This is a genomic window from Marinilabilia salmonicolor (genome assembly GCF_003003035.1).
In the GTDB taxonomy this organism is placed as follows: Bacteria; Bacteroidota; Bacteroidia; order Bacteroidales; family Marinilabiliaceae; genus Marinilabilia; species Marinilabilia salmonicolor_A.
In genome coordinates this window covers 230,685-338,662 of record NZ_PVTS01000003.1, presented here as the reverse complement: position 1 = coordinate 338,662, position 107,978 = coordinate 230,685, and the positions used below count along the sequence as shown (strand labels likewise).

97 protein-coding genes and 1 tRNA gene (1 of these 98 only partly in view) are annotated in these 107,978 nt (G+C 42.0%); 65 read left to right on the top strand and 33 right to left on the bottom strand.

The annotated features are described in order from the left end of the window. The coding region (locus BY457_RS04820) for a transposase (protein WP_219885133.1) at positions 1–756 on the top strand (756 nt) is incomplete at its 5' end. A 360-nt stretch (positions 757–1,116) separates the two neighbouring features. On the opposite strand, the gene nadA is transcribed toward BY457_RS04820, so the two are convergent. Next, positions 1,117–2,115: a quinolinate synthase NadA gene (gene nadA, locus BY457_RS04810; protein ID WP_106152170.1), complete on the bottom strand. Its 999-nt coding sequence runs from the start codon at positions 2,113–2,115 to the stop codon at positions 1,117–1,119. 429 nt (positions 2,116–2,544) lie between these two features. Here nadA and rpiB point away from each other — a divergent pair, with 429 nt between their 5' ends. Next, the gene (gene rpiB, locus BY457_RS04805; RefSeq protein WP_106152169.1) at positions 2,545–2,985 is read left to right on the top strand and encodes a ribose 5-phosphate isomerase B; all 441 of its coding nucleotides are present in this window, start codon (positions 2,545–2,547) and stop codon (positions 2,983–2,985) included. Positions 2,986–3,017: 32 nt separating this feature from the next. Next, positions 3,018–3,464, top strand: a complete 447-nt coding sequence (locus BY457_RS04800; protein WP_106152168.1) for an RrF2 family transcriptional regulator — start codon at positions 3,018–3,020, stop codon at positions 3,462–3,464. On the opposite strand, the gene BY457_RS04795 is transcribed toward BY457_RS04800, so the two are convergent. Continuing rightward, positions 3,434–3,853 carry a VanZ family protein gene (locus BY457_RS04795; RefSeq protein ID WP_258176606.1) on the bottom strand — a complete coding sequence of 140 codons (420 nt, stop codon included), beginning with the start codon at positions 3,851–3,853 and terminating at the stop codon, positions 3,434–3,436. The two genes, BY457_RS04800 and BY457_RS04795, sit on opposite strands and share 31 nt — an antisense overlap. A 75-nt stretch (positions 3,854–3,928) precedes the next feature. Here BY457_RS04795 and hemW point away from each other — a divergent pair, with 75 nt between their 5' ends. From hemW to BY457_RS04780, 3 genes are all read left to right on the top strand, one after another. Further along, complete coding sequence (gene hemW, locus BY457_RS04790; protein WP_308738098.1) at positions 3,929–5,101, top strand: radical SAM family heme chaperone HemW; 1,173 nt, start codon at positions 3,929–3,931, stop codon at positions 5,099–5,101. 198 nt (positions 5,102–5,299) lie between these two features. Next, positions 5,300–5,680: a rhodanese-like domain-containing protein gene (locus tag BY457_RS04785; RefSeq protein ID WP_106152195.1), complete on the top strand. Its 381-nt coding sequence runs from the start codon at positions 5,300–5,302 to the stop codon at positions 5,678–5,680. A 6-nt stretch (positions 5,681–5,686) separates the two neighbouring features. After that, positions 5,687–6,568 (top strand): cation diffusion facilitator family transporter, encoded by an 882-nt coding sequence (locus tag BY457_RS04780; protein WP_106152167.1) that lies wholly within the window; start codon positions 5,687–5,689, stop codon positions 6,566–6,568. 12 nt (positions 6,569–6,580) lie between these two features. Here the strand turns inward: BY457_RS04780 and BY457_RS04775 are convergent, their stop codons facing one another. From BY457_RS04775 to BY457_RS04710, 14 genes are all read right to left on the bottom strand, one after another. Next, positions 6,581–7,612: an Atu2307/SP_0267 family LLM class monooxygenase gene (locus tag BY457_RS04775; RefSeq protein WP_106152166.1), complete on the bottom strand. Its 1,032-nt coding sequence runs from the start codon at positions 7,610–7,612 to the stop codon at positions 6,581–6,583. Between the two features lie 85 nt (positions 7,613–7,697). Next, complete coding sequence (hrpB, locus tag BY457_RS04770; protein ID WP_181256371.1) at positions 7,698–10,184, bottom strand: ATP-dependent helicase HrpB; 2,487 nt, start codon at positions 10,182–10,184, stop codon at positions 7,698–7,700. Between the two features lie 97 nt (positions 10,185–10,281). Beyond that, on the bottom strand, positions 10,282–10,479 hold the full coding sequence (locus tag BY457_RS04765) for a ferredoxin (protein WP_106152164.1): 198 nt from the start codon (positions 10,477–10,479) through the stop codon (positions 10,282–10,284). 198 nt (positions 10,480–10,677) lie between these two features. Next, positions 10,678–11,109 (bottom strand): OsmC family protein, encoded by a 432-nt coding sequence (locus tag BY457_RS04760; protein WP_106152163.1) that lies wholly within the window; start codon positions 11,107–11,109, stop codon positions 10,678–10,680. 74 nt (positions 11,110–11,183) lie between these two features. After that, positions 11,184–12,317: a glycoside hydrolase family 26 protein gene (locus tag BY457_RS04755; RefSeq protein WP_106152162.1), complete on the bottom strand. Its 1,134-nt coding sequence runs from the start codon at positions 12,315–12,317 to the stop codon at positions 11,184–11,186. A 230-nt stretch (positions 12,318–12,547) separates the two neighbouring features. Continuing rightward, positions 12,548–14,161: a 4Fe-4S dicluster domain-containing protein gene (locus tag BY457_RS04750; protein ID WP_106152161.1), complete on the bottom strand. Its 1,614-nt coding sequence runs from the start codon at positions 14,159–14,161 to the stop codon at positions 12,548–12,550. Between the two features lie 203 nt (positions 14,162–14,364). Next, a complete protein-coding gene (locus tag BY457_RS04745; RefSeq protein ID WP_106152160.1) occupies positions 14,365–15,282 on the bottom strand; it encodes a DUF362 domain-containing protein in 918 nt (305 codons plus the stop codon). 843 nt (positions 15,283–16,125) lie between these two features. Then, positions 16,126–16,581, bottom strand: coding sequence for a toxin-antitoxin system YwqK family antitoxin (locus tag BY457_RS04740; RefSeq protein ID WP_106152159.1), 456 nt, complete (start codon positions 16,579–16,581; stop codon positions 16,126–16,128). Between the two features lie 169 nt (positions 16,582–16,750). Then, complete coding sequence (locus BY457_RS04735; protein ID WP_106152158.1) at positions 16,751–17,101, bottom strand: beta-sandwich domain-containing protein; 351 nt, start codon at positions 17,099–17,101, stop codon at positions 16,751–16,753. A gap of 124 nt (positions 17,102–17,225) precedes the next feature. Next, the gene (locus BY457_RS04730) at positions 17,226–18,920 is read right to left on the bottom strand and encodes a Na/Pi cotransporter family protein (RefSeq protein ID WP_106152157.1); all 1,695 of its coding nucleotides are present in this window, start codon (positions 18,918–18,920) and stop codon (positions 17,226–17,228) included. A 93-nt stretch (positions 18,921–19,013) separates the two neighbouring features. Continuing rightward, complete coding sequence (locus BY457_RS04725; protein WP_258176603.1) at positions 19,014–21,752, bottom strand: DUF3352 domain-containing protein; 2,739 nt, start codon at positions 21,750–21,752, stop codon at positions 19,014–19,016. Between the two features lie 24 nt (positions 21,753–21,776). Then, positions 21,777–24,179, bottom strand: coding sequence for a type IX secretion system anionic LPS delivery protein PorZ (gene porZ / locus BY457_RS04720; protein ID WP_106152155.1), 2,403 nt, complete (start codon positions 24,177–24,179; stop codon positions 21,777–21,779). 10 nt (positions 24,180–24,189) lie between these two features. Continuing rightward, positions 24,190–24,777 carry a non-canonical purine NTP diphosphatase gene (locus BY457_RS04715; protein WP_106152154.1) on the bottom strand — a complete coding sequence of 196 codons (588 nt, stop codon included), beginning with the start codon at positions 24,775–24,777 and terminating at the stop codon, positions 24,190–24,192. A gap of 360 nt (positions 24,778–25,137) precedes the next feature. After that, entirely contained in the window at positions 25,138–25,971 is an 834-nt protein-coding gene (locus tag BY457_RS04710; RefSeq protein ID WP_106152194.1) for a universal stress protein, read from the bottom strand. A gap of 469 nt (positions 25,972–26,440) precedes the next feature. On the opposite strand from BY457_RS04710, the gene BY457_RS04705 reads away from it, so the two are divergent. The 9 genes from BY457_RS04705 to atpG all read left to right on the top strand — a co-directional run bounded on the left by BY457_RS04705 (position 26,441) and on the right by atpG (position 34,519). After that, the gene (locus BY457_RS04705) at positions 26,441–27,862 is read left to right on the top strand and encodes an adenylate/guanylate cyclase domain-containing protein (RefSeq protein ID WP_258176602.1); all 1,422 of its coding nucleotides are present in this window, start codon (positions 26,441–26,443) and stop codon (positions 27,860–27,862) included. Between the two features lie 300 nt (positions 27,863–28,162). Further along, a complete protein-coding gene (locus tag BY457_RS04700; protein ID WP_106152152.1) occupies positions 28,163–28,555 on the top strand; it encodes a bactofilin family protein in 393 nt (130 codons plus the stop codon). A gap of 6 nt (positions 28,556–28,561) precedes the next feature. Further along, positions 28,562–28,948 (top strand): hypothetical protein, encoded by a 387-nt coding sequence (locus tag BY457_RS04695; protein ID WP_106152151.1) that lies wholly within the window; start codon positions 28,562–28,564, stop codon positions 28,946–28,948. 312 nt (positions 28,949–29,260) lie between these two features. Beyond that, the gene (atpB, locus tag BY457_RS04690) at positions 29,261–30,331 is read left to right on the top strand and encodes a F0F1 ATP synthase subunit A (RefSeq protein WP_106152150.1); all 1,071 of its coding nucleotides are present in this window, start codon (positions 29,261–29,263) and stop codon (positions 30,329–30,331) included. A gap of 18 nt (positions 30,332–30,349) precedes the next feature. Then, entirely contained in the window at positions 30,350–30,559 is a 210-nt protein-coding gene (atpE, locus tag BY457_RS04685; RefSeq protein WP_106152149.1) for an ATP synthase F0 subunit C, read from the top strand. Positions 30,560–30,758: 199 nt separating this feature from the next. Further along, positions 30,759–31,253 carry a F0F1 ATP synthase subunit B gene (atpF, locus tag BY457_RS04680; protein WP_106152148.1) on the top strand — a complete coding sequence of 165 codons (495 nt, stop codon included), beginning with the start codon at positions 30,759–30,761 and terminating at the stop codon, positions 31,251–31,253. A 245-nt stretch (positions 31,254–31,498) separates the two neighbouring features. Then, on the top strand, positions 31,499–32,035 hold the full coding sequence (gene atpH, locus BY457_RS04675; protein ID WP_106152147.1) for an ATP synthase F1 subunit delta: 537 nt from the start codon (positions 31,499–31,501) through the stop codon (positions 32,033–32,035). Between the two features lie 11 nt (positions 32,036–32,046). Beyond that, positions 32,047–33,636: a F0F1 ATP synthase subunit alpha gene (gene atpA, locus BY457_RS04670; RefSeq protein ID WP_106152146.1), complete on the top strand. Its 1,590-nt coding sequence runs from the start codon at positions 32,047–32,049 to the stop codon at positions 33,634–33,636. Between the two features lie 7 nt (positions 33,637–33,643). Then, entirely contained in the window at positions 33,644–34,519 is an 876-nt protein-coding gene (atpG, locus tag BY457_RS04665) for an ATP synthase F1 subunit gamma (protein WP_106152145.1), read from the top strand. A 38-nt stretch (positions 34,520–34,557) separates the two neighbouring features. Here atpG and BY457_RS04660 read toward each other — a convergent pair whose 3' ends face one another. Further along, positions 34,558–35,250: an SIR2 family NAD-dependent protein deacylase gene (locus tag BY457_RS04660; RefSeq protein ID WP_106152193.1), complete on the bottom strand. Its 693-nt coding sequence runs from the start codon at positions 35,248–35,250 to the stop codon at positions 34,558–34,560. A 134-nt stretch (positions 35,251–35,384) separates the two neighbouring features. Here BY457_RS04660 and dnaG point away from each other — a divergent pair, with 134 nt between their 5' ends. The 3 genes from dnaG (at position 35,385) to BY457_RS04645 (ending at position 39,188) form a co-directional block, all read left to right on the top strand. Next, positions 35,385–37,361 (top strand): DNA primase, encoded by a 1,977-nt coding sequence (gene dnaG / locus BY457_RS04655; protein WP_106152144.1) that lies wholly within the window; start codon positions 35,385–35,387, stop codon positions 37,359–37,361. 40 nt (positions 37,362–37,401) lie between these two features. Beyond that, positions 37,402–37,884: a pyridoxamine 5'-phosphate oxidase family protein gene (locus tag BY457_RS04650; protein ID WP_106152143.1), complete on the top strand. Its 483-nt coding sequence runs from the start codon at positions 37,402–37,404 to the stop codon at positions 37,882–37,884. A 71-nt stretch (positions 37,885–37,955) separates the two neighbouring features. After that, on the top strand, positions 37,956–39,188 hold the full coding sequence (locus BY457_RS04645; protein ID WP_106152142.1) for a nucleoside recognition domain-containing protein: 1,233 nt from the start codon (positions 37,956–37,958) through the stop codon (positions 39,186–39,188). A gap of 79 nt (positions 39,189–39,267) precedes the next feature. Here BY457_RS04645 and BY457_RS04640 read toward each other — a convergent pair whose 3' ends face one another. Next, the gene (locus BY457_RS04640) at positions 39,268–39,843 is read right to left on the bottom strand and encodes a class I SAM-dependent methyltransferase (RefSeq protein WP_106152141.1); all 576 of its coding nucleotides are present in this window, start codon (positions 39,841–39,843) and stop codon (positions 39,268–39,270) included. A gap of 137 nt (positions 39,844–39,980) precedes the next feature. Here BY457_RS04640 and BY457_RS04635 point away from each other — a divergent pair, with 137 nt between their 5' ends. The 3 genes from BY457_RS04635 to BY457_RS04625 all read left to right on the top strand — a co-directional run bounded on the left by BY457_RS04635 (position 39,981) and on the right by BY457_RS04625 (position 44,657). Next, positions 39,981–40,223, top strand: coding sequence for an SHOCT domain-containing protein (locus BY457_RS04635; RefSeq protein WP_106152140.1), 243 nt, complete (start codon positions 39,981–39,983; stop codon positions 40,221–40,223). Positions 40,224–40,420: 197 nt separating this feature from the next. Then, positions 40,421–41,638, top strand: coding sequence for a hypothetical protein (locus BY457_RS04630; protein ID WP_106152139.1), 1,218 nt, complete (start codon positions 40,421–40,423; stop codon positions 41,636–41,638). Positions 41,639–41,762: 124 nt separating this feature from the next. Then, a complete protein-coding gene (locus BY457_RS04625; RefSeq protein ID WP_258176599.1) occupies positions 41,763–44,657 on the top strand; it encodes a TonB-dependent receptor in 2,895 nt (964 codons plus the stop codon). Between the two features lie 405 nt (positions 44,658–45,062). Here the strand turns inward: BY457_RS04625 and tnpA are convergent, their stop codons facing one another. The 3 genes from tnpA to BY457_RS04610 all read right to left on the bottom strand — a co-directional run bounded on the left by tnpA (position 45,063) and on the right by BY457_RS04610 (position 47,690). Then, on the bottom strand, positions 45,063–45,515 hold the full coding sequence (gene tnpA / locus BY457_RS04620; RefSeq protein ID WP_106152137.1) for an IS200/IS605 family transposase: 453 nt from the start codon (positions 45,513–45,515) through the stop codon (positions 45,063–45,065). A gap of 68 nt (positions 45,516–45,583) precedes the next feature. Next, positions 45,584–46,471, bottom strand: coding sequence for an endonuclease/exonuclease/phosphatase family protein (locus tag BY457_RS04615; protein WP_258176598.1), 888 nt, complete (start codon positions 46,469–46,471; stop codon positions 45,584–45,586). A gap of 232 nt (positions 46,472–46,703) precedes the next feature. Further along, the gene (locus BY457_RS04610) at positions 46,704–47,690 is read right to left on the bottom strand and encodes a Gfo/Idh/MocA family protein (RefSeq protein ID WP_106152136.1); all 987 of its coding nucleotides are present in this window, start codon (positions 47,688–47,690) and stop codon (positions 46,704–46,706) included. 473 nt (positions 47,691–48,163) lie between these two features. Between BY457_RS04610 and BY457_RS04605 the strand changes: the two genes are divergently transcribed. Together BY457_RS04605 and BY457_RS04600 are read left to right on the top strand one after the other, a co-directional pair. Continuing rightward, complete coding sequence (locus BY457_RS04605) at positions 48,164–49,468, top strand: hypothetical protein (protein ID WP_106152135.1); 1,305 nt, start codon at positions 48,164–48,166, stop codon at positions 49,466–49,468. After that, positions 49,468–50,193, top strand: coding sequence for a DUF6320 domain-containing protein (locus BY457_RS04600; RefSeq protein ID WP_106152134.1), 726 nt, complete (start codon positions 49,468–49,470; stop codon positions 50,191–50,193). Before BY457_RS04605 ends, BY457_RS04600 begins: the two co-directional genes overlap by 1 nt. 15 nt (positions 50,194–50,208) lie before the next feature. On the opposite strand, the gene BY457_RS04595 is transcribed toward BY457_RS04600, so the two are convergent. Then, a complete protein-coding gene (locus tag BY457_RS04595; protein ID WP_106152133.1) occupies positions 50,209–50,880 on the bottom strand; it encodes a CPBP family glutamic-type intramembrane protease in 672 nt (223 codons plus the stop codon). A gap of 216 nt (positions 50,881–51,096) precedes the next feature. Beyond that, positions 51,097–51,170: transfer RNA gene (locus tag BY457_RS04585), tRNA-Ile, on the bottom strand. A gap of 169 nt (positions 51,171–51,339) precedes the next feature. Between BY457_RS04585 and BY457_RS04580 the strand changes: the two genes are divergently transcribed. Next, positions 51,340–51,960: an HAD family hydrolase gene (locus BY457_RS04580; RefSeq protein WP_106152131.1), complete on the top strand. Its 621-nt coding sequence runs from the start codon at positions 51,340–51,342 to the stop codon at positions 51,958–51,960. A 3-nt stretch (positions 51,961–51,963) separates the two neighbouring features. Here BY457_RS04580 and BY457_RS19280 read toward each other — a convergent pair whose 3' ends face one another. The 3 genes from BY457_RS19280 to BY457_RS04565 form a co-directional block, all read right to left on the bottom strand. Beyond that, entirely contained in the window at positions 51,964–52,383 is a 420-nt protein-coding gene (locus BY457_RS19280; RefSeq protein WP_106152130.1) for an SPOR domain-containing protein, read from the bottom strand. Between the two features lie 106 nt (positions 52,384–52,489). Further along, entirely contained in the window at positions 52,490–53,191 is a 702-nt protein-coding gene (locus BY457_RS04570) for a response regulator transcription factor (protein ID WP_106152129.1), read from the bottom strand. A gap of 53 nt (positions 53,192–53,244) precedes the next feature. Continuing rightward, entirely contained in the window at positions 53,245–54,273 is a 1,029-nt protein-coding gene (locus BY457_RS04565; protein WP_106152128.1) for a sensor histidine kinase, read from the bottom strand. Between the two features lie 249 nt (positions 54,274–54,522). Between BY457_RS04565 and BY457_RS04560 the strand changes: the two genes are divergently transcribed. From BY457_RS04560 to BY457_RS04545, 4 genes are all read left to right on the top strand, one after another. Then, positions 54,523–56,790: an inorganic phosphate transporter gene (locus tag BY457_RS04560; RefSeq protein WP_106152127.1), complete on the top strand. Its 2,268-nt coding sequence runs from the start codon at positions 54,523–54,525 to the stop codon at positions 56,788–56,790. Between the two features lie 149 nt (positions 56,791–56,939). Beyond that, positions 56,940–57,182, top strand: coding sequence for a GlsB/YeaQ/YmgE family stress response membrane protein (locus BY457_RS04555; RefSeq protein WP_106152126.1), 243 nt, complete (start codon positions 56,940–56,942; stop codon positions 57,180–57,182). Between the two features lie 129 nt (positions 57,183–57,311). Beyond that, positions 57,312–58,640, top strand: coding sequence for a DNA recombination protein RmuC (gene rmuC, locus BY457_RS04550; RefSeq protein WP_106152125.1), 1,329 nt, complete (start codon positions 57,312–57,314; stop codon positions 58,638–58,640). A 19-nt stretch (positions 58,641–58,659) separates the two neighbouring features. Then, positions 58,660–59,364 carry a ComF family protein gene (locus BY457_RS04545; protein WP_106152124.1) on the top strand — a complete coding sequence of 235 codons (705 nt, stop codon included), beginning with the start codon at positions 58,660–58,662 and terminating at the stop codon, positions 59,362–59,364. 75 nt (positions 59,365–59,439) lie between these two features. Here BY457_RS04545 and BY457_RS04540 read toward each other — a convergent pair whose 3' ends face one another. Both BY457_RS04540 and BY457_RS04535 read right to left on the bottom strand, forming a co-directional pair. Then, positions 59,440–60,639 (bottom strand): homoserine dehydrogenase, encoded by a 1,200-nt coding sequence (locus BY457_RS04540; protein WP_106152123.1) that lies wholly within the window; start codon positions 60,637–60,639, stop codon positions 59,440–59,442. A 373-nt stretch (positions 60,640–61,012) separates the two neighbouring features. Continuing rightward, positions 61,013–62,314 (bottom strand): O-acetylhomoserine aminocarboxypropyltransferase/cysteine synthase family protein, encoded by a 1,302-nt coding sequence (locus BY457_RS04535; protein WP_106152122.1) that lies wholly within the window; start codon positions 62,312–62,314, stop codon positions 61,013–61,015. 119 nt (positions 62,315–62,433) lie between these two features. Here BY457_RS04535 and BY457_RS18975 point away from each other — a divergent pair, with 119 nt between their 5' ends. From BY457_RS18975 to BY457_RS04515, 5 genes are all read left to right on the top strand, one after another. After that, positions 62,434–62,571, top strand: coding sequence for a hypothetical protein (locus BY457_RS18975; protein ID WP_181256369.1), 138 nt, complete (start codon positions 62,434–62,436; stop codon positions 62,569–62,571). A 226-nt stretch (positions 62,572–62,797) separates the two neighbouring features. Next, entirely contained in the window at positions 62,798–63,184 is a 387-nt protein-coding gene (locus BY457_RS04530; RefSeq protein WP_106152121.1) for a hypothetical protein, read from the top strand. Positions 63,185–63,400: 216 nt separating this feature from the next. After that, on the top strand, positions 63,401–63,946 hold the full coding sequence (locus BY457_RS04525; RefSeq protein WP_106152120.1) for an RNA polymerase sigma factor: 546 nt from the start codon (positions 63,401–63,403) through the stop codon (positions 63,944–63,946). A gap of 12 nt (positions 63,947–63,958) precedes the next feature. Beyond that, positions 63,959–64,384, top strand: coding sequence for a hypothetical protein (locus BY457_RS04520; protein WP_106152119.1), 426 nt, complete (start codon positions 63,959–63,961; stop codon positions 64,382–64,384). Beyond that, positions 64,377–64,937 (top strand): Spy/CpxP family protein refolding chaperone, encoded by a 561-nt coding sequence (locus BY457_RS04515; RefSeq protein WP_106152118.1) that lies wholly within the window; start codon positions 64,377–64,379, stop codon positions 64,935–64,937. Before BY457_RS04520 ends, BY457_RS04515 begins: the two co-directional genes overlap by 8 nt. 7 nt (positions 64,938–64,944) lie before the next feature. Here BY457_RS04515 and BY457_RS04510 read toward each other — a convergent pair whose 3' ends face one another. From BY457_RS04510 to BY457_RS04500, 3 genes are all read right to left on the bottom strand, one after another. Continuing rightward, positions 64,945–68,346: an efflux RND transporter permease subunit gene (locus BY457_RS04510; RefSeq protein ID WP_106152117.1), complete on the bottom strand. Its 3,402-nt coding sequence runs from the start codon at positions 68,344–68,346 to the stop codon at positions 64,945–64,947. Positions 68,347–68,584: 238 nt separating this feature from the next. Continuing rightward, positions 68,585–69,721, bottom strand: coding sequence for an efflux RND transporter periplasmic adaptor subunit (locus BY457_RS04505; protein ID WP_106152116.1), 1,137 nt, complete (start codon positions 69,719–69,721; stop codon positions 68,585–68,587). 30 nt (positions 69,722–69,751) lie between these two features. Next, complete coding sequence (locus tag BY457_RS04500; protein WP_106152115.1) at positions 69,752–71,128, bottom strand: TolC family protein; 1,377 nt, start codon at positions 71,126–71,128, stop codon at positions 69,752–69,754. 460 nt (positions 71,129–71,588) lie between these two features. On the opposite strand from BY457_RS04500, the gene BY457_RS04495 reads away from it, so the two are divergent. The 10 genes from BY457_RS04495 to BY457_RS04450 all read left to right on the top strand — a co-directional run bounded on the left by BY457_RS04495 (position 71,589) and on the right by BY457_RS04450 (position 82,959). Next, positions 71,589–72,560 carry a hypothetical protein gene (locus BY457_RS04495; RefSeq protein WP_106152191.1) on the top strand — a complete coding sequence of 324 codons (972 nt, stop codon included), beginning with the start codon at positions 71,589–71,591 and terminating at the stop codon, positions 72,558–72,560. 108 nt (positions 72,561–72,668) lie between these two features. Beyond that, positions 72,669–74,789 (top strand): efflux RND transporter permease subunit, encoded by a 2,121-nt coding sequence (locus BY457_RS04490; RefSeq protein WP_258176597.1) that lies wholly within the window; start codon positions 72,669–72,671, stop codon positions 74,787–74,789. Between the two features lie 3 nt (positions 74,790–74,792). Then, positions 74,793–75,095, top strand: coding sequence for a hypothetical protein (locus BY457_RS19200; RefSeq protein ID WP_258176596.1), 303 nt, complete (start codon positions 74,793–74,795; stop codon positions 75,093–75,095). A gap of 6 nt (positions 75,096–75,101) precedes the next feature. Further along, a complete protein-coding gene (locus tag BY457_RS04485) occupies positions 75,102–76,073 on the top strand; it encodes a polyprenyl synthetase family protein (protein ID WP_106152114.1) in 972 nt (323 codons plus the stop codon). A 48-nt stretch (positions 76,074–76,121) separates the two neighbouring features. Further along, on the top strand, positions 76,122–77,639 hold the full coding sequence (gene atpD, locus BY457_RS04480) for a F0F1 ATP synthase subunit beta (protein ID WP_106152113.1): 1,518 nt from the start codon (positions 76,122–76,124) through the stop codon (positions 77,637–77,639). Beyond that, positions 77,639–77,914: a F0F1 ATP synthase subunit epsilon gene (locus BY457_RS04475; protein ID WP_106152112.1), complete on the top strand. Its 276-nt coding sequence runs from the start codon at positions 77,639–77,641 to the stop codon at positions 77,912–77,914. Before atpD ends, BY457_RS04475 begins: the two co-directional genes overlap by 1 nt. A gap of 231 nt (positions 77,915–78,145) precedes the next feature. After that, the gene (locus BY457_RS04470) at positions 78,146–78,754 is read left to right on the top strand and encodes a DUF4254 domain-containing protein (protein ID WP_106152111.1); all 609 of its coding nucleotides are present in this window, start codon (positions 78,146–78,148) and stop codon (positions 78,752–78,754) included. Positions 78,755–78,757: 3 nt separating this feature from the next. Continuing rightward, a complete protein-coding gene (locus tag BY457_RS04465; protein WP_106152110.1) occupies positions 78,758–79,789 on the top strand; it encodes a glycosyltransferase family 9 protein in 1,032 nt (343 codons plus the stop codon). 18 nt (positions 79,790–79,807) lie between these two features. Then, the gene (locus tag BY457_RS19195; RefSeq protein WP_258176594.1) at positions 79,808–82,075 is read left to right on the top strand and encodes a glycosyltransferase; all 2,268 of its coding nucleotides are present in this window, start codon (positions 79,808–79,810) and stop codon (positions 82,073–82,075) included. Positions 82,076–82,086: 11 nt separating this feature from the next. Beyond that, on the top strand, positions 82,087–82,959 hold the full coding sequence (locus BY457_RS04450) for a glycosyl transferase (RefSeq protein WP_106152109.1): 873 nt from the start codon (positions 82,087–82,089) through the stop codon (positions 82,957–82,959). 260 nt (positions 82,960–83,219) lie between these two features. Here the strand turns inward: BY457_RS04450 and BY457_RS04440 are convergent, their stop codons facing one another. Together BY457_RS04440 and BY457_RS04435 are read right to left on the bottom strand one after the other, a co-directional pair. Then, on the bottom strand, positions 83,220–84,308 hold the full coding sequence (locus BY457_RS04440) for a glycosyltransferase (RefSeq protein ID WP_106152107.1): 1,089 nt from the start codon (positions 84,306–84,308) through the stop codon (positions 83,220–83,222). Between the two features lie 40 nt (positions 84,309–84,348). Next, on the bottom strand, positions 84,349–85,176 hold the full coding sequence (locus BY457_RS04435) for a glycosyltransferase (RefSeq protein ID WP_181256367.1): 828 nt from the start codon (positions 85,174–85,176) through the stop codon (positions 84,349–84,351). A 228-nt stretch (positions 85,177–85,404) separates the two neighbouring features. Between BY457_RS04435 and BY457_RS04430 the strand changes: the two genes are divergently transcribed. The 22 genes from BY457_RS04430 to BY457_RS04320 all read left to right on the top strand — a co-directional run. Beyond that, a complete protein-coding gene (locus BY457_RS04430) occupies positions 85,405–87,249 on the top strand; it encodes an LTA synthase family protein (RefSeq protein ID WP_106152105.1) in 1,845 nt (614 codons plus the stop codon). Further along, positions 87,236–88,498 (top strand): U32 family peptidase, encoded by a 1,263-nt coding sequence (locus BY457_RS04425; RefSeq protein WP_106152104.1) that lies wholly within the window; start codon positions 87,236–87,238, stop codon positions 88,496–88,498. Before BY457_RS04430 ends, BY457_RS04425 begins: the two co-directional genes overlap by 14 nt. Positions 88,499–88,767: 269 nt before the next feature. Then, the gene (locus BY457_RS04415) at positions 88,768–89,547 is read left to right on the top strand and encodes a DUF2797 domain-containing protein (protein ID WP_258176591.1); all 780 of its coding nucleotides are present in this window, start codon (positions 88,768–88,770) and stop codon (positions 89,545–89,547) included. 275 nt (positions 89,548–89,822) lie between these two features. Continuing rightward, on the top strand, positions 89,823–90,335 hold the full coding sequence (locus BY457_RS04410) for a YfiR family protein (RefSeq protein WP_106152102.1): 513 nt from the start codon (positions 89,823–89,825) through the stop codon (positions 90,333–90,335). A 202-nt stretch (positions 90,336–90,537) separates the two neighbouring features. Continuing rightward, positions 90,538–92,277 carry a methyl-accepting chemotaxis protein gene (locus BY457_RS04405; protein ID WP_106152101.1) on the top strand — a complete coding sequence of 580 codons (1,740 nt, stop codon included), beginning with the start codon at positions 90,538–90,540 and terminating at the stop codon, positions 92,275–92,277. A gap of 97 nt (positions 92,278–92,374) precedes the next feature. Continuing rightward, a complete protein-coding gene (locus tag BY457_RS04400) occupies positions 92,375–92,704 on the top strand; it encodes a hypothetical protein (RefSeq protein WP_106152100.1) in 330 nt (109 codons plus the stop codon). A 4-nt stretch (positions 92,705–92,708) separates the two neighbouring features. Continuing rightward, on the top strand, positions 92,709–93,074 hold the full coding sequence (locus BY457_RS04395) for a response regulator (protein ID WP_106152099.1): 366 nt from the start codon (positions 92,709–92,711) through the stop codon (positions 93,072–93,074). A 75-nt stretch (positions 93,075–93,149) separates the two neighbouring features. Continuing rightward, positions 93,150–93,488, top strand: a complete 339-nt coding sequence (locus BY457_RS04390) for an Hpt domain-containing protein (RefSeq protein WP_106152098.1) — start codon at positions 93,150–93,152, stop codon at positions 93,486–93,488. Between the two features lie 54 nt (positions 93,489–93,542). Next, entirely contained in the window at positions 93,543–95,633 is a 2,091-nt protein-coding gene (locus BY457_RS04385; protein WP_106152097.1) for a chemotaxis protein CheA, read from the top strand. 12 nt (positions 95,634–95,645) lie between these two features. Then, entirely contained in the window at positions 95,646–96,095 is a 450-nt protein-coding gene (locus tag BY457_RS04380) for a chemotaxis protein CheW (RefSeq protein ID WP_106152096.1), read from the top strand. Positions 96,096–96,139: 44 nt separating this feature from the next. Next, positions 96,140–96,613 (top strand): chemotaxis protein CheW, encoded by a 474-nt coding sequence (locus tag BY457_RS04375; protein WP_106152095.1) that lies wholly within the window; start codon positions 96,140–96,142, stop codon positions 96,611–96,613. Positions 96,614–96,628: 15 nt separating this feature from the next. Then, positions 96,629–97,495 carry a CheR family methyltransferase gene (locus BY457_RS04370; RefSeq protein WP_106152094.1) on the top strand — a complete coding sequence of 289 codons (867 nt, stop codon included), beginning with the start codon at positions 96,629–96,631 and terminating at the stop codon, positions 97,493–97,495. 142 nt (positions 97,496–97,637) lie between these two features. After that, positions 97,638–98,537, top strand: a complete 900-nt coding sequence (locus BY457_RS04365) for a sensor histidine kinase (protein WP_025006685.1) — start codon at positions 97,638–97,640, stop codon at positions 98,535–98,537. An 11-nt stretch (positions 98,538–98,548) separates the two neighbouring features. Further along, positions 98,549–99,019: a chemotaxis protein CheD gene (locus BY457_RS04360; RefSeq protein WP_106152093.1), complete on the top strand. Its 471-nt coding sequence runs from the start codon at positions 98,549–98,551 to the stop codon at positions 99,017–99,019. Positions 99,020–99,040: 21 nt separating this feature from the next. Then, the gene (locus BY457_RS04355; RefSeq protein ID WP_106152092.1) at positions 99,041–100,120 is read left to right on the top strand and encodes a protein-glutamate methylesterase/protein-glutamine glutaminase; all 1,080 of its coding nucleotides are present in this window, start codon (positions 99,041–99,043) and stop codon (positions 100,118–100,120) included. Positions 100,121–100,231: 111 nt separating this feature from the next. Beyond that, on the top strand, positions 100,232–102,112 hold the full coding sequence (locus BY457_RS04350; protein ID WP_106152091.1) for a PAS domain S-box protein: 1,881 nt from the start codon (positions 100,232–100,234) through the stop codon (positions 102,110–102,112). Between the two features lie 29 nt (positions 102,113–102,141). Continuing rightward, entirely contained in the window at positions 102,142–102,972 is an 831-nt protein-coding gene (locus tag BY457_RS04345) for a CheR family methyltransferase (RefSeq protein WP_106152090.1), read from the top strand. Positions 102,973–102,989: 17 nt separating this feature from the next. After that, positions 102,990–103,811 (top strand): CheR family methyltransferase, encoded by an 822-nt coding sequence (locus BY457_RS04340; RefSeq protein WP_106152089.1) that lies wholly within the window; start codon positions 102,990–102,992, stop codon positions 103,809–103,811. Between the two features lie 4 nt (positions 103,812–103,815). Beyond that, a complete protein-coding gene (locus BY457_RS04335) occupies positions 103,816–104,394 on the top strand; it encodes a chemotaxis protein CheB (RefSeq protein WP_106152188.1) in 579 nt (192 codons plus the stop codon). A 10-nt stretch (positions 104,395–104,404) separates the two neighbouring features. After that, positions 104,405–105,178 (top strand): GAF domain-containing protein, encoded by a 774-nt coding sequence (locus tag BY457_RS04330; protein ID WP_106152088.1) that lies wholly within the window; start codon positions 104,405–104,407, stop codon positions 105,176–105,178. Positions 105,179–105,229: 51 nt separating this feature from the next. Continuing rightward, positions 105,230–107,845: a PAS domain S-box protein gene (locus BY457_RS04325; protein ID WP_106152087.1), complete on the top strand. Its 2,616-nt coding sequence runs from the start codon at positions 105,230–105,232 to the stop codon at positions 107,843–107,845. A 32-nt stretch (positions 107,846–107,877) separates the two neighbouring features. Further along, positions 107,878–107,978: the start of a SiaB family protein kinase gene (locus BY457_RS04320; protein ID WP_106152086.1), read on the top strand. 475 nt of this gene lie beyond the right edge of the window; only the first 101 of its 576 coding nucleotides appear in the window; it begins with the start codon at positions 107,878–107,880; its stop codon lies off the right edge, out of view.

Below are 107,978 nucleotides of genomic sequence, written 5' to 3'. Positions count from 1 at the left end.
TTATTTGTTATGCATTCAGAACAACGGTTTAAAATTAAACATATTCATCAATTTGCAAAAGACTATTTGCATTCATGGTTCCCAAAGCTACCTTCCTATGTGGCTTTCAATACACGGCTAAATCGTATGTCGGAAGCTTTAAAGTGTTTATCTGATATACTCATGACGACCCAGCGTCCCTATGATTGTAGTAGCAATACAAATGTGTTAGATTCAATGCCTATTATCACATGTTCTGGAAAAAGGCATGGTAAAGTTGCTAGAGAAATCACTGATAAAACCTTCTGTTCAACTAAAGGAATCTGGTACTTTGGTCTTAAACTGCATGTGCTGGGGATGCATCGTCCAAGCAAATTACCTTTTCCTGAGTCAGTTATTATCACGCAAGCGTCCGAAAATGATTTAAATGCATTTAAACAGAACTGGGCTGATTTGTCGAACAGACAATTTTATGGTGACAAAATATATCATGACACTGAATTCTTTGTCAATATGACTAAGGAATACAACTCAGCAATGCTTACTCCTGTCAAAGGGGTAAAGGGGCAGCCTGATTGTCTGAAATTTTTCGACAAGGCTGCAAACGAACTCTACTCTAAGGCTGTATCTTCAATACGGCAACCAATAGAGGCTTTCTTTAACTGGATTAATGAAAAAACAAATATTCAAAGAGCGTCAAATGTCAGATCTACTAATGGGTTGCTGGTTCATGTGTTTGGAAAACTGGCAGCAGCTTTTATTGGATTGATAATTTAACCCTTAATTCGCATTCATAGCTCTTTACTTTGAGCTTGTCCAACGCTTCCTTACCATTATTGGCCACATCAATCTTAAACCCGTATTTCGATAAAGTAAGAAATATAAGTTTTTGATTCAAAACATTATCCTCAACTAATAATAATGAAATCCCATCCATGGATAATCCCTTTAAACGATTTTTTAAAGAAATAATATCAAATCACAAATTATTTAAAGACCTGTAAATCAGTATATTTTTGATTAAAGCCGAAAAGTGATTGAAAATTCCTAATCGATAAAGGTAAAAAATTAAATAGGAAATTAAACAAACAAAAATCACAAAAACAACGTGTTCAAATTGCCTTAAAACATAAAGTCCTATTTTTTAAGTAAGTCCCCAGATAATTCAAACATTTTTTCAATGGGTTTAATGGCTTTTACCCGAACACCCTCTTCCACATTAACCTCCGGATATTCATATTTCAATGTTAAATAGATCTTTTCCAGTGTATTAAGGCGCATAAATTCACAATCGTTACAACCACAGGTGGAGTCGGAGGGGGGTGCTGGAATAAAAGTTTTACCTTTTGAAGCCAACTGCATTTGATGCAAAACGCCGGACTCTGTAGCCACTATAAATTCATTGGAAGCAGAGGTTTGGGTATATTTCAATAAACTGGCAGTACTGCCAATGAAATCAGAAATGGTAAGAACAGGTTTTTTACATTCCGGATGGGCAATAACCTCCGCATTGGGATGTTCCTTCTTCAAATCAACAATTTTCTTTACAGAAAATTTTTCATGAACATGACAAGCTCCGTCCCAGATAACCATTTCGCGACCTGAAACACTTTGCAGATAGTTACCCAAGTTACGATCAGGACCAAAAATAATATTCTTATCCTTAGGAATACTATTAATTATCTTTACAGCATTGGTAGAGGTTACAACGATGTCGGATAAAGCCTTAACATCGGCAGTGGTATTAACATAAGTAACCACGATGTGTCCGGGGTGCTTTTTAATAAAATCTTCAAAAGCATCAGCAGGGCAGCTGTCAGCGAGCGAGCACCCTGCATTAAAATCAGGAATCAGCACCTTCTTTTCAGGAGATAAAATTTTGGCTGTTTCTCCCATAAACAAAACCCCGGAAAGTAAAATTATATCCGCATTTGTTTGAGAAGCCTCCCAGGCAAGGGCCAGGCTGTCACCTACAAAATCAGCGGTATCCTGTATTTCATTTTTCTGATAATAATGAGCCATCAGCAGTGCATTCTTCTCCTTTTTAAGCTTGTTCACAGCTTCAACCAAGTCCACACCGGCAGGAATTGTTTCGTCAACAAATCCTTTTTTCAACCATTCACTCTTAATATTCATTATTATAAAGATTTATAAATATAATATGGTGATGTTATAAGGCTGTTGATAATGTTTAAAAAAATATTTCAATACCATTGTTTTGTATTGAAATGACTATTTAAGCTTGCTTTATCAACGACTTATAAGACCACTTAAAAAATTAAACTTCAATTATATAGTTGATGTTATCAACAACGGTTAAGTAAATGCAAATTTAATAATTAATCATTGGCAATTGTTTAATACGGGTGTGAAAACTGTTAAAAAGAAAATCAGAAAGAACAGTTAACTTATTTGACATGGCTATATTTGGTGATGTATGAAAATTTTTCCGATATTTCCTATAAAATGTTTTCATAAGTTGTTGGTAAATATTAACCAATTGTCAACAGGTTGTTAAACGAATATGAAAGCCGCAGAATTTATTATCTTTGAAAATAAAAATATATGCTTTTCAAAAAAATAGCCATAGGTTCAGATCATGCAGGTTTCACTCTGAAAACGTTTTTGAAGGAGGAAATGTTGAAGAAAGGAATTGAAGTATTGGATTTAGGAACCAATTCTGATGACAGTACCGATTATCCCGATTATGCTCATCCATTGGCAAATGCTGTTGAAAATGGTGATTGTGAAGTTGCCATTGCCATTTGCGGAAGTGGAAACGGGATCAATATGACTGTTAATAAGCACCAGGGTATCAGGTCTGCAGTATGTTGGAACACTGAAATAGCTTATTTGGCGCGATTACACAATAATGCTAATATTTGTGCATTGCCCGGACGATTTCTTAAGCAGCAGGAAGCATTGAAAATTGTTAATGCTTTTTTCACTACCGGTTTTGAAGGTGGAAGACATAAACGAAGGGTGGAGAAAATTCCGGTAAAATAATTTTAAAGAGTAGAAATAATTTTTTCATTATTATGCTGTCAACAACTTGTAAGTACGCTGTTAGAGCAATCATTTTTATTGGTTTAAAAGGGAGTGAAGATAACCGCGCCAACGCCCGGGTTATCGCCTCAGAATTGGGAATTCCCATGCAATTTTTAAGTAAAATACTGCAGATATTTGTTCGAAAGGGACTGTTGAATAGTTTTAAAGGCCCTACAGGAGGATTTTTTCTTGCCAAAAAAGCTGAAGAAATAACTTTACTGGACATAGTGGAGATTATAGATGGTCCTTCTGTTTTTGAATCGTGCCTGATAGGGACCGGATTGTGTCACAGTTCGTCGGGAAAAGCGGAACGTTGTCCTGTTCATGACAGATACAGTAAAGTACGTAAGGAAGTAGTAGATTATTTCAGCAGTGAGACGATTGGAGGAATTATTGAGCGAATGGGTCATGACGAAAATGTATTATTAAAACTGTAGTACTTTTTAATCAGAAAGAATACTATATAAGCCATCACAATTCCTGAGGTGTTGGCAATAAAATCAAAAAACTCTTTTTCACGTCCGGCCATCAATGGTTGGATAAATTCCAGAATAGCTCCGATAAGTACAATCCACCAGACAAAATACCAACGTGTTTTTCGGGTTGCCTGATAGCGTCTGAGAAAAGCTGTTCGTTCCATTAGGTAAACCAGGGTGAGGAATCCGTACATACCCATGTGAGCTATTTTGTCGGAATGTGGAAAATCCAGAAACCATACTTTGTTGATACTTTCCGATGTTGATAAGCTAAGAAAGAAGATAATTCCTACAATTATTAATGTAAATTTGTAATTAATAAGTAGTTGTGTTGTTTTATTTATGTTCATAAAGTTATTGATAAGTGGTTGATTGTTGTTGATAAACCTCTGGTTTAAAATGTTTCACGTGGAACATTTTCAGTAATGGCGCGGCTTAGAGATGATTTTGGTGTTGATTTAATTTTTTATTTTATGGCGGGAATTTATATACATGTTCCATTTTGTAAAACCAGGTGTCATTATTGTGATTTTTTTAAAAGTACAAAGGTTCAATATAGAAATCAATTTTTGGGCCAGCTTTTGAAAGAGTTGGAAGAGCGATCAGATTTTTTTTCGAAATCAGAAAAAGTAATACACTCCGTTTATTTTGGAGGAGGTACACCCAGTCTTTTGGCTGTTGAACAATTGGAGGAGGTTTTAAATGTTATCCGAAAAGAATATTCTTTGGCAGATGATACCGAATTTACAATTGAAGTCAATCCGGACGATCTGGATGCTGAATATTTGTCAGGTTTAAGAAGTTTAGGTTTTAACAGAATTAGTCTGGGTATTCAAAGTTTCTTTGATGAAGATTTGAAGAAAATGGGTCGCAGACATAATTCCATTCAAAGTAGAAATGTTATTGAACAGACGTTTGCTGCCGGTTTTGAAAATGTGGGTATTGATTTGATTTATGGTTTGCCCTGGTCTGATCAGGAAAAGTTTCTGCAAAATCTGATTGTTATGAATCAATATCCGTTGAAACATTTGTCCGCCTATCACTTAACCATCGAACCCAATACACAGTTTGGACGTGATAAAAAACGGAAAAAACTCTCTGAAATTGAAGAGGAACAAAGCGAACAACTTTTTTGGATGCTTCATGATGAAGCTGAAAAACTGGGTTTTGAACATTATGAAATTTCAAATTTTTGCAGAGATGGACTATATTCCAGACACAATACCTCCTACTGGACAGGTAAATCTTACCTGGGTGCAGGGCCCGGAGCTCATTCATTTGACGGAATCCGGCGTTTTTGGAACAAATCTGATCTGCATCAATACCTTGAATCGGGATATCAAAGTGGTGTTTCAAATGAAATATTGACAGAAAATGATCGTTTTAATGAGTGCCTGATGTTGGGATTACGTACCCGAAAAGGAATTGATCTTGAGGATTTGAAAGCCAATCATTTCGGTTTGATGTCCCAGTTTGAGAATAATATCCAAAAATGGACAGAACGGGGATTATTGCAACAAGAGTGTGGAAGGATATTTGGAACAAGGAAAGGATGGTTCTTAATTGATGGAATTATTGAAGATCTGTTTGAAGTATGATGGTTAACCCTTTTCTTTGTGCTGGTAAATAGTCTTTGCAACAAACCCCAACTACTGCGTTATTCTCGTTTTTGAAACAGTCATTTTCGAAAAGTAAACTCCTTGATTTCAAAAACTTCGAAAGCCTTGCATTTGGCGCTATTTTGTCAAAGACTGAAAATTCTTAGTTTTCTTTCAGGCATTAAATAAATGGTTTTTATGCGTAAGCAAATTCTTTTGCTATTTTTATTGACAGGTTCAGTTGCTTTTTCTCAGAAGAATTTAGCAGCTGAGGATTTTTTTGCTTTTAAGGACAGTGCTGAACAGGTGGTTGTTTTGGATGTACGAATATATGAAGAGTTTTCCAGTGAGCGTATTCCAGGTGCTTTATATGCAGGGGAAAAGGAAGTTTTACTAAAGCTTATTTCCGGTTACCCTAAAGAACTACTTGTTTTGGTTTACTGTACTTATGGAAATCGTTCCAAAAAAGTTCTTACAATATTGGAGAAGGAGGGTTTTTTGAATGTGTATCATTTAAAACGAGGGTTCAAAGATTGGAAAGATAAAGGATTTCCCGTTGATGATAGCGACATATATTAATAAATTATGGAAAAATCAAAATCCGGAGTGGTGGCCACCTGGCTTTCTATATTTTTGAATATCGGATTATTCGGCATTAAATATTGGGCTGGAATTGTTTCTAATTCTGTGGCACTTTTAGCGGATTCCTGGCATACTTTGTCAGATTCAGTTTCTTCACTGGCCGTTTTATTTGGGCTTAAAGTTTCAAATATTCCTGCCGATAAAAAACATCCTTTCGGTCATGGTCGTGCCGAATTAATTGCATCTCTGGTGGTAGGTATTTTACTGGCTATTGTGGGGTTTAATTTTTTGGGCGAATCTATCCTGAAATTTAAAGAACGTGCTGATTTTAATTATGGTCCTGTAGCCATCTGGGTTACCGTTGCTTCTGTAGTGATAAAGGAAATTATGGCCCGCTATTCCATTATCATCGGGAAAAAAATTAAATCCAATTCCCTCAAGGCTGACGGTTGGCATCACCGGTCTGATGCCATTTCAAGTATTGTAATTTTAGTGGGTATTTTTGCAGGAGGCCGGTTTTGGTGGGCCGATAGTGTTTTGGGAATTTTGGTTTCCCTAATGATTTTCTATACCACTTACACCATCATGCGCGAAACCATAAGCATTTTGCTTGGAGAAAATATTGAACCGGAAATGGAGCAGAGAATAGTGGAGTTGGGGGAGACTATTAACGGAAATGTCTTTCTGGATCCGCATAGTTTCAAAATGCATCATTACGGACATCATTCTGAGTTGGTTTTTCACATCAGTTTGCCGGGAATATACAGCCTCTCTAAAGCTCATGAAATAGCCAGTGAATATGAACTACGGATAGAGAAGGAATATGCGATAGAAGTCACCATTCATGTGGATTCTATTGATGGAATAAAACCGTTGAAAAATTAGACAAGTAATCAGTTAAACCTCCATCGCCTTTCTTATTTGTGGAACAACTTTTTCTCCGAACATTTCGATGGTTTTCATCAGCTGTTTATGCGTGGGGCCTCCTACATCCACATGAGCAATGTATCTGGTGAGACCAAACATTTCAATGGTTTCAAGTATTTTGTCGGTCACTTCTGAGGGGTCTCCCATATATAGTGCGCCATCCGGACTTAATCCATGCAAAAATTGTTGTTTGGAATAAGGCAGCCAACCTCTTGTTGCCCCAATTCGGTCCATTTGAGCAGCATATCCGGGATAATAATTATCAAGCAACTCTTCCAGTGAATTACATACAAAAGTATGGGAGTGCACGCCTATTTGCATTTTATTGATGTCGTGACCATGTTCCAGATATTGTTCTTTGTAAAATTCCACCAGCGGCTTAAATTGACGGGGCATTCCGCCTATGATTGCAAACATAATGGGTAAACCCAGTCGGGCTGCGCGTTCAACAGATTGGGGAGTTCCACCTACGGCAATCCAGATCGGGAGTTTTCTTTCGGGTCGGGGATAAACGGTTTGCTCATTTAGTGAAGGTCTGAATTTTCCCTGCCAGGTGATGGTATCTTCATTGTTAAGTTTAAGCAATAAATTCAGTTTTTCTTCATAGAGTTCGTTGTAATCTTTCAGATCATATCCGAAAAGCGGAAATGATTCTGTAAAACTGCCTCGTCCGGCAATTATTTCGGCCCGATTGTTCGAAATCAAATCAAGTGTCACGTAGTCCTGATAGACTTTGACGGGATCGGCAGAACTTAGCACGGTAACCCCACTGGCCAGTTTAATATTATTTGTAACTGATGCCAAAGCAGCTAAAACAATTTCGGTTGAGGATACCGCATAATCGGGTCGGTGGTGTTCACCCAGAACGAAACTGTCCAAACCGACCTCCTCGGCCAGTTTTACCTGTTCCTGCATTTCACTTAAACGCTCTTTGGGTGACTGAAATTTATTGTTTTCCCCATCCAATGTGAGGTCTCCAAACATGCCTATACCTAGTTCCATACTTATTTTATAACAATTAATTATGTACTATAAACAGGTTGAAGACCGAATCTGTTTAAAAACTCTTTGGGTTTTCTGATACTGGTTATTTTCCCTTTCTTTTTGTTCCTCTTATTGCTTCTTCTTTCCAAGGGTCTTCCGGCCATACATGTTTGGGATAACGGTTTTTCAATTCCTTTTTTACTTCATAATAGGTATTGTTCCAGAAACTACGAAGGTCAGAGGTAACCTGAACCGGTTTAAATCCGGGCGAGAGTAAATGCAGAAGTACAGGTGTTTTACCGTCGTTAACAGCAGGGGTATCGGCCATTCCAAACATTTCCTGTAATCGTACTGCTAAAATGGGAGCCGAACCATCAGGTTGATAACTTATTTTTATAAACGAACCGCTGGGAACCTTTATTCGTTGAGGAACCAGACGGTCAAGAGCCGATTGTTTTTCAGGGGAGAGATGATAATGCAGGGCATTAAGTAAATCTATTTTTTTGAGGTCTTCGTTGCGTCGGATGTTGTTTAAGTAAGGGGATAGCCATTCTTTGCAGGTTCGAAGGAGGGCAGATGTGGTTACATCCGGCCAGTTTTCTTCGGGGCGCCACTTACTTAGACTGATTATTCGGTTTTGCCAGTGGGCCACGTCATCGTTAAAATTCAATAAGTTTTGACCCTCTTTTGCGATGGCTTCGCAAATGGCATTCATTACTTCTTCGGGGTCAGGATTGTTAAGTGGTTTTGATTGTAGCACCAGACTGCCAATTCGTAAATCGCGGGTGGCTAGCAGGCCTCCTTTACGAGTGTCCCAGGTGATGGTTTCAGAGGTTTTAATTAATGTTTTCAGATCAGCCGGATTAAGAGGGGCAGCCAGAAAGATTTTACCCATTCCCTGGCGTGCATCCATGTGGGCTACTGAAAGCCAGGGTTCGTGAGCCAAATCATCTTTATGTGAAGCGAGAGCATAGCTTCCATTAGAAAGTTGAAAACGAGCTTCGTTTCCGGGTCGTGCCGATGCAATGCGTTCGGGATAGGCATGAACCAGTAAAAGGCCGGTATCAAACGGGTCAAACGGGTCGTTCTCAGGTTGGCGGTCGAACATCCGGAGATAGGATTCTGCCACTTTTATGATTTGGTTCCACCTTTTGTTGTTTCGTTTCTCTCGTCGTTGACGGCGTAGTTCTTCTACCCTGAGATTGATATCAATTCCTGTTTCCCGGGACATGGGGTCGCGTTCTTCCAGTATGGCTGCCAGGTCCGCTGCTAATGAAAGATGCCCTGAAGTGTTGGCCATAAGGAGCATGTGGGCGATTCGTGGATGGCAGGGGAGGGTGGCCATCTCTTTTCCGTGTGAGGTTATTTTATGGTTTTCGAGCGCTTCCAGCTGATGAAGTGTTTCCAAAGCTTCATCCACATGAGATTTGGGAGGGGGAGTGGGCCAATTGAGAGAATAGACATCGGTTATTCCCCATACTGCCAGGTCGAGCACCATTGAAGCCAAATCGGAAGTTTCAATTTCCGGAACCCGGTGTTCCTCCATTCGGTGTTCATCGGCCAGGGTCCAAAGTCGGTAACATTTTCCAGGGCCAAGCCGTCCTGCCCGTCCTGCTCTCTGATTGGCTGCATCAAGCGTAATTTCTATGGTGGTCAGTCGCGATAGTCCCGTTCCGGGGTCGAATTGCAGGGTACGTCCATAGCCGGAATCCACCACAATGGATACCCCTTCGATGGTCAGGCTGGTTTCTGCAATAGAAGTAGTCAATACAACTTTTCGTTTGCCCTGAGCATTTGGAAGAATGGCTGCCAGCTGTGCTTTGGGAGGTAACTGTCCGTAAAGCGGGTGAATGGAAATATTGTCGAGGCTCTTTTTGAGTATCTCTTCACATTTTCGTATTTCTCCTTCGCCGGGAAGGAAAGCCAGGATGTCTCCTTTATCATTTTTTGCAGCCTGGGAAACAATCGCTGCCACATTCTCAGCAATAACCATCATATCCCGGTTTCCTGTGTGGGTTATCTCAACCGGATATTGCCGTCCCCGGCTTTCCACAACAGGGGCTCCGAGCATTTCTGAAAGATGGGGTAAATTTAGCGTGGCCGACATAACCATCAACCGTAAATCAGGACGCAGTACCTCCTGGCTTTGGCGTGTGAGAACCAGGGCTATATCAGCAAAAATGCTGCGTTCGTGAAATTCATCGAAAATGACCATTCCGGTATTTTCGAGTGCATTATCAGTCTGAAGCATTCTTGTCAGAATCCCCTCTGTAACCACCTCAATACGGGTGGATTTACTGATTTTATTGTCGAAACGAATTCTGTAACCAACTGTTTGTCCTACCTCTTCCCCTAACATCGAGGCCATTCGCATGGCAATAGTTCGAGCGGCCAATCTTCGGGGCTCCAGCATAATGATTTTTTTCTCCTGAAGCCAGCTTTCATGCATCAAAACGAGCGGTAAAAGTGTACTTTTTCCCGCTCCCGGAGGGGCACTTACGATTAAAGAATTTCTTTTTTGCAGTAGTTTCTGAATTTCCGGAACAACTTCTTTAACCGGAAGATTTATGTTTGAAAGGTTTAACTTCACGCTTTTCTTTCCATTTATCGGTTTTTTGCAAAGATATTGGATTCAGCGATTATAAAAGGTTTAATGTGGGTTAGATTACAAAAAAAGAGAGGTTTTGTTACCCCTCTTCATATTTGATGACTTCTACCGGACAACTCTCGGCTGCCTCTATAATTTCTTCGGTATAATCATCATAATTTACGCCTTCTTTGACAACAGCCACATCATCTGGCATATCGAAAACTTCCGGGCAAATGTCAACGCAAAGGTTGCAGGAGGTGCAACCCTCTTCCATCCAAACTTTTTTAATAGCCATAGTTCAAGTTTTTAAATGTTTGAATTCAAAGCTTTTAATTTACAAAGAGTTAAAGGGAAGGTCAAGGACTGATAAAAAATTTGTTTCAAAATCGACCCGAATTCTGAACAGGCAGTTTTTATAAATTCTGATGAGGTCAACAAAAAAGGCTGCCATCGTTTTGGCAGCCTTCGAAAATCCCGGTTGACGGGTATCTCTTTAAAGCAAAGATGCATCCAGTGAAATGGCTACGCCTTGCTTGAGTGCTTTTGAAACAGGACAATTTTCCTTGGCCTCTTCTGCAATTTTTAAGAATTCATCCTTTTCTATTCCTGGTACTTTTCCTTCGGTAGTAAGATGTATTTTAGTAATACTGAAACCCTCTGCTCCTTTTTCGATGGTTGCTTCTGCTTTTGTCTCCACACTTTCGGGTTCGTGACCAGCTTCTGAAAGTGCATGAGAAAAGGCCATTGAAAAACATCCGGCATGCGCGGCAGCAATCAATTCTTCGGGGCTTGTTCCGTCCTTACTTCCTTCGAAACGTGATTTTGCTGAGAAATTTCCTTGCCAGGCTCCTTCGCCCACATTCATGGTTCCTTTACCTTTGGCAAGATTTCCTTTCCATATAGCTGATGATTTGTGTGTACTCATAATAAAAACGTTTTTATGATTCAACATTCAACTATAAAGTCAACAAATTAATGCTGAAATGGTTGCCCGAAATTTTATTTTTCTAGTCGGTAAATATTCTTCAAATCCTTTTCAAAAAGAGTATATGGATGATTGTAGAATTCCATAAAATTGGGGACACTTTTATGCCCGGGGAATGGGGCATAATAATGTGTTTGGCTGTGAATGTCATTTCGCCATACCAACACATAAGCAAGTTTGGCATCATGCATTTGCATGGTTTTTAACAAGGTTTCTGTCCACCAGGTAGTGTCGGGTATTGATTCTAGCCCTGTTTCGGTGAATGCTGCCAGTTTTCCGGCTTTTTCTGCGTAATCCGAAACGATTTTTAGCTTTTTTGCTGCGGTTTCAATGTCATACCGGTCGCGCCCAAGGTCAGCATAGTTGTCCATTCCAACCATATCTACCCATTCATCGCCGGGGTATCGCTCCAGAAATTCTTCCTCATTGTTGAAACGATTGTCGGGTGAAAATGCATAGATGAAGTTGTGTACATCCAGTGAGTCTCTCAAATAAGAAACTGTAAATTTCCACAAATCCGTGAATTCTTCTTTGGTACAATGCGAAGCACCCCACCAAAACCAATCTCCGTCGAATTCATGAAACGGTCGAAAAATAACCGGAATCAAGGTCCCGTCTTTTGCTTTCAGGCTATTTGCCCAAGCTCCGACGGTGGTCAGTATTTCTTTATACTTTTCATGTTCCCCGCCTCCGGCAATAATATACTTAACAGCGGGTAAAGAAACAGAATCAACCCAATAAAAACGACCTTCTGATACCGGATTGGAAAAATGCCAGGCTACGGTGGTTATTCCTCCTCTTTCGTAGGTGTCAATGACGTTTTTCCGCAGGGATTCCATATTTTTATTGATTTCTTCTTCCGAAACCCCTGAAAAGCCCATGATATCTACTCCAATCACAGCCGGGTGTGAACCGGTCACAGATTTAACATCCGAACGGTTTTCATCGCCCTGCCAGCCATGACCATATTCGGTGGCGTGTTGATGACCGAAAAGAGTCTGGTTTGGTGAAAGTTCTTTTAAGTTGTGAAACAAGGCTTTTGTTTCAGGGGAAGCATTTTCATCAACCAGTGAATGGTCATTTTCAGAGGTGCAGGAAAATGTCAGGGCTGATATTGAAACCCAGAATAATAGCGTTTTAATAGTCATTGTGTGGTTGTAAAAAATTTTTTTAAATGTAGCTAAACCGCTTAATTCACGGACTTAGCAGGTTAAGGTCCGTTAAACAAGCGAATTTGAATATTCCCTATCGGATGAAATAGAAAAGGCACGATTTTTCCTGAGAGAAGCCTACAAATAAAAGGTTTTAAGTATTTTTTTGATAATAATGATTACTTTTTTATCACTTTAATCAGTTTCCTATTAAGGTTTTTAATTGATTAAAAAGGGAAATCTTCTTCGTGATCGATTTCCTGTTTTTTACCAAAATCGGGTTTGTCAGCCAGCTGTTGTTCTGCATTTCCATTTACATAGATGGCTTTGTAAGGTTGAGGAACCGGACAAGGATATTCACAAGCACCACATCCGATACAAATGGACTGGTCAACTTCCGGAATGCGCAAACCATCTTTGTAGGGAACCATTGTAACTGCTTTGGTCGGACAATGTTCCGAGCAGGCTCCGCAGACGGTCTCATCAGTGTAAACCACACAGTTTTGTTTTACAAAAACGGCTTTTCCCATTTGTGTGATTTGTTTTTCTTCCAGGGGAAGGGGTAAAATGGCCCCTGTAGGGCAAACTTCTCCACATTTGTTACAATCGAAATTGCAGAAATAGGTAGCATAATCCATGTGAGGCTGCATGAAACCTTCCAATCCGTAATGTGTCAGAGAAGGTTGTAAAACACCGGTAGGACAAGCTGCCACACAAAGTGAGCATCCTGTGCAAATATCGTTGAATCGTTTTATGTTACCTGCACCCGGAGGAGTTACCGGATATTCTTTATTATTGAGCAGGAGATCCTTCTGGCTTTCCGGCATTTTGTTTTTCTTCAGGGCATAAATGCGGCTTCCTGTAAGTAAAGCCAGTCCTGTAACCAATAGTTTTCTGCGGTTTTCGTCAGTGGTGTTTGATTTTTCTTTTTTTGGCATGGTAACCTCTTTAAAATCTACAGGTTTTTTTGTGGAGCTTTTTGCCGGTCTGAGTGAAAGTGCTGTTTCCGGGCACACATCAAGGCAATTGAAACAAGTAACACAGCGGCTGTTATCCACAGAATAATTGCGGATGTCGATACATTCGCTTTTGCAAACAGCTGCACATTTTCCACATCGGGTACAGGTGGATTCATCGAATTGTACTTTCAGAAAACTGAACCTGGAGGCAACTCCCAACAAGGTACCAACCGGACAAATGGTATTACAGAATAAACGCCCCCGCTTCCAGGCGAAATAGCCAATGGCAGCAATGGTGCCAAATGATAACAGAACCGGAAGCAGGTAAGGCATCATTAAATTTACGTGATAAACCGAATAGATTTCAAAGTTCTGCAATACCGGGGCTATCACTCCATTGTTGAGCCATACTGTCAGGGGTTTAAACAGGTAGGTGAAAGTTCTTCCAGCGATGCTGTATGGGTCGAGCCAGGTTACGATCCATCCGGCTCCGAAAATGATGGCAAGGGTTACAATTCCCAGAAAGGTATATCTCAGGACCGGATGAGGTTTTTTATATTTGAAAAACCTTTTCTTTTTGGATTTCCAGCGTGCTATCTTGTTGATCACATCCTGCAATATCCCTAACGGACAGATTACTGAGCAATATAGACGACCAGTTAGAACTGTAAGTATCAGAACTATTAAAAATCCACCCGCGGTAGCAAGTGAGAAGACGGCCAAAAAGTGCAATACGGAGGGCACAAATTGCAGGAAGAGAATGGTGTCGAAGAGATGGTTCGGGATCCACTCATACAAATCAATGAAAAGGATGAATGTAAGTATTAGTACCACTGAAGCAAGAATAATTCTGCTTTTCCGTAAAAGGGAGTAAATGTTCATCGGTATAATGTTAACTTTTTTAAGTCGGATATGACGGGCATTCGTTTATTCACATACTTCCGGCAATGGGGTCAGGTATGTGCAATAAATCTATGTACCCGATTCAGCACGGAACAATAAACCGGTTTCCGGAAAGTACCGGAAACCGGAAAATAGGGTAGAGGCTATGAAAGATTTGAACCTGACAAATTAAGTATATCAGACTAAGCCATTTTCACACGTTTAATTGATAAATTTTGAAGATCCATGGAACCAAGGCCCATTTCATTTGCCAGGCGGATGTGCTTAATATTTTCGGGCTTTTCGCCGAACATCATGGTCGCTGCAGCATCTACAGCCACAATATCTTTTCCGGCGATCAGGGCTTTTAAATTGGCCACATCCGAAACTGATACGCCACGCGGACCATTGCGGGTCATCATCCGGTAACCGTCAATAATATTAAGATCCGGCTTGCGATAAGTCAGAAAATCTGCGATACATTGACTCAGATCGTTTCCGTGATAGAATCCGCGATCCCATACCACGCCCATAAGGTTTTTCATGGCCAGAGAAACGGTTGTTGATCCGTGATGTTTTAGAATTGGGACGTTGATAAATACATCGGCGTCCATCAAATCACGGTGAACTTTTGTTTTCTTGAGTTTTACTCCGCCAGGAACAGATACCTCCTTGTAGAAAGATTCGTTGTTTCCGGGCACAACTTTGGCGCCGGCATTTCGTGCTGCATCCTCCAGTCCGCTGTTGCGATAACAACGATCCCACTGGTCGCAGGTATGGTCGAAAACCACAACCTCGGAAGCGCCTGCATTCAGACAACTCTTTACAATCCTGTTAATCAGGTCGGGATTTGTGTTTCCGGCCCGCTCCGGAGGTACGTCCCATCCAATATTAGGCTTAACAAGTACTTTTTGTCCGCTTTTTACAAATTTGCCCATGCCACCCAGAGCTTCCATTGCTTTTTCAAACATATCAACGGCTTCACCTCCACGTACGGCAACCAAATCATAATTTCCTTCTTCTGCAGGCAAACCCACTGCATTCAGTCCGCCAAAACCCGGGATTAAAGCTCCCGCCAGACCCAGGCCGGCTCCTTTTATCAGAAAATCTCTTCTTTTCATACTATACTCCTTATTTTTGACCGTTTTTTTCAACTATGTGGGCAACAGGGTTGATTAAAATATGCGATAATTCTCATATTTTAAACCATAAATATATAAAATTGGACAGGTTTTGTGCTACTCAATTGCTTAATTTATAGTTGGTTTAAATAAGCTGTTGTAGATTGTGACCTCTCCTATATTCCGGTTTGTGAGAAATTGAATTTGGGCTGTAAAAGCATATGCCATCCGGAAAATGTAATATTCCTGATTAGAGGATGATCCGATTGTAATATGTTTTCTGTGAACCCAATCTATTCTTTTTCACTATGTATTGACCAACGATATTGAAGAGGGTTTATGCTTATGCAATAGTTTGTAATTAAACCAAATAAGGAAAGTTTGTTGTACCCAAAATCTGAAGGGAATAATTGAAAAATAGGGATTGATTTTCAGCTTTGCCGAAAATCAATCCCTACCAACCCTGCTCAACCCTTAGAACGGAGTCATTGTGAGTGAGCACATCAATTAAATTTTGAGGCATAATGGGAATATGACAAATCTGGGAGGTCCCTGGAAGGGGCCAATTTGAATCGAAGATCGACGACAGTCAATAACCCCGGGTGGGTAACCCGGGGTTGGGATAACAAAAGATTCAGATCCCCGAGAGGGGGCCGACTATTAATCATCTGAATTTGTGTTTATTACAAAAATCTGTCATTGGTAGCAGAGCGAAGCAATCTCAATTTGATAATAATAGTTTTTTCCGGACAACAGGGAAAAGAAATGCAAAACGTTTGTGAAAATTAGGATGGGAAAAAACCCGAATCATAAGACCGGGTTTTTTAAATTTTTGAAGAAATATCAGAATTCTTTCTCACTGATTAATTTGCCTTCTTCATCGTGGATGGACCAAATGCCTGTTTTTGCACCCGAATTGTACTCCATTTCGTATCGGAGTGTTCCATTTTCATCCCAGATGAACCATTTTCCGTGTTTTTTGCCATTGTTGTAACGGGCTTCAGCTACCTTGGTTCCATTTTCATCCCAGGTAATCCAGGTACCGTCCATTTTGTTGTCTTTGAAATTCCGGACCTCTTTTTTACTACCATTTTCGAAATAATAGGTTGTGGTTCCGTTTTTCTTTCCTTCTTTTACCTGCATTTCAACACGGACACTTCCATCAGGAAAGTATTCAATATAGGTACCGGTATAAGGATTGTTGTTAAAATCGTAGAAAATTCCTTCTTTTTCCACAAGTTGAGCGTGCAACAGAGAACCTGTTACTACCATCATGAGTAATAATATCAGCTTTTTCATGGCCTTTGCTTTAAAATGTTATCAAAAGCCTCCCAACTTGTTCCTGTAATTGTGTTAACGCAAAATTAACATTAAAGTTACATTTGGGCAACATTTGAACATTTTTTCAGAAAAAAAGGGAAGAGCTGCCATCAGTCTTCCCTGAGAATCAATTTTTTCCGGATACCTTTTATTCTTCTCCTACGTTGTTCAGTTGCAGGTTGAGTGCGTGTAACTCATTGGGGTTAACACTTACAGATCTTACAATCGGTTGGTAAGAAATAATGTTGGCTTCCACTGAGTATTTACCGGGTTTTACCTGATTGAAAACAAATTTACCGTCAAAGTCGGTATAGGTTTTGGTCTCTGAGCCATTGAGTTTAACTTCCACTCCGGTTAAAGCCTCTCCTGTATTCTGATCAATTATGATTCCTGATATACAGGTGTTTACTGCTGCAGGTTCTCCCGGGTTTTCGGTACCTGCAAAGGTGTTGATAAATGAAAATGTCACCAATGCAATGCTTAATACGAATGTTTTCATAACACTTATGTTTTTGTTTGTACTTTCTTTCTTTATTATTGATGGTACAAATCTAAGGGTGTTATGTTATGACAATATTAAGCCTGAATTATCAGACATTTAAGAATTTGTTTGGGACGATATTTTACATACCAACCTCTTCCAAAGCTTCGGAAACATTTATGACATAATCGGCAAGTTTCTCACATTCCGAGAAAAGGTCATTAAAAATGATTCCGGCTTCATAGGAATATACATTGTTGGCCAGATTGTCCAAATGCTCGCTTTTAAGCTGATTTCTGTAATTGTTAATCTGATCTTCGAGCAACCTGGCTTTTGTTAATGAAACGACCAGTTCATCCTGTTGAAGATTCTCGCGCATTACAGAGAGTGCTTCTTCCGCCAGGTTAAACATGAGTTCCAGTTTTTCCATGGCTGATTTTTTCAGCTTTACATTTTTCTCTCTCATACGGTTTACCGAACGGGCCAGGTTGAAATTACAATCGGCCACACTCTCCAGGTCACCTGCCAGTTTCAGCATGGCACGCAGGCGTTTGCGTCCCAACTCACTGAGTTTGTATTGCGAAACCTGCGTAAGGTAGTTGGTTATTTCCACCTCAACATTGTCACTTATTCCTTCGTATTTCTGGACTTTTGAGAAGAGTTTGTTGAATTTCTTGTCTTTTTCCTCCTGCATCATTTTCCGCACAAAACCAAACATTTTAGTGGTGTGTTTGGCATAAAACTGCACTTCTTTCTTGGCTTGAAGAATAGATAATTCAGAGGTGGAGAGCATTCCGGTCGTAATGTACTTCAGCCTGAACTCTTCATCCGAATCTTTGGTTCGGTTGGGTACCATATATTCCACCACCTTTTGTATCAGAGGGGTAAACCACACAAAAATGAGAACATTTATGATGTTGAACGAAGTATGGAAAATGGAGAGTGCTACCGGAATAGCAGCAGGATTTTCATTTGGAGATGCTCCCCCGTTACGGGTAATAATGGTATCAATCAATCCGGTGTAGCTGTTGAAAAGTGAAAGCATCCATACCACACCCAGCATATTGAAAATAAGATGAACACGTGCCGCTCGTTTGGCACTGATGTTACCCACCGATGAGGCTATATTGGCAGTAATGGTTGTTCCTATATTTTCTCCCAGCACCATGGCAGCAGCCTGACTGAATTCGATCCACCCTTCGTTGCACATGACGAAGGTTAGAGCCATGGTTGCCGATGAGGATTGAACAATGACTGTTAACAGGGTTCCTATACCAAGGAATAAAAGGGTGGTAAAGAAGCCACTGTCGGTGTATTTGTGGAGGAAACTCAGTATTTCAGGGTTCTCCTGAATGTTTGGAACAGATTCTTTTAAATATTCCAAACCCATGAAAATCAGGGCAAATCCGATTAGTAACTCTCCATAGGAGCGGCGCGTTCCGGATTTGGAAAAGATAAATGGTAGTCCCAGTCCGATGAGAGGAAGAGAGTAAGCACTGATCTTTACTTTGAAACCAAACAGGGTTATAATCCAGCCGGTAACTGTAGTTCCGATATTGGCCCCCATTATAACACCGATGGATTCTTTCAATGTAATCAATCCTGCGTTTACAAAACTCACAATCATTACTGTGGTGGCCGAGGAAGACTGCACCATGGCGGTAACCAGAAATCCTGTAAGAATACCCAGTACCCGGTTGGACGTCATGGCCGACAGAATGGCCCTCATTTTGTTTCCGGCAACTTTTTGAAGGGCTTCACTCATCATTTTCATTCCATATAGGAACATTCCGAGGGAGCCGACCAGTGAGAGAAAATCAAAAAAAGAATACTGCATTATCTTTATTTGTAATAGATTTCATTTTTGGCTTTGTACTCATTTTCGGGTACATGGGTAGGGCAAAAATATATAAAAATCTGAAGGATACGATTATTCTACCCTGTAATTGTAAATGTAATTGTTCTCACCTCCGGTAATTAAATTAAACCGGTAAGCTGACGATTTGAGGAATCCGATGGAAAACCTCGATGTTCCTTTTAACGGGAAACCTTTGTACAGGGTTCCGTCGCTGTTGAATAAATATATTTGGGAAGCATCTTTACTTATCAGGCCTATTTTATGATCAGATGCCGAAAATTTATATACATCTCCGGTTATTTGAATTTCTTTGTCGGTTTTTGATTCTGCACTTACTTTCATTGCAGCGTTGTAAATGGTTAACTGGGCTGGTCTAATGAATACATACTTTGGGTTGTTTTGGTGCAGTAAGACCAGTGAATGATTGGTGACATCTGTTTGGGTTGCTTTGTTGATCACTGTTTTTCCTGATGGTAAAAATATTTTTGCCAGACTACCATCAGAAGTGGTGGTGACAAGCGCTGTATTTTCAGAGTCGGGATATTCCAGATAAAAAGGACTTTGATGGTTCCGGACAAAACTTTTTTGAGGGGTTACGCGGTGGTTCCCTCTTCGATCCATGATGTAATTGCGGTAATTGTCGCTGAAAATGATGTAATCCTTACCACTGCTTCGGTAAAATTGTACCGGCTGATTTACGACTCCTTCTGTTTGTGGGATGTTCCATCCCGAAACACGGGCTCCTGTTTTGTCAAATAGATAAACTTTTCGGTCATTTAAAGGTAAAAACACCCGGTAATCGCGGTTGTTGTCGTAATCAAAAACCGACAGGCCACAAGAAGCTTCGGCCGGAAGTGTAAATGGATATTTGGCCACATGATTTCCATTGCGATCAAGCAAATAGAGCTTGTCGGGTGTGTTAAAAAGGTATTGCAGCTTATTGTTCCGATAATAATCAATTTGGTAAATCTCGCTGAGAATTGGGCCATCCAGTGGTTTTTTCCAGAGAACACGGCCCATATTGTTGATAAGATACAGGTTGTTGGAGGCATCCTGTACCATAATTTCTTTTTCCTGTGTGTAATGATTGTCCACCAAAGCCGGTTTAATGGAGACCATTGAGTCGATGCGGCTTTGCCATATGGTTCGGGGCTCCTTATCTCTGTGGGGAGCATGTTTGGCAAACATCGTGGTATAACTCAGGCCACTATTGTTGGAAAGCTGGATGCCTGAGGCGTAAAAATTGAAAAGAACCTTTTGTTGTTCATTTGTTGGATGAAATCTGGATGGGTTCAGATTTTTGCCGATAAACGAGTATAAATGCGGAATTTCTGCAAAGAGCAGGAAGTTTTCCTCATATGAAAAGTTCTCTGCAAAAGAGGAGTAGTATGGATGACTTTCCAGAGTCCGGTGGAGGACGTTATTGTAAAGAAACGACTCCAGTGTCTTTTCACTTTCCGCAAAAACCAGGTAATTGCGATAAAAGGAAAAATACTTCATGGGCAAATCCGGAAATAGTTCAGACCAGACAAGGGTATTGAGTTCTCCTTCGAAACCACGGTAAATGGGGAACGAGGTTGACTCATCCACATAGTACTTTCTTACCGGTTGTGATGACATATTATGGAAATCCTGAAATGTTTTAAGAACCGGCAGTGTTGCTGATTGTCCTCTGGTACGAAAAACAATAAAACGTCCTTCATCCGGATTACTGGCGTTGTAATTTGAACAGGCAAAAGCCATTTCACCATCTATAATTTCAAAAAATGATTCCAGATATGATTTGCCGGTTTTGTTTTCAAATGATTTATCCAATGATTGAAATTTACTGGAGTTATCGGATGTTGACAGGCGTTTTTTGAAGTTCAGGAGAAATTGTTGCTTGTCTGAAAAATTGTATCCCGTAAAAATTTTGGTGTCTGATGGGAGGATCTGATCAAGGGTTGAACGACGAGGTTCTACTCCTGAAAATAAAGATATAAAATCACGATCGGCCCCCGGACTCAAAAAGCCGTTGACCATTACCCCATCCTTTTTTATATGAAAATCAAGCGCACTCCACCGGGCAATTTTTGTTAAAAATGAGGCAATATCACCATTCCCCGGTGCAAAAAAAGGCTCTGAAAAATCCTCAATGTTGTCAAAATTGATAAAAACAGATCCGTCGGCATTGTTGCTGATGGTTTTTTGAAGGGAGGTGAACGATTTGTCCTCTGCGAGTGAAATCCCTGATTGTTGTTGACGGATAGATGCCTCAATTAATAAAGACGATTGGCTGACAGAAAGTATTCCATTTTGAAATGTGACAAATAGATTATGTTTAGAATCTCTGGTAGGCTTAACTTCATAGATGGTAAAACCGGTATAGTTTCTTTTTCCTTCAAGGCGTTGATCCATCCAGTTTTTTAACTGGCTTTGGTGGCTTTTGTGCACTACAGAAAAGTGAAAAACCGGGGAGATGGTTTCTTTTCCTATTTTACTAAAAGAAATATAAACCGGGGAGTTTAACAACTCTTTCCCGGACTTCTCAGAAAAAAAGGCTGCCGAATCGGTGTAGTTCAGAATTCTATATAGTTTGGTAAGGCTTTCAAAAGCCAGAAGTTCCTCTTTGTATTCTACTTTATTGATTAAATAGCTGGTAAAAGATTCAACATCATTAATTTTTATCAGAATAGCAGCATCTGCGGGCACTGCATCAATAGTGTTACCCTCGTTGTAAGATTGATGTCTGTATAAATTCCAAAATACCGCAACAATAATTGCTGCAAAAACTAAAATTCCACTAAAAATCCCCAGTTTTCGTTTCGACATCATTTAGTTTTTTGTGTTTTACAATTATCTGACAAAAGCAATTTTAGTGAACTCACTCATAGAACCATTGGGTGTACTCAGAAATACGATATAAATCCCCGGTTTAACTTTTTCGCCATGAAGGTTTTGACCGTTCCAGAGGGCTTGTCCACCGAGCGAGAGGGTTTCATAAACCAGATTTCCGGCTGTATCCGTTATTTTAACGGTAGTACGGTCCATCAATCCAGCGATTGTGATGTTACCCTGATGGTGCGGGCGTACCGGATTGGGATAAACATATACGTTACTGAAATTATTTTCTCCCTGTGTGGCCTCTCCCAATAAGCTGATAAGTCCTTCGTTGGTGGCAATAAAAACTTCACCACTTTCCTCATCAATATAGATATTTGAAATATTGTCTGAAGGCAGAGGACTGTTGGTTTTTGTATAATGCTCTACGGTCTTTAGGCCATCTTCAGAAATGATGTATAGACCAGTGCCTTCGGTTCCGATGTATTTGCGGTTAGCCCCGTCCACAGCGATGGCGGTTACCCGCTGCCCTTCAAGCAGGTAGTCTGCCAGTCCGGTACCGTCATTTCGGGGAACTTTAATTCTTGAAAAGACGGGTTTTTCTTTATTAAAGATGTTTCCCGGATCATATTGAACCAGCACCCCGAGGTCTGTTCCAATCCAGATGTAACCGTTTTTATCTTTGGCAAAGCAGTAAACATAGTTGGTAAGTGACTCTCCGTTTTCGTCCCACAACTCCATCAATCCTGCATTCCGGGGATCGGGATCGGCGGATGGGTCAATGACTCCCCGATATCGGTCATCCGATTCATTCATTGGCGTTCCGTTATCGTCAAAGACAAATAGTCCCCTTGCCGGTCCGTGTACAACGTAAACCCATTTCTGATTGTAATCGTCGATTAAAATGTCTGCAGTTTTGTTCCAGTCAGTGGCCAGTGTGCCATAGTTGTAATAAATCCACTTATTATCTTCAGGGTTGTAAACAACAATCTGTTCGTCCACCTCGGAGTTGGTAATAAACATATTGCCGTTTCTATCAAACTCCATAGCCCACACGCGGGTATATCTGTCCATGGGTGTGCTTGGAAAATTGTGCAGTCCGCTGTTGTCTTCCACAAAATGATTTTTCAGATAATAGGTGCCATCTGCATTTTTGTCGAATTCATAAAAACCATTTCCCCAGGATGCGATAAAAACGTTGTTGTGGTTTTCAGGATTTACGGATATGTTAATCAAATCTCTGGAGTTTGAGGATTTAAAAACCTCAGTGTTGCTCCGGTTGAATATGGTCCATTGATCGTTGTTTAGTACCGAAACCTCCGGCGCCCGCCAGATATTTTCGAATAAGGCTCCAAAACCTCCCGGAACGGTCCAGAGTGCGTCTTTTGTTTTTACAACATCATAAATATTATTACTTGCGGGTCCTGCCGGCAATAACTGTTCGTACAGGGTTCCCGTTTTTTGAAAGTAGAGCCCACCTTCCCAATCAGCAAACCAAATTTGATTATTACTTCCTTTCAGTGCTTTTTTAAAGGAGGGGTGGTGATATTCTCCCGGAGAAATTTCAATTGAGTCAATGCGGGTGGTAACCTCAAGAGATTCATTAAAAACAGTGACTCTGTCGCGGGATGCAAGAAAAGTCTCTTCTTCGGTAGCAAATAAGTTGTAAAATCGTGCAAAACTTCCAATTGTGGTTTGTCCTGCTGAAGAAAACGAAATCAGATTGCAGGTAGCACCTTTTTCACCACGAATTCCCAGTATTGCATCTGTGGTAGATGCCACGTCACAGAAAGAATTTTCCGATTGAGAGATCCGTTTCCAATTCTGGTAAAAAGCCAATTGATCCGAGTTAATATTTGCAGCAAGCAATCCTTTTTCTGTGGCAGCAATGATGGAGTCTTCTTTGATAGCGGTTTTTGATACTTTGAGGAATGAGGCATCGCTTCCTATTATGAGCGTCGTGGCTATTTCTTTCTTCTCTATGTCGAGTTCCAGAATTCCAAAGTCGGTGCTAACAAAAACTCTGTTGTTGTAGGAGAGAAAATGATTAATTTGCTTACTTGTTGAAAGATTTTCAATCTTCAGGTCCGGGATGTTGAAGACTTTTCCGTCCATGATGATGTCCATATTCCCGTTTTCATAACCCAGTAGAACGGTGTTGTTCCCGGGGTTTGCCATTATAGCGGATATGCCTGAATCGGAAAGTCCGTTGTTTTTATTTTTTATACTTACAGAAGAGGTTTCCTTGTGAAAATAAATGAGACCCAATCGCGTGGCACCGATGAAAAACTCAGAGGATTCAACCACATCAAAACAGTTCCTGTAAGAGTAGTAGGTTTTCCATTGTTCAGCACCCCCCGCCTTTGTTGGCAATCCCAACAAGAAACTCAGAATCAAAAAATAAAAAATTTGCTTCATCTTCTTTCGATTAAAGGTCTTTGGCGTATTTCTTCAGAAAATCCGTAAGTTTATTCATGGCTCTTGCCCGGTGGCTGATGAGGTTTTTTTCAATCAGAGGCATCTGAGCGAAAGACAGATTGGCTTCATCTGGTTTAAAAACTGGATCGTAACCAAATCCGTCGCTTCCTTCGGGGGTTTTAAGAATCTGACCTTCCACAATACCTTCGAAAAGCATCTCGCGGTCATCTATAATGAGGGCGATAACGGTTCTGAATCTTGCTTTACGATTGTCCTGGTCCTGTAATTCTTCCAATAATTTCCGGATGTTGGCGGCACTGTCTTTTTCCTCACCGGCATAACGTGCTGAAAATACCCCGGGAGCTCCGTTCAATGCATCAACTTCCAGACCGGTATCATCCGCAAAGCAGTTTTTACCCCAACGCCGGTGTACAAACCGGGCTTTTTGCAGAGCGTTTTCTTCAAGGGTTTCTCCGGTTTCAGGAATTTCGTCGGTATAATCAAGATCAGCCAAAGACTTGATTGCCAGGCTTCCACCCAATATGCTGCTTATCTCCAGTGCTTTGTGTTGATTATTTGTGGCAAAAATAAGTTCCATGATCCGGATTTATAGATTCAATACTCTCTTGTGCGAAAATACAAAAAAAAGCAGAGGTTGGGGTGGTCTTTAAAATCTGTTTATTGATTTGTGAATAAATGAAACGAGCATGGCAAGGGGTGTCACAAAAGACAATGTATAAATTCCTTACATGCGAGTTCCATTCGACCTTGAAAAATTAATTTTATACGGATGAATGAAACGAGCATGGAACTTTGAATCCTCAAACTTGCCACAAATGTCCATTTAAGAAAGGATTGCGAGGTCCATTAGACCTTTGTAAGCAAATATAACCCTAATGAAAAAGGCTGTCCTTTTGATGCGAGACAGCCTTGTTGTGGTACTAATATTTTATGAGCATTAAAATCCGCCACCATATCCATACTTCATCAGGTCGGTACGTGGATTAATTACCATAACGGGTACCTTTGCACTGTTGGCAATGATGTATTGCTCCTGTGCACCGAGAACATAGTCGTGAAATGCAATATCCCTGGTTGTCATTATGATGATAAGATCGGCCTGATTGTTTTTGGCAAACTCAACAGTTTCCTGAGAAAAGGAAGTTTTGTGTTTGGACAAAACCAGTTCATAGTCAATGTTTTTTTCTTCCAGAAAATTCTTACAAAACACCACATTGGCTTTTGTGCGTCCATCTACAGCACCATCTTTGGCGGTAGAGGAGAACAGAAATACTTTGGTCTTGAAAAACCGTGACATATACTCTGCCCACCGAAGTTTTTCTTTATTTTCTGACTTGAAATCAACCGGAAAGACAATTTTTGTATAATCATTCTTTTGAGGAGGTTCCTGAACCACCAAAAATGGAACTCTGGAACCGACAATGACTTTGAGGGCCCAACTTCCGGTCAGCTTCTGCATCCCTTTCATTCCATGGGTTCCCATTACAACAAGAGCATTCTCCAGCTCTTCGGAGACTTCGTTGATGGTTTTGAAGATTGTTCCTTCTTTTACAAGAATTTCAGGTTTTACACCCAATTCTTTTTCGACTTTGGAAGCATCCGCCTTTAACTTTTTTTCAGCTTCCTGTATTTCAGTGTCCTTTTTTACAATATGCAACAAGGTGATATTGGTATTCAGGACTTTTGAAAGATTTACAGCATGAGCCGCAGCATTAAAGGTTACTTCGGTGAAGTCGTAAGGGACCAGAATACTGTGCATTAAACTTTCCATGTGTCGGTTTGATTCAAATTCAACGGTTAAAGATAATGTTTTTGTTTTTGGAAACATTAAAGATTTTCAAGCTTTTTTTTGAATAGCATGAAAGTGTAGATTAATGGTCCTTTTTGGAAGACTTTTTATATTCTGAATCAATCCGAACAATTCACTATTCCCTGTTTTTGGAAAAAATATGGTATTTTGTATCTTTTGACGACAGGATTTTTTATGGAGGAGTATAAGTATAGTCTGTTTAAAAACTTAAAAGCAAAGATCATTGTTGGAATACCAATTTATGTAAATTGTTAAAGTATATTTGTCCCGAATCCGTCGTTGACTGCATTAGTCCTCCCTTAGAAGAGGGGAGTGGGAGATAACTCTAACCCCGTGGCGTTGTTTTTGCCAGGCTTTCCCTTATCTTTTTTGTTTTGAAATGAAGGTTAATACACGTATTTGAATAAAATATTAAATGGTATTATTTTTAATGACATATACCTGGTTTGCCGTTGGGCTTGGGGCTTTGCTGCTTATATTTTTAGTTTTCCGGATTCGCCGGTATATTCAGGCCAGAGTCGAGATTCTGACAGCAGAGCGTGTAGCTCTGGCAATGAAGGTCAAAGAGAAAGCACATCGGATTCAGGGGCAATATGATTCCGATTCTATCGTTTATACACATCAGGGGCCAAAGAAGAAATCAAGAAAGTATCAGAAGGTGACGGTTTTATTTGCCGATATTCAGGGATTTACGAGGATTGTGGAGCAATTGAATCCTGAGATGCTTATTGATGAGCTTGATCAGTTTTTTCTTCATTTTGATGCCATTGTTGAGAAATATGGTATTGAAAAAATTAAAACCATTGGGGATGCCTACATGTGTGCAGGAGGTTTGCCTGTAAAAAACAGTACCAATCCCATTGAGGTTGTTTTGGCAGCCATTGAGATGCAGAATTATATGAATGAAATGCGGCGTGTAAAAATGCTGGAGCACAAGGAATATTGGGAACTGAGGATTGGAGTACATACCGGACCGGTAATTTCAGGCATGGTTGGACGAAAGAAAATTTCGTTTGATATTTGGGGTGACACAGTGAATATTGCCAGCCGGATGGAGTCTTCCGGAATCGCAGGAGAAATTAATATTTCGGGGACAACCTGGCAGTTGGTAAATGAATTTTTTGTGGGAGAGTATCGGGGCAAAATGCCCGTGAAGTATAAAGGGGAGACAGATATGTATTTTGTGAAAGGGATACTTCCTGAGTTGTCGCTCGATGGAGAAGGAAAACAGCCCAATGAATTGTTCCGAATACGATTACAGCACATTCGGTTTGCAGATATGGAACAGGCGGTATTGAATCGTTTGGAGAATGAATTACCATCGGAACTCACCTATCACAATATGAAGCATACCGTGGATGTTGTGACCCAGGTGGAAATAATCGGGAGGGGTGAAGGTATTGGAGAAGAAGAGATGTTGTTGCTTAAAACTGCAGCTCTTTTTCACGACACCGGATTTCTGATTGAGAAAGACCATCACGAAGATTACAGTATAGATCTGGCACGTGAAGTTATGCAACTGTATGACTTTCCGGATGAGCAAATTGAAGAGGTTTGTCAACTGATAAATGTTACCAGACCGGAAGCTGAACCTCGAAATCATTTGGAAGCCATTTTGAAAGATGCAGACCTTGATTATTTGGGAAGATCAGATTTTCTACCCGTATCCAACAATCTTTACAATGAGGTTCAGCAGTTGAACGGGAGCCTTTCGCAGGGAGACTGGAATAAAAAGCAGATCAATTTTATTGCCGGACATAAATATTATACCAATACCGCCAAAAAACTCCGACAGGTAAAAAAGGAAAAACAATTAAAGGGGTTAAGGGATTTGGACGGTGAAAAACCTTAATTTTCAATAATCTTGTTAATTTTGTTCTAAAGAAACAGTATTTTGTTTCAAAAAGAGGGTGGAAGTTTATAGATTACAGGCAGAAGACAATTAAGCAGAAGGCAGAAGAAGACAATGATTATGGCACCGGTTGCCTTGCAATAGACAGATTCTGACCGCAAGGAAAACATTAATTTTAGTGATTTGAGTTGATGAAATTTTTTTGGGTTAGTAAGTGTTGATGTGAAATAATCAATGTCCGAAATTCCGGGATTTGAGAACAACGAATAAACCAATTATTAATCATTAATATAAAAGATCATGGCAAAGAGTTTTGAGCCCGAAAATAAACTACCAAACATCATTGGTCAGGGGACGAAAATTACCGGAGACATTGAGACCAATGGTGACATCCGGATTGATGGAAATATTGAGGGCAATATCAATTCCAAAGGAAAAGTGGTAATTGGATCCAACGGCCTGATAAAGGGTGAGGTATTCTGCAGCAATGCTGAAGTGGCCGGTTCTCTTAACGGAAAAATAACCGTTAGTGAATTGTTGTCGCTTAAAGCCAGTTCCAAGGTTAATGGCGATATAAAAACAGGCAAACTGAATATTGAGCCGGGTGCAATTTTCTCCGGAACCTGTAATATGGGGAATCAGACAACTGCAGGAGGCGCCGTTCAGACACCTCCCAAAGAGGTAAAAAAATAGGTTTTTATGGGTGCCATTCTCTATAAAGCATTAATTTTTAAGGAGATTTTCTATGGCCTGCTGATTAAAGGAGCAGCAGGCCTTATTGTTTTTATTGAGACCAATCATGTGCCAGGATCATGGGTTTATCTGGCCCTGGCTATTGTTGCTTCTTTCCCGGTTGGCACCTATATCCTTAAAGAGGTTCGTAAACACTGGTTTAATTCAACCGGTTTTATATATGTGGGAATTTCCTTTCTTAAAATGCTTCTCATTCCATTGTTAATCATTCTCTTCTTTGAAAAGGATCACCAACACATTGAGGCTTTTGTTATTCCATTAATTGTAGCCTACTTAATTCTTTTGGCAATGGATACCAAATGGAAAATCAAATGGCTTTTTTCCCGGAAATGACGATAACTTCTTGATTTTTCGCTCTGCAATCATCAGCTTGCTTAAGTTGGATAGTTGGCTCCATCGGCCTTCAATTCATGAATTGTTCAAATATCAGGAAATACAACCAACCGGGTTCATATTATTTTCTTAAATTTGGTCTAACCATTTGATGATGAACGAATATTTTTTTGTTTGAAACTTCCGGCCGGAACTCTTCGTATAGTGATAGGAAAAATTATCCGGTTGCCGGATAAACTCAAAGAATGCGGTTTTTCATACGCTATGGTATGTAAAACTTCATTTAATTATTTTCTCAAAATGTCTTAGGTCTTGAAGAAAATTATACTGATATTTTTTCTTTTACTGGGTAGTTTCAGTACTCAGGCGTCAGGAGAGCCTCAGTCACCGGATGAACCGGTGGATGCTTTTGGTCTGATTATGGATCACATCAGCGATGCTCATCAATGGCATGTAGTTGATTATACCAATAGTCGTGGGCATGAAGTTCATATCAATGTTCCATTGCCCGTTATCTTGTGGCACAACAATTCCTTATGGTTTTTTTCTTCCGGACATTTTTATCATGAACAGGAACCACAGCAACTGGGGAATGATTATGTGATTTTACATGAAGAGCAGTTTTACATTACCGGGGATGAGGGAGAATTGGAAATGGATGCGGAGGGTAACATTCGGAATGCTTCACCACTGGATTTTTCCATTACCAAGAATGTTGCCAGCATGATATTGTCAATGGCGCTCTTGCTTTTGATGTTTCTTTCGGCAGGGAAGGCTTACGCCCGGCACGGAATTGCTCCGGCGCGTGGATTCAGAGCGGTTTTAGAACCACTAATTTTGTTTGTCCGGGACGACATTGCCCGCAGTCAGATTGCAAAGGATAAAGCCGATAAGTTCGTTCCGTTTCTGCTTACCATGTTCTTTTTTATCTGGATAAACAATTTGATCGGTATTATCCCCTTTTTCCCTGGAGGCAGTAACTTGTCAGGCAACATCAGCTTCACCGCAACACTGGCCGTTTTTTCTTTTCTGGTGATTAATGTTTTTGCCGTTAAGGATTACTGGAAGCATATTTTTCTTGCTCCGGGAATGCCTTTCCCCATAAAAATATTGCTTGTACCTCTTGAGTTTATAGGCATCTTTACGAAGCCTTTTGCCTTGATGATTCGTTTGTTTGCCAACATCACAGCCGGACACATTATTATTTTGAGTTTGATATCCATTATATTTATTATCAAATCCATATACATTGCACCGGTATCAATTTTATTATCTTTAGTGATGTTTTTGCTTGAATTGCTGGTCGCTGTTTTGCAAGCGTATATTTTCACATTGCTTACAGCACTGTTTATTGGAATGAGTACAACGAAATCAGAACATTAACATATAAAAATAAATAATATGGAAGCTATGTCTTTTACTGCAGTAGGATTGGGAATTATTGTTTTAGGCGCAGGCCTTGGTATCGGGAAAATTGGACAATCGGCTATTGAATCGATGAGCCGTCAGCCCGAAATGAGTTCTAAGATTCAGACTGCAATGATTGTGGCAGCCGCACTTATTGAAGGTGTTTCCCTTTTTGCTATTGTAGTTGCCTGGTTGGTTGACTAAATGTTTTTTATCAATAGTGTAAAGAATTTTAATATTCCGAACTAATTTTTGCGATGTTTCTCTTTTTTATTGGTTAATCTTTTTCAGCCTAGCTTTGGCTATGTGTATAGAGATTTCTTGAAATAGAAAGAATTCAATAAAAATCTTAGTTTGTTCTATTGAAACTTTTATCACTTGGGTTTAATCCAAAGATGTATTTATGGAACTATTGACCCCCAGTCCCGGATTGGTTTTCTGGACATCCCTGACGTTTGTAATTCTTTTGGTTATATTGCGTAAGTATGCATGGCCATCTATTCTGCGGGCCCTTAAGGTTCGTGAGGAAACCATCCATTTTGCTCTTGAAGATGCCAAAAAGGCAAAGGAAGAGGCAGAACAGATGGAGCACCAACGAAAAAAGGTTATTGATGAAGCCCGAAAAGAGAGGGATTTAATTTTGAAAGAAGCTCGTCAGGTGAAGAGTGAAATAATCGAGGAGGCCCGGAATGAAGCCCGGGAAGAGGTACAGCGGATGCTTGAAAAAGCAAGTCGTGATATTGAGATGCAACGAAAAGATGCCATGCTCGAAATCAGGAAAACCATCGGAAATCTCTCTGTTGAGATAGCAGAGAAAATATTGAAGGAAGAGTTATCAGGGGAGGAAAAGCAGAAGAAGGTTATTAATGCTTATCTCAACGAGATGAATTTTAATTAGTTTCTGTCCATAAAGTACCATTTACTGCGTTACGCTTGTCCGAAAAGTACTCATTTACGATAAGTAAACTCCGTATTTTCGGACTTCGCAAGCCTTTTAACTGGCACCTTCTGAACAGACACAGCCTAAAAAACAAATTTTGCTGAGTTTATGTACAGGCACTAATTAGGGCTTGCAAGAAAACGCCAATTACGGCGTTGGTTTTATCTTGAAAACAGTCATTGACGAAAAGGAATTAAAACGGAATGAACAGAGGTCCCATAACAGTAAGATATGCAACCGCACTTTTTGAACTCGGAAAAGAGAAGAATGATCTTGACCGTTTTGAAAAGGACGTGGCTGTTTTACAAGAGCAATGTCTTAGTGTCAGGGATTTTTGTGCTTTTATGAATAACCCGGTTATTAAGGCATCCCGTAAAAAAGAAACCCTTAGAAATGTTTTGGCAAAGGAATTACATCCTTTGGTAATGCGTTTTGTGGAGATGGTTGTAGATAAAAACAGGGAGTCGTTATTGCCTGATATACTTAGGTTTTTTAAAGAGCTTTATAAGCGGCACAAAGGCATACATAGCGTGAAGATTATTACTGCCGTTGCTTTTGAGGAAGATTATTTGAAAGAGCTGCAAAGCTTTCTTGAGAGGGAATTCAATGGTCCGATAGAGATGGTTGTTCAAGTTAAACCCGAAATTATCGGGGGAATTATCATGCTGGTTGATGATAAGATTGTTGACAATAGCATTGCTCATCAGATAAAAATGTTGAAAAAGAAAATAGTGAGTTAAAAATATCCGGTATGGAACAAATTCGTCCTTCGGAAGTATCCGAACTATTAAAAAAAGAAATTGAAGGATTTCAATCTGCCACAGAACTTGAAGAGGTAGGTACGGTGTTGCAGGTGGGTGACGGCATTGCCCGGGTATATGGTTTATCCAATGCCCAATCCAATGAGTTGGTGGAGTTTGATAATTGTATGGGGGTGGTGCTGAACCTGGAAGCTGACAGTGTGGGAGTCGTTTTATTTGGTGATTCTCATCTGGTAAGTGAAGGCGATGTGGTGCGGCGTACCGGACGTATTGCTTCCATCAAGGTTGGTGACAGTATGGTGGGAAGAGTGCTGAACACGCTTGGTGAACCCATCGACGGGAAAGGTTCTCTGGGGGGTGACTTGTTTGAAATGCCCATTGAACGAAAAGCACCCCAGGTAATCTATCGTCAGCCGGTAAAAGAACCATTGCAAACCGGACTGAAAGCCATTGATGCCATGACCCCCATCGGTCGTGGGCAACGTGAGTTGATTATTGGCGACCGCCAAACAGGAAAGACAGCAATTGCCATTGATACCATCATCAATCAGAAACCATTTTATGAAGCAGGAAATCCTGTCTATTGTATTTACGTAGCTATTGGGCAAAAAGGCTCTACCGTGGCACAGATTGTGAATACTTTGCAGAAACATGGTGCCATGGATTACACCATTGTGGTTTCTGCTTCTGCTTCCGAGCCTGCAGCTATGCAATTTTATGCACCTTTTGCCGGCACAGCTATTGGTGAGTTTTTCCGCGACACTGGAAGGCATTCCCTGATTATTTATGATGACTTGTCCAAGCAGTCGGTTTCATACCGCGAGGTTTCGCTTCTTCTTCGTCGTCCACCCGGACGTGAAGCTTTTCCTGGTGATATCTTTTATTTGCATTCAAGATTGCTGGAGCGTGCTGCCAAGATTATTGAGTCTGATAAAGTAGCGGCTCAAATGAACGACATACCTGAAGCCATAAAGCACCTGGTAAAAGGGGGCGGGACACTTACTGCTTTGCCAATTATTGAAACCCAGGCAGGAGATGTGTCTGCTTATATACCCACAAACGTAATTTCTATTACAGACGGGCAGATATTCCTGGAAAACAATTTGTTTAATGCGGGGGTGCGTCCGGCAATTAATGTGGGAATTTCAGTTTCCAGAGTTGGAGGAAATGCCCAGATTAAACCGATGAAGAAAGTAGCCGGTACATTGAAGCTTGATCAGGCTCAGTATCGGGAACTGGAAGCCTTTTCAAAATTTGGTTCCGATTTGGATCCTGCTACCATGGCTGTCCTGGACAAAGGGCGCAAAAACGTGGAGTTGCTCAAGCAGGCTCAGTACAAACCGGTTAAAGTGGAGCAGCAAGTAGCCATTATCTACTGCGGAACCAAGGGGTTATTGAAAGATGTGCCCATGGATAAGGTGAAAGATTTTGAGCGTGAGTTTATTGAAACTCTGGAAGTACGACACAATGAGGTTCTGAAGGGTATCCTCAAAGGAAATCTGGATGAGGAGATTACTAAGAAACTTGAGAAAGTAGCACTTGATGTGGCAGCTCATTTTAGTGAAGATAAGGAAGACTAATTTATAGATGGCAAATTTAAAAGACATACGCACACGTATTGGGGCCATTAAAACCACCCGGCAGGTTACCAGTGCCATGAAAATGGTTTCTGCAGCCCGTTTGAAGAAGGCACAGGATGATGTGGATCATATCAGACCATATACTTCGCACCTTCTGGGGATTATTAATGATATGGTTTCGGCCCGTGAGGATGTGAAAATTAACTACACCATGCCTGGCAAAGGGGATAAAGTGGTGTTGTGGGTTATCGCGTCCAACAGAGGATTGTGCGGTGCTTTTAACAGCAATGTGGTAAAGGCAGTACAGAACCTGCTGAAGACTGATCTTCGCGAAGAATACAAGAATGGAGATGTGGAGATTCGGGTGCTTGGAAAGCAGGCCTGGAAAATGTTGCGGGCCAGAAATATTATTCCCCACATTAGAGAGGAAGGTCAATTGGTGGACCCATCGTTTGAAAAGATTTCTATGCTTGCCGAAGAGTTACTGGATGAATACGACTTGGGTATATTGAAAAGATCCATTGTGGTGTATAATGAGTTTATTAATGCGGCTGTTCAGCAGGTACAGGTACAGCAATTTTTACCCATTGCCATTCCCGAAGTTAAACGAGATAAGCCTATTTCGAAATATATTCTGGAACCCGATCGGCAAACGATTGTCAATGATTTGATGCCAAAAACGTTGCGATCCTTGTTTTATCAGGTGGTTTTGGACTCTATTGCCTCGGAGCACGGAGCACGTATGACTTCTATGCATAAGGCCACCGATAATGCTACGGATTTGATTAAAGACCTGCAATTATCGTATAATAAAGCACGCCAGACGGCCATTACCAATGAGCTTATCGAAATAACTTCCGGGGCCGAAGCGTTGAAGAAATAGGGGTGGCTTTTTCCGTTGAAATTACAAGAACAGAAAAACTAAGCCAGCGATTTTAACCGGTCTTTCAGGATTTCCATTCCTTTGGTGGCTTTCTCTTTTATAACTTCAATATTTGTTGATGATATATAGGCCGGGGAACCTGGGTCAATAATGAAAACCGGAACTTCCGGGGGGACAAAATCGATGAGTCCTGCTGCAGGATAGACCGAAAGAGAGGTTCCTATAACCAGGAAAATGTCTGCTGTTGAGGCAATTTCAGCAGCTTCCTTGATGGCTTCCACCGGTTCGCCAAACCAAACAATGTGAGGTCTTAATTGGGAACCTTTTTCGCAGATATCTCCTTCTTTCAGTTCCCAGTGATCCAATTCGTAAACAAGTGATGGATCGATGGTGCTGCGTACCTTTTTTAACTCTCCGTGTAGATGCAGAACATTGGTGCTGCCGGCTCTCTCATGCAGGTCATCAACGTTCTGGGTTATGATGTTGATTTTGAAGTGGTTTTCAAGTTCAGCAAGTGCATAATGCGCAGAATTGGGGATGCATTGAAAGAGTTGCCTGCGGCGCTGATTGTAGAAATCAAGAACCAATTGGCGGTTGCCTTCCCAGGCCTGTGGAGAGGCTACCTCTGTAATGTCGTATTGCTCCCACAATCCGCCCATGTCACGAAATGTTTGGATTCCGCTCTCTGCGCTGATTCCGGAACCGGATAGGACTACTAATTTTTTTGTCATGGCTGATGTGATAATTTGTGCACACATTAAAAATAAAATTTATCCGCTTGAAAAGAAAATGAAGGACGACCGATTTTTTTTAACTTTGACGAACTACAAAATATATTGTGGACAAAATAATCTCATAGTGGAGAATGATAGATAAGGGTACCATAGACAAGGTAATGGAGACAGCTCAGGGCCAGATTACAGAAGTAGTCTCCGAGTTTATTAACCTCAAAAGACGCGGGATTAATTACATTGGATTGTGCCCTTTTCATAATGAAAAAACGCCTTCATTTATTGTTTCTCCGCACAAAGGGATTTATAAGTGTTTCGGATGTGGAAAGGGTGGCAATGCAGTGAATTTTCTGATGGATCATGAGCAGATTTCATTTATTGAAGCCATAAAAATCCTCGGGAAGAAATTTCACATTCACATCGAGGAGAAGGAGCTCACTCCCGAAGAGATGGCCCATCAGAATGACCGTGAAAGCATGCTTGTGGTTACCACTTTTGCTGCTGGTTATTTTATGGACAGGTTGCATAAATCAGACGAAGGAAAATCTGTCGGTCTTGGATATTTCAGAGAACGAAATTTCCGCGACGACATCATACAGAAATTTCAATTAGGCTATTCGCCCGAATCCAGAGATGCCTTTACCAAAGAAGCTTTGAGGCAGGGGTACAAGCTTGATTTTCTCGAAAAAACCGGACTCACCATAGTTCGAGATGATTACAAGGCGGACCGGTTTCGGGGGCGGGTCATTTTTCCGATTCACAGTCTGGCAGGAAAGGTTATTGGCTTTGGAGGTCGCGTGTTGCGTACCGATGCCAAGACGGCCAAATATCTAAACTCTCCTGAATCAGAGATTTACCACAAAAGTAAGGTTCTTTACGGGATGTATCAGGCCCGTCAGGAGATAGCCCGTCAGGATCGTTGTATTTTGGTTGAAGGATATACCGATGTTTTATCTTTTCATCAGGCAGGCATTAGTAATGTGGTTGCTTCTTCGGGGACAGCTCTTACTCCTGACCAGATCCGCCTCATTGCGCGGTTTTCTAAAAATCTTACCATTATTTTTGATGGGGATGCCGCCGGTATTAAAGCCTCACTCAGGGGAATAGATCTGGTACTCGAAGAAGGGCTGAATGTGAAAGTTTTGTTGTTGCCCGACGGTGAAGACCCTGACTCTTATGCGAAAAAACTCGGAGGAGAGGCTCTCCGTGCATATATTCAAAAGCACGAAACTGATTTTATTCGGTTTAAGACAGGCTTGCTGTTAGAAGAGGCCAAAGACGATCCCATCGCCAGGGCCCGTCTGGTGCAGGATATTGTGCGTACAATCTCTGTTATTCCGGATTCCATTACCCGTACCGAGTATGTGAAAGATTGCAGCAATCTCATGAAAGTTGAGGAACAAGTGCTCTATATGGAGATTGGGAAGCTTCGCAAAAAAAGACAGGAAGATGCTTCCAAACGGACTCACTATAATGAAAATCAATCACCCGGAAATTCGGGTATGAGTGCTTCGGCACCTGTTTCAGATCCAATGTTGAAGCAGGCAGCATCTTCAAGCAATCCCTTTGAAGCCGAGGAGCGGGAAGTTTTGCGGTTTTTATTGAAATATGGCGATGCCATGCTGGGCGAATTTGAATTTGACGATGGCAAGCGGGAAGTATCTGTTGGTGAGTATATTGTTGCAGAATTACGGCAGGATGAGCTGGAAAGTGTGAATCCGCTTTACAATAGAATGATGGAGTTGTACGAAGAGAACTTTCGGAATGAGAATTTCTCCTCCTCCCGGTTTTTTGTCTCCAGTTCCGACAATCGCATCAGCAGCCTGGCAACCGATTTGATAGCTCATGAGTATTCATTGAGCCGTATTCACGATAAACTCGGAGTGGTTTCAACCGAAGAAGATCTTTTAGATGAATTGGTTCCCAAGGTGGTGACGGAGTTGAAATGGAAAAAAGTAAAAATACTCCTGGATGAAAAACGGCAACTTTTGAAAAAGGCGGAAGAAGAGAAAGATGAAGCCGGGTTTATGGAGTTGCTTCAGGATTTTAATAATCTGCAACAGGCCTTTATCTTTATTTCTAAGGCTCTGGGTGGCAGAACTGTGGTTTAGTTTTAAAATATAATAATAAGCTTAATAAAAAGTTCTTTACATGAAAACATTTACCCATAACGATGCAGCATTTATAGAAGAAGTAATATCGCAGTGTGATATTTGTTTTGCCGCAGTGGTGGATGAGAATGGATTGCCCTACAGTGTTCCTATGAATTTTGGTTATCAGGAGGGGGTTTTTTATTTGCACAGTGCCCCGGAAGGACGGATTGTTCGTGCGCTGGAAAATAATAACCACATCTGTTTGACTTTTAACGTCGGACAGGACCTGGCCTTCCAGCACCCTAAGGTGGCCTGCAGCTACAGGATGAAGGCAAAAAGCGTGGTCGCCGAGGGTAAAGTAACGTTTGTGGAAGAAATGGATGCCAAACGCCTGGCACTGGATTACATCATGAAGCAGTACAGTGACAAACATTTTGAATACAGCGATCCTGCAGTGAAGAATGTAAAAATATGGCAGATTGATGTGGACAATATTGCCTGTAAAGAATTTGGCGCCCCTCATGATGCCTATAAAAAATAATTTCTGATACCGGTCAATGGGGAGAATTTTTGCTGAAGCATTCTTCTCCTCGGTATTAAACCGATTGTTCTATGGTGCTGAACTATATCTGGATAGCTTTTTTTCTGATAGCATTTGTTGTGGCTTTAATCAAGTTGATTTTCTTTCAGGATCTGGAAGTATTTTCAAACCTGATGAATGCCACTTTTGATTATGCCAAAACAGGGTTTGAGATTTCTTTGGGACTGACCGGAGTGCTGACGCTTTGGCTGGGGTTGATGCGTATTGGAGAGAAGGGAGGAATGGTGCAGGCTATGTCCAGAGTCATAGGACCGTTCTTTCGTCGAATTTTTCCTACTTTGCCGCCGGATCATCCTGCTTATGGCTCCATGATGATGAATATTGCAGCCAATATGCTGGGACTTGACAATGCTGCCACTCCTATGGGACTCAAAGCCATGAAAGAGCTTCAGACCGCCAACGAGAAGAAGGATACTGCATCCAATGCTCAGATAATGTTTCTGGTACTGAATACCTCGGGGCTTACTATTATTCCCGTTTCCATAATGGTTTACAGAGCAGAAATGGGAGCTGCCAATCCGGCCGATATTTTCCTTCCTATTTTATTGGCCACATTTTTTAGTACCATTGTCGGGTTAATTGCGGTCGCCGTGGCGCAGAAAATTAACCTGTTTAATAAGGTGGTTTTGGGATATCTTGGAGGACTTGGGATGTTTATCGGTGCCGTTATTTACGGTTTATCGTTGCTCGATCGGGAGCAAATCAGGGTTGTTTCCCTGCTGACAGCTAACATTATTCTGTTTTCCATCATTGTTACGTTCATTCTAATGGCCGTTATCCGAAAAGTAAATGTTTACGAGTCATTTATAGAAGGGGCTAAAGACGGCTTTTTCATTGCCGTTAAAATTATCCCTTACCTGATTGCTATTTTAGTGGGAATTGGTGTTTTTAGAGCAGCAGGAGCCATGGAAGTATTGATTGACGGGATTGCATGGGTTATAAGTGCTGTTGGTTTGAATACCGACTTTGTAGGTGCTTTACCCACCGCATTGATGAAACCTTTGAGCGGTAGTGGAGCCCGCGGTATGATGGTGGATGCCATGAATCTCCACGGTGCTGATTCTTTCGTAGGCCGCATTGCAAGCACTGTCCAGGGAGCCACAGATACCACCTTTTATGTGATTGCCGTATATTTTGGATCAGTAGGAATTCGAAAAACCCGGCATGCAGTGGCCTGTGGTCTTATCGCTGATTTTGCAGGAATTATTGCGGCTATTTTATTGGGATATCTTTTCTTTGGTTGAAAGTTTTCACAGTGGTTTTTAGAAAAGACCAAACGCAAAGACGCATGGCCTTTTTATAGAAGAGTTATGTGGGATTATCTCACAATTTGGTCCCTACAACTCCCAGATGATCCGTAAACTCCTCGGTTGCTTTAATATTGGAAAAGTCTGCATCCACCATTAACGATGTGATGGTTGCTTCATCAACCCTGTGCTCAAGTGGAGGTCCGGACTCACAGGCATCTTCTCTTTTTGCCCAGTCAATAATTAAAAGTTTCCCGTTGGGCTTGAGCACGCGCTTGATCTCTTTCAGCAAGAGGTGGGGTTTTCTCAATTCATGAAAGAGGTTGATTAACCAAACCACATCAGCATACTCATCCTCTACAGGAAGTTCGTTGTCGGCCATCAGATGCGGAGTGATGCGACTGTATTCAGGGAGGTTACTTCTCATCTCCTCTACCATTACCGGCTCTATATCGTAAGCATCGATAAGCGCCTTGGGCATAAGGTCTCCAAGAGCAGCAGTGATAAATGCAGTGCCTGCTCCGATATCGATGATTCTTTCCGGTTTTTTATAATCGATGAATGCCCAGATCTTTCCGGGTTCAAGTTTTTCCAGTCTTTCCGGATCATTCAGTTTTTTCCGGTGCTCAGGATTAAATTTTTTGTCTTCCATAGGGGTTTTTTTTATTCTGTCAAAAGTAAACAATCAGGAGGGTATCATGTTTGGAAACTCTCGAAATTAAATTCTTTACCTTCTCCGTTAAAATCCTTATATTTATTGTATTGTCTCATTTTCAAAAATGATAAGTTATGGAAGAAGCAAAAAAAGATAAATCCAAAAAGACAAAACGAGGTGCCTGGACCATTGGTTGGGGCTGGATGTTGGTAGTTCCTGCCATGGCTTTTTTGTCGTGGGCAACCAAGAAAGGAATTAAAGATGCATTGGAAGAAGAACACCCTGCACCACTTACCATCCTTAAAGAAAGATATGCCAAAGGGGAAATAGACCGGAATGAATATGAAGAAAAGTTGCGTGATCTTTTGGCATCTTGAGAATATGTTTTTAGAAATTGTCTGATACCGGCTCTTATTGATTAGAGCCGGTTTTTTTGTGTCCTATGTTAATCTACCATTAAGTCCGCTCGTGTTTTATTAACGGTTACTTAAACGCGGCTTAAAATACACGAAACGATAACAATGTTCTTTTGCAGTGTCTAATTTGAATGACAAACCAAAAAAACATGATGACAATGAAAAATCGTTTTATGCTTTTAAGCCTTCTCTTCGGATTTGGAATGGCTGTTTCTTTCACTTCGTGTGATGATGATGACAACAATGATGACAACAACAATACAATAGACACAGGAAATGTTGTTGTGACTGAAAACATTACTGAAAACACTACCTGGACCAGTGACAAGGTTTACCAGCTGGGTGGGCGTATTTCGGTTGAGGCCGGAGCCACACTTACAATTGAGCCTGGTACCATTATTAAAGGTGAGGCGGGAACGGGTGCGAATGCTACTGCACTTGTTGTGGCGCGTGATGCTAAACTTATGGCTGAAGGAACCGCTGATGCTCCTATTATTTTTACCTCTGTGGCCGACGAAATCTCTCCAGCCGATGTGGCTGCCGGTGATTTTGCCAGTCCTAATCTGGAACCCAATGTGAATGGTCTTTGGGGTGGTCTTATTGTGCTTGGAAATGCCCGTATATCAGCTTCCAATGATGCCGGGGATCTTACAGAAGTGCAAATTGAAGGTATTCCCACTTCTGATCCCAACGGTCTTTATGGTGGCAGTGATGATGAAGACAATTCAGGGGTGCTCAAATACATCTCTATTCGTCATGGTGGTAGTAATATTGGATCAGGAAACGAAATAAACGGGTTGACACTTGGTGGCGTCGGATCCGGTACTGTTGTGGAGAATATCGAGGTGGTTTCCAATCAGGATGATGGCATCGAATGGTTTGGTGGTACCGTAAATGTTACCAATGCGCTTATCTGGAATGTTGGTGACGACGGAATGGATGCTGACCAATCATGGACCGGTACACTCGATAACTTTATGGTGATTACTGTAGCCGGGCACAGTTTTGAGTTGGACGGACCGGAAGGGTCGTCAGACTTTGGACCTTATATCATGAAGAATGGTATTGTAATTGCCAATAGCGAGGATCGTTCTTCTGAGGACCTTATCAATACTGACGATAACACAAGTGTCAGCTTCGACAACATATTTATCACTGCAATTGCTGAAGGTCAGCAAATAAATCGTGTAACCCATGATGTTGGAGTTGTTTCATTCGAGAATATCGTTTTGGATGTAAATGAGGCTGATCTTGCTTCACATGTAAACGGGGAGATTCCTGCAGGTATTACCGCCGGCACTGCTCCTGCAACAGCAATTAATACATCTGTTTTTGGATGGACATGGGCTGCTAATGCGGGTGCAACTTCTTTCTAATCTTACCGCAACAGTTAAATATAAGAATAATTGAAAAGAATTAACAGAACGGGCTTGCAGAGCAATCGCAAGCCTGTTCTTCTGCATTAAGCAAAACAAACGGACGAACAAACGGATGAATAAAATGAGAAACTTGGTAATTGTTATCCTATCCCTGATATCAACGATTGCTTATTCACAGAAAGGGACCATAAGAGGTACGGTATATGACGGAACCACCGGTGAAACACTCGTTGGAGTGAGCGTGGTAATCAAAGATACCTATACCGGAACAGCCACCGACCTTGATGGTAAATTTGCCCTGCAAACGAATCCCGGAATATATGACCTTCAACTATCCTTTATCTCTTTTCAGTCGCTTATTGTGGAGGGTGTTGAAGTAAAAGCTGATGAGGTAACGGTGCTCAACAATCTTGAATTGGGAGAAAGTACCGTTGAACTTGAAGATGTGGTGGTCACAGCCCGTGCTATCAGAAATACCGAGGCGGCCTTGCAAACCATGAAGGCAAAATCGTCAGTGATGCTCGATGGAATTTCGGCTGCCAAAATGGAGCTTATTGGTGACGGTACCGCAGTGGAAGCCGCAAAAAGAGTTACAGGGGTAACCATTGAAGATGGCAAATATGTGTATGTCAGGGGTTTGGGCGACCGATACTCAAAGACGACCCTAAATGGTGTAGATATTCCCGGACTTGATCCGGATCGAAACAGCCTTCAGATGGATATTTTTCCCTCCAATCTGATTGACAATATGATGGTGAGTAAAAACTTCACCGCAGAGATGCCAGCCGATTTTACCGGTGGATTGCTTAATGTAAGTACCAGAGACTTCCCGGACAGGAAAGTTTTTAGTGTTTCTGCGGGTACCGCCTTTAATCCGGATGTGCACCTGAATGAGGATTTTCTGTCTTATGATGGTGGCGGCACCGATTTTCTAGGTTTTGATGATGGCACCCGTGCCCTTCCCGACCGTGCAAGGCAGTCTAATATTCCCACCCCGATTAGTGGTGCCCCTCAGAATGAAGTTGTTGACTTTATCCGGAGTTTTAATCCACAGTTGGGAGCAAAGGAACAAACAAGCCTGATGGATTACAGTCTCGGCTTTTCGTTTGGCAACCAGATAGATCTGGATTCAGAATCTGCGAAAGCCCCAAAACTGGGGTATATATTCTCTCTTTCGTATAAGAATGAATACGATTTTGACAGCGATGTGCAGTATGGCGAATATCAGAAACAGATTGACCCTGACTCGTATGAGATGAGGTACGCCACGCTTCAGAACGGAGCCGTGGGAGAACGAAATGTGTTGGTGGGAATGCTCGGCGGAATTGCTTACAAAACCAATTTTAATAAATACAGATTTACTGCAATGCACCTTCAGAACGGTGTAAGCAGAGCCGGAAAATTCAGCATTGATAATGATGCTTCTGCAGTGGGGCAGTCCGGGTATTATGCTGAGTCGGACAACCTGGAATACAACCAACGATCTCTGACCAATTTTTTGCTGAGTGGAACTCATGTTTTTCAGGAATCGGGTTGGGAAGTGGACTGGAGATTGTCGCCCACTTTTTCTTCCTCTCAGGATCCGGACATCCGGAAAACGGCGTTTACGTTTCGTTCCGATGACGATGTCATGTTTAATGCAGGAGCCGGAGGTAATCCCACTCGCATCTGGAGGGAGCTGAGCGAAATAAATGCCACCGCAAAGATGGATATTACAAAAGAATATCAGTTTGGGGAAGAGGATGCAACATTGAAATTCGGAGTCAGTCACAATTACAAACAAAGGGATTATGAGATTCTCTTTTTTGATGTTCAGTTTTTTGGCGGCCAGTCCTGGGAGGAGCCTGATGCATCGCAAGTGCTGAATCCGGAAAACCTTTACCCAAATCAACCCAATGCTATTTATTATCAATCGGGCAATAATAATCCGAACCCCAATGCTTATGAATCGAATGTGCATAACACTGCTGCATACCTGTCCAATGAAATATCGCTTTTCAGCAATTTTAAAACCATACTCGGTGTTCGGATGGAGAACTATGTACAGCGACATACCGGTCGTGACCAGAGTTATGCAAGTGGTGATACCCGAAACGGACGAAATTTGGACAATGACAAGGTCCTAGAATCGTTGGATTTCTTTCCATCTGTCAACCTGATTTATGCACTTTCGGAACAACAAAACCTGCGGGCTGCATATTCCCGAACCATTGCCCGTCCGTCGTTTAAGGAACTTTCGTTTGCTCAGATTCTGGATCCCATCAGCAACCGGATATTTAATGGCAGCCTGTTTCCTTATTCTGATTGGGATGGCAATCTGGTAGAGACACGCATCAATAATCTTGATCTTCGATGGGAACTCTTTGGCGACAGGGCCCAGAATGTTTCTGCCAGTGTTTTCTATAAGCAGTTTGATAAGCCCATCGAATTGGTTCGGATTCCTGAGCAGCAGACAAGTACCGAATATCAGCCCCGGAATGTTGGAGATGGTCAGTTGTACGGATTTGAGTTTGAATTCAGTAAGAACCTCGACTTTGTATCACCCTTGTTGAAGTATTTCAGCATCAATAGTAATGTTACTTTGGTGAAGTCTGAAATAGAAATGACAGATGCGGAATACAGCGCCCGAAAAACTTATGAGAAAACCGGAGAGTCTATTGATGACACCCGTGAAATGGCTGGCCAGTCGCCATACGTCATCAATGCCGGATTAACTTACAATAATTATGAGTCTGGTCTGGCTGCCGGGTTGTTTTACAATGTGAAAGGAGAAACCCTTTCGATAGTAGGTGGCGGTCTTTTCCCTGATATCTATGTATCACCCTTTCACAGTTTGAACTTAAGTGTCAATAAAAAATTCGGGGAGGATCAAAACACAAAAGTTGACTTTAAGGTTTCGAACCTCCTTAATCAGAAACAGGAAAGTTATTATCATTCTTATGAAGCCGAGAATCAGGTGTATAATATTTTTAACCCCGGGCGTACTTTCAGCGTGGGGTTGAGTTACCAGTTTTAATGGTCTGACAGGGCATTCACATCCGTTTGTTGAAGTCGGGAGAGGCCTGCCGGAGATGTCCGGGGGTCTCTCCTTTTTTCAGGCTTTTTAGGCTGACTTTTCAGACCTTCAGGCTGATTTTCCCAGGCTTTCCAGCCAGGCCTTCCAGCCTGATTTCCCCAGGCCTTCCAGCCTGATTTCCCCAGGCCTTCCAGCCTGATTTCCCCAGGCCTTTCAGCCTGATTTCCCCAGGCCTTTCAGCCTGATTTCCCCAGGCCTTTCAGCCAGGGTTAAATAAATATGACGCCCCTTTGGGGCTATTAGGTAAAGCCGCTAAGGGGCATTATGTTTAGCCATGGTTGTAAACCATTGTTTTCGTGATGCGTTAGGTGCGCTAGTGAGGTTAAGATGCATCACATTGTTAATTTAATCCCAGACGTAGCGTTCATCGTAATCGATGTGGTGCTCTTTTAGAAGGTGGCGGTACTCCTCCTTGAAAGTTCTTTTTTTATGGTGTTCCTCCTGATTAAGGATGTATCGTTTGACAATTTCCACTCCGTACTGGTTTACTGAGAAAGCGCCGTACCCATTCTGCCAGTAGAAATTCCGATATTTTAAACCTTTCTTTTTAATCCAACCAGAGGAATGACTTTTGAGCTCTTCCAGCAGTTTCATGAGAGGGATTTTTCGTGATAGCATGCACAGTATGTGGATATGGTCTGTATATCCACCAATCTGAATGGGCCAGGATTCGAGATCTGTACAAATGCCCGCCAAATAAGGGTATAGTTCCTTAGAAATATTTTTGTCGATGAGGTGAACTCTTTTTTTTGTACTAAAGGTAATGTGAATGTAGTTTTTAACTAATGATTGTGGCATGATATCAGGATTTTAGACCCTGAATGGGTTAGTGGTTAGTTTCCCGGAACCGGAGTCCCGGGAAATATTTAATTGTTAGAAGGTTTTATTGCTGTTGTTTCTCGCTTTAAAAGTAACAATGCTCTTACCGGAAAATGGTCAGAGATGAATAGACTGTCTTGTTTTATTTCATCCACAGTATGCTCCTTTACTTTCAATGACTCACTTACAAAAATGAAATCGATGCGTGTTCCTTCGTATCCGGGATCAAAAGCATTGTAGGTGATGTTGCCATGGCTTTTTGTTTCTGCAATTTCTTCAGCATTTAAAAGACGGAAATTTTCATCGGCTGAATTAATGATGGTGTTGTAAGGCCCACTTTCGGCAGGAGTGTTAAAATCGCCGGTAAGGATCACCGGTTCCACCCCGGCAATGCGTTTTATCTCCTGAAGCAGCATTTCTGCACTTTTAATGCGCGCCTCTTCGCTGATGTGACTGAAGTGGGTATTGAAGAAAAAGAGGGTTTTACCGTTTTCTTTAATTTTCAGTTTTGTCCAGGTAACAATTCTTGGGTAGTGAGTTCCCCAGCTCATGCTTCCGGGATCTTCAGGTGTCTCGGAGAGCCAGAAATGACCAGAGTCCTTAAGAGAGAGAAGTTCTTTATCGAAAAAAACGGGACATGCTTCTCCTTTGTTTATCCCGTCTTCTCTGCCAGCAGCCACAAAATTGTATCCTTCCATGATGTTTTTCAAATCATCCAATTGGTTGGGCAGCACCTCCTGCATCCCGATAATTGCCGGTTTCTTTTCTTCCAGGTAGCTTTGAACCAGAGGAATGCGGTGCTTCCATTGGTTGATGCCGTCGCCTTCATGATCAAGACGGATGTTGAAGGAGATAACCTCCAAGGAGGCTTTGTGGTTAGTGCAGGATGTTAGAAGAAGCAGTGCCATAACCATCGATAAGAAAAGTGTTTTCATGATTCGTTTTTTTAAGCATTCTTTACTCAGGCCTTTCGGTCTGATTTCCCCAGCCTTTCGGTCTGATTTCCCCAGCCTTTCAGCCTGACTTCCCCAGTCTTTCAGCCTGACTTCCCCAGCCCTACCGGCTGGGTTTTTGTTATTTCGCCCCGTTGGGGCTATAGAGTGAAGTTCCAAAGTAGCGTGAAAATAAGCAATGGTTGCAAGGCCATTGCTATTAATATTTCATTTTTTAAATTTTCACCCATTCATTCGTTTCCCCGGATTTTTGTACCGCATCAATTACCTTCATGTTGTTGATGGCATCTAGGTGTGACACCGGCAGAGGTTTATTGTTGATAACTGCATCTGCGAATGCATCGAACATCAGGCCATAAGCATTGGCCGGGGGAAACTCAATGTCGCGGGTTCCCATGCCATCGGTGACAGTCATTTTTGCCGCAACATCCACGTAGGTATTGAAAGGTATGTGAATGGTAATGCTTCCTCCGCTGGTAACGATATCCACTTTTTGAAAGGCCTGAGCAGCTGTGGAAACCGAAAAGGTGGCGCGGGCTCCACCAAAATCCATGATGGAGGATGAGTGCATGTCGGTACCAAAATCGGGATGTGTGGACTGAAGAGCCATAACCTGCGCGGGTTCTTTTCCCATTATAAACCTTGGAACCGAAATGGCATAACATCCGATGTCCATCAGTGCTCCACCCCCATATTCCGGAATGTTTCGAATATTTGTGGGGGAAGGATTGTTGTATGAAAAGGCCGTGTGAATGTACTGAACGTCTCCTATTTGACCGGTTTTTATGATGTTCCGGGCATGTTGCCACATGGGATGAAACATATACATAAAGCCTTCCATGAGCGGAATGCCTGCTTCCTGTGCTTTGGCAACCATCTGGTTTGCTTCAGCTGCAGTCATTCCCAATGGTTTTTCACATAAGACAGGCTTGCCGGCATCAATGCTTTTCTCCACCCACTCTTTGTGCATGTGATTGGGCAGGGGAATGTAAATCATATCCACATCCGGGTCGTCCAGCACCGCCTGATAGGAACCGTACCACATGGGAATGTTGAATTCCTGTGCCATTGCCTCTGCTTTCTCTATATTTCGGGATCCAATAGCGAATGCTTCGCAGTTATTGGTCTGCTGCAGAGGCAATACAATACGTTTGAGGAAGTGGTTAGAGGTTCCGAGTATTCCTATTTTTAGTTTTTTCATCAGTATAAAATTTGATTATTAAGGTCTAATGGAACTCGCATGCAGGAATTTATACATATTCTCTTGTTGCAATCGTTGCCATGCTCGTTTCATCAGTATAAAATTTTATTTAAGTTATTGATCTGATGGAACTCATTCCGAGTGATCCAGACTCGTTTTATCATTCTGAAATTTGATTATTATGACCTTGTTAAATGTTTTTTAGAGCCGTGAGTTTTTATAACAAACAAGGTTTGATCAGGTTTTGGACCAGGGCAGGAAGTTTTAGTAAAACTATTCATTCTAATGAAATATTCCAATTTTGTTGAGAGGTGAAGAGGTGCCATTCCATACAAATCGGCTAATCTTGAAATGATGCTCGAAAGTTCCCGGGTTTTCCGAAATTATGCTGTGATGCAGTGATTTCCCCTAATAAGTCCTAAATTTGAAAAATATGATGCTATATATTGAAGCAATCCATAAAATCTTGATTTATGGGTAATAAGAATCTCAGTGGACCAAAGAACGGTAATCGTTTCTGGCATACGTTGGATAATGCGGCCAAAATTTTTCCGGCCATAATTACCCGGGAGGTAACTTCTGTGATTCGTGTTTCAGCAAAACTGACGGAACCGGTAAAGATTGATGCTTTCAGAAAGGCTGTGTTGATGGCAGAAGGGAGATTCCCCTACTATCTGATGCAGCTTCGCAAGGGTTTTTTCTGGTACTATCTGGAGCATTTACCGTACCATATTCCCATAGAATCGGACGAGGGAGAGTGCTGCAGAAAGTTTGAAAAGGGCGGTTTACTGCTTCGTTTTTTGATACGTGAAAATAGCATCAGTCTGGAAGTATCACATATTCTTACCGATGGTGGGGGAGCCTTTGATTTTCTTCGGACCGTATTGATTGGTTATTTTCAGGAGTGTGGTATCGATGTTCCTGAAGATTTTTCTTACAAGAAACCAAATGAGAAATGGTCGGAAGAAGAGTTCGAAGATGCCTACAAACGTTACTTTAGAGAGGATATTCCTCCAATGGTGCGAAGGTCCAAAGCATTCCATTTGCCATTCTCAATTAATTCTTCTCCACGTTTCCATCGGACCATTGTTGATGTCTCTATGGAGGATATTAAGCGGGTGACCAAAGAGAATAAGGTCAGTATTACTGTTTATTTGGCATCGGTCTATCTTTACATTCTTCAGGATGTTTTTGAACGCCTGAACCCTCTAACTAAAATGAAGATGTCAAAGATGTTACGTGTCCAGGTTCCTGTCAATCTGAGAAACGTTTTTTCCTCACAGACCATGCGGAATTTTTCATTATTTGTGATGCCTGAAATAGATTTGCGCCTGGGCCATTATTCATTTGAGGAAATACTACGCTCGGTGTATCATCAGATGGAGTTGGAGACCGAGGCCAAATTGATTAATAAAAACATTGCCCGCAACGTGGGAAGTGAGAAGAAATTATATGTTCGCAGTATTCCTCTTTTTATCAAGAGTTTAATTCTTAAGGCAAAATTTAATTCTCTGGGGACCAGCCAGTACAGTGGTGTGGTAACCAATCTGGGTAAAGTAGATCTTCCCCGAAGTGTTTCCGAAAAAATAAACCATTTTGTATTAACTGCTCCGCCACCAAACAAAATGTTAAAAGTGAGTTGTGCTGTGGTCGGGTTCAACGACCGTCTAACGCTTTGTTTTGGGAGTGTTGCCCGATCAAAGCAATTTGAAGAACGTTTTGTTGAATTTCTGAATGAGAGCAGAATCTCTGCAAAGTCAGACTTAAAAGAAGATTAATGAAGAATTGTCCAAACTGCGGGGTAACCCTTGATGAAAACGCCAATTTCTGTTCCTTATGTGGGGAGCCGTTGCTGGAGCGTAATGAAACCAATCTGGCTTTTATAGAAACACGTCAAAAGGAGCGGAAGGATAAGATTCTGACTGAGTACCGTAAACTGTCGGGATTCCAGAAAAGAAAGCTCTTTTTGAAGATCTCCGGCATGATATTGTTGTCCGGTATTTTTATCACGCTTGTGATTGATTTCGTGCTTAACGGAACACTTTCCTGGTCCCGCTATCCGGTTACAGTTGGTCTTGTTCTGCTGCTGAATATTACAATGGGCACTTTTTGGGCCCAAAGAGAGTTGCTTTGGGGTGGTTTAAGTTTTATTTCATCATCAGTACTGCTTGTCCTGCTTGATATATATTCAGGTAACTCCGGTTGGGGGATGCAACTGGGTATTCCGTTGCTCTTTGCGGCTTATGTTACGGTTCTCCTTCTTTTCAGGCTCATTCGGAGAGCAAGTCAAAAGGGACTCAATGTTGTTGCTTATTCTCTGGTTACTTCAGGAATACTTTGTATCTGTACAGAGGGGATTATCAATTTATACTGGTTCGATTCTTTAGATTTCAGGTGGAGCCTTATTGTAATGGCATCATCAGTTGTTACTGCGTCGTTAATGCTTTATGTTCACTATCGGCTAAAAAAGGTGACGGATCTGAAAAGATTTTTCCATATCTAGTGCCTTTTCATGAGGCTAGAAAATGGACCAAAGTTCATTCCACAGGTTCCGGTTCTGAACAAAATATAGAAAAAGTGCGCCCAGCCAACCGTGTAAAAGACCCAGTGCCCACAGATTGTTCCATCTGAACCAGGCTATGATAAAGACCACTTCCATGATAAAGGTGAAAACCATCAGTGGGAATGATGGATAGTGGGCCATTGCAAAGAGAAATGAGACAAGAATTATTACCTGATTTTGGCCAAGTTTCAGTGTGGTGATTGATCCCAGGTTTCCCGCGATTATTGCTATCATTACAAATTGTTGAATCAGACCCCAAAAGGGATAGAGAGCCAATACCGGAATGAGGTTCCACGACAGAGAAGATTCGCTTTCGGAAATGAGTATTCCGGGAATAATAAGGAGTGCCACCGGGATACCGAAAAGGAATGTTCTCTTAAAACCGGATCTCTGAAAGCCCCAGTTGTACAGAATTTGTTTGTTTGTCCGATATCTTCGCAGGATATAAACAATCCAAAACAGACAGGCACTGACAATATAAAAAACCCGCAATTCCAGCCAGTCCATCATAATATACTTCAATGCTCCTGTTGCGACAACCGCGTATATCTCGAACCATTTTCTTTTATCAGGCCCGGAGACCTTTTTGTCTTTGGTTGATGGAGAAGAAATGGATGAATCAGGCATAGAACGAGTGATATTTAATTTTGACCATGAAAGAGAAATGGAGATGGGACCCTTGATAAACAAAGATAATCAGATTTTTGGAGTAAGGCTGCTTGAAATGAATGTTTTGGAGGTGTTGTACTTACGGTTAAGACAAGTCCAACAGAAGTCCGGAATTGTGTAGCAAACAAAAAAGCCACTCACAGAAAATCCTCTGTAAGTGGCTTTTTATCAATGTGGGCCCAGTAGGGCTTGAACCTACGACTCCCTGATTATGAGTCAGGTGCTCTAACCAGCTGAGCTATGGGCCCGGCTACAGGGTTTTTCGCCTGAGCGGATGCAAAAATACAAAACCGGAACGAATATTCAAACATTAAAACCACAAATAAATCGTGTGAAGTTCCTTTTTGAAAATGTTTGGGACATTATAGGGTGGAGAGAGATAAGAATCTTAATTTTGACATTTCAAAATCAAGATTTATGTCTGTAAGAAACATCATATTCGATTTGGGAAATGTGCTCATTCCGCTAAAAAGGGAGGCTGCAAAGGATGCTTTTAGTAAATTACTAGCCGGGGAGATGAAGGGAACGGATGTGTTTTCTTTCAAAACCCTGGACTCTTTTATTGAATTTGAGACCGGGAAAATTTCATCCGCGCAGTTCCTGAAGAGCATCGGTCACTTTTTCCGACCGGATGTTACCAACGAGGATATTGTTGATGCATGGAACAAAATACTGGGCGATTTCCCGGAAGAGCATGTTGAGATGCTCAGGGATTTGGGAAAAGAATACCGTTTATTTGTGTTAAGTAATACCAACGAGATACATGCTCAGAAATATGAAAAAGAGGTTCCCGGAGTGGAGCACCTCGGAGACCTCTTTGAAAAGCTTTATTATTCCCATACTATGCGACTTCGTAAACCTCAGCCTGAAATATATGAACAGGTTCTGAGGGAGAATAACTTGAATGCTGCAGAAACCTTATTCGCCGATGATCTTGCAGAGAATCTTGAAACTGCCGGACGGCTGGGGATTCAGACGCTTCACATCACACCCGGCTTTGATCTGCCAGAATGGTTTCGAGGCTTTAGCAGGAGGTAGTGTTTATCTTTTTACCAGTACCCAAACTTCTTCTTTTCCTGGCTGAGAGCGTTCCTGCTGCATCTTGCTGATGGCTTCTTTCTTGTCGGAAAAACCCATATAGGAAACTTTGTAGAAGTCGCTGTTTTCGCCCCAGCTGCGCATAATCACTTCAGACTGATATCCCTGGTCGGTCAGTTCTTTTTTGAAAGACTCTGCATTGTCCTGACTTGAAAAACTGCCGGCAATAAGGAAGTATTTGTTGGGTTCTTTGGGAACCGGTTTGGGTTCCGGCTTAGGCTCTTCAACCTTTTTCGCAAGAGTATCGGGTTTGGGCGCCGGAGCTACCTTTTTAACAGGTTCTTTTTTGGGAGGTTCTTTCTTGTCCTTACAGGCCACTCCCAGTACCAGAAGTGCTGTAGCCAATAAAAAAATCTTCTTCATAATTGTGAAATTAGTTTGCTTAAAAGGCTCAAATAAGGCTTTAATAGTGCAATTTAAAAAATAAAGTTACAAATAAAGCTATTATTTGACCAACTTTGCAAAAAAATCAATCCACAAACTTGTAGCCAACCCCTTTAATGGTGCGGATGTGGTCTTGTCCGATCTTTTCCCGTAATTTTCTTATGTGAACATCAATGGTACGGTCGCCAACGATAATGTTGTCTCCCCAAACAGATGCATATATTTCGTCGCGGGTAAATACCCGGTCAGGCTTGGCAGCCAACAGCAGCAAAAGTTCGAATTCCTTTTTGGGGAGCGAAAGCTCTTTACTTCCGGAGGTAACCAGATATTTTTCCCGATCAATAATGAGGTCGCCCACGGTTATTTTATTGTCTTCTTCAGGCTCTTTGGAGGAGGTGCCGTGTGCGTAACGTTTCAGAAGCGCTTTTACGCGCGATATTAATACTTTGGGTTTAATTGGCTTGGTGATGTAATCGTCCGCGCCTGCATCAAAACCGGCAATCTGTGAGTAATCTTCGCCTCTTGCAGTGAGAAAAACAACCAGTGTATCCTTGAGGGCGGGTACTTTTCGTATCTCTTCGCAGGTTTCTATGCCATCCATTCCGGGCATCATCACATCCAGTACAATCAGGTGGGGGTTTTCTTCTTTGGCAATTTTTAATCCATCCTGTCCGTTGTTGGCTGTTCGTACCGAAAAACCTTCTTTTTTCAGATTGTATCCGATGAATTCCAGAATATCGGGCTCATCATCCACCAACAGTATTTTGTAATCTGATGTTTCGTTCATGATTTTTGGTTTGTTAGGTATGTCTTCTATTCTCTGATATCTAATAACTATTTTCAAGCTTTCTCCAGTGTAAAAGTAAACGATGTTCCCTTCCCTGGCGTACTGTTTACATTGATGGTTTGCTTATGTGCTTCAATGATGTGTTTCACGATTGCCAGTCCCAGACCAGTCCCTCCCTGTTCACGTGACCGGCTTTTGTCGGCACGGTAAAACCGTTCAAACACTCTGGGCAGATCACGTTCCGATATGCCCACTCCGTTGTCGCGTACTTCCACCAAAACCAGATTGTCCATATCGTAAAAGCTGATGGTTGTCTGGCCGCCATCTATACCATAATTGATGGAGTTGACAATAAGGTTGCTGATGACCTGAAAGATACGGGGTTTATCTCCTTTAACAAATATGTTTTTATCGGCACTCTTGCCGAATTTTAATTTAATTTTCCTCTTATCTGCGCGTACCTCTTGCAGATCAAAAGCTTCTTCTACCATTTGGTAAATATTGAATTTGGTGATATTCAGCTCCAGTTCGCCCGACTCCAGCTTGGAGATGGCTTCCAGATCCTCAATAATGGATATCATCCGGTCGATGCTTCTTTCTGTACGTTCCAGATAGAGCATATTGATTGCAGGATCATCGATGCCTCCCTCCAGTAAGGTAAGGATATAGCCCTGAATGTTAAAAACCGGGGTCTTTAATTCATGTGACACATTTCCCAGAAACTCTCTCCGGTATTTTTCAAGCTGACGAAGCTGTTGAATCTCCATGGTTTTCCCCTTCATCCACTCTGCAACTTCCCGGTTTACCTGAGAAAAAATATCGTCATGATTATCCTGAGACTCTTTTATGCCCGGTTTAAAATTATGAATCGACTTGTAGATGGGTTTGATCTTGGCATAAATGAACAGGCTGATGAGGTGATTGACTGCCGAAAAGGCGATTCCGGTAAACAGGGGAATGGTAATAAGCAGGGAGATGGGCAGGTTCGGGCTGAAATAATTGATTAAAAAGAACAGCAATGCAAGAACCAGAAATGTAATGGTAATATATCCAACAATTCTTTGTGGTGCAATAGACTTCATTCGTTTAAAAATTTACTTTTTGCTACACCTGTGTGCATGACAAATTTATATGAAAAAGAGCGTCTGCCTGCAATTAAAAAGAGGTATTCGGTATGTTAATTTTCTGTTAAGGCTCCGGAAGTGCCGAAAACATTAAAAATTACCCTAAATTTGAGAAAAATAGAGGCCGAAACCTAACAAAAATTTAATATTCGGGTTTGAAAAGAACCATTTTGGCCAATTATTTTTGCAGCTTAAACATACAGGAATATGACACTTGTCTGGACAATCGCTATTGTACTTTCACTGCTGGCCGTTATCGACCTGATTGTGGGAGTATCCAATGATGCTGTAAATTTCTTAAATTCTGCCATCGGAAGCAGGGTGGCCACGCGCCGTGCTATTTTCTGGATTGCCGGTGCAGGAGTGTTGCTGGGTACATTTTTTTCTGCAGGCATGATGGAGGTTGCCCGTAAAGGGGTTATTTATCCGCAAAGTTTCTTTCTCACGGAGCTGATGATTATTTTTCTGGCTGTAATGATTGTGGATATATTGCTGATTGACACCTATAATACGCTTGGTTTCCCGACATCCACCACCATTGCAGTTGTATTCGAACTTACCGGAGCTGCCCTGGCCATTGCTTTTATAAAGACGAGTGGTCCTCTTTCCGGAGAATCGGTTCTCTCGGATTACATAAATACAGGTCGGGTATTTCTTTTATTTTCAGGGATTTTGGTGTCTATTCTTTTTGCATTTCTGGCAGGTGCTTTGGTTCAGTTTATTTCCCGTTTGGTTTTTTCTTTCAGATATCAGGGACGTTTTCGACTGTTGCTTTCCATCTTCGGTGCTTTATCTGTTTCCGGTATTTTGTTTCTGATTTTCATGAAGGGAATTGATGCATCTTCTTTGTTGGATAATCCGATGGTTCACTGGACAGGAGAGCATCCGTTTTATACCTTCCTGATGATTTTTGTCGGAACCTTTTTTCTGCTCTATTTATTGGCCCTGTTGTTTCAGGTAGATATACCGAAAATGGTTGTTTTGTTTGGTACTTTTGCACTGGCCCTCTCTTTTGCAGCCAACGATTTGGTCAATTTCATCGGAGTTCCCCTTGCTGGCATTGAGAGTTTTCGTGCTTTTCTGACTTCGGGAGGTGGTATGTCTCCTGATTCTTTTGGCCTCTCTTTTCTGACTGATGCCTGGCTGAGAGATCATGGATTAGGAGATTGGGTTTATGGAGCATTTTTCCTGGGTTCCGGAATTGTTATGATTCTGACACTTTTTTATTCCCGTAAGGCACGATCTGTCACAGAGACAGAAGTATATCTCGGACGGCAACATTCCGGGCAGGAGCATTTCGAGCCATCACAGCTTTCACGGATACTTGTTCGCCAGTTTTTGCGGTTTTATGGCAGAGCTGATGGCCTTTTACCGACTAATTTGCGCAGGTTTATTTCTGCAAAGTATCAAAAAAGTGATGATGAAGCCGAGGGAAAGAAAGTGGACGGGGTTATTTATTTTGATACTTTGCGTGCTTCGGTAAACCTGGTCGTTGCCAGCATTTTAATAAGTCTGGGTACCTGGTGGGGATTTCCGTTGTCCACCACGTTTGTCGTTTTCATGGTTGCCATGGGGACTTCACTGGCCGACCAGGCATGGGGAAGAGAAAGTGCCGTATATCGCATTTCAGGTGTTCTGTCCATTCTCGGAGGCTGGTTTATCACTGCCTGCCTGGGTTTTCTGGGTGCTTTCATTCTTACTCTTCTGCTATGGTGGGGAACATGGATTACAATGGTAGCTGCTTTAGGGTTTATGGTTTTTTATTTGGTGAAAAGTACCAGATACCATCGGAGGCGTCAGGAAGAAAAGGAAAAATTTAAGAAAGAATTCAGCAACGAGATTGCTCAGAATATTGGCTGGATGAGAAATGCCGGAAGCGAGACCATCAGAAAAATGTTGCTTGAGTCCTCCAAAATTTATCTTTTGTTGGTTCAGGGATTGCTGGAGGAAGATGCTGTCAAATTGCTTGAAGTTAAAGAAAAAACGGAAGGGCTTCGGGGGCGCGTAAAAGGAGCAAAAACAGAATTCTTCAGGGCTATGAGCAATATGCCTGAAGAGTCACAGGATCCCGGTCAGTTTTTTATTCAGGCACTGGATTACCTTACAGAGTTGTCCAATACTTTGATGGCAATGGTAAATCCCGTTTGTGATCATGTGAAAAATCAGCACAAAGGGCTGGTGGAGTATCAGCGTGAAGATTTAACGGGTATTTTGGAAGAGACCACTTCCTTTTTTAATTTTATGGTTCATCTGGAGAAAGATAAAAAGTTTGCCATGTTACCTGAGTTGGTTCAGCGACAACAGGCTCTTTTTTCGTTAATTGAAGGATTCAGACTTAATCATATCAGAAAAATCAGATCGGGTCACGGAAAAACGAGGATTAATATTATTTATATGGAGTTATTGGGTGAAACCCGAAATCTGGTAACTTATTCCGTTAACCTGGTAAAATCGTTGAAGAGTTTTTTCGAATAAGATAAGGACTGTTGATAGCGCCCATTAAAATTCTTTTATTTAGAATAATAGTTGTAACTTTCTCTATTCAAACCGGAAAGGAGGTTTTTTTTCAGACACTTGCTGTCCGTTTGAAAGAATTATTCTATTTCTAACTAAATTATTTTACCATGGGACTTATCTTATCCATTGTTATCGGTATTCTTGCCGGGTATCTTGGCAGTATTATTTTCAAAGGTTCAGGTTTGGGCCTTATTTGGAACCTGATTGTTGGGCTGATTGGAGGTGTGATAGGAGGTGCTTTATTTGAATTTCTAGGATTTCATGGTCAGGGTATCATCTGGCAGCTAATTGCTGCTACCGTTGGTGCCATCATTCTTTTATGGATTGTTTCTCTGTTAAGGAGAAAGTAATCACGGTAAGGCATTAATGTTTTGATGTCCGGATATTTGCCATTTTGAGATTTTTTCTTTTCCAACTTTCGAAGAGAAAATTAAGGGCCTTTAACCGGACATCATTATTTTTGTCTCAAAACACTTCTTATGATTATTGACGGTATTCTTCTTTTGCTTCTTTTGGTATGCATTATTCTTCTTGCTGTTTTGCTGGTTCGTTCGCCACGACACAAGAATGATGATTTGCAAAACGTCATACGCAATTTGATAAAGGAAGAGCTGCGAGATAATCGGACTGAACTGGGAAATTCACTTCAACAAAACCGTCAGGAGTTGTCTCACAATCTTGACAGGCTTACCGGAGTTCTGCAGGAACAGTTGTTTAAAATGCAGGAAGGAATGGACCGCAATGCTCATTCCAATCGTCAGGAATTGTCTCATTCTTTGAAAAATTTCGGTGAATCATTTTCCAATAATGTTGCTGATTTTAAGAATCTTCAGAAGCAGCGCTTTGATGACATGGCCCGAAAGCAGGATGATTTGGTGAAATCGACTGAAGAGCGGCTGGAGAAAATGCGCCAGACAGTAGATGAAAAATTGCACAAAACCCTGGAGGAAAGGCTGGGAAATTCATTCCGATTGGTTACAGAACGTCTGGAAGCCGTACGTGAAGGTCTGGGAGAGATGAAAAGCATGGCGGGTGAAGTAGGCGATCTCAAGAGAGTGCTCAGTAATGTCAAAACACGTGGTGTGCTCGGAGAGATTCAGCTGGGTAACATTCTTGAACAGATTATGGCACCTGAACAATATGAAAAAAATGTAAAAACCAGACGTGATTCATCAGGGCATGTGGAGTATGCCATTAAACTCCCCGGAAGCAGCGATAACGGAGAAGCTGTGTATATGCCTGTTGATGCCAAGTTTCCGCAGGAGGATTATGCACGGTTGCAGGTGGCCTTTGATAAGGGTGATGCAGACGGTATGGCATTGGCCACCAGACAACTGGTGACTGCCGTTAAGAAATCGGCCGCCGAGATTCGTGATAAATATCTGGATCCACCCCATACGACCGATTTTGGCGTTTTGTTTTTGCCTGTAGAGGGACTCTATGCGGAGGTGGTGCGTCAGCCCGATCTGGTTGCTGTGCTGCAACGCGACTTTAAAGTAATTGTGACCGGTCCCACCACATTGGCTGCTATGCTGAACAGTTTGCAAATGGGATTTCGTACGCTGGCCATTCAAAAACGGAGCAGTGAAGTGTGGGAAATTCTTGGTGCCGTAAAAACACAGTTTGGGGAGTTTGGCAAAGTGTTGCGCAAGGCTCAGGAGCGACTCAATCAGGCCAATAATGAAATAGAAACGCTGGTAACTACCCGTACCAATGTGATGATGCGAAAACTCCGCCAGGTGCAGGAGTTACCTGCAGATAAGAGCAAAGAGCTGATGGAAACCCTGGAAGAAAATGATGGTGATTAGCAAATAAAACCTAAGCCTAATGCCTGACCTTTTTAAAAAATACCTCTCCGGTATCGCTGCTCTCGTTTTTCCGGAAATATGCCGGGGCTGTGGCGAATGGCCGGGAGTGGAGCGCACTGCTTTATGCAGGAGCTGTGAGTCGAAAATGCCCCGTACCTGGTTCGAGAAAGTGCCCGGCAATCCGACGGAACAAATCTTTTGGGGAAGAGCGAAAATTGAATTTGCCTCTTCCTTGTATTTTTATAGGAAAGGGGAATTACTTCAACAAATTATCCATCAGCTCAAATATAAAGGCGATAAAAAGGCGGGAGTTTACCTGGGGCGTTTAGCGGGTCGTTTTCTGGTAAAAGAAGCCCTGGCCGGTGAAATTGACTGCATCGTGCCGGTTCCACTCCATCCGAAAAAGCAGAGACTTAGGGGATATAACCAAAGTCAAATTATTGCCCGGGGCATTGGTGAAATTACACGGTTACCGGTAAATACGGAATCTGTCATCCGGACAGTACATTCTGCAAGTCAAACCCGCAGAGGGCGCTACGAAAGGTGGCAAAATGTGGAAGGTATTTTTAAAGTGCTTCATCCACATCTTTTCCAAAACAAGCATGTGTTGGTTTTAGATGATGTGATTACCACAGGTGCCACCATTGAGGCGCTTTGCACTGCATTTGAACAAGTAACCGATGTCCGGATTTCGGTGCTGACCATTGGCATTGCAGCCGGTTGAAACGCGTTCCGAATGTTCGGGGCCCGTTTCTTCCGACCTTGAAAAGTGAATTTTAAACGGATGAGCGATCCATTTTTAATAATTCAGGGCTTTGCCCGTGGCAGCCAGAAAAATATCCAGAGATCGCAATTTATCTTTGATGGCTATGAGTTTGTCGAGCCTCATAAAGCCGATCTTGTAGTGATATTTGGGGCCATGGTATTCTTCGGAAATCGATTTGAACTCGAAGTTCTCCAGTACTTCCGGGTTGCTGTATCTGAGGTAAACTTCTATGGTTCCCTCTTTAAAATACTTGAAGCCCCCAAAATAATTGGCCTTTTTGTACTCGTATCGGTAATGATGTGCCAGAGCTGTAATGTCAGATAAAACCGCTGCTCCGGTTGGATGCCCGCCTGCTCCTTTTCCAAACATAAACTGCTTGTCGTAAGCAACCCCCTTGATTACCACACCGTTGAATTCATCTTCAACGCTGTAAATGTATTTGTCGCGGGTAACAAAGCGGGGTAGCACAAAAAGTGCGATTTTCTTGTCACGCAGACGCTCCACCTGCCCTACCAATTTAATTTTATATCCCTTTTCGCGGGCGTAATTGATGTCAAACTCTGAGATGTTGGAAATGCCATAGTTGAGCACCTCATCGGGTGATACCACGACTCCGAAGCTGTGCATGGTAAGAATAATCAACTTGAACAGAGAATCGAAACCATCCACATCAAAAGATGGGTTGGATTCAGCAAACCCCAGTTCCTGTGCTTTTTTCAGAGCATCGGAATAGCTTTCGTTGTTGTCAAAAACTTTTGAAAGTATGTAATTGGAGGAACCGTTGAGGATGCCTGTAACCGATAGCAATAAGTCGTTGTCGTAATATTCTTCCAGGTTCCGTATGACAGGAATACTACCACATGCCGAGGCTTCATAAAGCAAAGAGACATTGTTTTCTTTGGCGAGAGCCATCATCTCGGTGAGATTTTCGGCCAGCATTTTTTTGTTGGCGGAAACCACATTTTTTCCTTTCTGAAGTGCTTTTTTTACAATGAAATAGGCATCATCCGCATTGTCGATTAGTTCCACAATGGTGTTGATGCCTGTGTCATTCAGAATTTCATCCGGCTCATAACAAAACATTTCATCGGGAAGCGACCGTTTTACCTGTCGTTTCACACAAATTTTCTTGACTTCGGCTTCCAGCGCCGGACTCTTCTCAAGAACATCGTATAGGCCTTTGCCTACAACGCCGAATCCGAAAAGACCAATATTTAATTTTTGACGTGACATTTTTTTAAGTTTTTGCGGAAGTGAGTTTTTTGCTTGTTTATTTAACCGGGTTATTTGTGAACCAATCAGGTCTCAGAAAAGCGAGGCATTCAGTTTGGTTACACCATATGTCTGTCTTATGATTAAGGTCGGTTGAAAACTCTTTACAAAAGAGAAAATGGTTCTGATATCAGAAATTACATCTGAATATCAGAACCAAAATAGTTATGACCAAAGGTACGAACATTTTTGTCTTTGCAACAAAGCAATCAGAACAGGTTTTCCTGTTTTGATAGAAACCATTAACCCGGATATTGGTTATTCCTGGTTTCAATTCACATCTCCGGGGATAAAAGTCTCATACCTTTATCAAAGACGTTGTTTCAGACAGCCTTTATTTTCCAACCTTCTCAAAAGCGGCAGACAGATCAGCTTTGATATCATCAATATGCTCGATGCCCGTGGAAAGTCTCAAAAGTCCGGGTTCAATACCAGCAGCTTTTTGTTCTTCTGCCGAAAGCTGTTCGTGGGTTGTGGAACTCGGATGAATGATAAGGGTTTTTGCATCACCCACGTTGGCCAAATGACTAACCAGTGATAAGTTGTTGATGAACTGGTCGGCCGTTTCTGGGCCACCCTTAATTTTGAAACTCAGTACTCCTCCAAAACCGCGTTTCAGGTACTTTTGAGCAAGTTCATGATAAGGACTTGATTTCAGTCCGGGATAGTTGACATATTCTACCTGCGGATGATTTTCCAGCCATTGAGCCAGTTTCAGGGCATTTTCCACAGTACGCTCAACCCTTAGCGAGAGTGTTTCCAGCCCTTGCAGAAGAAGGAAAGCATTAAAAGGACTCAGGGCGGGTCCAAAATCGCGAAGTCCCTCCACTCTGGCACGAATGGCGAAAGCAATATTGCCAAACGGTCCGTCAGCACCGAATACTTCCCAGAACTTCAGTCCGTGGTAGCCTTCCGAGGGCTCTGTGAAAGCAGGAAATTTTCCGTTGCCCCAGTTGAAGTTTCCGCCATCCACGATTACACCCCCAATGGAGGTTCCGTGTCCACCAATCCACTTGGTGGCTGACTCTACTACCACATTGGCACCATGCTCCAGTGGTCGGAAAAGGTACCCACCGGCACCAAATGTGTTATCCACAATAAGAGGGATGCCGTGTCTGGCAGCAATTTCACCCAGTTTTTCAAAATCCGGAATGTTAAATCTGGGATTTCCAATGGTTTCCACATAAAGAGCTTTGGTGTTTTCATCTATTTTTGATTCATACTCAGCAGGGTCATCGCTTTCCACAAATTTAACCTGGATGCCCAGTCGTTTAAACTGTACCTTGAACTGATTGTAGGTTCCCCCGTAAAGGTTTGGTGTAGCTACGAAATTATCGCCTGCTTCCAGAAAGTTGGTAATGGCGATGAATTGAGCGGCCTGGCCGGAACCTACTGCCACCGCTGCAACTCCACCTTCGAGTGCGGCAATTCGCTTCTCAAAAACATCGGTAGTGGGGTTCATTATTCGGGTGTAGATGTTTCCGAATTCTTTCAGACCAAAGAGGTTGGCTGCGTGTTCCGAGTCGTTAAAAACGTACGAGGTGGTTTGGTAAATGGGCACTGCCCGCGAGTTGGTGGTTGGATCCACTTCCTGTCCTGCATGTAATTGCAGTGTTTCAAATTTAAAATCAGACATAGTTTTAAGAATTTATAGGTTAATTAAAATAAAAAATTCCTGACCGGTTGCTGTGACGCACCGGTATCTGATTTAATTTGAACTCAAATTTTGTCGGAAAATTCTGGAAAGATACAGATATGATGCGTCACAAGACTTATGCCATGAACATAGACATTCGTCCCATCATCATACCTGTTGTGGTAGTGAAGGAGATTCCGCAGTTATTTGTTGCGGCAACCGAAATGATATTTTCGATGTTTTGCTTCATTCAATAAATTATCTCTGTGCAAATATGGACAACTTTATCCAAAATACAAACAGTTGCAATAATTTTTTTGAAAAAAGTTGCAATCTGATGCCCAAAACCCTCCCTGGCTTCTATAATGCAAGCTTGATTTTCTGCTGAACTCCAATGATTTTTTTTTCAAATAGTGAAAAAAAACGAATGATTTGCTTTTCTCTGATGTCAAAAGGATGAAAACAAATTAAAAAGATAGTATTATGAAAAAGGTAGTTTTAACTTTAGCATTGGTAGCAGGTTTTGCTTTTGCAGCCAATAACGTGAATGCACAAACCAAATCTGATAATGATCAGAAAAAAGAAACAACAGAAAATGTACGCACCGGATTTGTGGATAACAACAATGATGGTGTTTGTGACAATTATGATGGTAAACGACCCGGTAAAGGGTTAGGCCCCGGAAATGGTAACGGTGAGGGGCGCGGACAAGGAAAAGGCCTTGGTCGTCGTGGAAACGGACAGGGACGTGGAGGTAATGGAAATTTTGTTGACTCCAACAAAAACGGAACCTGTGATAACCAGGAAAACGGAACCGGACGTTTGCGTGATGGAAGTGGCAGAGGTCAGGGAAATGCCCCCGTTAAGTAGTTTCGGGCTATAAACTAAGTAAAATTTGTTTATAGTAATGTGTTTGTCAAGAAAGTGCCAGTTACAAGCGTAACGCAGTAAATGGTACTTTATGGACAAACATTAAATGATGCGGCATACAAAATATGTTTAACTTCGTAACAGGACTGGGAGAGATGCAGTGTATTTGCATCTCTTCATTTCTATAAATGTAATTGCAGTTTTCCGGAAGAATAAATGCAGACAACCCCGACAGACATTGATTTGGTGCAACAGGCACAGGAAGGTAAAACCGAAGCCTTTTCCGTGCTGGTGGACAGATATCGTCAGAAAGTGTTTCAAACATGCATGGGGTTTCTGCACAATACGGATGATGCAGAGGATCTGACTCAGGAAATTTTTGTAAAAGCATGGAATGCACTGGAATCTTTTGACAGGCGTGCTGCATTTTCCACCTGGTTATACCGGATATCCGTAAACAAAGCCATCAATCAGACACGAAGGAATAAATTAAGAACTTTTACCGGCATTAATGATGAGGTGACAGAATCGGGATATGCCGACGAAGATGCTGAGAACAATCTGATGCGTAGTGAACAGCGTGAACAGATAAAAAATGCGGTCAGTAAGTTAAAGACCAGGCAAAAAAAGGCATTTGTATTGTTTTATTATCAGGAATTGAGTCTGACAGAGGTTGCAGATGTTTTGGAAATGTCACCCAAAGCTACTGAGAGCCTTATATTTAGGGCAAGGAAAAAATTACAGGGATTGCTGTCCCGTTAAAAGCATAGAAGAATGACATGTAAAGAATTTAATAATCAGTTGGCCCTGCTTCAGCAGCCCGGTGAAGTTCCCCGGGAAATGGAGGTGCACATGAGCAATTGTGTGTCATGTATGGAAGCGTTTGAAAAAACGAAGTTGCTTTTTGATTTTGTGGCAGAAGAAAAGGCGAAAAAGATTTCTCCTTTTGTAACGACCAGAATCATGGCCCAAATAGAAAGTGCTGAGAAACCCGGGAAGGTGATGGTTCGTCCTGTTCTTGCATCTGTCTTTTCGTTGGTCGTTTTACTGATGGGTTTTTTCTCTGCCAGTCTCTTTACCAGTTCCGAACCGTCGTCGCTGGCTGACACCTCTGAGGTAATTGCCACCGATTATTTTTTCTCTGACAATCCGGGGTCGCAATTGGAGGACATCTGGCTTAATACTTATTCTTATGAATAAAAGACAAATCATATTTTTTATCCTTATTTCGGTAATTGCTTTTGTTGTCGGATGGGGGCTATTTCAGTGGTGGTATTCACCCCCTGTTTCTTCTACTGATGAGGAGCAAACCGAAACGGTGTATCGAAACATACCGGGATCCACCAACCCCGGAGTTGGGGCCGGGTTTAATCAGATGGTCAGTGTTCTGGAGTTTTCGGAAGAGCAAATTGCAGATTTTTCCCAAATTGAACGTCAGTACCGCCAACAAGCTGCTTTGTATCTGGAACAACTCGACAGCATTGACCTGAATATCCTGGATGAGATAAAGAAAGAGCATCCCGATGAAAATCGATTGGATGAGCTGGCTGAGAAATCCGGAGATATTCAATTTGCCTTGAAGAAAGCCACCTCAGATCATTTTCTTCAGATTAAAGAACTTTGTACCCCCGATCAAAGGGAACGTTTTAATGAGGTCATTTCCGGAATAGACCGGTACCGGCGTGGCCGCGGCCCCGGAAGAGGGCCGGGCAACCGGCAAAACGGGCAGAGAAGGGGATGGAGAAACAGGTAACTGTTGGTTAATTGTTTATTCTGTTACGGATCCTGACCGCCAAATTGTACATCACAGGAACCATTACCAATGTCAGGAAGGTGGCTGTAGTAAGTCCGAATATGACGGTCCAGGCCATAGGACCCCAGAAGTCTGCATTGTCTCCTCCGAAATAGATGTTTGGATCCAGATGGTTTAAAAGGCCTGTAAAATCAAAGTTCATTCCCGTGGCCAGTGGCAACAGTCCCAAAACCGTTGTAATTGCGGTCAGCAAAACAGGGCGCAACCTGGTTTTTCCGGCCTTTATCACAGATTTTATCTCATCCGACCTGGATAATCTCTCCTTTTCGGATAGATTTAATTCCAGCTTTTTTTCTTTTCGCACAATGTCGATGTAATCGATTAACACAATTCCATTGTTCACAACAACTCCTGCAAGCGAAACGATTCCGACACCTGTCATCAGGATAACAAAATCCATCTGAAAGGTTCCCAGCCCCATGAAAACACCAATGGTACTCAAAAATACGGTCGCCAGAATTATCACCGGTTTTGCCACTGAGTTGAACTGCGTAATCAGAATCATGGCAATCAGCGCTACCGCAATAAGCAGGGCCTTAAAAAGAAAGTCCGAGGTTTCTTTCTGGTCTTCCTGCTCTCCTGTCATTTTCCATCTGTAGCCCGCCGGTATTTCTTCATTATTCAGGATTTTTTTGATGTCCGCATTAATCTGATTGGCATTATAGCCCTCTATGACGTTGGATGAAAGGGTTACCACCCGTGTGTTGTCTATTCTCTTGATGTCTTCATAAGTAGATCCATAAGTGTAATCGGCCACTGCTGAAATCGGAATGTGATAACTTTGGCCGTCTTTTTCAATTTTTATTTTAAAGTTCATCAATGATGTTACGTCATGACGGAAGCGATCATCCAGTCGTATCATAATATCGTATTCATCTTCTCCGTCTTTGTAGGTGTCGGCTTTTACTCCGTAAAGTGCTGTTCTCAACGCACCGGCAACCATTTGGGTCGAGAGCCCCATTCGACGTACCTTATCCCGGTCTATATGAATTTCCATCTGAGGCTTATTCATATTGATGTCCATCTCCAGGTTCTCAATTCCTTCGATATGACTGTTGTCGATGGTTTTTTTGATTCTGGTGGCCAGATTTACCAGAGGCTCAAAATCGTTTCCTGAAATCTCTATGTTTACAGGCTTTCCAACCGGAGGTCCGTTCTCCTCTTTTTCCACAAAGAATTTGGCACCGGTATAGGTTCTGAGGGTGTCCGACAGCTCCTTCATAATGCGTGAGGTACTGATGCCATCCCGGTATTGATAATCCAGGAAGGTAATGGTCGTGAGCGCTTTGTTGGGGCTTCGGCTGGCCTCGAAAAAGTCTCCCTTTCCGTTTCCTACATTTACTCCCACTGATTGCACAATATGATTGTACGGCTGCAAAGTTGCCTCAATGATTGCCTCTGCCTCGTAAGAGATCTCGTTGGTTTTTTCGATGTCTGTACCCAAAGGCAGTTCCATGGTAATGAATACGGTTTTTGGCTCATTGTCAGGGAAGAAAATGACAAACGGATTTGTTAAACCGTAAAAAATCATTGAAAAGAATAGTAACACAATCATCCCGAAGAATAACCATTTGGAAGTGTTGCGACCCATCGCTTTTATTAGTGTTGCTTCGTACATTTGCTCCAGACGCGGCAAAACTTTATGTTGAAAATTATAGGCACCCGGCTTAAGAATATAAATGTTAAGCAAGGAAATCAAAAGGGGTAATACCATCAGGTTACCCCAAAGGATGCTTCCAAAGAGGTAGCTGATAATGCCAATAAATGCCAGACTTCCCGTAATAATAAAGAGTTTTCGATGATTTTCTTTTCCTTTAGCCGCTTTCTCATGAATCATAAATTGCAAAGCAAAAACCGGATTCAAGACCAATGCCACAAACAGGGAGGAAGCTAACACAATAATCAGGGTAATGGGAAGATACTTCATAAACTCACCCATTATGCCCGGCCAGAAAAGCAGCGGAAAAAAAGCTGCGAGGGTTGTTGCCGTCGAACTGATGATGGGCATGGCAATTTCGCTTACCCCTTTCTGAACTGCTTTAAATCTCGGGTAACCTTCCTCAAAGTGGCGATAGGTGTTTTCCACAGCAACAATGGCGTTGTCCACCAGCATTCCCAATGCCATCAGTAAAGCAAACAGAATCATGGTGTTGATGGTATATCCGGTCTCTCCCAATATCAGAAAAGATATAAACATCGACATGGGGATTGCAAGACCTGTAAAGATGGCATTCCGCAGTCCCATGAACAGGTAAAGTACCACCATGACAAACAGCATCCCCATAATGATGGAGTTCTCCAGATTGCTTATCTGGTCACGGATATAGACGGATTGGTCGTCGGTAATGGTAATGTTCAGGTCCTGAGGCAGTGTGTTGTCAACTTGTTTTTTGTTGATGATGGAAAAGATTTTATCTGTGGCATCCAACAGATTTTCGCCCCCCTTTTTTACTATTGACAGCGTCACAACCGGTTGCTTGTTTAGCCTTGAAATGGAGGAGCGCTCCTCAAACCCGTCTATGATTCGGGCGATATCTCTGAGATATACAACCTTACCCGCTTCACTTTTTACGATGGTATTGCGGATGTCGTCCATATTCTTGTAATCCGCTTCTGTTCGTACTGCACGACGGGTGCCGTCAACAATGATTTCACCGGCTCCAATGGTTACATTTTCAGTCATCAGAGCAAATTCAATATCGCTGAATTGAAGATTCGTGTTTTCCAGTTTCCGGGGATCTACATGAACCTTTATTTCCCGCTCATCCACTCCTTTTATGTCAGCTTCACGAATTTCACGAAGCGATTCAAATTCCTCCTGGAGGTCCTCGGCGAATTTTTTCAGTTCATAAATGCTGTAATCTCCCGAAAGATTGATGTTAAGAACCGGAAATTCCGAGAAATCCAGGTCTTCCGTAATGGGATCGGTTTCCAGATCATCCGGCAGTTCACTTTTTGCTTTGTCAACCTGATCTTTGGTGTCCTGAAGTGCTTTCTGAACCTCCACATCAGTTTCAAATTCCAACAGAATAAGACTCATATCCTGATAAGATGCGGAGGACATCTCTTTGACTCCTGTGAGATTCTTGAGCTCTTTTTCGATTGGGCGGGTTACTAAATTTTCTATGTCAAGGGGGCTGTTTCCCGGGTAAGGGGTTGAGACCATTATGTATGGGACAACAATCTCGGGAAACAGTTCCCGTTGCATGCTGTTATACGACATCAGTCCTGCGACGAACAAAAAGACTGTAAGTATGAAAATGGTGTTTTTGTTTTTCAGCGCGGCAACGGTAGGACCAAATTTTCTTTCCACCTTTTTATCGCTGTCGCTGTCGGTATATTGATTCATCCGTATAAAATTTATTAATTAAGGTCGTATGGAGCTCGCATGTAAGAACTTATACATGTTCTTTTGAGGCAATCAATGCCATGCTCGTTTCGTTAGTGTAAAATTTGATTATAAAAGTTTAATGGAACTCGTGTTTTCTTTATACTACCCTTTCCCCGACTTATCGGGACAGGTAGTGACAACCATGAGAAACAAAAGCTGCATACTTGTTTCATCGGGACTGTGACTTATACAAAGCCTAATTGATATTAAGAGCAGAACCATTGGTAACCTGTGCAAATCCTTTTGTGATTATTTTTGTTCCTTCCATCAGACCATTGGTAACCACCGTATTATTGTTGTCTTTAATGCCGGTGGTAATGTATCTTTTTTCGGCTCTGGAAATGTCGTTTTCATCCGTCGAAACAACGAATAAGAATTCTCCATTGAAGTCTTTCTTCACCAGAATAGATGGAACTACCAATGCATCCGGGATGTGTGAGATTCGCATGCGCATTTCACCCATCAGGTTTGGTTGAAGGCTCAGATCATTGTTTTTAAGGTCTGCCCTTATGGAAAAAGTTCTGCTATCGGGGTCAATTACAGCTGAGGTTCTGAAAATAGTTGCTTTTTTGAGAATTCCCGGGACCGGGAAAAATACATCTACAGAATCGCCCTGATTGATTTTGTTCAAATATTCCTCGGAGACATCAGCTGTAATGTAGATCTCTTCCAGATTTACGATTCGGGCGAATGGAATTGCTGGTCCCGCCATTTCGCCTTGCTTCTGCAACAAATCATCGACTACTCCTGAAATGGGAGCTTTCACAAGCGCCATATCCATCTGAGCTTCCAGTCCCTGGAGTTTTTTCTGAAGCGCCATCATGTTTGATTCAGCCTGGAGCAGCTCCACTTCACTGCCGATATTTTGTTCCCAAAGTTTCTCTCTTCTTTGAAACAGAGTTGTGGCCAGTTGAAGGTTTACTTTTATCTCCTCTATGGATTGCCGGATCGATTCGGTATTAAGTTTGGCGAGTATCTGCCCTTTTTTTACATCATCCCCCTCTTTTATCAGAATGGACTGAATGATGCCCGCAGTTTCGGGGCTTACAATAATATTCTGGTCGGTGGATACAATACCTGATGCCTCAATAAATTGTTCGAAATTGACAGGTTGAAGGGCTGAAATCTCTACGTTTACTGCATTTGCAGGCGTTCCGGAATTCAGTTCGGCCTCCAGATCAACAATTTTCGCCTTTAGGTCGTTTAGTTCTCTTCGATAATTTTCGAGTTGTTCTTTTTTCATTTCCTGTTCATCGGCGGGAGCATTTGCACTGCATCCTTCCGCGAGGATGGCTGAAATCAAAAGGGATAAAAGAATGAATAATCGTATCATGGTGTCTTTTTTTGAATGGTGTATTAATCATCAGAGTTTTCCGGTTGCTTTCAGATAAGCATTTCGGAAGTTAAGTACTGCCAGGGCTGCCCTGACGTGGTTTATCTGTGCCTGAATGTACTGACCTTGTTGTTGGGTCAGTTCAAAGCTTCCTGTCATTCCGTTAGAGAATCTGGTTTTTGTTTTTTCATAAATGTCAAGGGCCAGCACCTTACTTTCCGACGCAATTTCATATTGATCGATGGCACTGTTGTAATCTGTTAAGGCCGTTAATCCACTGGTTTTTATCTGTTGCATGGTTTGAGTTCTGATGTTTTTGCTTTTTTCCCATGCCAGTTTTTGTTGCATTGCCTGTGCATTGCGCATTCCGGAGGAGAAGATGGGGACTGAAACGGATAAGCCCACAAACTGAGCCTTGTACCATTCGTCGCCAAAGATGTTCCATTCATCTCCGTAACCTGTTTTCTGATAGGTATAGAATGCGTTGATTTTGGGTAAATACTGAACTCTTAGGTTTTTAAGTTGCAGCTTTTCGCTCTTTACGTTGGTGGAGGCCAGCTTGAAATCAATATGTTCCTCCGGCGACCACCCTGATTTCTTAACCTCCCCACTGATGGCCTCCTGTGAAAGAGCCGCAAAATCTTCGGTTAGTTTTATTGGCTGGTTTTCATTCAGCCCCATGGAGAAACGCAACACAGCCATGGCCACCTCCTGGTTTCGTTTGATTTCCAAAATCTGTTTTTCAGATTCGCGAACCATCAACTTCAGCTGGGATACATCCATGGATTCCCGGAAGCCACTTTCGTAAAGAGCCTCTGTTTCCTGAAGTAAAGCTTTGTTGACCTCCAGATTTTCATTAAACGCCTTTATGTTTTCTTCAGCCGACAGCACCAGATAACATGCTTTGGCCACTGCATCACGGACCTCAATCTCTGTTTTGGTGGCCTGATGGCGGGTTAAATCCAGAAATACCTGAGTGGCTTGCAGCCCAACGAAGTAGGATCCGTTGAAAATCATCTGAGACACCGAGAGGGAATAGCTTCCGTCGTAGGCTGTTCCAAATGAAACAGGAATTTTATCTCCGGATCCAATTCCGGGTGGGCGCATATCTTCGGGGATAATTTCTGCAGGAAGTAAACTTACAGGTACATCAATGGAATGATTGTACTGCGCTGAAAAATCAACTTGAGGCAGACCTGAAGCGATGGTTTCCCAGATTTTTTTCTTTGCCGACGCTACATCATATTCCGAATTTATCTTTTCATAGGCATGGACTGATGCATATTCTATAGCCTGTTCTAAAGTAAATGACAGAGTATCCCCGGTTTGAGCCTCAATGGTTGTTGTTGAGGCCCAGAGGCAAAAAGCATACAGCAGCCCTCTCAATTTTATGTTTCCTGGCTTCATTTGTTAATAGTTTATCTAAGTTTTGATAGGATGGAACTCGTTTCATCCGTTGTATGGTAACCTGCTTTATATATAAGGCAGGTAAGATGTAAACAGGCTGAAGGCCTGATAGCAATAGCCCGGGGCTATTGCTTAAAGACCTTCGGCTTCTAAAAACGCGATAACATTATGTATTTCTGGCCTTGATTTTCGGAATTTCTTAATTCCTGTTTTGGCCGAGAATAGTTTCCGGTTCTGAAATAATTATCAAAGATAATCAGGCAACGTATGTGTAAACCGGGAAAACCAGGTAAGTCCTTTGAGTTTCCGGTAAAGGCACGAAAATGATCGGTAAGCGGAGGCTGTCAGTCACAACTATTCGTTCATTCATAAAGAAAACTTGATAATTCATTGAATTTGGGGCACTTTAACAGTGTTTTTCCCGTTAGAAGAGACTGTAGGTCCTCATTTCTGGTTTGTTATGATAAGAAAGCTTCTTTTTCTGTTGTTTTTCGGGCTGTTTCTGTTTGGCGGATACAGTCAGGCACAGATATGGCCTTTCCGAAAGCGCAGTCAGGCAGAGAAAGCCACAGAGGATTACCAGAAGCGAAAAAGAGAAGCCGGAGAGGGCAATCTTTTCAACCGGTTGCAAACTACCGATCCCAATCGGACTGACCTTAGGGATGATCATATCTGGAGTGGGGGAACTGCAGCCACATCTTATTCTAACGCAGGAAATGTAAGTTTGGCATCAGCCTCCCGTTACGGAGTCAGTCAGGGGCTGGAGTTGCAAACTTGGCTGGGACTGGATTACTGGATTCCCAATCTCTTTTTAAAACATGAAATATCCAGAGGTGATATCTGGGTTTCTTCTCTTCATGGGGCTTATTCATCCTGGCCCGGCTTGAAACAGGTTTATGAGAAAGGTGGATCTTTCCCGGCCGATTCGCTCACCGGCGTACCTTTAACCATTTCTGTCAAAAACCAATTGATGGTAAGTAAACCCTTCTACGATGTGATGGATTGTAATCCACATCAGCCTTTTTTGGTTGTGACAGGCTTTCTTGCCCTCGATTATGGATTTGCTTTTACTGATGAAGAGATATATATTGAAGAAAAACATTTGATTACTCCAAGGAGCATCGCTTATGCCGGAAAAGGACTTTACGGAACTTTGGGGGTAAGGGGTGATTGGCGAATCAACCCGGTTTTGTATGCCCGTGGTGAGCTAAGAGGACTGGCAGGTAACTTTGCTTCAGGAGTGGCGATTGAGCAACAATCGTCGGTGGAATATTTTCCTTTCCGGAATTTATCGCTTTCTGGAGGGTATGTTGTTGGTATGGGGCGGTTTGGAGAAAGGTTTTTTTCTTTGTGGCCATTTTTTGATTTTTCCCTTTATTTTGGAAAAAAGCAGGGCCGAAAGCGGGGTTTATTTGAGCAAACCATGTTTTAACAGATTGTATTAACAAAGCTTAAAGCGGCATTTGACAAAGCAAAAATCCCTGTTTTTTCCTAAATTCGCATCATTTTTGGGTATAAACTTCAGGTAATTTGTTGATATATGTGGATTCGTATCGCCAGTTTTATTCTACGAAACCGGCTCCCTATTCTAATTGTTTTGGGTCTTATAACGGCGTTTATGGGCTTCCAGTCGCGAAAGATAGAGATGTCTTATCAGTATGCACCCCTGTTGCCGGAAGATGATCCGGTTTACGAAGAATATGAGGCCTTTGCAAAACAGTTTGGGAATGAGGGGAACCTGATTGTACTGGGTGTTCAGGATACCTCTTTTTTCGAATCCGGGCATTTTCATAACTGGCAGCAACTTTCTCAAAATATTGAAAACATCGAAGGCGTTACCTCTGTGCTTTCAGCTTCTGATTCTTACCGGTTGATTCGCGATCAAATAAACAGAAAATTTACTGTGCAATCTGTATTTCAGGAATCACCGGAACAGGAGACACTTGATTCGCTAAAAAATATTTTTGACCGTTTACCCTTTTATGAAGGGCTGCTCTATAATCCTGAAACGGATGCTTATCTGTTGGGAATTACTCTGGATAAGGAAGTGCTGGAAAGTCCCGCCCGGGTGGCTTTGATTGATTCCATAAAAGAGCAGGGCCACGTTTATGAGCAGATTACCAATAACCAACTGCACTATTCCGGTTTGCCTTTTATTCGTGTCGAAACCGCCGAGATGATCAAGAAAGAGTTGAATATGTTTATCTGGCTGGCTCTTGGCATCACCGCAATCATCATCTTTCTGTTTTTCCGTTCTTTCAAAGTCACCATTTTTTCAATGCTGGTGGTGGGTGTTGCAGTTATCTGGGCCCTCGGTTGGCAGGGGATTATGGGATTCAAAGTAACAATCCTGACGGGGATGATTCCACCGTTGATTATTGTCATTGGCATCCCCAATTCGGTATTTCTTCTTAATAAGTTCCATCATGAATTCCGAAATCACGGAAATAAAATAAAATCCCTGCAGCGGGTTATCCGAAAAATAGGAAACGCAACTTTTTTAACGAACCTGACTACTGCCAGTGGGTTTGCTACCTTTATTTTTACCAGTAGTGACCTGTTAATAGAGTTTGGAATCATGGCTGCCATTAATATTATGATGGTTTTTGTGCTGTCATTATTGATGATTCCTATTATTTTTAGTTTTCTGGATGATCCCAAGGAGCGTCATGTTCAGCATCTTGATCGGCCGTTTTTTGAGAAAATCATTAATAAGCTGGTTCATATTTCTTTGAGACATAAGAAAATTGTTTTTCTGGGGACAATCGGATTGTTGATTTTTGGCGGGTTCGGTATTTCAAATATGAAAACAACCGGCTTTATGCTTGATGATGTGCCTCATGATCACCAGTTGTACCGTGATCTCAAATTCTTTGAAACACATTTTAGCGGATTGATGCCTTTGGAGATTATGATTGACACAAAAAAACCCAAGGCAGTAATTGCGCAGAGTACGCTTCAGAAAATGGATCGGCTCCAGGAGAAATTGCAGGAGTTTCCGGAACTTTCTCAGGGGCTGTCTTTGCTGAATGTTGTGAAGTTTTCCCGTCAGGCCTATTATAATGAGAATCCGGCTTATTACAGTATCCCCGGAGCCATGGACCGGAACTTTATTCTCTCTTATCTGCCCCGGGGTGGAAGTACCGGTGCCGGAATCGTGAGCTCTTTTGTTGACTCCACTCAGCAGAAGGCCAGAATCAGCTTTAGAATGGCAGACGTGGGAACCACAAGGATGTTGGAACTCGATCAGGAAATCAGGGCTGTTGTGGATTCTGTCTTTCCGCCTGCCGCCTATGACACATCTGTAACCGGTTCCAGCGTGGTGTTTTTTAAAGGGACAGATTATCTGATCCGAAATCTCTTTATCAGTCTTGGCCTGGCCGTTTTACTCATCGCTACTTTTATGGCCTGGATGTTTCGGTCGAAAAGGATGGTTGTGGTTTCGTTGTTTCCCAACCTGGTGCCTTTGATCACAACTGCGGCTTTAATGGGGTTTTTTGAGATTCCTATCAAGCCCTCTACAATACTGGTATTTAGTATTGCATTTGGTATATCAGTGGATGACACGATTCACTTTCTGGCCAAATACCGGCAGGAGCTGGGACAAACAAACTGGAGTATCCGGGCCGCTACTGTCCTGGCTTTGAAAGAAACCGGGTGAAGTATGATTTACACTTCTATCATTCTTTTCTTCGGATTTGGTATATTTACAGTGTCAGGATTCGGAGGAACTGTTGCTTTGGGAGCCCTGGTGGCTTTTACCCTTTTGGTGGCGCTTTTCTCCAATCTTATTTTGCTTCCTTCATTGTTGTTGGGACTGGAGCGATTGATCACCAATGAATCGTTTAAGGAACCAATGTTGACCATTTACAATGAGGAAGAGGACATTGATTACGATGAACTGAAAATAGATCAGAATTCCGGGAAATCCCATAAATCAGAGGATTCGGAGCCTACTCAAAATTAGGATACTATGCCCAAAATTGAAGAATTCCGCCAGATCATTGAAGATCAGATAAGAATGCTGGATCGTCCCGTCAGGCCCGAAGGGCTTTATGATCCGGTCAAATATGTACTTTCTTTGGGAGGGAAAAGGTTAAGACCTGCTCTCTGTCTTACATCAGCTGCTCTTTTCGGAGACTATTCGGCTGCTGTGCTTCCGGCAATCGGTCTTGAGGTGTTTCATAATTTTACGCTTCTTCATGACGACATCATGGATCAGTCTTCAGTGCGCCGGAATCAACCAACGGTGCATGAAAAATGGGACAACAACACGGCTATTCTGTCGGGTGATGTAATGTTGATAAAAGCTTACGAACTGATGGCAAAGAGCCCTGTTGGTGTGCTTCCCCAGGTTCTTGAGGTTTTCAATAAAACGGCCACCGAGGTGTGTGAGGGACAGCAATTCGACATGGATTTTGAGAAGACCACCGATGTTACCGAGGAGGGATATTTGGATATGATCCGTTTAAAAACCGCGGTGCTGATTGGTGCGAGCCTTAAGATAGGAGGCATTCTGGGTGGCGGAAGCCTGCGTGATTGCAGTCTGCTCTATAAATTCGGACAGGATATCGGTATGGCTTTTCAGCTGCAGGACGACTGGCTGGATGTTTATGGAAACCAGGAAGCCTTCGGAAAACGAATTGGAAATGATATCCTTACCAATAAAAAAACCTTTTTGCTGATTACCGCTCTCAACAGATTAGAAAATGATTCAAAAAAGGAACTTTTGAGTTGGTTGGAACGTAAGGAGTATTTAGCGGAAGATAAAATTGCCGCTGTGACTCATCTTTTCGATGAAGCCGAAGTTTCTGATTTAACCCGCAAAAAACGTGATGAATTCTTCTTCAGGGCGCTTGAAAACCTTGAAAAATTGGGGGGAAATAAGGATATCAAAAACGAACTTCAGACTTTTGCTCATGATTTGATGGCCAGAGCACGGTAATATCTCCGTTTTTTTGATTAAATTCGGTTGAAAATAAATGTGTTTACCATGTCGCAAATCAAAGGTAAAATAGCACAGGTAATCGGACCTGTGGTGGATGTGAACTTTGAACAACAAATAGAGCATCTTCCAAAAATTAACGAAGCACTTGAAATTGAAAGGGACAATGGAGATGTGTTGATTCTGGAATGTCAACAGCACATTGGAGAACATGCAGTGCGTTGTATTGCGATGGATTCAACCGACGGACTCAAGCGCGGGATGGATGTGATCTCCAAAGGAGAAGCAATTTCCATGCCTTCCGGAGACAATGTGAAAGGCCGCCTTATGAATGTGGTGGGAAATGCCATCGACGGGCTTCCGGAGATTAAAACTGCCGACCGCAGTCCTATTCACAAGCCTGCGCCTGAATACGCGACGCTCTCTACCGAAACAGAAATTCTTTTTACCGGAATCAAAGTAATCGATTTGATTGAACCTTATGCCAAAGGAGGTAAAATTGGTCTTTTTGGAGGTGCCGGTGTTGGGAAAACTGTTTTGATTCAGGAACTTATTAATAATATTGCCAAAGGTTATAGCGGCTACTCTGTTTTTGGTGGTGTCGGGGAACGTACACGTGAAGGAAATGACCTGCTCCGGGAGATGGTTGAAGCAGGAATTGTTGATTATGGTGATGGATTTAAAAAGAGTCTCGAAAAAGGGGACTGGGACATCGATAAAGTGGACCAGGAAGCGCTGAAGAATTCACAGGTTTCGATGGTGTTCGGGCAGATGAATGAGCCTCCCGGGGCAAGGGCCAGAGTTGCTCTGTCGGCCCTTACCATTGCAGAAACTTTTAGAGACCGTGGCAAGACCGATGGCGGTGGCAGTGACGTGTTGCTTTTTATCGATAATATTTTCAGATTTACTCAGGCAGGATCCGAAGTATCTGCCCTTTTGGGGAGGATGCCTTCAGCTGTAGGTTATCAGCCCACCCTTTCATCCGAGATGGGCGCCCTGCAGGAGCGAATTACTTCTACCAATACAGGTTCCATCACCTCTGTGCAAGCGGTTTATGTGCCTGCGGATGACCTGACTGACCCCGCACCTGCAACCACTTTTACGCACCTGGATGCTACTACCGTGCTCAGTCGTAAAATTGCTGAGTTGGGTATCTATCCCGCGGTGGATCCGCTCGACTCCACCTCACGTATTTTATCTCCTGAGATTGTGGGAGAGAAACACTATCAGACGGCTCAAAGAGTTAAAGAGATTCTTCAACGATACAAGGAACTTCAGGATATTATTGCCATTCTTGGAATGGAAGAACTTTCGGAAGAAGACAAGCTTGTGGTGGCCAGGGCCCGAAGGGTTCAGCGATTCTTGTCGCAACCTTTCCACGTGGCCGAGCAATTTACCGGTATTAAAGGACAGCTGGTTTCCATCGAAGATACCATCAAAGGATTTAATATGATTTTGGACGGAGAGACTGATAAGTATCCCGAAGCTGCCTTCAACCTCGTAGGAACCATTGAACAAGCCATCGAAAAAGGAGAAAAACTGCTCAAAGAAGCCAAACAGAAGTAATGGAAGATCTCTATCTTGAAATAATAACCCCGGAGAAAATTCTCTACGATGGGCACGTCGGAATGGTTGAAGTTCCGGGGGCCTCAGGCCGTTTTGTGCTGTTGCGCGATCATGCCCCCATTATTTCAACCCTTGTTCGGGGATTCGTTCGGGTAATCGGAAAAGACGGGTATGACCACTCTTTTAAATGTAAGCAGGGCGTGGTGGAGTGTCACGATAACCACGCAGTTGTGCTTATGGATGAAATGCCTGATGAGAACAAGGCTGATCTGTAATATCTTGTCATAAAATAGTTTTAGTTGCCATAACCAGAATTCCCCCATATCATAAGAATATTTCTTTCCTTGGGAGAGATTAAGGGAGGCTTTTTATTTTTTCATGACTGATTTCCTGTTTTTTGTCCGCGGTTTCCCTATTTTTGTCAAATATTATTCAGAAAGTATTAACAGAAAGTATTTTCCCGAGCTGATTGTTCCTGGGAAATAGATTTCAAAAACGAAGCAAAGATGACTTTTAGCGAAACCTGCAACAAGATTTTTATTCAGACCACAGAGCACTATCATAAGTTCGACAATGTGGATGCTACCCCTGAAAATCCTTATGAAGAGGGAACTATTGAGGACTTGCTTTTTAGAAAAAACTGGATTGATGCTGTTCAGTGGCACCTGGAAGATATTATCCGCGATCCGGAAATTCAGCCCGATGAAGCTTTGAAAATTAAGCGTCGTATCGATAGCTCCAACCAGGACAGGACTGATTTGGTTGAGTCTATTGATGACTTCTTCATGGATAAATATAAAGATGTAAAGATTGCTTCGGATGCAACGATCAATACGGAAAGTCCTGCATGGGCCATTGACCGTCTTTCTATTCTCGCACTCAAAATTTACCATATGGAACAGGAGGTTACCCGTACTGACGCCTCTCCTGAACATTTGGAAAAATGTAACCTCAAACTTTCTGTACTTCTTCAGCAGCGTGAGGATTTGAGCACTGCCATCGATCAATTGATTGCTGATATTGAAGCAGGGAAAAAATACATGAAGACTTACAAGCAGATGAAGATGTACAACGATCCTGCATTGAACCCCATTTTGTACAAAAACAAGAAATAGGTTTTGAAAAAAAGAATTCTTGTTTTTCGTTTCAGCGCGCTGGGCGATGTGGCTATGACCGTTCCTGTTTTGTGGTCGTTTCTGGAGAAATATCCCGAACATGAGATTTGGTTTGCGTCCCGACCTTTTGCTAAGGATTTGGTAGCTCCTTTGCCCCGCGTTCATTTTTTTCCTGTTGATTTAAAGAAGAAGCATAAAGGATTGCCCGGACTTTTTCGTCTGTTCAGGGAATTAAAGAAGAGTGGTCCGTGGGATGCAGTGGTCGATTTGCATAGCGTCTTGCGCACCCATGTGCTGACATCTTTGTTTGTAATCACAGGAACGAAAGTTGCCAAAATCGATAAAGGTCGTGATGAAAAAAAGAAGCTGACCAGGAAAGAGAATAAGGTTTTTAAACCTCTGCCATCTACAGTGGAACGTTATCAGCAGACCTTTGACAGGGCTGGATTTCCTTTTGAATTGCAAAAATTCCCCGGAAAAACATTATACGGAAAAGACCGGGTGAACTCAGAAAGTCCCCCCTGGGGGGATTTAGGGGGCCCTCCTCTTCTTGTCGGCATAGCCCCTTTTGCCAAACATCAATGGAAAATGTGGCCCGAAGAGAAAATGCTGGAGTTGCTGAAGCTTCTGGATGCCAAAGGCATTTCTGTAATTCTTTTTGGTGGTCCCGGAGCGGAGCAGAAAAAGCTGGAGGGATGGGTCGCAGACCTCAAGACAGCTCAAACCTTTGCGGGAAAGTTAACAATGTCAGAAGAGCTGGAGTTGATGTATAAACTGGACGTTATGGTATCCATGGATTCGGCCAATATGCATTTGGCAAGTCTGTCAGGAACCAGGGTGATTAGCATTTGGGGGGCAACACACCCTTATGCCGGATTTATGGGGTACGGACAATCACAGAAGGATGCTGTACAGGTTAATCTGGATTGTCGTCCTTGTTCCGTTTTTGGTAACATACCCTGTCACAGAGGCGATTTTGCCTGCATGGAGCGCATTACAGCTGAACTGGTGTTGGAACGAATTTTAGAAATATAAACGACTGTTGGCCGGGAAATGAAGATTGTATTAATAAATTCCATAGGAAAAAATAAGTGGGGCGGCGGAGAAAAATGGATGGTTATGGCTGCCACCGGACTTATGTCGTTGGGACATAACGTTGTGGTGGTTTGTCGAAAGAATTCGGTTCTTAGCAAAAGAGCAAAAGCAGAAAATCTTACTGTTGAGGAAATTGCTGCCAATTCCGACTTTGACATGGTAGCCTGTTGGAAATTTTGCCGTTTTTTTAAGGAATTTCAGCCTGAGGCGGTTATCGGCTGTCAAAACAAAGACTGGCGGGTGGCATCGGTTGCTTTGAAGGCAATTGGATCAGCTGCTAAGGTCTATAGTCGCCAGGGACTGCAGTTGCTTAAGAACCATTGGTGGTACAAGTGGACTGTAAGGCTTTTTTGTGACGGCATTATCACCAATACACATACCATTAAAAAAGAATACGAATCATTTCTGCCTGTTGAGAAAGACTTTATTAAAGTCATCTTTAACGGAGTGGAGGAGTTAAAAGAGGATGGCGATTCTTTTGATTTTTCTCCCTGGATTTCGTCCAATGTCGATGATCCGGTAATTGTTTTATCTACCGGGCGACTGGCAAAACAAAAAGGGTTTAAATATTTGGTAGAGGCGGCCGGCAAAATTGTTGAAAAGAACAGTAATGTGTATTTTTTCCTGGCGGGTAAAGGAAGGTTGGAGAAGGAGTTAAACAGGCTGATTCGAAAAAACCATCTTGAAGACCACTTCTTCCTGATAGGATTTCAGGAGGACATCTCAGGTTTGCTTCGTGCAGCCGACGTTTTTGTGATTCCATCCTTATATGAGGGAATGCCAAACTCCGTGCTGGAGGCGATGAGTTATAAATTGCCTGTTGTTGCTAGTAATGTGAATGGGGTCAGTGAACTGATTAAAAACGGGAAGAACGGGTTTTCAATAGATAGTGGAGATGTTTCGCAATTGGTTGAAAAGCTTACCTTACTGATTTCTGATGAAAGCAAAAGGAAGGAATTGGGAGAAAAAGGCCATTCTTTTGTTAGGGAGAATTTTTCCATTGACAGAATGGTTAGAGAGTTTGATGGTTTTCTAACAGGTCAGATAAATGAAAATAAAAAGATTGGTCGGATTCCCAATAAAAGCGGATTGTCTTTTGATATGAGGATAGCATACGATGCCAAGCGGGTATATCACAACTTTACCGGTTTGGGAAATTACAGCAGGGATTTGATTCGAATTTTGAAACAGTTTTATCCCGGGAATCAATACCTGCTTTACAATCCCAAAGCTCCCAAGAGGCATGTTTTTGATGCTGATAACAAGCATGTTGTGGAGGTAAGGCCTGAAGGGACTTTTTTTAAACTATTACCTTCTGTATGGCGTCAGTTTAAAATTGTCAATGACCTGAAACGTGATGGGGTTAAGCTTTTTCACGGCCTTTCAGGGGAAATTCCAACCGGGCTTAAGCAACATGGTATAAAAAGCATGGTTACTGTTCATGACCTTATCTTTTTGCGTTTTCCAAAGTTTTATTCCTTTTTTGACAGGAAAATTCACACGGTAAAAGCCAGACACTCTACGAGAAACGCTGATGTAGTGGTGGCCGTTAGTGAGCAAACAAAAAATGATGTGGTAGAATTTTTTGGTGTTGATCCTTCCAAAATCAAGGTCATTTATCAAGGTTGTCAGGACGTTTACAAGCGGGAATTCCCCGCTCATGAAGTTGAAAGGGTTCGAAAGAAATTCAATCTTCCCGAGCAATACCTGCTGAATGTTGGAACTATTGAAGAAAGGAAAAATATTCTTCTGGGTGTGAAAGCCATCAGAGATCTGGACACTCATTTGGCCATAGTTGGTTCTGAAACAGAATATACAAACAGAGTCAAAGAGTATATTCAGCAAAATGGGATGGAAAAGAAGGTGTCTTTTCTCAAAGGAGTGCCCAACGACGAATTGGCAATGCTTTACCAGGGAGCATCAGTGTTTATCTATCCCTCCCTTTTTGAAGGGTTCGGAATTCCCATCATCGAAGCATTGTTTTCAGATATTCCGGTTATTACCTCTAAGGGCGGATGTTTTGGAGAAGCCGGAGGTTCGGGAAGTATATACATTGATCCCTTAAGTGTGGAGGAACTAAAAGATGCGATTGTTCGGCTTCTTACGGATCAGGAACTCAGGGAGAAGATGGTTTTGACGGGGAGAGAGCATGTTAAGAAATTCTCGGATGAGTTTATTGCAGATCAGTATATGTCTTTGTATCGATCATTGTTGTCAGAGAGTTAAAAAAAATTGCTATGAAGGTTTGTGGGTTTACAATTGTCAGAAATGCCATAAAATATGGATACCCTGTAGTTGAGTCCATTGGTTCGGTGCTCCCGGTGTGTGATCAGTTTATTGTAGCTGTTGGGAAATCAGAGGATAATACCTTAGAGTTGATCAGTAGCATTGACTCTCCAAAGATTAAGATTGTTGAAACCGAATGGGATGAATCTTTAGGGGGTGGAGGCCGTGTTTTAGCTGCTGAGACCAATAAGGCAATGGATGCTATCGGAAGTGAGTTTGACTGGTGTTTTTATATTCAGGCGGATGAAGTAATTCACGAAAAGTTCTATCCTGAAATAAAGAATCAGATGAATTTATGGAAGGATGCCCCCGAAGTTGAAGGGCTGTTATTTAAGTATCTACATTTTTGGGGAACCTACGACTATGTTGGTACGAACCGGATGTGGTACCGTAATGAGATAAGAATTGTGAGAAATGATAAATCCATTCGATCATATAAGGATGCACAGGGCTTCAGGAAAAACGACCGGAAGCTGAATGTGAAGCCGATAGATGCTTATGTATATCATTACGGGTGGGTCAGGTCACCTGATACCATCAGAGAGAAGATGAGCAGTTTTCATGCACTTTATCATTCAGGGGAGACACTGAAAGAGAAACAAAAACAATCCGAAGAGTTCGATTACTCTCAGGTTGGCTCTGTACGAAGATTTACCGGGTCTCATCCCCGGGTAATGAAACCGATGATTGAGAAACTGGACTGGCACGTGGATATTGATGTTTCCCGGAAAAATCTGGATTTTAAAGATTACTTATTGTATCTCTTTGAGAAGGCTTTTGGATACAGATTGTTTGAATACAAGAATTATAAAATTCTCAAATAGTGGTAAATAGATCACTGCACTTACCCGATGTTCGGAAAACTCTTTGAAAAGTTTGGGCTGACCGGGATATTACCCGATCATTCGCATTCTCAGGTAAAAGCCGAATGGAGGAATTCTCAATTGAGAAATATTAAACCAGGATTGAACGGGAAGAGCTTGAAACTCTTTTCCTCAATGGAAAGCAGGCTGGATAAAAATGGTCGTTCCGTTATCTCAGAACAGTAAAAGTTTTTCCAAAAGAATGTTTTCCTGAAGGTGGACTAAACATTTAAAAACTCCCGGAGACTTTTTGTAGCGTTATTTATAGAAAAGTTCTGACTGGCATATTCATACCCGTACTCCCCGAAGTCTGATCTTTTCTGTGGGTTTCTGATGAGGTCTATAATGTAATTGGAAAAATCTTTTATATCATAGGGTTCGGTCAGGAAACCGTTTTTCCCATGTTTAACCAATTCCGGATTGGAACTGAGGTTCCATGCTACAATAGGTTTTTTTCTTAACATGGCTTCGGCCAGGACAAATCCAAATCCTTCCCATTTTGAGGTCAGAACAAAAATATCGATGGAATCCATGAAATTATAGATGTTACTTTTAAAACCGAGTAGTACGACGTTCTCCTGAAGGTTATTCTGGCGGATAAGTTTTTCAGTCTGCTCCCTTAAAGGCCCGTCGCCGGCTAAAAGAATTTTAAATGCTGAGGTTGTCTTTTTTAATTCAACGGCTATCTCAATAAGGAGTTCATGCCCTTTCTGAGGTGCAAGTCTCGCTGCATTTCCAATGATAATTTCATTACTGCTGGTTCTAACTTTGTCCGGCAATGGAGGAAGCAAATCTGTATGTAATCCATTATAGATAACTTTGATTTGCGCATGGGGAAACAGGAATGGGTTATTTTGATTTATTGTTTTTTTTGTTGCTTCTGAGTTGGCAATTACATCAGTCAGGATGTGTTTAAATATGAACCGGTTCAGAAAAGTGTTTCTGATCGGTATTGCACTTCCTCTGCGGTAAATTATTCTTCTGACGCCAGCCATTTTTGCTGCAATGCCTGCCGCTTTTATATCTGCAGAGGCATTCATTATGAGGGTGTCCGTCTTCTCTTTTTTGAAGATGCGAAAAAGACGGTACAGTTTAAAAATATTGAGAAAACTAAGATTCCCAATTAATACTTTGTAAAATGGGATGGATGCACTTTTCAGCTTTTCAGCCAGTGCACTTTTTTTGTTTGCAATAAAAAAGAGATTTACTTCTTCAGAAAAGAGCATGGAGGCCATGTCGAAATGCCATTTTTCGCCTCCACCCCAGGATTTTACGGAATTGAAAAAGCATATTTTGGTATCGTTGTTCATAGCTGTTTTTTTACGATAACAGGGAATACCTGTTAAATGGTTATGAGTTGGCTAGTTCTCTTAATCCTAAGGGCGTAAAGGATTCCTGCTTCTCCTTTGTGCTTCTCAATATTTCTAGGTTTTCAGTTTCTGAAACCCGGTCCTGCCGTTCATGTATGAAATGGTACTGAACTACTCGGAATCTTGGACTGAATACTTTCTTTCCTGATAGTCGTAGCCGGTATTCAAGGTCGGTGTCTTCACCGACAAATGGTTTTTCATAGCGCATATCAAAACCATTCACGTCCCAAAGGGCCTTCTTATACAACGAAAAATTAGCGCCCAGTATTCCCCGGTTAAATTTCCCCAGTTTTATATTAAGAGGTTTCATCGGAATGCGAATTCCTTTTTCTACGTCTCTGGTTTTTCCAATGAGGCTGTCCCATAAAAGTCTTAGGAAAAATACAAAAGGTGCCCTTCCCTTAACTTGCTCTTTTAGAAATCTGGGTTTTAATGTTTTGCAAAGATTGACTCTTCTTCCGGCAATTATTGTGTTGGGGGCCTGGAAACACAAATGGTCTTTAACAAAATGGCGATGTGGAATACAATCTCCATCAATAAAAATCAGATATTCTGAAGAGGAGGCTAATATAGCTTTATTTAATATTCTGGTTTTTCGGAATCCTTTATCTTCCTGCCATACGTGCAGCAGAGGAAACGAATGTCTGGTTTTTTCCAGTTGAATTTGACTGACAGCTGTCTTCCCAGAGCCGTCATCGGCAATTATGACTTCAAAGTCAGGCTCTGATTGTTTGTCCAGTGCTTCGAGAACAACGCCTAGGGTTGAAAAATCGTTGTAAAATGAGATAATTATTGATGTTTTGGTCATTACTGCCGGATATTTAATTTTTCTTAAACAGTGTGCAGGGACAAAAATATGAATTGTATTTCGCATTTATAGTAAAATAGAATTCTCTGTGTGAAATTCTCTGATTCAAATCGATTTATGAGTTGAAAGCCAGGGAGGTTTATTTAACGTCGAACGTTTTGTATTTGTTAAGGATTTCCTTCTTTTTCCTTACTTTTGCAGATTCCATACAAAGAATCAATTAAAACGATGAAGAGGTTTTTATATACATTTCTAAAGGTGTGGCTTTTCTGGCTGCTCTTCTTTGCTTTTTTCAGGGCGGTTTTTATTGTGGTCAATTACGGTTATGCCGACAATACGTCCTTACTTACCATATTGGCATCTTTTGGACCCGGGCTTCGAATGGATCTCTCTTTTTCAGGATATTTGATGCTGCTCACGGCCGTAATTCAGGTGGCGTCATTGCTTATTCAACGGAAGTTCTGCAGTAACTGTATTTTGTGGATGCATTACATTCTTATTCCTCTCTTTGCAGGTCTCTTGCTTGGTGATATCAACCTTTTCCGATATTGGGGCGGACATCTAAACAGTGAAGCGGTGTCGTTTTTGGGGACTCCGGGAATTATTCTGAATTCCATTCATTGGTCCGAGGTGTTGGTTTTCTTTGTTGTTCTGGCAGGCGTTTGCTGGGGCTTGATTGTTTTGTTTCGGAAGTTTGTAGTTCAAAAACCATTTGTAGCCGTATTTGAATGGCGGCTTACGGCCATCAATGCCGGAGTTACCCTGTTTCTTGCAGCACTGATGATTGTCCCCATTCGTGGAAGCTTCGGAGTGGCTCCGATCAATACGGGTGCTGCCTATTTTTCCAATTCTTTATTTGCCAACAATGCGGCGGTTAATCCGCTGTGGAACCTGGCCTATTCGATGAAACGAAGTGGCATCGAAGAAGGACAGTACAGGTTTGTCAGTGAGGATGTCGCAGAGGAGCAGTTTGCTGATTTGATGCAACAGTCCGGTGAATTTGAGCCTTTACTCAATACACGACAGCCCGATATTGTGGTTGTTTTATTAGAAGGGTTTTCTGCTCAGGCTATTGAATCACTGGGAGGAGCACCTATTACCAAAAATCTGGAGAAGCTGAAGAAAGAAGGAGTTTTCTTTGATAATATTTTTGCCACCAGCTTCAGATCCGACTATGGTATGGTTGGGGTAATGGCCGGTTATCCCGGCATTCCCGGGTACTCCATCATGCAGTATCCCGATAAGTCCCGGAAACTGAGTTTTATCCCTCAAAAACTGAAGAATGCAGGCTACAACGATTTGAATTTTATTTATGGCGGGGATATGGCTTTTAAAAACCTGAAGTCATTGATTACGCTTGCCGGGTTTGATGATGTGGTGGACATTGATGACTTCCCTGTAGAAAACAGGGGCCAGAAATGGGGAGTGCATGATGAGTTTACTTTCAGGAAATTTGCATCCATGATTGAAGAGTCAGAATCTCCTGCCTTTAATTTCATGTTTACCCTGAGCAGTCATGAACCATTTGATGTGCCTATGGAGCGTGTTTATGAGAATGATTATTTCAATTCGGTACATTACACCGACAGTTGTCTGGGGGAGTTTGTTGACGAAATGAAAGAAAAAAATTTGTGGGACAACTCTCTGATTGTATTGATTGCCGATCATGGTGTTACCGGTCCCGAAAAGTTGGGTTATACGGATGCACGCCGATACCGGATTCCAATGTTGTGGACCGGTGGTGCTTTGGCTGTGCGGGATACGGTAATCAATACGTATGGTTCACAGGCCGATTTGGCTGCCACATTACTTTCGCAGTTGGGCATTGAGACCGGTGATTTTGAATTCAGTAAAAATATTTTGGATAAGGACACCCGGGGGTTTGCTTTTATGCACTATCCCGATGGGTTTGGTTTGGTCAGCCCAAATCAGTTTCAGGTGTTCGATAAGAGTAATTTTACGCCTTTGGTGCTGGATGGTGCAAGAAATGAAGTGGATAGTCTGAAAGCTAAAATTTTTATGCAAAGGGTGGCGACCGATTTTAAAGAAAGAATTAATAATGGGAAGAAATAATCTGAAAAGGAGTGATTTTGAGGTAATGGCACCTGTGGGCTCTTATGAGTCACTGATGGCGGCCATCCAGGGTGGAGCGGATTCTGTATATTTTGGTGCGGAACAATTGAATATGCGTTCCCGGTCATCGAGTAATTTCACAACAGATGATTTGCGGGAGATTGTACGAATTGCTTCAGAATATGATGTAAAGACGTATCTCACTGTCAATACCGTTCTTTATGATAAGGATTTACCGGTGATGCGAAAGCTGATAGATGCTGCAAAAGAGAGCGGAATATCTGCTGTTATTGCGTCCGATCAGGCAGCAATCAATTATGCCAACAGCATAGGTGTTGAGGTTCATATCTCTACGCAGGTCAATATCTCCAATGTGGAAGCCCTGAAGTTTTACAGTCATTTTGCTGATGTGGTGGTGCTGGCCCGTGAGTTGAATATGGATCAGGTCAAAGCTATTTATGAAGCCATAGAAAAAGAACAGATTAAAGGACCTTCAGGTGAGTTGATTCGTATTGAGATGTTTTCGCATGGTGCTTTGTGTATGGCTGTATCAGGGAAGTGTTACCTGAGTCTTCACCAACTCAATTCGTCTGCTAACAGGGGAGGTTGTCTTCAGCCATGCCGACGCAGTTATATCGTTACCGAAAAAGATACCGGTCAGGAACTGGAGGTGGATAATGAATACATCATGTCGCCCAAAGATTTGAAAACCATTCATTTTCTTAATAAAATGATTGATGCCGGCGTGCGGGTGTTTAAAATTGAAGGAAGAGCCCGGGGACCGGAATATGTGAAGACAGTTGTGTCAAGTTATAGCGAAGCTATTAGCTCTGTTCTCGATGGCAGCTATTCGCAGGAGAAAATTGATCAGTGGGATCAGCGGCTGGCGTCTGTCTTTAACCGGGGTTTCTGGGATGGTTATTACCTTGGACAGAAATTGGGGGAATGGAGTGCCAATTACGGATCTTTGGCTACCAGAAAAAAGGTCTATCTCGGAAAAGGAACCAACTATTTTCCTAAAATTGGCGTTGCCGAATTTGTGCTGGAAACCAAAAGCCTTAAAGTGGGTGATGAAATTCTGATTACCGGTCCCACCACCGGTGTGGTGGAGATGACAGTTCCTGAGATTCGTGTGGATTTACAACCTGTGGAAGAGGCCCAAAAAGGTGATCGGCTATCAATCCCGATAAAAGAGAAAATCAGACGATCGGATAAATTATATAAGTGGGTAAGTCCCAAGCATAAATAGTTTCTGTCCATAATGTACCACTTGCGTCCCCGAAGGATCGGGGCAGGCTTTTACGCTTGCCGTCAAAATACTCATTTACGATTAGTAAACTCCGTTTTTGGCGGCTTCTCAAGCCTGGCAATTGGCAATTTCTGACCAGAAACAGCTCTAAGAACAAAATTTGCTTAGTTTATGGACAGAAACTAAATAAACTCAACCCTCAACCCTCAACCCTCAACCCTCAACCTCTAAAAAAATGTCACATGCAATACCAGGGAAACTTAATAAAAATGTCCAGTAAACTTGATGGGGATAATGTCTCCTATTCCCTCCGGCTGGATGAAGATGAAGTAGATATGACCCAAATGTTGGGTAAATCTTTGACCTTAACCTATCAGAATAAGATAAATTGTATTAAGTGCGGGAAGGAAACCAAAAAGTCTTTCGGACAGGGGTTTTGTTATCCCTGTTTTACCACAGCTCCCGAGGCCTCTGAATGTGTGCTTCGCCCCGACCGGTGTAAGGCACATTTGGGAATTTCACGCGATATGGCCTGGTCGGAAGATCATTGTCTTAAACCTCACATTGTTTATCTCGCAGTGAGTGGAGGTCTGAAAGTGGGGATCACCCGTCTTTCTCAAGTGCCAACACGATGGATTGATCAGGGGGCAGAACGGGCTATACGTCTATGTCAGGTGCCAAACCGGCATATTGCCGGTGTAGTTGAAAAATTTCTGATGAAGCTGTTTGGCGATAAAACAAATTGGAAGAAGATGGTAACCAACGAGGATCTTCCCGGGATTGACCTGCCTGCAGAAAAAGAAAAAGCGCTTGACTCTTTGCCTCCTGAACTTCGACAGTATGCGCTTTTTGATGATCAAGAGGTGTTTGATTTTTCATACCCGGTCAATCAATGGCCTGTGAATCCCTCACAACATAATTTCGATAAGGAAATGGTTATCCAGGGGAAACTTCAGGGTATTCGTGGCCAATACCTCTTTTTTGAAGGAGAAAAAGTTTTGAATGTACGGAGGTTTTCGGGGTATAAAATTCAATTGTCAGTGGACTAAACAAAATAAAAATTCTTTCTATAGGAAGCCTTGTTTCAGGCAGTTTTGGTTATGTAGCTTTATCTTTTTTAATGTTCGTTGTAAAAAATTGAGTTTTAAAAAGAAACCAAACTCAAGCAATTACGTAGCAATGTGATATATAATCAGAAAACGATTGTGTTGAAACAGAGTTCTTCTGTCTTTCAGGTTTTAAGGCAGTAGTACAGGGTTTTAGAAAATAATTTCCGGAAATCCCGGTGATAGGGTTACTTTGAATTAAAATTTATTAAAACAAAATGAAAAAGTTTTACTTGATGTTGGCATTGTTGATGATAATGCCAGTTTTGATGCAGGGCCAGGTGGCGAAGTATAAAGCAGTTTTTACTCTCAACTTTATTCGCTATATTGGTTGGCCTGAAGCTGCGCGTCAGGGAGATTTTGTAATCGGAGTTTTACAAGACTCTGATATTGCAAGACGAATTGATCAGCAGACCGGTGGAAAGAAATTTGGTTTTCAAACCGTAGTGGTTAAAGAGTTTAACTCTTTGGCTGACCTTACCGATTGCCAGGTTTTGTTTGTTTCCGACAGATCCGGATTTTCACGCAATGCAGCACAGATAAAACAAAAACTGGGCAATAACTCTCTTATTGTTACCGAAAGTGAAGGGGCTACCGATCACGGCTCTATGATTAATTTTGTGGTGCGGAATGAAGTTCTTAAGTTTGAGATTCATAAAGGGAATGCTTCAAGTAACGGACTTCAGATCAGTTCCAGATTGGAAAACATGTCTTCTGCCATCGTTTTGTAAGGAAGCAGGCAAGGAGCGTGGGGGACTCAAATGCTGTTGTAAGAGGGTGTTTTTTTGAGTGCCATCAAGCATATGAGGCCCGCGTGAGCAAATGAATTTATAAAATAATACTATAAGCCCCGGACTGGTAAGTCCATATCAGTCCAGGGATTTTTGTTGATTCAGTCACCAACAATCCCGGGTATATGAAAAAATCTGGTTCATGAAACTAAAATACAATTTAAACATTGCCCAAAAACTGATTTTTGGTTTCGGGCTTATACTTGTAGTTATTCTGATAAACTCTGTTCTTACCCTGGGAACACTTACCAGAAGTAAAAATCTTACCAACGGAGTTACCAGTGTTTATTCTCCCACTACAGAAATGCTGGGCGACCTGGAGATGATGGTTACTCAGACCAAGATGCTGATAAAAAACTGGGTGTATATCGATCGCCAGGCAGATACTCCGGATAAAGTTCGGCTGGAAACCATTCACAATAAGGACTTTCCTCAATTAAAGGAGCGGCTGCTTACCATCTCAAAAGAGTGGGATAATGAGCAGGATCAGGAGATTTTGAACAATGCCCTTCATGAAATTGACTCTCTTTTTATCATGCATCAGTCCATTATGGGGCTTTTGAGTTCTTTCGAATCTTACGATGACCCTATGGTTATGTTTGAGGTGGAGCCAATGGTTGTGGAAGGTGGAGATGTCATTACCCTGAGTGACCAGATTATTGAAGACGTTTCCGGACTGGGAACAACTTATCTGGCAAAATATGAGGCATCATTGCAGGACATGAACGATAACTTTACCTGGTTTACCTGGTTTACAGCGTTAATGAGCATCATCCTGATTGCCGCTTCTCTGATTATTGGATTTGTTCTTTATACTACAATTGTCAAACCACTTTCAAAAGGTGTTTCTTTTGCCCAGGCTTTTGGTAAGGGTGACCTTACAGCCCGGGTGGATGTTAACCAGAATGACGAAATTGGAATCCTGGCCCGTGAGCTCGGATCAATGGCCATGAGCCTTAAAAACACGGTAGTTACTATCAAGCAAAATGCGCTGGATCTGGTTCATTCCAGTAAAAATCTTCGCGACAGCTCACAGCAGTTGTCCCGCGGTTCTGCAGATCAGGCTGCTTCAGCAGAGGAGGTATCTACTTCCATTGAAGAGATGGTTGCCAATATCGATCAGAATACCGATAATGCCATTCAGACAGAAAAGATTACCGTTGAAACTGCCAAAGAGGTAAATGTAGCAAATGAATTGTCTGCTGAAGCTGTTAAAGCAATGCAGGATATTTCAGAGCGAATTTCTGTGATTAGCGACATTGCCTTCCAGACAAACATCCTTGCACTGAATGCTGCAGTAGAGGCCGCCCGCGCCGGAGAGCACGGACGTGGATTTTCTGTGGTTGCTGCTGAAGTACGTAAGCTTGCAGAGAAAAGTAAGGTTGCAGCTGATGATATTGTAACATTGGTTTCCAAAGGTCTCAAGGTTTCGAAGGAAGCAGGAGAGAAATCCAAAATGCTCGTTCCTGACATAGAAAAGACTACTCAGTTGATTAAGGAGATTGCTGCTGCAAGTATGGAACAGAAGACAGGAGCCGATCAGATAAATCAGGCCATGCAGCAGCTCAATATGATTACCCAGGAAAATGCGTCATCATCTGATATGCTGACAACCAGTTCCGAGCAATTGAGTGATCTTGCGGCTAACCTTCAGAAAGCTGTCGAAATCTTTAAAATCGGGGAAGAGGTGAATGTTAAAGCACCAAAAATTGAAGTCCCTAAAGAGTCTTCCAAAGAAAAAGAGACCCGAAAGAAAGCTTCATCAGAGGCTAAGGACGAGGCTGCTCCTAAGAAGAGCGAAGGTAGGTCAGGCAACACTCAAAAACCAAATCTTGGTAATTTGGGCCGTGAGTTTGACCTGGATAATTATGAGAAATTTTAAGAGGACCATATGGGCTTGTGCCGATGATGCCCGTTAAAAAGTAGCTAATGAAGCTCTGAGTGCATCATCCAACTTGCTTAATACAAATAATAAACAAATGAAGGACGATAATTTCCAAGTTCAGGTGAAAACCGGCGATGATTCCATCGAAGTGATATTCAATGGACAGCTTACCATTAATTATATCCAGAAAATTAAGGATTCGGTTGGTCAGCAAGTTGACTTCTCCAAAGATATGGTTGTAGTTGTGGATAATCCTGACAATCTGGATATTACTTTCCTGCAGTTGTTGCAATCATTGAAAAAAACCGCCGGTTTAAATAAACGTCAGTTTTCCGTGAACAGCAAACTGCCCAGTGAATTGGAGAGTCTTGTTTCCAATTCCGGATTTTCCGATTTGTTAAATAGTAACCCTGTAAATAATTAATAAAATGGCAAAAACAGTTCTTATCGTTGATGACTCCGAAAGTATCCGCGAAGTAGTGAATTTTACACTTCAGAATGAAGGATATGATGTCCTGGTGGGTGTTGATGGCGAAGATGCACTGCAGTATCTGGATGGCCGTCCCATCGATATTATTATTACCGACTTGCATATGCCTAACCTGGATGGTCTGGGACTTATTCGTAAAGTCAGGGAAATGGATGATTATAAACACATTCCGATCTTGTTTCTCACCACAGAGTCGCAGGCAGCCAAGAAAATGGAAGCAAAGCAGGCAGGAGCTACCGGATGGATCATTAAGCCATTTGTGCCCGCTAAACTTTTGAGTGCTATTTCCCGGGTTTTAAGATAGTTTGCGTGTTCTCCGAAACTTTTTTTGGAGAATTTATGTATAGCACCCTACTTTTCTTAACTAAATCCAACCCTTATGACAAATCAACTTGAAGAAATCAGGAGGACGTTTATTCAAAACAGCATGGACGATCTTGTAGAATTGAAAGCAATGTTTGTCAATGCTGATTTTGCCAACTCAAACCCCAAAACCGAAGAGGTGGCCAATAATGTTTTTATGGTCATGCATGGTATTGCTGGCACTGCCCCAATGGTCGGACTGGATAGTCTTGCCCCCGTCTCCAGGAAACTGGAGCAGGTTTTTGATAGAATCCGCAAGGGGGAAAAGGAACTTTCTGAACAAATTAAGACACAGACCATCAGAGGAATCGATGCCATTGTTGATGAATTGAAATCTGAAAAAATCGCTCTTTGAGATGTTCCATCACTCTGATGAAATCTGAATAAGGCGAAATGGCAAAAGGAAATTATGATAGATAAATTTAAAGCCAAGTTTGTTGAAGAGTCTCTGGATAATGTAAATGATCTGGAAGAAGCGCTCTTTGCCCTCGAAAATGATATGCAGAGCAAGGATCTGATCGAGCGCATTTTCAGAGCAATGCACTCTCTTAAAGGTGGTGGCGCTATGTTTGGCTTCAATCACCTGAGTGACTTTACACATCATCTGGAGAATATTTTTGATAAGGTCAGAAATGACAAACTTGAGGTCACTCCCGATTTGATTTCTTTGACTTTTTCAGCAGTGGATGAGATTAAATCTCTTCTTGATAAAGGAGATCTTACCGAGAAGGATGATCTGGATGCATACCATGCTTTTATGGGACGTATTCAGTCTTTTTCCGAAACCGGAAGTGCTGCTCCTGTTGCTGAGGTGTCTGCATCATCTGCTCCCGTTGTCGATGATGGAGAGAAGACTTATCTAATTTCTTTTGTCCCTAAGGAAGAGCTTTTGCAGAATGGTACCAATCCGCTGTTTTTGCTTGACGACCTTCATGCTCTCGGCGAAGGTTATAGTATTGTCTATACCCATAAAGTTCCTTCTTTTGAACCGCTGGAGCCGGAGAATAACTACTGTCTATGGCAGATTTTGCTAACGACCACCGAATCTCTCAACGAAATTAAGGATGTCTTCATTTTTGTAGAAGATGAGTGTGACCTTACTGTGGAAGAAGTTTGTTCAGGTGGATTTGAGGTAAATCAGGGAATAAAAAAATTAATCAGTAATGCCCGAAATGCCAACTCTCTGATAAAGGTCAGCGATCTGAAGATTCTGCTCAAGAAAGATGAGCCTGCAGCTCCGGAAAATGTGCAAAAGGATGCGGAGGATAAAGAACAGAAAAAAAAGAAGGCCTTTAAGGAACACAAGATCTCAAGTATCAGAGTATCCTCTATGAAGATTGATGAACTGGTCAATCTTGTAAGTGAATTGGTTACCGTTCAGGCACAGTTGAGCGTTTATGCGGAGAAAAAAGGTGAGAACGATATTCTGGGTCTTGCCGAAAACGTTCAGAAATTGTCACGTCAGTTGCGTGATAATGCCTTTGAGATCAGTCTTATCCCGATGCAAAGTGAATTGATGCGCTTTCAGCGCCTGGTTCGTGATTTGTCCAAAGAGCTGGGTAAAGAGATTGATTTTGTAATTGAGGGTGGAGATATCGAACTGGATAAAAACATTATCGAACACCTTACAGATCCATTGTTACATATTCTGAGAAACTCGGTGGATCATGGTATTGAAATGCCTGACGAGCGGGTTGCCGCAGGAAAATCCCCTAAAGGAAACATCTACTTCAAAGCCTATCATGCCGGTGCCAATGTATTGATTGAAGTTACCGATGATGGTAAGGGAATCAATGTTGAGGATATTCGGAAAAAGGCCATTGCCAAAGGGATTATTGATGAAGCTGCCGAGCTTTCGGACAAGGAAGTTCTCAACCTTATTTTTACCAGTGGTTTCTCAACCCGGGAGACTGTGTCTGATGTTTCCGGACGTGGGGTAGGAATGGATGTGGTTCGCAAAAAGATTTCAGAAATACGTGGTGAAGTGTCCATTGATTCCGATGCGGGTCAGGGTACAACCATTACTTTACGATTGCCCCTCACGCTGTCAATCATTGACGGACTTCTTGTGAAAGTGGTTGATAACCAGTATGTGATACCTATTTCTTCTATCGAGAAAATTTTTGCCCTCAATCAAAACCAGCTGAAAAACTCCTTCAACAAGGTCGTGGTGATTGAAAATGAGCAAATCCCTTATGTGGATATGCGCGATGTGTTTAAAGAAGAGAAGGCTGAGATGGAGGTGCCCCAGATGATTCTGGTAAAACATGACGATAAGCGTCTCGGGCTTTTGGTTGACGAAGTTCTTGGGGAGTATCAAACGGTGGTGAAACCATTGGGCCGTTATCTCAAAACACATGAGGTGGTTTCCGGAGCTTCCATTCTCGGAGACGGCACCATTTCTCTGGTAATTGATACCAACCGGGTTTTGCAAATGAATTCTTCCGGAAAGTTTAAGGGAAAGAAAAAGGAAGAGGGAAAGAAAAAGGAAGAATTTTAATTTTTGGTGATTATGTCGGAAAACAGCTATAGTACACTTTTATCTTTTAAGCTTCAGGATGAGTTTTTTGCCATTGACGCAATGAGAGTCAATCATATTCTTGAAGTACCCGAGATAACAAAAGTTCCTAATACACCTGATTTTATGGTGGGAGTGCTCAATCTTCACGGAAATATCATTCCGGTGGTCGATTTAAGGTTAATGATGGGGTTTACAAACACCGAACTGACCAATGACTCCGCTGTGGTGGTTATTAACCCCGAAGAACAGCAGGACAGTAGTCTTGGCCTTATTGTGGATATGGTTAAGGAGGTGGTTGAAACAGACGGTCTGGAAATAAAACCGACTGTTGCAGACAAGGAAGAAAGTATGCTTCGGAATTTTCACGGAACTTTTTCTATGGACAATCAGTTTGTTCATATCATCGATATTGAAGAACTGGTTGTAGCCGCCGAAGTTTAAACATGGTCAACGGATACCGGTATTGTAATTATAAAAAGATTTAAATGAATTCATATCTGACATTTAAAGTAGTTGATGAGGTCTTTGCTGTTCATGTTTCTCATGTGATGGAAATCAGAGAATATGAAAAGCCAAAGCCAGTGCCCCAAAAGGTGGATTTTATTGCCGGCCTTATTGAATTCCGCGATGAAGTGATTCCCTTGATTAACACCGGACTGAAATTTAATCTTGGATCGGTGGAGGCATCACAAAATTCGGTAATTGTGATACTGAATCTGCAAAAAGAGGGTGAAGAGGATGATTACCGGGTGGCCGTTATGGCTGATGCAGTATCCGATGTGCTGGAGCTGGAAGAGGGAGAGTTAAAATCTATTCATCAGGAGTATAAGCCGGGATATGTGTCCGGAACATATAGTAAAGACGGAGCGTTTGTCTTTGTACTGGATCCGGATCAGGTCTTTACCCGGAACGATGTTATTGAAATGGATAAAATATTGGCAGCAGCCAAAGAGCAATAGTTTTTAAAACAGGGAGTGGAGAGTAATTCAGGAAATAAGGGATTTGATTGCTTTAAAGCAGAATTGTCTGAGAAGGATTTTCAGGCTTTCAGCAAGTACATCTTTACCGAATATGGCATAAAAATGCCTCCTGTAAAACGGATTATGCTGCAGGGGCGTCTGCTCAAGAGAATCCGGGAACTCAAAATGAACTCCTATACAGAATATAAAGAGTATTTTTTTAGTAAAGAGGGTCAGGAACGGGAGCTTTTGAACTTTTTGAATGTGGTTACTACCAATAAAACTGATTTCTACAGGGAACCGGTTCATTTCGCTTTCCTCAGAGATCATGTGCTTCCCGGATTTGCCGAATCTACCGGTTTCAGCCGGCCTTTTAAGGTTTGGAGTGCCGGTTCATCCAGTGGAGAAGAGGGTTACACCATCGCCATTGCGCTGAATGAATTCAAATTGGCGAATCCGCGTTTCAGATATGAAATTCTGGGTACCGATATTTCCAGCCAAATGCTGCAGACAGCTGCGCGTGGGGTTTATAAAGAGTCTAAGATAGACATGGTTCCCATCGATCTGAAACGGAGATACTTTTTAAGGAGTAAAGACAGAGTGAATCCGACGGTAAGGGTGGTTCCCGAACTTCAAGCCAATTTGAAGCTGAGATACCTAAATCTTATGGACTCTGTTTATGACATTAGTGAAACTTTTGATGTGATTTTCTGTAGAAATGTACTAATCTATTTTGACAGGATAACTCAGGAGAAGGTTATTAACCGTTTGTGCAGGCATCTCAGTTCAGACGGCTATTTTTTTATTGGCCATTCAGAATCGTTATCCGGCATGGATGTGCAGCTTGAACATGTTAAACCAACCATTTTTAAGCGGGTGTAGCGCAAACGACAACGATGGAGATTATGGAATTTGATGATTTTCAATATATTTGTGCCCGATTTTCAATCTTTTTAACACTTTAGGTTGAATTTCATTCAGAATAGGAAAAAATAAAATACGATGACGCTATAATTAATGCATTATGACAAACATTACTGACAGACAATTATTAAAGGAAATCCGTGAAAAAATGAACGAGCGTAAGAAGTTCGAACAGGAAGTTCAGCTGCTGACTCGTGAATTACAGGAGGTTACCAATAAACTACGGGAGTCGGAGGCCCTTAAAAGCCACTTTATATCAAATATTTCCAATGAGATAGTGAACCCGTTTACATCCATCCTGGGGTTGTCCAAATCCATTCTTTCGGTGGAGAAAAACGATTGGAAAAAGGTTGTTTCCATGGTTGCACTTATTCATAGTGAGGCTTTTAACCTTGACTTTCAGTTGAGAAATATTTTTGTTGCTGCAAAAATTGAAGCAGGAGAAGTGGTTCCCAATATTTCGAAGGTTAATGTTCGCGGAATTATTCAGAGCATCATCGAAGCCTTCAACCTGGTGGCCCGTAAGATGGGTATTCAGATTGAATTTGAATGGAACATTGAGTATGGTTTTGGAAAGAACTTCTATTTCAAAACCGATAGCGAGAAAATCAAGTTGATACTCAGCAACCTTTTGAACAACGCGCTTAAGTATAGTTTTAAAGATAGCAAAGTAATTATCAAAGTCTGGGCGGACGAAGAAAAATTAAGCTTCTCAGTTCAGGATTTTGGAACAGGAATTTCTGATAAAAACCAAAAAATCATTTTCGAGCGTTTCAAGCGACTCGATACCGGCATCAACTCTATCAACCGGGGGCATGGACTGGGATTGTCCATAACAAAAGCACTGCTTGATGTGTTGGGAGGAGAGATTGATATTAAGAGCCAAAAAGGTGAAGGGTCCACTTTCATCATTCATGTGCCTGAAGCAAAGAATGTTGTTGACGGTTTTAGTGGCGAAGGTAATGACATCTTTTTTGATGATGGTGATGAGATTTTTTAAGGTTTTTATTAATGGAGCAATATTCACAACATTTTTTATATCCATCCACCTTATTTGCCAGTAAAGAGCCGTATGTGGTAAAGACCATTCTTGGCTCCTGTGTGGCGATATGTTTGTGGGATCCGGTTACCCGGATAGGGGGCATTAACCATTATATGCTGCCCAACTGGAACGGTAACGACCTGGCATCTCCCAAATACGGAAATATCGCCATTGATAAATTATTGGAGAAGATGGGCCAGTTGGGTGCACGCAGAGAGAACCTTAAAGCCAAGATTTTTGGCGGTGGGGAGCTTATTGAAAGCGGGGCCAACGGAACGCTTATTGGTGAAAGGAATATCAGGGTGGCCAGGCTGATTTTAGAAGAGAAGAAAATTCCTGTCGTGGCATCCAGTACCGGAGGCCGGAAAGGACGCAAAATACTCTTCTTCACTGACAGCGGTGAAGTACGACATAAGTTTTTGGATAAAAAGGCACAATAATATTTTCTTTGATTTGGTCCTATGAGTAAGAATATCAGGGTACTTATTGTGGATGACTCGGCGGTAGTCCGTCAGAGTCTTTCTGCTATTCTGGAGTCTGATCCGCATATAGAGGTCATGGGCACTGCTGCCGATCCTCTCATCGCGGTTAAGAAAATAATGAAGGAGGTCCCGGATGTAATTACCCTGGATATTGAAATGCCGCGAATGGACGGACTTACGTTCCTGCGCAAAATTATGTCGCAGCATCCTATTCCTGTAGTGGTTATTTCATCTCTTACCACCGAGGGGACTGAAACAGCAATGAAAGCTCTGGAATACGGAGCTTCTGAAATCATCGGAAAACCTGCCATGAATGCGGCTCAGTTTATCAATGAGTCCAAAATATTGCTGTGTGATGCTGTGAAAGCAGCGTCACAGGCCAAACTTACACGGCTTAAGATAAGCCATACGCCCCAGGTTGACTGGGTGGCACCAAAATTCTCTGCTGATGTCATTTTGCAAAAAAGCACATCGTATAAGAAAATTATCAGCACAGAAAAAATTATAGCGTTGGGTGCCTCTACCGGCGGAACCGAGGCGATTAGAGCGTTTCTTAAAAATTTGCCGGCCAAAATGCCCGGAATTGCGATTGTTCAGCACATGCCTGAAGGGTTCACCCGCTCTTTTGCCAACAGCCTGAATAACTTGTGTGAGTTGGAAGTGAAGGAGGCGGAAAACGGAGACCGTCTCTATCAGGGACGCGTTCTGATTGCTCCCGGAAACAAGCACATGTTGTTGAAAAGAACGGGGAAAGAATACACCGTAGAGGTACGGGAAGGACCCCTGGTAAACAGGCACAGACCTTCGGTAGATGTTTTGTTCCGCTCAGCCGCACGCTATGCAGGACAAAATGCCATGGGTATTCTGCTTACCGGTATGGGGAACGACGGAGCTAAAGGTCTTTTGGAAATGAAGGAGGCCGGAGCTTCTACTATAGCTCAGGACGAAGCCTCTTCGGTCGTTTTTGGTATGCCGCGCGAAGCCATTAAGCTGGGGGCAGCAAAAGAGGTATTGCCCATTGATCAAATGGCACCCTATCTTTTGAAGAATTTTATTTGACCTGCCTTAACCGCTTTAGAATAGAGAAACATTGGTTGTACTATAACCTTTTTACTTATGGTTCGTTAATATCTCTACTAACTGAGGTTGCCTGAAAATAATTTTTATCAGATGAAGAAGACCGACTATAAACGTATATTATCAAATTATTCGCTTCGGGGCTTTGCGCTGGGGCTTATTTTGGCTGCTATTGTTATTCTGTTAAGCTTTGATGCTGAAGTTGTGCGGCAATACGGTGGGGGATTACAGACTCTTCTGGCACTCATGCCCGGTCTTTGGGTGGTGTTGTTGTTTCCCTTCATTTTTGCCATTGTTGGTTATCAGGTGGCCAATGTTTTTGTTCGTTCCATCCGTAAACAAAACAAACGTATTAAGCGGGAAGCCGGGAAAACAAAAATGGTTCTGGGCTTTATCGATAATCTGAGGCAGGGAAACCTGGAAGAATCCTTGCCCGATAATCAGAAAAGAGATGCGCTGACCAAAGCCCTCATTAAGTTGAGGGAGTTTATGGTTCAGAACAAACGGGACCAGGAACAACGCCGCCTCGAAGAGGAGCAGCGTACCTGGGTAACACAGGGGTTGGCACAATTTGCCGAGTTGCTGCGTAAGAACAACGACAATCTGGAGGAACTGTCATACAATATTATTCACTATCTGGTCAATTACATGAAGATTAATCAGGGTGGTGTCTTTTTGTTGAATCAACCTTCCAATGGCGACGAGAAATATTTTGAAATGACTGCTTGTGTTGCTTACGAGCGGAAAAAATTCGCCGATAAAATTATTGGTTGGGGTGAAGGTCTTGTGGGACGGTGCGCCCTTGAAAAGAGCACCATTTACATGACTGATGTTCCTGAAGATTATGTGAATATAACTTCCGGTCTCGGTGAAGCTACCCCCAAAGCTGTTATGTTGGTGCCTCTGAAAGCCAATGAAGAGATTTACGGGGTCATCGAGCTTGCATCCTTCCATGCTTTTGAGCAGTTCGAAATTGAATTTGTGGAGAAACTTGGGGAGAGTATTGCGCTGACCATCTCGACGGTCAAGACCAATATGAAAACCAACAAACTGCTCAAAGAGACGCAGATTCAGGCAGAGAAAATGGCCCAGCAGGAAGAGGAACTTCGTCAGAACCTCGAAGAGATGAAAGCAACCCAGGAGGAGAGCGAACGTCAGGCTCTGGAAATGCAGGGTATTCTGGATGCCATAGATCATGCCGCCATCAGTTGTGAATTTGAAACCGATGGAACATTGATTTCTGTAAACCATAACTTCCTGAGTACTTTCAAATATCGTCCTGAAGAAATTGAGGATCAGAATCTGAGAATTTTCTTCTTTAAGGAGGATGTGGGTGAACTTGATAAAATACTGGCTCAGCTTCAGGAAGGACAAAACTTCCGTGGAAGAGTACGGCGGCGTACCAAACTTGGAGAGGAGATCTATCTGCTGACCACCTACTCCCCTGTGGTGGATAACGACGGTGAGATTATGAAAATTCTGAGTCTTGAGAATGATGTTACCGAACAGGTGCAGATGGAAGAAGCACTCAAACGGTCGAAAGATGAGTTGGGTGTAATGCTCGAAGAGGCGCGAAATGAAGTGAAAGGGCACTTTAAAGAGATTGAGGCAGTAAAGATCAGGAATGAAAAGACCCTTGAGGGGGCACTGGATGCCATTATTACCACCAATAAGGAGGGTATGCTGGAGTTTTTCAATGCTGCTGCCGAGAAACTTTGGGGATACAACCGGGAGGAAGTTCTGGGAGAGCATGTTTCCAAACTGTTTTCCAAGGATGCCACCAAAAATGACCCATTCGTATCGGCCTTTGTTAACTCCAATGGAAGTAAAGTAATCGGTGAACGAAAAGAGGTGCCGATTCTGAATAAATACGGGGAAGAGGTTCCGGTATTATTCCTTCTGTCGGACGCAGAAGTGGGTGATGATCATTCTTATACTGCGTTTATTCAGAATGTGGAGGTAGAACTCTTTTAAAAAATGTAGGGTTGAACAGTTGTGGTGTAATGACATATAAAGAATATCTCCGGGTGCTTAAGGAGCACTCTCCTTACGACTTTTCGGATTACTCAGACAACTCCATTTACAGAAGAATTGATAAAGTGATGCGGGATCAGGAGTTGACTCTGGAGCAACTTAGTGAAAGGACCCGTAGGGATAAGGAGTTTGTGGAGCAGGTTGTAGAGGCCATAACTGTGAACACCACCGAGTTATTCAGAGATCCGGCTGTCTGGAAGTATCTTTATGAAAAGCATTTGCCTTCCCTTGCCGCAAATAATTTTATCAATATCTGGCATGCCGGCTGTTCCACAGGGCAGGAGGTTTATTCTCTTCTTATTTTGTTTAATGAGCTGAAATTGTTGGACAAAGTACGTGTTTTTGCCACAGATATCAGCCGAAATGCGCTGGAGGTTGCAAAAAAGGGAGTTTATCAGAACCAGATTGACCGGGGGTGTATTGAGAATTTTAATAGTGTTTTTGACGATAAAACGGGAGATAATACCAGGTTTCTGAAATATTTCGATGTTGATGAGCAACAAGACAGGATTGGTGTAAAACCTTTTTTGAAGGAGAAGATTAAGTTTATCAGGCACGATCTGGTAAAGAATGATGTGCCTTTTTACAATAAAGTGGATGTGGTTTTTTGCCGCAATGTGTTGATATATTTTAATGTAAAACTTCAGAATCGCATTGTTCAGCGATTCCACGAGGGATTATACAATAACGGAATACTTATACTGGGGGCCCATGAGGGATTGAGTGGGTTTTTTAAAACCAAGTTTGACCGGCAGGGGCCTGTTTACAAGAAGAGCAATGTGTTTCATTTGCGATATTGAACAAAACATGTTTTTACATGGGGGTTACATTAGGGATTAATGATTTAAAAATGGTCACCGCGGAGATGGCACAATATCCGGATATGGATTATTCCGGATTGTCCTTCTCATTCCTGAAAAGGAGACTTACCTATGTTTTTGAGAAACTGAAGGTAAGGAAGCTGGTCACTTTTAAGGAACGTTTGAGTGAAAGCGAATTCCGTGAGGAAGTGAAGTACCACATGGCAGTAAAGGTCACTGAGATGTTTCGCGATCCGGGATTCTGGAGATCCGTTCGTCACAATATTTTTCCTGCCCTGGGAGAGCGCTTTTCCGTTTGGTTTCCTGATACTCCTTCGGGTGAAGAACTGTTTTCGTTTTTGGTTTTGCTTAAAGAGAGCAATCTTCTTGATTCGGTGGACATTGTCTGTCAGCATCCATCGGAGAAATTGTGTAGCGAAATATCCCTGGGAGTATTTGATTCACGCAATGGTGAGTTGAATCACAGTAATTATAAACGTTTGGAGGAGAGTGATCGGTTTGAAGATTATTTTACCAACGAAAACGGAGAACTAACTTTTAAAAGGTCCTTGCTGAAGAATTGCCGGTTTCGGACAAAAGCTGCAGGGATAGCAGAAGAGGGAGAGTTGTTTGATTTTATTGTTTTCCGGAATTCGGGGATCAATTATTCTTATGGCAGGCACGAAGAGTTATTTAAAGAAATTGTGGAACATATCAGGCCCGGTGGTTTTTTAGCCATTGGAGTGAAGGAGAGTATTTCCGGCAGCCTTAAAGATTACCTGGCGGTTGTGGATGACAAAGAGAGTCTTTACAGAAAACCGGGCGTAAAAAATGAATAACAGCATGGAGTTATCCGATCGGAAATTTAAAGTTGTGGTTATAGGAGGTTCGGCCGGCAGTTTTTCTGTGGTATCGAAAATTCTGTCGCAACTGGATCCGGGGTTTCCCGTGCCGTTGGTTTTGTGTCTGCACCGGTTGAAACATGTGAGGTCCGGATTGGTGGAAGGCTTAAATCTTAAATCCAGAATTCCGGTGGTTGAACCTTTTGATAAGGAGAAACTGAAACCCGGAGTGGCCATGTTGGCTCCATCTAATTATCACCTGTTTGTGGAGTTTGACAGTACCATCTCGTTGTCCACCGAAGAGGTTTATAATCATAGCAGGCCGGCGATTGATTTTGCTTATTCTTCCGCAGCTTATTCTTTCAGGGAGAAAACGCTCGGAATTATTCTTACTGGAGCAAATAAGGATGGCGCCAAAGGGTTGAAAAGTATTAAAGATAAGAAAGGTTATACCATTGTTCAGGATCCGACAACCTGTGATGTAGAGACGATGCCACAGTCAGCCCTGAAGCTGTTTGAACCGGATCAGGTATTAACACCCGATGAGATTGTAAAGGTTTTAAACAGTCTTGTCGATTAAAAGTTTGTTTATGAGCAGAATAAAGTTTAGTCATCATTCTTTTCAGAAGTATCTCTTCCTACTGGGTGGAATTGCTTTTGGGTTGTCGCTGCTCAAAAATATTTTTTTGGATCAGAACCCGGGTACTCTTTTTTACCTGGTTGAGTTTTTGTCTTTTGTCTTTTTCCTGGCTGCATTTTATGTCAGTGATAAAAATAATCAACAGTTAAGGACTTTGAATGAGGTTCAGAAAGATCAATTTGAAGAAGACAGGAGACAGATGAGCCGGAAGATTGACAATCTTCAGGAAATTGTTTCTGCTTTTGAGGAGAAAGAAAATGAGGCTGCACGCTTTGCCACCTATCAGGAAAAGATTCTGCAAAAGCTTTCCCGCATAGGAGATGAGGCTGGTGATAGACATCGATTGTTATATACTTTGGGTGAGTTGTTTCACGGAATGGCAGTAATTCTCTATAAAAAAGAGGAACCGAAGGGGATATTTAACGTAGAAGCAACTTACGGACTGTCGGAAGAGGTTACGGTTGATGGATTTATTGCCGGGGACGGGCTTCATGGACAGGCCGTTGCAGACGGTGTGCCAACAATGGTTGAGGAGATACCGGAGAGCTATTTCGAAGTGGAGACAGCCCTCGGGAAGAGTGAAAGTTATTTCCTGTATCTGCTACCCGTGATGCAGGAAGAAAAATGCATTGGCCTGGTTGAATTGCTCACCTTCAGAAAAAGTGAAGTAAAAGAGTTGTGGCCACAGGTAATGAAAAAGTTGGTTGAACAGGAAGTTCTATGATTCATAAAACGATAACCGGTTTATAAATCGCGTTGCGCAGAAACAAAGAGAATGGGAGTTTACAAACAAATACAGAAAACAGTCAGAAAGTGGTTTTTTACGGGAGTTTTATCCGTCAGAGATCAGTTGTATCTGCTTGTTTTTATTTTTCTGTTTTTACTTCTGGCCTGGGGCGGCTTTTTATCGATCCAGAATCGGCCTTTCAGCTTTAGCAATATACTCTACCTCCACACGTGGTGGCTTGTGTGGATTGTTGATTTGTTAATTGTTGCTGTGCCGCTTGCCGTGTTGTTTGTGCGTAACTATATCAACATTCATACGGCTTCTTACCGAAATGAAATACATAATCTTAAAAAACAAATAGATCATAATACGGAACTTGCCGGGAAGCTGAGAGACAGCGGGGAGGTTTCTGAAGAAGATAACCGTGAGGATCAACTTTCATCGGTGCTTCTGGAGTTGGGGAAAAATCTTCGCACCGCGCGCTTGCGCGAAGATGAGGAGAATTATATTTCCAAGGGAAAGGAGCAAATGTCGGATTTGTTGCGTACGCATCATGCGCTTACCGAACTTACTCCTGACGTGTTGAAGGCATTGATCGATTATATGGGAGGCATTCAGGGAGCATTTTATCTGAAGGAGGGTGATTTGTTGAAGAGAAGTGCCATGCATGCCTACAATCGCCGCCGTTACGAATATGATGAGTTTAAGATTGGGAAAGGACTTGTAGGTGCTGCTGCTTATGAGAAGCAGATCATTTATCGTACCGAGATTCCTGATGATTTCTGGTCAGTTACCTCGGGTATCATCGGAGAACAAAAGCCCAGAGCACTGCTGATTCTTCCACTTTTGCAGGAGGAAGAGCTGCAAGGTGTGGTGGAAATTGCCTTCATGAAGGATCATCTGGGAAAAAAGCATCTTTCTTATGCCGAGGAGGTTGCAGCCACTATTGGTCAAACCATCTATAACCTGAAGATTACCTCCCGCACTGAAAAATTACTTGAGGAGTCACAAAGTCTTACCAAAACACTTCAGGAAAATGAAGAGCAGTTGAGGGAGAATGCCCGGGAGATGCTTGAGACTCAGGAAGAACTTGAGAAGTCTAATCAGATGCTGGAAACTCAGGTTCAGGAGGTGGCGCATGCCCAAAAACGATTGGAAGCTTTGTTGACCAATGCCTCTGAATTTATTTCCATTTACAACGAAAATCAGGAGCTGGTTTTTGAAAGCCCTTCTGTGAAACGCATCCTTGGATATGACGATGATGATGAGGTAAATGGTATGGATCCCGATCTCCTGACACCACGTGGTTACCGTACTATAAATAATTTGTTCCAGTATCTGCTGGAAACTCCCGGTGGAGAACAAACAGCTCAATATACTTATCTGAGAAAGAACGGTGAGAAACTGTTCCTGGAAACCAAAGGGAAGAACCTGTTGCACGATCCTGCCATTAAAGGAATTATTTTTAATACCCAGGACATCACCGAGCGGAAGCGTGCTGAGAAGGAAGAGCAGATGAAATCACGTATGCAGAGTTTGTCGGAAAATAGTCCCGATATGATTATGCGCGTGAATATGATGGGTAAACTGGTTTATGTGAACCCTGCGGTTGCCGAATTTGTGCAGATTTCTGCCAACGATATTGTTAAGAAACGTGTTAGTGAGCTGGAACTGGATACCCGGTTTGTTGAGTATGTGGAGGAGACCCTGGAAGCCATTAAGTCTGAGCAGGATACTATTATATCCGAAGTAAAGATTGAGGTGGCTGGTAATGAACGAATTATGGAGATAAAGGGTATTCCAGAGCTCAATGATGAAGGAGACCTGGAGTCCGTTTTGTTTGTGTCGCATGATATGACAGAGTTCAAGAAAATTGAAGCTGACATCAAAGACAAAAACAAAAAGATTTCGGACAGTATCAATTACGCGCAAAGGATACAGAGCTCGCTACTTCCCGATACCAATTATTTGCAGAATTATTTCCCCCGGTCATTTATTTTTTACCGGCCCAAGGATGTGGTTAGTGGCGACTTCCCATGGTTCCTCGAAAAAGACGGTATCCTTTACGTGGCCGCGGTTGACTGTACCGGACACGGAGTGCCGGGAGCCTTGCTTTCGTTTATCGGTTATTTCCTTCTGAATAATATTGTAAGTGCCGATCCGCATCTGTCATCGGCCGAAATAATGGAACAACTTCATCAGGAAGTACGTAAAGCATTGAAACAGGATCAGGAAGGGTCTAACGGGCGTGACGGAATGGATATTGCATTCTGTAAGGTTGAAAAGGATAAGAATATCCTGGATTATTGCGGAGCGCACCGACCTCTATTTCTGGTTAGAGAAGGAGAATTGCTTGAGTACCAGGGAACACGCAAGGGGATTGGCGGAGCACCGTTGCCCCGTAAGAAAGAAAAAGAATTTGAGAATCATGTGATAGATTATCAGGAAGGAGACAAGATATTTATCTTTTCTGATGGTCTGCCTGATCAGCTTGGAGGTCCCGACCGGAAGAAGTTTCAGCCACGCAGGATGAGGGAAGCCCTGACCATGGATGCCAGTTATACAATGGCGCACTATGGGCGTTATTTCCCCAAAGTGTTTTATGAATGGATGGGCGAGGAGAAACAAGTTGACGATGTTTTATTGATAGGAATTGAATTGTAATTATCTTTACACTTTTAAAGACTTCATACGCTATGAGCAGAGAAATTGAAAGCCATCGTTTTCTGGATTTTGCATACCAGTTGTACAAAACGATGAAAACAAATGAGATTAACCTGGTTTATGAAGGAGAAGT

Bases quoted from the DNA above. Each gene is read 5' to 3' on its own strand.
- BY457_RS04490 (WP_258176597.1), top strand. From the start codon at position 72,669: ATGTGGATTCGTATCGCCAGTTTTATTCTACGAAACCGGCTCCCTATT.
- BY457_RS04755 (WP_106152162.1), bottom strand. From the start codon at position 12,317: ATGACTATTAAAACGCTATTATTCTGGGTTTCAATATCAGCCCTGACA.
- atpD (WP_106152113.1), top strand. From the start codon at position 76,122: ATGTCGCAAATCAAAGGTAAAATAGCACAGGTAATCGGACCTGTGGTG.
- BY457_RS04380 (WP_106152096.1), top strand. From the start codon at position 95,646: ATGTCGGAAAACAGCTATAGTACACTTTTATCTTTTAAGCTTCAGGAT.
- BY457_RS04780 (WP_106152167.1), top strand. From the start codon at position 5,687: ATGGAAAAATCAAAATCCGGAGTGGTGGCCACCTGGCTTTCTATATTT.
- BY457_RS04505 (WP_106152116.1), bottom strand. From the start codon at position 69,721: ATGATACGATTATTCATTCTTTTATCCCTTTTGATTTCAGCCATCCTC.
- BY457_RS04775 (WP_106152166.1), bottom strand. From the start codon at position 7,612: ATGGAACTAGGTATAGGCATGTTTGGAGACCTCACATTGGATGGGGAA.
- rmuC (WP_106152125.1), top strand. From the start codon at position 57,312: ATGATTATTGACGGTATTCTTCTTTTGCTTCTTTTGGTATGCATTATT.
- BY457_RS04740 (WP_106152159.1), bottom strand. From the start codon at position 16,581: ATGAAAAAGCTGATATTATTACTCATGATGGTAGTAACAGGTTCTCTG.
- BY457_RS04335 (WP_106152188.1), top strand. From the start codon at position 103,816: ATGGAGTTATCCGATCGGAAATTTAAAGTTGTGGTTATAGGAGGTTCG.
- BY457_RS04520 (WP_106152119.1), top strand. From the start codon at position 63,959: ATGACATGTAAAGAATTTAATAATCAGTTGGCCCTGCTTCAGCAGCCC.
- BY457_RS04725 (WP_258176603.1), bottom strand. From the start codon at position 21,752: ATGTCGAAACGAAAACTGGGGATTTTTAGTGGAATTTTAGTTTTTGCA.
- tnpA (WP_106152137.1), bottom strand. From the start codon at position 45,515: ATGCCACAATCATTAGTTAAAAACTACATTCACATTACCTTTAGTACA.
- BY457_RS19280 (WP_106152130.1), bottom strand. From the start codon at position 52,383: ATGAAGAAGATTTTTTTATTGGCTACAGCACTTCTGGTACTGGGAGTG.
- BY457_RS04470 (WP_106152111.1), top strand. From the start codon at position 78,146: ATGACTTTTAGCGAAACCTGCAACAAGATTTTTATTCAGACCACAGAG.
- BY457_RS04785 (WP_106152195.1), top strand. From the start codon at position 5,300: ATGCGTAAGCAAATTCTTTTGCTATTTTTATTGACAGGTTCAGTTGCT.
- BY457_RS04570 (WP_106152129.1), bottom strand. From the start codon at position 53,191: ATGAACGAAACATCAGATTACAAAATACTGTTGGTGGATGATGAGCCC.
- BY457_RS04580 (WP_106152131.1), top strand. From the start codon at position 51,340: ATGTCTGTAAGAAACATCATATTCGATTTGGGAAATGTGCTCATTCCG.
- BY457_RS04425 (WP_106152104.1), top strand. From the start codon at position 87,236: ATGGGAAGAAATAATCTGAAAAGGAGTGATTTTGAGGTAATGGCACCT.
- porZ (WP_106152155.1), bottom strand. From the start codon at position 24,179: ATGAAGCAAATTTTTTATTTTTTGATTCTGAGTTTCTTGTTGGGATTG.
- BY457_RS04700 (WP_106152152.1), top strand. From the start codon at position 28,163: ATGGCAAAGAGTTTTGAGCCCGAAAATAAACTACCAAACATCATTGGT.
- BY457_RS04545 (WP_106152124.1), top strand. From the start codon at position 58,660: ATGCCTGACCTTTTTAAAAAATACCTCTCCGGTATCGCTGCTCTCGTT.
- BY457_RS04630 (WP_106152139.1), top strand. From the start codon at position 40,421: ATGAAAAATCGTTTTATGCTTTTAAGCCTTCTCTTCGGATTTGGAATG.
- nadA (WP_106152170.1), bottom strand. From the start codon at position 2,115: ATGAATATTAAGAGTGAATGGTTGAAAAAAGGATTTGTTGACGAAACA.
- atpH (WP_106152147.1), top strand. From the start codon at position 31,499: ATGAACAGAGGTCCCATAACAGTAAGATATGCAACCGCACTTTTTGAA.
- BY457_RS04375 (WP_106152095.1), top strand. From the start codon at position 96,140: ATGAATTCATATCTGACATTTAAAGTAGTTGATGAGGTCTTTGCTGTT.
- BY457_RS04395 (WP_106152099.1), top strand. From the start codon at position 92,709: ATGGCAAAAACAGTTCTTATCGTTGATGACTCCGAAAGTATCCGCGAA.
- BY457_RS04410 (WP_106152102.1), top strand. From the start codon at position 89,823: ATGAAAAAGTTTTACTTGATGTTGGCATTGTTGATGATAATGCCAGTT.
- BY457_RS04535 (WP_106152122.1), bottom strand. From the start codon at position 62,314: ATGTCTGATTTTAAATTTGAAACACTGCAATTACATGCAGGACAGGAA.
- BY457_RS04760 (WP_106152163.1), bottom strand. From the start codon at position 11,109: ATGAGTACACACAAATCATCAGCTATATGGAAAGGAAATCTTGCCAAA.
- BY457_RS04745 (WP_106152160.1), bottom strand. From the start codon at position 15,282: ATGAAAAGAAGAGATTTTCTGATAAAAGGAGCCGGCCTGGGTCTGGCG.
- atpF (WP_106152148.1), top strand. From the start codon at position 30,759: ATGGAACTATTGACCCCCAGTCCCGGATTGGTTTTCTGGACATCCCTG.
- BY457_RS04510 (WP_106152117.1), bottom strand. From the start codon at position 68,346: ATGAATCAATATACCGACAGCGACAGCGATAAAAAGGTGGAAAGAAAA.
- BY457_RS04525 (WP_106152120.1), top strand. From the start codon at position 63,401: ATGCAGACAACCCCGACAGACATTGATTTGGTGCAACAGGCACAGGAA.
- BY457_RS04360 (WP_106152093.1), top strand. From the start codon at position 98,549: ATGGAGCAATATTCACAACATTTTTTATATCCATCCACCTTATTTGCC.
- BY457_RS04565 (WP_106152128.1), bottom strand. From the start codon at position 54,273: ATGAAGTCTATTGCACCACAAAGAATTGTTGGATATATTACCATTACA.
- BY457_RS04615 (WP_258176598.1), bottom strand. From the start codon at position 46,471: ATGAAAACACTTTTCTTATCGATGGTTATGGCACTGCTTCTTCTAACA.
- BY457_RS04635 (WP_106152140.1), top strand. From the start codon at position 39,981: ATGGAAGAAGCAAAAAAAGATAAATCCAAAAAGACAAAACGAGGTGCC.
- BY457_RS04355 (WP_106152092.1), top strand. From the start codon at position 99,041: ATGAGTAAGAATATCAGGGTACTTATTGTGGATGACTCGGCGGTAGTC.
- BY457_RS04485 (WP_106152114.1), top strand. From the start codon at position 75,102: ATGCCCAAAATTGAAGAATTCCGCCAGATCATTGAAGATCAGATAAGA.
- BY457_RS19200 (WP_258176596.1), top strand. From the start codon at position 74,793: ATGATTTACACTTCTATCATTCTTTTCTTCGGATTTGGTATATTTACA.
- BY457_RS04705 (WP_258176602.1), top strand. From the start codon at position 26,441: ATGACATATACCTGGTTTGCCGTTGGGCTTGGGGCTTTGCTGCTTATA.
- BY457_RS04530 (WP_106152121.1), top strand. From the start codon at position 62,798: ATGAAAAAGGTAGTTTTAACTTTAGCATTGGTAGCAGGTTTTGCTTTT.
- BY457_RS04610 (WP_106152136.1), bottom strand. From the start codon at position 47,690: ATGAAAAAACTAAAAATAGGAATACTCGGAACCTCTAACCACTTCCTC.
- BY457_RS04415 (WP_258176591.1), top strand. From the start codon at position 88,768: ATGTCCAGTAAACTTGATGGGGATAATGTCTCCTATTCCCTCCGGCTG.
- atpA (WP_106152146.1), top strand. From the start codon at position 32,047: ATGGAACAAATTCGTCCTTCGGAAGTATCCGAACTATTAAAAAAAGAA.
- dnaG (WP_106152144.1), top strand. From the start codon at position 35,385: ATGATAGATAAGGGTACCATAGACAAGGTAATGGAGACAGCTCAGGGC.
- BY457_RS04345 (WP_106152090.1), top strand. From the start codon at position 102,142: ATGACATATAAAGAATATCTCCGGGTGCTTAAGGAGCACTCTCCTTAC.
- BY457_RS04795 (WP_258176606.1), bottom strand. From the start codon at position 3,853: ATGAACATAAATAAAACAACACAACTACTTATTAATTACAAATTTACA.
- BY457_RS04660 (WP_106152193.1), bottom strand. From the start codon at position 35,250: ATGACAAAAAAATTAGTAGTCCTATCCGGTTCCGGAATCAGCGCAGAG.
- BY457_RS04390 (WP_106152098.1), top strand. From the start codon at position 93,150: ATGACAAATCAACTTGAAGAAATCAGGAGGACGTTTATTCAAAACAGC.
- BY457_RS04625 (WP_258176599.1), top strand. From the start codon at position 41,763: ATGAGAAACTTGGTAATTGTTATCCTATCCCTGATATCAACGATTGCT.
- BY457_RS04715 (WP_106152154.1), bottom strand. From the start codon at position 24,777: ATGGAACTTATTTTTGCCACAAATAATCAACACAAAGCACTGGAGATA.
- BY457_RS18975 (WP_181256369.1), top strand. From the start codon at position 62,434: ATGATGCGTCACAAGACTTATGCCATGAACATAGACATTCGTCCCATC.
- rpiB (WP_106152169.1), top strand. From the start codon at position 2,545: ATGCTTTTCAAAAAAATAGCCATAGGTTCAGATCATGCAGGTTTCACT.
- BY457_RS04515 (WP_106152118.1), top strand. From the start codon at position 64,377: ATGAATAAAAGACAAATCATATTTTTTATCCTTATTTCGGTAATTGCT.
- BY457_RS04640 (WP_106152141.1), bottom strand. From the start codon at position 39,843: ATGGAAGACAAAAAATTTAATCCTGAGCACCGGAAAAAACTGAATGAT.
- BY457_RS04400 (WP_106152100.1), top strand. From the start codon at position 92,375: ATGAAGGACGATAATTTCCAAGTTCAGGTGAAAACCGGCGATGATTCC.
- BY457_RS04330 (WP_106152088.1), top strand. From the start codon at position 104,405: ATGAGCAGAATAAAGTTTAGTCATCATTCTTTTCAGAAGTATCTCTTC.
- BY457_RS04540 (WP_106152123.1), bottom strand. From the start codon at position 60,639: ATGTCACGTCAAAAATTAAATATTGGTCTTTTCGGATTCGGCGTTGTA.
- atpG (WP_106152145.1), top strand. From the start codon at position 33,644: ATGGCAAATTTAAAAGACATACGCACACGTATTGGGGCCATTAAAACC.
- BY457_RS04600 (WP_106152134.1), top strand. From the start codon at position 49,468: ATGAAGAATTGTCCAAACTGCGGGGTAACCCTTGATGAAAACGCCAAT.
- BY457_RS04695 (WP_106152151.1), top strand. From the start codon at position 28,562: ATGGGTGCCATTCTCTATAAAGCATTAATTTTTAAGGAGATTTTCTAT.
- BY457_RS04765 (WP_106152164.1), bottom strand. From the start codon at position 10,479: ATGGCTATTAAAAAAGTTTGGATGGAAGAGGGTTGCACCTCCTGCAAC.
- BY457_RS04560 (WP_106152127.1), top strand. From the start codon at position 54,523: ATGACACTTGTCTGGACAATCGCTATTGTACTTTCACTGCTGGCCGTT.
- BY457_RS04645 (WP_106152142.1), top strand. From the start codon at position 37,956: ATGGTGCTGAACTATATCTGGATAGCTTTTTTTCTGATAGCATTTGTT.
- BY457_RS04650 (WP_106152143.1), top strand. From the start codon at position 37,402: ATGAAAACATTTACCCATAACGATGCAGCATTTATAGAAGAAGTAATA.
- BY457_RS04605 (WP_106152135.1), top strand. From the start codon at position 48,164: ATGGGTAATAAGAATCTCAGTGGACCAAAGAACGGTAATCGTTTCTGG.
- BY457_RS04435 (WP_181256367.1), bottom strand. From the start codon at position 85,176: ATGACCAAAACATCAATAATTATCTCATTTTACAACGATTTTTCAACC.
- BY457_RS19195 (WP_258176594.1), top strand. From the start codon at position 79,808: ATGAAGATTGTATTAATAAATTCCATAGGAAAAAATAAGTGGGGCGGC.
- BY457_RS04495 (WP_106152191.1), top strand. From the start codon at position 71,589: ATGATAAGAAAGCTTCTTTTTCTGTTGTTTTTCGGGCTGTTTCTGTTT.
- BY457_RS04750 (WP_106152161.1), bottom strand. From the start codon at position 14,161: ATGAACATTTACTCCCTTTTACGGAAAAGCAGAATTATTCTTGCTTCA.
- BY457_RS04735 (WP_106152158.1), bottom strand. From the start codon at position 17,101: ATGAAAACATTCGTATTAAGCATTGCATTGGTGACATTTTCATTTATC.
- BY457_RS04430 (WP_106152105.1), top strand. From the start codon at position 85,405: ATGAAGAGGTTTTTATATACATTTCTAAAGGTGTGGCTTTTCTGGCTG.
- BY457_RS04365 (WP_025006685.1), top strand. From the start codon at position 97,638: ATGACAAACATTACTGACAGACAATTATTAAAGGAAATCCGTGAAAAA.
- BY457_RS04800 (WP_106152168.1), top strand. From the start codon at position 3,018: ATGCTGTCAACAACTTGTAAGTACGCTGTTAGAGCAATCATTTTTATT.
- BY457_RS04595 (WP_106152133.1), bottom strand. From the start codon at position 50,880: ATGCCTGATTCATCCATTTCTTCTCCATCAACCAAAGACAAAAAGGTC.
- BY457_RS04710 (WP_106152194.1), bottom strand. From the start codon at position 25,971: ATGGAAAGTTTAATGCACAGTATTCTGGTCCCTTACGACTTCACCGAA.
- BY457_RS04340 (WP_106152089.1), top strand. From the start codon at position 102,990: ATGGGGGTTACATTAGGGATTAATGATTTAAAAATGGTCACCGCGGAG.
- BY457_RS04555 (WP_106152126.1), top strand. From the start codon at position 56,940: ATGGGACTTATCTTATCCATTGTTATCGGTATTCTTGCCGGGTATCTT.
- BY457_RS04730 (WP_106152157.1), bottom strand. From the start codon at position 18,920: ATGCAGTATTCTTTTTTTGATTTTCTCTCACTGGTCGGCTCCCTCGGA.
- BY457_RS04350 (WP_106152091.1), top strand. From the start codon at position 100,232: ATGAAGAAGACCGACTATAAACGTATATTATCAAATTATTCGCTTCGG.
- BY457_RS04385 (WP_106152097.1), top strand. From the start codon at position 93,543: ATGATAGATAAATTTAAAGCCAAGTTTGTTGAAGAGTCTCTGGATAAT.
- BY457_RS04500 (WP_106152115.1), bottom strand. From the start codon at position 71,128: ATGAAGCCAGGAAACATAAAATTGAGAGGGCTGCTGTATGCTTTTTGC.
- BY457_RS04325 (WP_106152087.1), top strand. From the start codon at position 105,230: ATGGGAGTTTACAAACAAATACAGAAAACAGTCAGAAAGTGGTTTTTT.
- atpE (WP_106152149.1), top strand. From the start codon at position 30,350: ATGGAAGCTATGTCTTTTACTGCAGTAGGATTGGGAATTATTGTTTTA.
- BY457_RS04450 (WP_106152109.1), top strand. From the start codon at position 82,087: ATGAAGGTTTGTGGGTTTACAATTGTCAGAAATGCCATAAAATATGGA.
- hemW (WP_308738098.1), top strand. From the start codon at position 3,929: ATGGCGCGGCTTAGAGATGATTTTGGTGTTGATTTAATTTTTTATTTT.
- BY457_RS04405 (WP_106152101.1), top strand. From the start codon at position 90,538: ATGAAACTAAAATACAATTTAAACATTGCCCAAAAACTGATTTTTGGT.
- BY457_RS04475 (WP_106152112.1), top strand. From the start codon at position 77,639: ATGGAAGATCTCTATCTTGAAATAATAACCCCGGAGAAAATTCTCTAC.
- BY457_RS04440 (WP_106152107.1), bottom strand. From the start codon at position 84,308: ATGAACAACGATACCAAAATATGCTTTTTCAATTCCGTAAAATCCTGG.